The organism is Burkholderia sp. 10_S31 (assembly GCF_056930375.1).
On record NZ_JBXOWK010000003.1, the window covers coordinates 2,145,691 to 2,259,953 of the forward strand.

At 65.8% G+C, this 114,263-nt stretch carries 99 protein-coding genes, 8 tRNA genes and 3 pseudogenes (2 of these 110 only partly in view); 32 read left to right on the forward strand and 78 right to left on the reverse strand.

Annotated elements, in window-relative coordinates:
* Nucleotides 1–922 carry the 5' portion of a TIR domain-containing protein gene (locus AC1Z3W_RS30110; protein WP_483509205.1) on the reverse strand. The gene continues 140 nt to the left of window position 1, outside the view, so only the first 922 of its 1,062 coding nucleotides appear in the window; its start codon is at nt 920–922; its stop codon lies beyond the left edge, outside the window.
* A gap of 788 nt (nt 923–1,710) precedes the next feature.
* The gene (locus tag AC1Z3W_RS30115) at nt 1,711–2,007 is read right to left on the reverse strand and encodes an HU family DNA-binding protein (RefSeq protein ID WP_483509625.1); all 297 of its coding nucleotides are present in this window, start codon (nt 2,005–2,007) and stop codon (nt 1,711–1,713) included.
* Nucleotides 2,008–2,442: 435 nt separating this feature from the next.
* Between AC1Z3W_RS30115 and AC1Z3W_RS30120 the strand changes: the two genes are divergently transcribed.
* Nucleotides 2,443–3,276 (forward strand): DUF932 domain-containing protein, encoded by an 834-nt coding sequence (locus AC1Z3W_RS30120; RefSeq protein WP_483509206.1) that lies wholly within the window; start codon nt 2,443–2,445, stop codon nt 3,274–3,276.
* Between the two features lie 129 nt (nt 3,277–3,405).
* On the forward strand, nt 3,406–5,613 hold the full coding sequence (locus AC1Z3W_RS30125) for a ParB/RepB/Spo0J family partition protein (RefSeq protein ID WP_483509207.1): 2,208 nt from the start codon (nt 3,406–3,408) through the stop codon (nt 5,611–5,613).
* 47 nt (nt 5,614–5,660) lie between these two features.
* Here the strand turns inward: AC1Z3W_RS30125 and AC1Z3W_RS30130 are convergent, their stop codons facing one another.
* From AC1Z3W_RS30130 to AC1Z3W_RS30145, 4 genes are all read right to left on the reverse strand, one after another.
* Complete coding sequence (locus AC1Z3W_RS30130) at nt 5,661–6,371, reverse strand: hypothetical protein (protein WP_483509208.1); 711 nt, start codon at nt 6,369–6,371, stop codon at nt 5,661–5,663.
* Nucleotides 6,361–7,068, reverse strand: a complete 708-nt coding sequence (locus AC1Z3W_RS30135; protein WP_483509209.1) for a nucleotide-binding protein — start codon at nt 7,066–7,068, stop codon at nt 6,361–6,363. The genes AC1Z3W_RS30130 and AC1Z3W_RS30135 overlap by 11 nt, the downstream gene beginning before the upstream one ends.
* A gap of 12 nt (nt 7,069–7,080) precedes the next feature.
* Entirely contained in the window at nt 7,081–7,545 is a 465-nt protein-coding gene (locus AC1Z3W_RS30140; RefSeq protein ID WP_483509210.1) for a hypothetical protein, read from the reverse strand.
* Nucleotides 7,546–8,462: 917 nt separating this feature from the next.
* The gene (locus AC1Z3W_RS30145) at nt 8,463–8,771 is read right to left on the reverse strand and encodes a helix-turn-helix domain-containing protein (RefSeq protein ID WP_483509211.1); all 309 of its coding nucleotides are present in this window, start codon (nt 8,769–8,771) and stop codon (nt 8,463–8,465) included.
* Nucleotides 8,772–8,946: 175 nt separating this feature from the next.
* Here AC1Z3W_RS30145 and AC1Z3W_RS30150 point away from each other — a divergent pair, with 175 nt between their 5' ends.
* The gene (locus tag AC1Z3W_RS30150; RefSeq protein ID WP_483509212.1) at nt 8,947–9,342 is read left to right on the forward strand and encodes a hypothetical protein; all 396 of its coding nucleotides are present in this window, start codon (nt 8,947–8,949) and stop codon (nt 9,340–9,342) included.
* A 68-nt stretch (nt 9,343–9,410) separates the two neighbouring features.
* Entirely contained in the window at nt 9,411–9,884 is a 474-nt protein-coding gene (locus AC1Z3W_RS30155; RefSeq protein WP_483509213.1) for a hypothetical protein, read from the forward strand.
* Between the two features lie 60 nt (nt 9,885–9,944).
* Here the strand turns inward: AC1Z3W_RS30155 and AC1Z3W_RS30160 are convergent.
* The 8 genes and pseudogenes from AC1Z3W_RS30160 to AC1Z3W_RS30195 form a co-directional block, all read right to left on the reverse strand.
* Nucleotides 9,945–10,417: pseudogene (locus AC1Z3W_RS30160) on the reverse strand (peptidylprolyl isomerase); the annotation flags it as partial.
* 191 nt (nt 10,418–10,608) lie between these two features.
* Entirely contained in the window at nt 10,609–11,901 is a 1,293-nt protein-coding gene (locus AC1Z3W_RS30165) for a tyrosine-type recombinase/integrase (RefSeq protein ID WP_483509214.1), read from the reverse strand.
* Between the two features lie 222 nt (nt 11,902–12,123).
* On the reverse strand, nt 12,124–13,743 hold the full coding sequence (gene guaA, locus AC1Z3W_RS30170; protein WP_175824951.1) for a glutamine-hydrolyzing GMP synthase: 1,620 nt from the start codon (nt 13,741–13,743) through the stop codon (nt 12,124–12,126).
* 107 nt (nt 13,744–13,850) lie between these two features.
* Nucleotides 13,851–14,459: a hypothetical protein gene (locus tag AC1Z3W_RS30175; protein ID WP_124833124.1), complete on the reverse strand. Its 609-nt coding sequence runs from the start codon at nt 14,457–14,459 to the stop codon at nt 13,851–13,853.
* A 6-nt stretch (nt 14,460–14,465) separates the two neighbouring features.
* A complete protein-coding gene (gene guaB / locus AC1Z3W_RS30180) occupies nt 14,466–15,926 on the reverse strand; it encodes an IMP dehydrogenase (RefSeq protein ID WP_044843752.1) in 1,461 nt (486 codons plus the stop codon).
* 51 nt (nt 15,927–15,977) lie between these two features.
* Nucleotides 15,978–16,160 (reverse strand): hypothetical protein, encoded by a 183-nt coding sequence (locus tag AC1Z3W_RS30185; protein ID WP_057925403.1) that lies wholly within the window; start codon nt 16,158–16,160, stop codon nt 15,978–15,980.
* Nucleotides 16,161–16,202: 42 nt separating this feature from the next.
* Nucleotides 16,203–17,039, reverse strand: a complete 837-nt coding sequence (locus tag AC1Z3W_RS30190; RefSeq protein ID WP_175824952.1) for a DUF2182 domain-containing protein — start codon at nt 17,037–17,039, stop codon at nt 16,203–16,205.
* 30 nt (nt 17,040–17,069) lie between these two features.
* Complete coding sequence (locus tag AC1Z3W_RS30195) at nt 17,070–17,822, reverse strand: DUF899 domain-containing protein (RefSeq protein ID WP_483509215.1); 753 nt, start codon at nt 17,820–17,822, stop codon at nt 17,070–17,072.
* Nucleotides 17,823–17,935: 113 nt separating this feature from the next.
* On the opposite strand from AC1Z3W_RS30195, the pseudogene AC1Z3W_RS30200 reads away from it, so the two are divergent.
* Together AC1Z3W_RS30200 and AC1Z3W_RS30205 are read left to right on the forward strand one after the other, a co-directional pair.
* Nucleotides 17,936–19,153, forward strand: a pseudogene (locus AC1Z3W_RS30200) (helix-turn-helix domain-containing protein); the annotation flags it as partial.
* Between the two features lie 897 nt (nt 19,154–20,050).
* A complete protein-coding gene (locus AC1Z3W_RS30205) occupies nt 20,051–21,034 on the forward strand; it encodes a DMT family transporter (protein ID WP_483509216.1) in 984 nt (327 codons plus the stop codon).
* Nucleotides 21,035–21,107: 73 nt separating this feature from the next.
* On the opposite strand, the gene AC1Z3W_RS30210 is transcribed toward AC1Z3W_RS30205, so the two are convergent.
* Nucleotides 21,108–21,431: an RnfH family protein gene (locus AC1Z3W_RS30210; protein WP_483509217.1), complete on the reverse strand. Its 324-nt coding sequence runs from the start codon at nt 21,429–21,431 to the stop codon at nt 21,108–21,110.
* A gap of 4 nt (nt 21,432–21,435) precedes the next feature.
* Nucleotides 21,436–21,873: a type II toxin-antitoxin system RatA family toxin gene (locus AC1Z3W_RS30215; RefSeq protein ID WP_057925409.1), complete on the reverse strand. Its 438-nt coding sequence runs from the start codon at nt 21,871–21,873 to the stop codon at nt 21,436–21,438.
* Between the two features lie 98 nt (nt 21,874–21,971).
* Here AC1Z3W_RS30215 and smpB point away from each other — a divergent pair, with 98 nt between their 5' ends.
* Nucleotides 21,972–22,418, forward strand: a complete 447-nt coding sequence (gene smpB, locus AC1Z3W_RS30220) for an SsrA-binding protein SmpB (protein WP_057925410.1) — start codon at nt 21,972–21,974, stop codon at nt 22,416–22,418.
* A gap of 247 nt (nt 22,419–22,665) precedes the next feature.
* Here the strand turns inward: smpB and AC1Z3W_RS30225 are convergent, their stop codons facing one another.
* From AC1Z3W_RS30225 to ppsA, 3 genes are all read right to left on the reverse strand, one after another.
* The gene (locus tag AC1Z3W_RS30225; RefSeq protein ID WP_057925411.1) at nt 22,666–23,601 is read right to left on the reverse strand and encodes an SPFH domain-containing protein; all 936 of its coding nucleotides are present in this window, start codon (nt 23,599–23,601) and stop codon (nt 22,666–22,668) included.
* A gap of 33 nt (nt 23,602–23,634) precedes the next feature.
* Nucleotides 23,635–24,069: an NfeD family protein gene (locus tag AC1Z3W_RS30230; protein ID WP_057925412.1), complete on the reverse strand. Its 435-nt coding sequence runs from the start codon at nt 24,067–24,069 to the stop codon at nt 23,635–23,637.
* A 289-nt stretch (nt 24,070–24,358) separates the two neighbouring features.
* Nucleotides 24,359–26,758, reverse strand: coding sequence for a phosphoenolpyruvate synthase (ppsA, locus tag AC1Z3W_RS30235; protein WP_057925413.1), 2,400 nt, complete (start codon nt 26,756–26,758; stop codon nt 24,359–24,361).
* Nucleotides 26,759–27,133: 375 nt separating this feature from the next.
* On the opposite strand from ppsA, the gene ppsR reads away from it, so the two are divergent.
* Nucleotides 27,134–27,949, forward strand: a complete 816-nt coding sequence (ppsR, locus tag AC1Z3W_RS30240; protein WP_057925414.1) for a posphoenolpyruvate synthetase regulatory kinase/phosphorylase PpsR — start codon at nt 27,134–27,136, stop codon at nt 27,947–27,949.
* A gap of 114 nt (nt 27,950–28,063) precedes the next feature.
* Here ppsR and AC1Z3W_RS30245 read toward each other — a convergent pair whose 3' ends face one another.
* From AC1Z3W_RS30245 to rpsB, 16 genes are all read right to left on the reverse strand, one after another.
* Complete coding sequence (locus AC1Z3W_RS30245; protein ID WP_175824954.1) at nt 28,064–28,846, reverse strand: TrmH family RNA methyltransferase; 783 nt, start codon at nt 28,844–28,846, stop codon at nt 28,064–28,066.
* A complete protein-coding gene (gene rnhB, locus AC1Z3W_RS30250; protein WP_057925416.1) occupies nt 28,843–29,487 on the reverse strand; it encodes a ribonuclease HII in 645 nt (214 codons plus the stop codon). Before rnhB ends, AC1Z3W_RS30245 begins: the two co-directional genes overlap by 4 nt.
* Nucleotides 29,484–30,653 (reverse strand): lipid-A-disaccharide synthase, encoded by a 1,170-nt coding sequence (lpxB, locus tag AC1Z3W_RS30255; protein WP_483509218.1) that lies wholly within the window; start codon nt 30,651–30,653, stop codon nt 29,484–29,486. The genes rnhB and lpxB overlap by 4 nt, the downstream gene beginning before the upstream one ends.
* A gap of 3 nt (nt 30,654–30,656) precedes the next feature.
* Nucleotides 30,657–31,445: an acyl-ACP--UDP-N-acetylglucosamine O-acyltransferase gene (gene lpxA / locus AC1Z3W_RS30260; protein ID WP_057925418.1), complete on the reverse strand. Its 789-nt coding sequence runs from the start codon at nt 31,443–31,445 to the stop codon at nt 30,657–30,659.
* 67 nt (nt 31,446–31,512) lie between these two features.
* Nucleotides 31,513–31,980 carry a 3-hydroxyacyl-ACP dehydratase FabZ gene (gene fabZ / locus AC1Z3W_RS30265; protein ID WP_006495559.1) on the reverse strand — a complete coding sequence of 156 codons (468 nt, stop codon included), beginning with the start codon at nt 31,978–31,980 and terminating at the stop codon, nt 31,513–31,515.
* A gap of 129 nt (nt 31,981–32,109) precedes the next feature.
* Nucleotides 32,110–33,219, reverse strand: a complete 1,110-nt coding sequence (lpxD, locus tag AC1Z3W_RS30270) for a UDP-3-O-(3-hydroxymyristoyl)glucosamine N-acyltransferase (protein ID WP_483509219.1) — start codon at nt 33,217–33,219, stop codon at nt 32,110–32,112.
* A 16-nt stretch (nt 33,220–33,235) separates the two neighbouring features.
* Nucleotides 33,236–33,733 carry an OmpH/Skp family outer membrane protein gene (locus tag AC1Z3W_RS30275; protein WP_175824955.1) on the reverse strand — a complete coding sequence of 166 codons (498 nt, stop codon included), beginning with the start codon at nt 33,731–33,733 and terminating at the stop codon, nt 33,236–33,238.
* Nucleotides 33,734–33,797: 64 nt separating this feature from the next.
* Nucleotides 33,798–36,104, reverse strand: a complete 2,307-nt coding sequence (gene bamA / locus AC1Z3W_RS30280) for an outer membrane protein assembly factor BamA (RefSeq protein ID WP_175824956.1) — start codon at nt 36,102–36,104, stop codon at nt 33,798–33,800.
* 64 nt (nt 36,105–36,168) lie between these two features.
* Complete coding sequence (gene rseP / locus AC1Z3W_RS30285; RefSeq protein ID WP_057925422.1) at nt 36,169–37,542, reverse strand: RIP metalloprotease RseP; 1,374 nt, start codon at nt 37,540–37,542, stop codon at nt 36,169–36,171.
* 11 nt (nt 37,543–37,553) lie between these two features.
* A complete protein-coding gene (locus tag AC1Z3W_RS30290) occupies nt 37,554–38,750 on the reverse strand; it encodes a 1-deoxy-D-xylulose-5-phosphate reductoisomerase (protein WP_124833113.1) in 1,197 nt (398 codons plus the stop codon).
* 15 nt (nt 38,751–38,765) lie between these two features.
* The gene (locus tag AC1Z3W_RS30295; RefSeq protein ID WP_124833112.1) at nt 38,766–39,587 is read right to left on the reverse strand and encodes a phosphatidate cytidylyltransferase; all 822 of its coding nucleotides are present in this window, start codon (nt 39,585–39,587) and stop codon (nt 38,766–38,768) included.
* Nucleotides 39,581–40,363 carry a polyprenyl diphosphate synthase gene (uppS, locus tag AC1Z3W_RS30300; RefSeq protein ID WP_057925425.1) on the reverse strand — a complete coding sequence of 261 codons (783 nt, stop codon included), beginning with the start codon at nt 40,361–40,363 and terminating at the stop codon, nt 39,581–39,583. The genes AC1Z3W_RS30295 and uppS overlap by 7 nt, the downstream gene beginning before the upstream one ends.
* Nucleotides 40,364–40,412: 49 nt before the next feature.
* Complete coding sequence (gene frr, locus AC1Z3W_RS30305) at nt 40,413–40,973, reverse strand: ribosome recycling factor (RefSeq protein WP_057925426.1); 561 nt, start codon at nt 40,971–40,973, stop codon at nt 40,413–40,415.
* A 102-nt stretch (nt 40,974–41,075) separates the two neighbouring features.
* Nucleotides 41,076–41,789, reverse strand: coding sequence for a UMP kinase (gene pyrH, locus AC1Z3W_RS30310; protein ID WP_011885142.1), 714 nt, complete (start codon nt 41,787–41,789; stop codon nt 41,076–41,078).
* Between the two features lie 156 nt (nt 41,790–41,945).
* Nucleotides 41,946–42,827: a translation elongation factor Ts gene (gene tsf / locus AC1Z3W_RS30315; protein ID WP_034184758.1), complete on the reverse strand. Its 882-nt coding sequence runs from the start codon at nt 42,825–42,827 to the stop codon at nt 41,946–41,948.
* Nucleotides 42,828–42,989: 162 nt separating this feature from the next.
* Entirely contained in the window at nt 42,990–43,730 is a 741-nt protein-coding gene (gene rpsB / locus AC1Z3W_RS30320; protein WP_006752149.1) for a 30S ribosomal protein S2, read from the reverse strand.
* A 378-nt stretch (nt 43,731–44,108) separates the two neighbouring features.
* On the opposite strand from rpsB, the gene map reads away from it, so the two are divergent.
* From map to AC1Z3W_RS30335, 3 genes are read left to right on the forward strand one after another with little or no spacing between them, the layout of a single operon-like run.
* Complete coding sequence (gene map / locus AC1Z3W_RS30325; protein ID WP_012328760.1) at nt 44,109–44,924, forward strand: type I methionyl aminopeptidase; 816 nt, start codon at nt 44,109–44,111, stop codon at nt 44,922–44,924.
* A gap of 51 nt (nt 44,925–44,975) precedes the next feature.
* Complete coding sequence (locus AC1Z3W_RS30330) at nt 44,976–47,552, forward strand: [protein-PII] uridylyltransferase (RefSeq protein ID WP_483509220.1); 2,577 nt, start codon at nt 44,976–44,978, stop codon at nt 47,550–47,552.
* A 16-nt stretch (nt 47,553–47,568) separates the two neighbouring features.
* Entirely contained in the window at nt 47,569–49,530 is a 1,962-nt protein-coding gene (locus tag AC1Z3W_RS30335) for a pseudouridine synthase (protein ID WP_483509221.1), read from the forward strand.
* 106 nt (nt 49,531–49,636) lie between these two features.
* Here the strand turns inward: AC1Z3W_RS30335 and def are convergent, their stop codons facing one another.
* The 5 genes from def to AC1Z3W_RS30360 all read right to left on the reverse strand — a co-directional run bounded on the left by def (nt 49,637) and on the right by AC1Z3W_RS30360 (nt 58,384).
* Nucleotides 49,637–50,170 (reverse strand): peptide deformylase, encoded by a 534-nt coding sequence (def, locus tag AC1Z3W_RS30340; RefSeq protein WP_057929783.1) that lies wholly within the window; start codon nt 50,168–50,170, stop codon nt 49,637–49,639.
* A complete protein-coding gene (gene ligA / locus AC1Z3W_RS30345) occupies nt 50,167–52,242 on the reverse strand; it encodes an NAD-dependent DNA ligase LigA (RefSeq protein WP_057929782.1) in 2,076 nt (691 codons plus the stop codon). The genes def and ligA overlap by 4 nt, the downstream gene beginning before the upstream one ends.
* Before the next feature lie 170 nt (nt 52,243–52,412).
* Nucleotides 52,413–53,705, reverse strand: a complete 1,293-nt coding sequence (locus tag AC1Z3W_RS30350; protein WP_124833109.1) for a cell division protein ZipA C-terminal FtsZ-binding domain-containing protein — start codon at nt 53,703–53,705, stop codon at nt 52,413–52,415.
* Between the two features lie 85 nt (nt 53,706–53,790).
* Nucleotides 53,791–57,303, reverse strand: coding sequence for a chromosome segregation protein SMC (smc, locus tag AC1Z3W_RS30355; protein WP_483509222.1), 3,513 nt, complete (start codon nt 57,301–57,303; stop codon nt 53,791–53,793).
* A 139-nt stretch (nt 57,304–57,442) separates the two neighbouring features.
* The gene (locus AC1Z3W_RS30360; RefSeq protein ID WP_057929779.1) at nt 57,443–58,384 is read right to left on the reverse strand and encodes a DMT family transporter; all 942 of its coding nucleotides are present in this window, start codon (nt 58,382–58,384) and stop codon (nt 57,443–57,445) included.
* Between the two features lie 159 nt (nt 58,385–58,543).
* Here AC1Z3W_RS30360 and dapC point away from each other — a divergent pair, with 159 nt between their 5' ends.
* From dapC to cls, 6 genes are all read left to right on the forward strand, one after another.
* Complete coding sequence (gene dapC / locus AC1Z3W_RS30365) at nt 58,544–59,776, forward strand: succinyldiaminopimelate transaminase (RefSeq protein WP_483509223.1); 1,233 nt, start codon at nt 58,544–58,546, stop codon at nt 59,774–59,776.
* Nucleotides 59,777–59,819: 43 nt separating this feature from the next.
* Complete coding sequence (gene dapD, locus AC1Z3W_RS30370) at nt 59,820–60,647, forward strand: 2,3,4,5-tetrahydropyridine-2,6-dicarboxylate N-succinyltransferase (RefSeq protein ID WP_006478479.1); 828 nt, start codon at nt 59,820–59,822, stop codon at nt 60,645–60,647.
* Nucleotides 60,647–61,015 carry an ArsC family reductase gene (locus AC1Z3W_RS30375; protein ID WP_044847939.1) on the forward strand — a complete coding sequence of 123 codons (369 nt, stop codon included), beginning with the start codon at nt 60,647–60,649 and terminating at the stop codon, nt 61,013–61,015. Before dapD ends, AC1Z3W_RS30375 begins: the two co-directional genes overlap by 1 nt.
* Before the next feature lie 90 nt (nt 61,016–61,105).
* Entirely contained in the window at nt 61,106–62,245 is a 1,140-nt protein-coding gene (gene dapE, locus AC1Z3W_RS30380; RefSeq protein ID WP_057929776.1) for a succinyl-diaminopimelate desuccinylase, read from the forward strand.
* A 12-nt stretch (nt 62,246–62,257) separates the two neighbouring features.
* Nucleotides 62,258–63,166, forward strand: coding sequence for a 50S ribosomal protein L3 N(5)-glutamine methyltransferase (prmB, locus tag AC1Z3W_RS30385; protein ID WP_057929775.1), 909 nt, complete (start codon nt 62,258–62,260; stop codon nt 63,164–63,166).
* Nucleotides 63,167–63,279: 113 nt separating this feature from the next.
* Nucleotides 63,280–64,719 carry a cardiolipin synthase gene (cls, locus tag AC1Z3W_RS30390; protein ID WP_057929774.1) on the forward strand — a complete coding sequence of 480 codons (1,440 nt, stop codon included), beginning with the start codon at nt 63,280–63,282 and terminating at the stop codon, nt 64,717–64,719.
* A gap of 124 nt (nt 64,720–64,843) precedes the next feature.
* Here cls and AC1Z3W_RS30395 read toward each other — a convergent pair whose 3' ends face one another.
* Complete coding sequence (locus AC1Z3W_RS30395; RefSeq protein WP_057929773.1) at nt 64,844–65,323, reverse strand: glutathione peroxidase; 480 nt, start codon at nt 65,321–65,323, stop codon at nt 64,844–64,846.
* Nucleotides 65,324–65,460: 137 nt separating this feature from the next.
* On the opposite strand from AC1Z3W_RS30395, the gene AC1Z3W_RS30400 reads away from it, so the two are divergent.
* The gene (locus AC1Z3W_RS30400; RefSeq protein ID WP_057929772.1) at nt 65,461–67,392 is read left to right on the forward strand and encodes an ATP-binding cassette domain-containing protein; all 1,932 of its coding nucleotides are present in this window, start codon (nt 65,461–65,463) and stop codon (nt 67,390–67,392) included.
* A gap of 172 nt (nt 67,393–67,564) precedes the next feature.
* Here AC1Z3W_RS30400 and AC1Z3W_RS30405 read toward each other — a convergent pair whose 3' ends face one another.
* The 3 genes from AC1Z3W_RS30405 to alr all read right to left on the reverse strand — a co-directional run bounded on the left by AC1Z3W_RS30405 (nt 67,565) and on the right by alr (nt 70,438).
* Nucleotides 67,565–67,831: a DUF2866 domain-containing protein gene (locus AC1Z3W_RS30405; protein ID WP_057929771.1), complete on the reverse strand. Its 267-nt coding sequence runs from the start codon at nt 67,829–67,831 to the stop codon at nt 67,565–67,567.
* A gap of 148 nt (nt 67,832–67,979) precedes the next feature.
* Nucleotides 67,980–69,356, reverse strand: coding sequence for a DNA repair protein RadA (radA, locus tag AC1Z3W_RS30410; protein ID WP_057929770.1), 1,377 nt, complete (start codon nt 69,354–69,356; stop codon nt 67,980–67,982).
* 11 nt (nt 69,357–69,367) lie between these two features.
* A complete protein-coding gene (gene alr / locus AC1Z3W_RS30415; RefSeq protein WP_057929769.1) occupies nt 69,368–70,438 on the reverse strand; it encodes an alanine racemase in 1,071 nt (356 codons plus the stop codon).
* A gap of 218 nt (nt 70,439–70,656) precedes the next feature.
* Here alr and lplT point away from each other — a divergent pair, with 218 nt between their 5' ends.
* Nucleotides 70,657–71,964 (forward strand): lysophospholipid transporter LplT, encoded by a 1,308-nt coding sequence (lplT, locus tag AC1Z3W_RS30420; protein ID WP_057929768.1) that lies wholly within the window; start codon nt 70,657–70,659, stop codon nt 71,962–71,964.
* Nucleotides 71,965–72,022: 58 nt separating this feature from the next.
* Complete coding sequence (thiD, locus tag AC1Z3W_RS30425; protein WP_057929767.1) at nt 72,023–72,832, forward strand: bifunctional hydroxymethylpyrimidine kinase/phosphomethylpyrimidine kinase; 810 nt, start codon at nt 72,023–72,025, stop codon at nt 72,830–72,832.
* Between the two features lie 18 nt (nt 72,833–72,850).
* Here thiD and AC1Z3W_RS30430 read toward each other — a convergent pair whose 3' ends face one another.
* Genes AC1Z3W_RS30430 through tsaB form a run of 4 tightly spaced genes read right to left on the reverse strand, consistent with a single transcriptional unit; the run spans nt 72,851 to nt 76,095 of the window.
* Nucleotides 72,851–73,810 carry a DUF1853 family protein gene (locus AC1Z3W_RS30430; protein ID WP_483509224.1) on the reverse strand — a complete coding sequence of 320 codons (960 nt, stop codon included), beginning with the start codon at nt 73,808–73,810 and terminating at the stop codon, nt 72,851–72,853.
* Nucleotides 73,807–74,844 (reverse strand): uracil-DNA glycosylase, encoded by a 1,038-nt coding sequence (locus tag AC1Z3W_RS30435; RefSeq protein WP_057929765.1) that lies wholly within the window; start codon nt 74,842–74,844, stop codon nt 73,807–73,809. The genes AC1Z3W_RS30430 and AC1Z3W_RS30435 overlap by 4 nt, the downstream gene beginning before the upstream one ends.
* Entirely contained in the window at nt 74,831–75,331 is a 501-nt protein-coding gene (gene rimI, locus AC1Z3W_RS30440; RefSeq protein ID WP_057929764.1) for a ribosomal protein S18-alanine N-acetyltransferase, read from the reverse strand. Before rimI ends, AC1Z3W_RS30435 begins: the two co-directional genes overlap by 14 nt.
* A complete protein-coding gene (gene tsaB / locus AC1Z3W_RS30445) occupies nt 75,328–76,095 on the reverse strand; it encodes a tRNA (adenosine(37)-N6)-threonylcarbamoyltransferase complex dimerization subunit type 1 TsaB (protein ID WP_483509225.1) in 768 nt (255 codons plus the stop codon). The genes rimI and tsaB overlap by 4 nt, the downstream gene beginning before the upstream one ends.
* Nucleotides 76,096–76,242: 147 nt before the next feature.
* On the opposite strand from tsaB, the gene AC1Z3W_RS30450 reads away from it, so the two are divergent.
* The 3 genes from AC1Z3W_RS30450 to aceA all read left to right on the forward strand — a co-directional run bounded on the left by AC1Z3W_RS30450 (nt 76,243) and on the right by aceA (nt 80,117).
* Nucleotides 76,243–76,512 (forward strand): acyl-CoA-binding protein, encoded by a 270-nt coding sequence (locus tag AC1Z3W_RS30450; RefSeq protein ID WP_006478462.1) that lies wholly within the window; start codon nt 76,243–76,245, stop codon nt 76,510–76,512.
* 370 nt (nt 76,513–76,882) lie between these two features.
* Complete coding sequence (locus AC1Z3W_RS30455; protein WP_057929762.1) at nt 76,883–78,430, forward strand: DEAD/DEAH box helicase; 1,548 nt, start codon at nt 76,883–76,885, stop codon at nt 78,428–78,430.
* A gap of 379 nt (nt 78,431–78,809) precedes the next feature.
* Complete coding sequence (aceA, locus tag AC1Z3W_RS30460; protein ID WP_057929761.1) at nt 78,810–80,117, forward strand: isocitrate lyase; 1,308 nt, start codon at nt 78,810–78,812, stop codon at nt 80,115–80,117.
* A gap of 219 nt (nt 80,118–80,336) precedes the next feature.
* Here aceA and AC1Z3W_RS30465 read toward each other — a convergent pair whose 3' ends face one another.
* Together AC1Z3W_RS30465 and AC1Z3W_RS30470 are read right to left on the reverse strand one after the other, a co-directional pair.
* The gene (locus AC1Z3W_RS30465; RefSeq protein ID WP_057929788.1) at nt 80,337–80,771 is read right to left on the reverse strand and encodes a universal stress protein; all 435 of its coding nucleotides are present in this window, start codon (nt 80,769–80,771) and stop codon (nt 80,337–80,339) included.
* A 159-nt stretch (nt 80,772–80,930) separates the two neighbouring features.
* On the reverse strand, nt 80,931–81,836 hold the full coding sequence (locus AC1Z3W_RS30470; protein WP_057929760.1) for a LysR family transcriptional regulator: 906 nt from the start codon (nt 81,834–81,836) through the stop codon (nt 80,931–80,933).
* A gap of 154 nt (nt 81,837–81,990) precedes the next feature.
* On the opposite strand from AC1Z3W_RS30470, the gene AC1Z3W_RS30475 reads away from it, so the two are divergent.
* Together AC1Z3W_RS30475 and aceB are read left to right on the forward strand one after the other, a co-directional pair.
* Complete coding sequence (locus AC1Z3W_RS30475; RefSeq protein ID WP_057929759.1) at nt 81,991–82,752, forward strand: haloacid dehalogenase type II; 762 nt, start codon at nt 81,991–81,993, stop codon at nt 82,750–82,752.
* A 67-nt stretch (nt 82,753–82,819) separates the two neighbouring features.
* On the forward strand, nt 82,820–84,412 hold the full coding sequence (gene aceB / locus AC1Z3W_RS30480; protein WP_057929787.1) for a malate synthase A: 1,593 nt from the start codon (nt 82,820–82,822) through the stop codon (nt 84,410–84,412).
* A gap of 133 nt (nt 84,413–84,545) precedes the next feature.
* Here the strand turns inward: aceB and AC1Z3W_RS30485 are convergent, their stop codons facing one another.
* Entirely contained in the window at nt 84,546–84,959 is a 414-nt protein-coding gene (locus AC1Z3W_RS30485) for a gamma-glutamylcyclotransferase family protein (protein WP_057929758.1), read from the reverse strand.
* Nucleotides 84,960–85,263: 304 nt separating this feature from the next.
* Between AC1Z3W_RS30485 and AC1Z3W_RS30490 the strand changes: the two genes are divergently transcribed.
* Complete coding sequence (locus tag AC1Z3W_RS30490) at nt 85,264–86,142, forward strand: AraC family transcriptional regulator (protein WP_057929757.1); 879 nt, start codon at nt 85,264–85,266, stop codon at nt 86,140–86,142.
* Between the two features lie 27 nt (nt 86,143–86,169).
* Here AC1Z3W_RS30490 and AC1Z3W_RS30495 read toward each other — a convergent pair whose 3' ends face one another.
* From AC1Z3W_RS30495 to gltX, 9 genes are all read right to left on the reverse strand, one after another.
* Entirely contained in the window at nt 86,170–86,634 is a 465-nt protein-coding gene (locus tag AC1Z3W_RS30495) for a GNAT family N-acetyltransferase (RefSeq protein ID WP_057929756.1), read from the reverse strand.
* Between the two features lie 328 nt (nt 86,635–86,962).
* Nucleotides 86,963–87,039, reverse strand: a tRNA-Asp gene (locus tag AC1Z3W_RS30500).
* 73 nt (nt 87,040–87,112) lie between these two features.
* A tRNA-Glu gene (locus AC1Z3W_RS30505) sits at nt 87,113–87,188 on the reverse strand.
* Between the two features lie 65 nt (nt 87,189–87,253).
* A tRNA-Asp gene (locus AC1Z3W_RS30510) sits at nt 87,254–87,330 on the reverse strand.
* 77 nt (nt 87,331–87,407) lie between these two features.
* Nucleotides 87,408–87,483: transfer RNA gene (locus AC1Z3W_RS30515), tRNA-Glu, on the reverse strand.
* 63 nt (nt 87,484–87,546) lie between these two features.
* A tRNA-Asp gene (locus AC1Z3W_RS30520) sits at nt 87,547–87,623 on the reverse strand.
* An 81-nt stretch (nt 87,624–87,704) separates the two neighbouring features.
* Nucleotides 87,705–87,780: transfer RNA gene (locus tag AC1Z3W_RS30525), tRNA-Glu, on the reverse strand.
* 139 nt (nt 87,781–87,919) lie between these two features.
* A tRNA-Ala gene (locus AC1Z3W_RS30530) sits at nt 87,920–87,995 on the reverse strand.
* Nucleotides 87,996–88,124: 129 nt separating this feature from the next.
* Complete coding sequence (gene gltX, locus AC1Z3W_RS30535) at nt 88,125–89,534, reverse strand: glutamate--tRNA ligase (RefSeq protein WP_057929786.1); 1,410 nt, start codon at nt 89,532–89,534, stop codon at nt 88,125–88,127.
* Nucleotides 89,535–89,814: 280 nt separating this feature from the next.
* Between gltX and AC1Z3W_RS30540 the strand changes: the two genes are divergently transcribed.
* The gene (locus AC1Z3W_RS30540; RefSeq protein WP_124834640.1) at nt 89,815–90,741 is read left to right on the forward strand and encodes a patatin-like phospholipase family protein; all 927 of its coding nucleotides are present in this window, start codon (nt 89,815–89,817) and stop codon (nt 90,739–90,741) included.
* Nucleotides 90,742–90,864: 123 nt separating this feature from the next.
* On the opposite strand, the gene AC1Z3W_RS30545 is transcribed toward AC1Z3W_RS30540, so the two are convergent.
* The 14 genes from AC1Z3W_RS30545 to AC1Z3W_RS30610 all read right to left on the reverse strand — a co-directional run bounded on the left by AC1Z3W_RS30545 (nt 90,865) and on the right by AC1Z3W_RS30610 (nt 106,665).
* Nucleotides 90,865–91,539, reverse strand: a complete 675-nt coding sequence (locus tag AC1Z3W_RS30545) for a C40 family peptidase (RefSeq protein WP_057929754.1) — start codon at nt 91,537–91,539, stop codon at nt 90,865–90,867.
* 128 nt (nt 91,540–91,667) lie between these two features.
* Nucleotides 91,668–93,290, reverse strand: a complete 1,623-nt coding sequence (locus AC1Z3W_RS30550; RefSeq protein WP_483509226.1) for an ABC transporter ATP-binding protein — start codon at nt 93,288–93,290, stop codon at nt 91,668–91,670.
* The gene (locus AC1Z3W_RS30555) at nt 93,287–94,384 is read right to left on the reverse strand and encodes an ABC transporter permease (protein WP_483509227.1); all 1,098 of its coding nucleotides are present in this window, start codon (nt 94,382–94,384) and stop codon (nt 93,287–93,289) included. The genes AC1Z3W_RS30550 and AC1Z3W_RS30555 overlap by 4 nt, the downstream gene beginning before the upstream one ends.
* 48 nt (nt 94,385–94,432) lie before the next feature.
* Nucleotides 94,433–95,476: a microcin C ABC transporter permease YejB gene (locus tag AC1Z3W_RS30560; RefSeq protein ID WP_057929751.1), complete on the reverse strand. Its 1,044-nt coding sequence runs from the start codon at nt 95,474–95,476 to the stop codon at nt 94,433–94,435.
* 52 nt (nt 95,477–95,528) lie between these two features.
* Nucleotides 95,529–97,412: an extracellular solute-binding protein gene (locus AC1Z3W_RS30565; RefSeq protein ID WP_483509228.1), complete on the reverse strand. Its 1,884-nt coding sequence runs from the start codon at nt 97,410–97,412 to the stop codon at nt 95,529–95,531.
* A 203-nt stretch (nt 97,413–97,615) separates the two neighbouring features.
* Nucleotides 97,616–97,978 carry a hypothetical protein gene (locus tag AC1Z3W_RS30570; protein WP_057929785.1) on the reverse strand — a complete coding sequence of 121 codons (363 nt, stop codon included), beginning with the start codon at nt 97,976–97,978 and terminating at the stop codon, nt 97,616–97,618.
* A 349-nt stretch (nt 97,979–98,327) separates the two neighbouring features.
* Nucleotides 98,328–98,660, reverse strand: a complete 333-nt coding sequence (gene cyoD, locus AC1Z3W_RS30575) for a cytochrome o ubiquinol oxidase subunit IV (RefSeq protein WP_006759069.1) — start codon at nt 98,658–98,660, stop codon at nt 98,328–98,330.
* On the reverse strand, nt 98,661–99,269 hold the full coding sequence (cyoC, locus tag AC1Z3W_RS30580; protein ID WP_006759068.1) for a cytochrome o ubiquinol oxidase subunit III: 609 nt from the start codon (nt 99,267–99,269) through the stop codon (nt 98,661–98,663).
* Entirely contained in the window at nt 99,269–101,275 is a 2,007-nt protein-coding gene (gene cyoB / locus AC1Z3W_RS30585) for a cytochrome o ubiquinol oxidase subunit I (RefSeq protein ID WP_057925187.1), read from the reverse strand. The genes cyoC and cyoB overlap by 1 nt, the downstream gene beginning before the upstream one ends.
* 3 nt (nt 101,276–101,278) lie before the next feature.
* Nucleotides 101,279–102,166, reverse strand: coding sequence for a ubiquinol oxidase subunit II (gene cyoA, locus AC1Z3W_RS30590; RefSeq protein WP_124834642.1), 888 nt, complete (start codon nt 102,164–102,166; stop codon nt 101,279–101,281).
* A 301-nt stretch (nt 102,167–102,467) separates the two neighbouring features.
* On the reverse strand, nt 102,468–103,997 hold the full coding sequence (locus AC1Z3W_RS30595; protein ID WP_057925189.1) for a complex I subunit 4 family protein: 1,530 nt from the start codon (nt 103,995–103,997) through the stop codon (nt 102,468–102,470).
* A gap of 395 nt (nt 103,998–104,392) precedes the next feature.
* Nucleotides 104,393–104,878 carry a hypothetical protein gene (locus AC1Z3W_RS30600; protein WP_242431778.1) on the reverse strand — a complete coding sequence of 162 codons (486 nt, stop codon included), beginning with the start codon at nt 104,876–104,878 and terminating at the stop codon, nt 104,393–104,395.
* A 332-nt stretch (nt 104,879–105,210) separates the two neighbouring features.
* Nucleotides 105,211–105,304 (reverse strand) — tRNA-Ser (locus AC1Z3W_RS30605).
* 110 nt (nt 105,305–105,414) lie between these two features.
* A complete protein-coding gene (locus AC1Z3W_RS30610; RefSeq protein WP_483509229.1) occupies nt 105,415–106,665 on the reverse strand; it encodes an aspartate kinase in 1,251 nt (416 codons plus the stop codon).
* Here AC1Z3W_RS30610 and AC1Z3W_RS30615 point away from each other — a divergent pair.
* Nucleotides 106,648–106,885, forward strand: a pseudogene (locus AC1Z3W_RS30615) (hypothetical protein); the annotation flags it as partial. The gene AC1Z3W_RS30610 and the pseudogene AC1Z3W_RS30615 sit on opposite strands and share 18 nt — an antisense overlap.
* Nucleotides 106,886–107,007: 122 nt before the next feature.
* On the opposite strand, the gene tilS reads toward AC1Z3W_RS30615, so the two are convergent.
* From tilS to cysS, 4 genes are all read right to left on the reverse strand, one after another.
* Nucleotides 107,008–108,429 carry a tRNA lysidine(34) synthetase TilS gene (gene tilS, locus AC1Z3W_RS30620; RefSeq protein WP_057925191.1) on the reverse strand — a complete coding sequence of 474 codons (1,422 nt, stop codon included), beginning with the start codon at nt 108,427–108,429 and terminating at the stop codon, nt 107,008–107,010.
* Between the two features lie 43 nt (nt 108,430–108,472).
* Nucleotides 108,473–109,444, reverse strand: coding sequence for an acetyl-CoA carboxylase carboxyltransferase subunit alpha (locus AC1Z3W_RS30625; RefSeq protein WP_006478433.1), 972 nt, complete (start codon nt 109,442–109,444; stop codon nt 108,473–108,475).
* Between the two features lie 99 nt (nt 109,445–109,543).
* Nucleotides 109,544–110,407, reverse strand: a complete 864-nt coding sequence (locus AC1Z3W_RS30630) for a DNA-3-methyladenine glycosylase family protein (RefSeq protein WP_057925192.1) — start codon at nt 110,405–110,407, stop codon at nt 109,544–109,546.
* Between the two features lie 43 nt (nt 110,408–110,450).
* The gene (gene cysS, locus AC1Z3W_RS30635) at nt 110,451–111,848 is read right to left on the reverse strand and encodes a cysteine--tRNA ligase (RefSeq protein ID WP_057925193.1); all 1,398 of its coding nucleotides are present in this window, start codon (nt 111,846–111,848) and stop codon (nt 110,451–110,453) included.
* Nucleotides 111,849–112,082: 234 nt separating this feature from the next.
* Between cysS and AC1Z3W_RS30640 the strand changes: the two genes are divergently transcribed.
* The 4 genes from AC1Z3W_RS30640 to AC1Z3W_RS30655 all read left to right on the forward strand — a co-directional run.
* On the forward strand, nt 112,083–112,805 hold the full coding sequence (locus AC1Z3W_RS30640) for a tetratricopeptide repeat protein (RefSeq protein ID WP_057925194.1): 723 nt from the start codon (nt 112,083–112,085) through the stop codon (nt 112,803–112,805).
* A 43-nt stretch (nt 112,806–112,848) separates the two neighbouring features.
* Entirely contained in the window at nt 112,849–113,424 is a 576-nt protein-coding gene (locus AC1Z3W_RS30645) for a peptidylprolyl isomerase (protein WP_034188904.1), read from the forward strand.
* An 89-nt stretch (nt 113,425–113,513) separates the two neighbouring features.
* A complete protein-coding gene (locus AC1Z3W_RS30650; RefSeq protein ID WP_006751616.1) occupies nt 113,514–114,005 on the forward strand; it encodes a peptidylprolyl isomerase in 492 nt (163 codons plus the stop codon).
* A 26-nt stretch (nt 114,006–114,031) separates the two neighbouring features.
* Nucleotides 114,032–114,263 carry the beginning of a UDP-2,3-diacylglucosamine diphosphatase gene (locus AC1Z3W_RS30655; RefSeq protein WP_124834646.1) on the forward strand. Its footprint extends 569 nt past the window's final position, so only the first 232 of its 801 coding nucleotides appear in the window; it begins with the start codon at nt 114,032–114,034; its stop codon lies beyond the right edge, outside the window.

Below are 114,263 nucleotides of genomic sequence, written 5' to 3' on the forward strand. Positions count from 1 at the left end.
ATGCACAGACGCGTCCTCGTCCGAGCTTCGCCGCGAAATAGCCGAGTTCGAGGATCACATTCTGGCGCGCGCGTGGCTTGAGGTCATCCACAGCGGCTGCAGACACCCCGCCCTTGTCGTCAGGGGTGAGCAGCACCACGGCGAAGGTAGCCGTGCCAGCCTCCCGCTCAAACTTCTCGATGATCGTGGCGCCCCGACCGGCCTGCTCGTCGAGAATTACGCCTTCGAGACCGAGCTTGGCAAGAAGCGCCTGCACTTCGAATTTCGCCGCCTGATCGTGACCGTGCACAATGAACACGCGGGATGGGGTGGCGACCGGCGCCACGCCGGTGAACCCGGTCGGTAAATCGACGCCAACTTGACGGGACGCAGTCGCCGCCATGGCCACACGTGCCGCTTCGGCGCCGGCCGCCACCCGCGCGAGTTCCCGGCCCAACGGGGTGGAAAAGCCACTCGCAGGACGTACAGCGCGCACATCGGGCGGCTGTCGAGCAATCAGATGGTTACGTTCCAGCACGCTGTACAGATCGACCTGCTTGACGGACCAATGGGTACAGCCGAGATCCCCAAAACCGCGCGTACTGATATCCAACGCGTCGGCAAGCTCGAGCAACGTCCTCTGCGGAATCGGCGGCACGTTCGGATCCGCCTCGAAATGCAGGTAGTAGTTGTCGCTTCGGTGCTCGACCTTCGTGATACGTCCGACGATCGCAGGAATCTTCGAGTCCCCCTTTCCTTCGCAGGCGAACACCGCCGGAAACGACTTGAGGCTCATTTCGACCGCATCATTCATCGGGAATCGCGCCGCGACCGTCTCTACCGATCGGTAGTGGAATCGCCCCTTCGGCGTCGCGCCCTCGCCCCGGTCCCAATGGCCGTCCTCTCCGGACACGATCAGGTTGTAATAGTCATTCGGCCGCATGACGGCTGGCTCCCCCGGTGCATGGTGGCAGTCGCGACACGCGACCGCTAACCCGCCGATTCTCGCACGCCGAGCTGTCAGCGTCTGACGATTCCGGGGCACCCACTCACGCAACTAAAGATGTAACCATCCGCCAGCGTAGCGAAATGTCCGAAACCCAGGCCTGTCGGGGCTCAGCGGGAAACTCCGTTTCAACTAAAGATGTGTCTAGCGGCGCGAGGGCGTCAACTAAAGCTGTAATCCGATGTGCGATTTCAACCAAAGTTTTGTCGCAATCGTCGATCGACATGGCTGACGAGCCGGTGCCAGCTGGATAAAAGCTTTGATCATGCTGGCTCGGTTTGGCCGCGAAACTCCGCTCGAAAGCCCGTCTGAAGCGGCTCCGCGAGGAGCTCGGGCTGGCGGGATGTCGCCAACGAACCCTGCCGGCCGCCGGTAGTAACAAAATTAGTTGAAACGTAGTAACAACTTTGGTTGTGTGAGCGGCTGTGTTTCGGCGACATGCCAGAATGTCCCGAAATGAAGGGTAACATAGCCCTTAATATGTTCCCCTTCAGTTCTCGCGCTTCAGAACGCGACGTCAACGAGGGGGATACTCTCGGGCAGGTAGCCAAAGCGAATATTCTGGTCCGCGCAGTAACGTCACCACGTACGCCGATGTGCCCGATATTCTGGCGATGTTCAACGACTGTGGCATCCGACTAAGGCCAGCCGATCGCGCAATTGTGTAGACGTCTGCACTTTCCGCCCGCAAATCCGCTTTTCCAGCTGGCCTCCCCTAAACTGCCTCAAGACGCGTTCACTGCATCCTTGAACGCCTTCCCGGCACTGAACTTCACCGTCTTCGCTGCTGCGATCTCAATCTCCGCCCCGGTAGTCGGATTTCTGCCAGTCCGAGCCGCACGTTCTCCTTGCGAGAACGAGCCAAAACCGACGAGTTGCACGCTGTCGCCTGCGCTAACCGCATGCGTGATGACGTCGAGTACGGCCTGGATGGCTTCGCTCGCGGCGACTTTGCTCAGACCGGCGTCGGCCGCGACTGCGTCAATGAGTTCCTGCTTATTCATGAGTCGACCTTGTTCGATGAATCGAGCTTCCACCCTACCGCATTAAGGCACACCCGGCAAATCGAGCACGCATAGTCAAAGTTAGCGCTGCATGCGGATCGGCTGTTTCCGCTGAACACTCTTTGAGCGATATCCCTCGCACGCCTCTCCTCAGGACCCGGTCAACTCGCGGCATGGCATGCACCCGCCTCCCGGCTTCCCGCCCTTGACCCGCGACCGTAGCCAATAGCGGACAGCCATCAAGGGGCTCGGGACCGTGTTGCCCGCACCCCTCCCTCGCCTCTTTCCTTGACGCCTGCCCGCTATCGGCTCCTCCAGTCGCACGGGCGGGAACCCGGGAGCCTTGCGGCAGCAAAGCCAACCCCGAGTTCCACCGGAGGGTGCTCAGCCGCGACAGCAAAGCACGCCTCCCCGCCCGGTTCAGGTCCTCAACCTTGACTGTGGAGAACTGCCATGCAACTCGCTTCCTCTTTCCATTACAGCGCACCGATGTTGCGCACAGACTCGCCCCTCTCGGACGATCAGATTCGTCCTATAGCCCCGTCCATATTCGCGGACGGTAAGCACGAAAGTCGCTCCGAGCGCTACACCTACATTCCCACCATCGATGTCCTACGTGGTTTGCGCAACGAAGGCTTCCAGCCCTTCATGATCTGTCAGACCCGTGTGCGCGATTCCGGCAAGCGCGAATTCACCAAGCACATGCTCCGGCTGCGCCATGCCGACCAGATCACCGGCGAGGAGGCCGACGAAATCGTGCTGCTGAACTCGCACGACGGCACCAGCAGCTACCAGATGCTTGCTGGCACGTTTCGGTTCGTTTGCCAAAACGGCATGGTCGCCGGCGAGAACATCGCCGATATCCGCGTGCCGCATAAAGGCAACGTCGTTCAGAACGTGATCAACGGCGCGTTCGACGTGCTCGACGGTTTCGATCTGATCCGCGAACAAAAGAACGGCATGCGGGAGGTGACACTCGACCGTGATGAACAGTATGCGTTCGCCCGCTCCGCGCTCGCGCTGCGCTACGACTCGACCGACGCCGACGCACCCGCCCCCATCTGCGAAAGTCAGCTGCTGGCCCCGCGCCGGTTCGAGGACCGCCGCGACGACCTCTGGACCGTCTTTAACCGCGTGCAGGAGAACCTGACCAAGGGTGGCCTGCACGGCCGTTCCCGCTCGGGCCGCGCGGTGTCTACACGCCCCATCACAGGCATCGACCAGAACGTGAAGCTCAACCGCGCGCTGTGGATGCTTGCGGACGCCATGCGCCAGTTAAAGGTGTGACGGCTTCGGGGCGACGCACTCACGTCGCCCTGCTGCCCGGCTTTGCGCCATGACGCCCGTCGGGTCACGTCCTGACGCATCCGCACCTGACTGGCCCGGCATCTTCTTTCCTACTATCGGGAGTCGATCATGCAAGCCCCATCCGATGAAACCTCCACCGCCGTCGTTGGCGCTACGGAACCTGTCGCGATGCTCGAAACCAACTTCGGCAACGAGCAACCGATCGTGACCGTGCCGTATTCCAGCCTGCAACGCTCGCCGCTGAACGTGCGCACAAAACCGCCATCCGGAATTGCCGGACTCGCTGCCAACGTGCGTGCCAAAGGGTTGCTGCAAAACCTCGTGGTCCATGAGATCAAGGGGACTCGCGGGAAGCAGCGCAAGTATGGCGTCTGCGCGGGCCAGCGCCGCGAAGCCGCGCTGGACCTGCTGTTCGAGCAGAACCACATCGCCACCGACTATCCGGTACCGGTTCGAATTGTCAGCGAAGGCGAAGCACTCGCCATATCGCTGATCGAGAACAGCGAGCGCGAAGGCCTCGACCCGTTCGATGTATTGCGCGCCTATCAGATGCTGGCGGATGAAGGCCGTAGCGTCGACTACATCGCCGCGCTCTTTTCCGCCTCACCCATCACTGTCAAACGGCGCATGAAGCTCGCCAATGTGTCGCCCAAGCTGCTGGCGCTGCTGCGCGATGACGCGATCACGCTCGACCAACTTGCCGCGCTTGCGCTGGCGGATGATCACGACACACAGGAACACCTGTGGTTCGACGCCAACGAATGGCAGCGTCAGCCGCATTATCTCCGGCAGGCGATTACCCACGCCGAGATCGATGCGAGCCGCAGCCGCCTCGTGCGCTTCGTCGGCCTCGACGCCTACGAGGCAGCGGGCGGCTATGTTCGTCGCGATCTCTTCAGCGACGACGAGCACGCGGGCTATATTGCCGATGCCGACCTGCTGCAGCGCCTCGCCGCGCAGAAGCTCGACGCAGCCGCCGAGACGGTGCGCGCAGAAGGCTGGGGCTGGGCCGAAACACGCATCGAGCGCGACATGCTGGAGCTGAACCGTTACGGCCGACTGCACCCGGGTCAGCGTCCGTATACAGACGACGAACAGCGCGAACTCGATACGCTCACCACGCAGCGCGACGAACTGACCGACAAGCTCGACGCGCTACAAGAGGATGACGACGATGCCGATGAAGAAGCAGAACGCCTCGACGCTCAAATCGGGCAAGTAGAAGCCGCGATCCGCGCGATGGAGAGCCGTGCCGTCGTGTGGAACGCACCGCAGATGGCGGAAGCAGGCGCGCTCGTGATTGTCGGCTCGCAGGGAGAACCCGTCATCGAGCGCGGCCTCGTGCGACACGAGAACAGCGCCGCGCTCGACGCGGCAGGCGCGACTGTGACCGGCACCCCCGAAGCGAATGCTCCGGATACCGTAGACGCTCCGGCCAAGATCAAGCCCGTTCATAGTGCGATGCTGTGCCAGCGGCTCACCGCGCATCGCACCGCTTCAATCCATGTGGAACTCGTCGCCCAGCCTGCTGTGGCGCTCGCGGCCCTGTTGCACCACTTAGTTCCGCAAGCGCTACCCGAGCATTACGGTCACACCTGCGCACCGCGCTATCTGATGCTCTCTGGAACCAACAATCGCGATAGTCTTCTGCGCGCGGCGGACGACCTACCGGTCAGCCCGGCGTGGAACACCATCGAGACGCAGCGCACGCGCTGGATTGGCGAGTTGCCGACGAACCGAACTGATCTGCTGCCGTGGTTGCTCGAGCAGGATGCGCATACAACGCTGCTCGACCTCCTCGCGTTCTGTATCGGTACCCTGCTCGACGGTATCGCACCATCGGAAGCGCCACACGCAATCAACGCGCTGGCCGACGCACTGCGTCTCGATATGACCCGGTACTGGGCGCCAACGCGCACAGCGTACTTCGATCATGTCAGCAAGGCGCGCATCGCGGAAGTCGTGTCCGGCGCGGTTTCTCCCAAGGTCGCGGCCGATCTCGGCAAGATGAAAAAGGGTGACGCCGCGGCCGCGGCAGAATTGCGCCTCGCGAAGATCGCGTGGCTGCCGGAAATCCTTACTGACCGCGAAGTTCCCGCATCGCCCTCATGGGCCGCCCGTCACGACGAGGATGACAACGATGGCGACGACGCTGACGACACAGAGGCCGATGAGGACGCCGAGAATGACGGCAACCGCATCAACCATACGTCGCACGATGCCGAGACGTTCACCGGAACCATCGAACCACCGCCGTGGCCTTTCCCAACTACCGAGTCGGTAGCCGCTGCCCAAACTGACCCGGACGTCGCGTAACGGCCGATCCTTATCCACGGCAGCGACACAGTAAACGGCAGTGTGCTTCACGGCCTGCCGTCTACTGATCTGCCGTGCACCGCTTGACCCACCACACCCGACGGGTGGAGCCCCCACCATCCGTCCACCCAACCGCCGGTAACCAGCACCATCAAGCAGAGGACGATCGCGCCCGCCAGCCATAGACGTCGCATGGCACGTGCAAAACGCCGCTCCATCGCCACCGCCATCGTGTCGACCGCTTGCCCGAATGTGTCGATCGCCTCATCCAGACGCTTCCGTTGTTCACGCCCCGAGATCGCCGCCGCACCGATCATCCGATTGCCCGCCGAACGCACAACCTGACTGGCCAGTCGTGCGCCGAGCGCAGTCAGTGTCGCCTCATTGAGACTCGCCAACGCTTCCCGGTACCGCGCCTCATGTTCCTCAATCAGGCTCTCCGCCAATGTGATCGTCGCCTTGCACCGTACCAGCGCGTCGCGGTGCTGCTGCATCAACGCACCGTGCGCGCCGCCGACTTCCCGTCGCACCGCTTCGAGACTGCCCTCGCTCGCCCATCGAATGCGCTCCGGCATCGCCTCGTACAGGCGCGCGTAGTATTCGAGCACCGCGATGATGGACCAGAGCGCGTCGTTGTCCTGCAGATTCAGGACGCCAGACACCCGACGCATGCGAGCCAGACTCGCCTCGTCCGGGACCTCGCCGGACACCTCCTGGAACAGGCGAATCAGTGGCTCGACTGGCCGTCTACGGCTCATCGCTCGGTCCGGCCTTGTCCATCATCATCGAGAACATCGTGTCGCATAACGCTCGCCAGCGCAGCAGTTCCGCTCGTTCGCCGATGTGCATCGCTTCCGACGCAGTGCGAATCGACATCCGCTGACTCCGTAGTTCATCCGCGACGCGATCCCCGAGGTCCGGGAAGTCGAGTGTGCGTCCCCGTGCTTCGATCGTTTTACGGAGCTGCGACGCCTGATACAACGAGAACTTGTCCGGCGTACCGAAATGGCCGTTGCGAACCACATGGATTGTTGCATCGGGAAATGTCGGACTGAACGCGCGCAGTAGCTCCAGACTGTCGCGCTGCCGATTGATCACCCAGAGTACGGCTAGTTCGCGCCGCAGTTCGCCGAGCATATTGGCCAGTGTCGCGCCAAACCGGGTGACGCCCGTCTGACTGCGCGCCGCCGTATTGACAACAATCGCCGCATCCCGGCGTTCATCGCAGAAGTTGACCAGACCGATCCAGCCTTCTGCTTCGTCCAGACTATAGGCTATGCACGGTACCTCATCCTGAATCGCTTTCATCACATCGGGATTGGACGTGTCGGTTTCCACCAGCGCGACGGGGAGATCACGGCGCTGGAGGTAGTCGGCCAGCGCGAGCGAAACAAAGCTCTTGCCTACACCGCCCTTGCTGCCGCCCACTAAATAGATTGGGTAAGTCGTCGCCATACGCGTCGTCCTCTACAGGTTCTCGGTGTCCGGTGCAATCTCGAATGAGAACGCGTCCTGAATCACCATGGCCCCCGGTTTGGTGGTCGCCCGCCCGTTATCCTGGCGATCGCGATTCTCTACGTGGTTAACGCTCGGCGATTTCGCTCGCTTCGGCTTCCTGACTCGCAGTGACGCAGTAGGCTGGCCCGCCGGGACGGCCCGTTCCGCACGCCCGGCCTTGTGATCTTTCGCAACGCGTCGCATCGCGTATCGCAATGTGCTGGCGCTGATGTTGACGCCCTCTTCCGCCAGCTGGCGAACGATTTCTTCGAACGTGTAGCCTTTCTGTTGCGCGCCATTGATATGCGGCCGCATCGCACTTACCGCATCACGCACAGTGACGTGATGCTCGTTCGCAGGCTTCGGTGGCAGCGCGTCGAGACGGCAAGCGACCGCGTCCCATTGCGCTTGTGTAAAGTGTTTTACGACCGGCATGATCCGCCTCGACACACTGCCTTGTTGCCATCTTGCTGATGGCAATGATGGCCGTCAATACCAGAAAACTAGCCGGACTTTGGGCATCGGACCGCATGGGAACGGGGCGGAATTGCATGGCATAACGAAATATTTTTCGTCGTCGCGTCGCGACAACGCGAGCTTGCGATCGGCCATGCATCAAGTAGCAAACGATTGGAGCCGGACGAATCTGATCATATGAGCGATGCTTGAGGAGCAAACCTCTGTATTCGACCGATGCGACTTCCTCGGCATTAGCGTCGCAGCCTACTGGTTGAGTTCGCGCTCGCGCTGATGCCGTTACGTGTTCGACCAGCCGTTTTTGTTGCACCGTATATGGCGCCCCCGATCGCTCATGTCGCTCACAACACTTCGCTTTCCTACGTCACGTTATCGATCGATTGACATGATGCAGCCCGCGTCGTCCGCTGCTTTTTTATTAGATGCGGGTCATCTTGTTGCGCGAGATATGCACCCTTCCTGCGGGCGATGAATGCATCTTTTTGCAGCTGCGGCTGGATTTTTCTGCACGACCACACTGCATCGTGCGTGGGAATCGACGAACGACTAGATATAAGAACAAAAGACAAGGGATGGCAGGATAGGCTTGCGCCGGTTTTGGGCGCCATGCGCGCAATTGGTGGCGCGTCGGCGATGTATCGGCATGAAACGATAGTCGTGAAGGAGCGCGTTCGCGCCGATACCGGAGTGAGGCTCCACGTCGAGGCAACGCTCCGTCCGGCCATACTTGTGCAGGCTCGGTCGTTATCGTGCAGTAACGCCCGGGGATGAGCCGAACAACCTCACTACCCGGCCAACGCCGGCTGGAAATTGGTCAGTCGATCGCCGACCATCGTGTTTGCGAGAATGCTCGAACAACGCCATCGAAATCGAGATTACGTCTCAGCGGTGCCATTCTCTTGATCATCGAATGGTGATCCGGTCATGGCGCCCACCAGTGCTAACACGCCCCGCTTCTCTCGAGTCTTCAATTCGCGGAAGCCGGCCAGGAGTCTCTCCTCGTCGACGGTAAGAGCAAGCGTGGCCGAATTGGACACCCGGCCCGTCAGCACATACTGGACATCCACGCCGGCCTCGGCGATCCCCGCCAAGTAGTTGGCATCAGGATATCTGGCCCCTTTCTCGTAGTTGACTTGGGCATGCTGAAGCACGCCACCCGCTGCAGCGAACTCCGTTTGATTCATGCCGAGCCGCTTCCGCTCCAATTTCAGTCGGACGGAAAATATGTCCGATTGAGAATTTTTCGTTGACATATATCCAGTTGGCACCTAGTCTAATGAATGTGATCAACCGACTACCGATGGTAGCGGGAATATGCGACGAGTCCCAAAGACGGTAGTCCCTCATCCCGGAGGCACTATGCCTTTCACCTATGAAATCTGCGGTGCCTTGTCCGTCCTGGACAACTTCCGGCACTACCACGCCCAGCAGTTCGCCGAAACGATTGCCGACCCTGCCGACATTTACTTCGCGACAGATGCCGTCACGCATTCGCTCGTCATCCGCATACGCGGTGTACTGACCGACGACGAAGCGGAGATCATCGAAAACGCACTTGGGGAATTCTCCCAGAAATGGGCACGGACCGGCAGTATCTTCAGACGAGTGCGCTATGGAGAGCCGTCGTGTGTACCACTCGGCCTGGCCCTGCACGTGGAGTTGCTCAACGAACTCGCGGACGAGCACATCCAGTTGGAGGCCTTTCTCCAACGCCAAGCGCGGATTCTCGAGCAATTTCGACCGGTGGCGAGCTAGAGGGCGGGAGCATCGACATCCCAGCACTATCCGTCGTGCTAGGCAAATCCAACCCTCGGAGGCTCAAAATGGAAGAACCAGCCCCATACGTCCTGAGCGGCGCGCTCGCCGTGCAAGACGATCTTGAGGACGAGCAGCTCGATCGCGTATCCCGCCATCTGGGCGGCATCGCCTCGGTACACCTCAGACACGACGAGGTAGCGCATGCCGTCTCGTTGCGCATTTCGGGCACACTGATGCGCGACGACGTACGCTACATTGAGCAGCGCATTGAACGGTTCGCCGAGGAAAACGCACGCGCTGCCGCGATCCTGCTGAGCGAGTGGAACGGCGAGACAAGCGAACTCGTCGTGGGCATGAACTGGGACGCCCAATGCCTGATCCGGCTTGGCGCGGTACAGGAGCAGCTCGCGAAGCTCACTGAACGATATTTCGACTTCCTTCTCCGACTCGAACCGCCCGGCACTCCCGCTCGCGGCAAGCCGCTTATGTGCGTGTCTGTCGACATCCAAGACGAGCTCGCGAGAGGATTGTCGACCTAACGTCGCATCGCAAATCTCGCATTCACACGTTGCATCTCGCCACGATCCAACCCTCTATTGCTAAATCGCCGCGTTCTTGAGCAATCCGCCGATGAACTGCGCGCTCGCCTTTTCCAACGCAAGCGCCTCGAGCTGCTGACGGATCGTTGCCTGCACCTGGTTGAACGCCGGCACCTGTGTCGGTCGCCTCAGGTCGACCTTCAGGATCGCGCGTGCGCCGTCGACCGGAATCGACTCGGGTGTGATGGCGCCGGCTGACAATTTCTCGAGCGTCTGCGCGATCGCGACCGCCAGGCCCGCGGCCTTGCCGTCCGTCGCTCGCGTCTTAAAGCTCACCCACGGCAGTTCGCCGCCCGTATCGTGGCTCGGCGCGATTCCATATTGGCGTGCAAGACAATCAAACGCTTTGCCGGCCTTCAGTTCGCTCAGCACGGTCGCGGCCGTCGCCGCATCCTGACGACGATCAGGCGCGGCTTGTACTCGTACTTGCCGAGCGACGCTACGATCTCGTCGTAACACGACTTAAGAACCTCGACGATTACGCGATTCGCAACGCGCCACAACCGTGGTGGCCGGAAGAGACCTGATCGACCACCCGACTCAACTTTCGGTACGAATCCCTGCAGTACGGGCGACGAAACGCGGCGGGCAGAACGTCAACGAATGCGAGCGCACGTCAAGGAAGCGGGTTCGCATTGGCGCGCTACGTATCGCCGCCGCATATCTAGATTGACGCCGCGCCACTATCAACTTCCAATGCACTAAAGGCGGAATTGGGCCGATCCTTGATCCAACGATCCAACATGTCTGCCCACGCCTGCATCATCGTCCTCCTCTGCTCCGCGTATTCGGCCTTGTTGTATATCGCCCGAACACCACGTTGTTCATGCGCGAGGCATTTTTCAATCCAATCTGTGTTGAATCCTGCCTCGTGCAAATGCGTACTGGCCGTGCGGCGGAGATCGTGCACAGTGAACGGTTCGAACATCTCCCCGCCGGCGCAAATTTGCGTCACTGTACTGTCGATGACTCGATTCAATGTAGCCGAACTGATCGGTGAAGCGGTTTCATACCGCCCTGGATGCAGGTAAAAGCTTGAGCCGAAGCACGTTTTGAATGCGACAAGGATCTCAAGCGCCTGTTCACTGAGATACACGTGATGAGGGCGCCGGGCCTTCATTCGTTCCTTTGGAACGGTCCACGTTGCCGTCTCGAAATCGACTTCGTCCCATGACGCCTCGATAAATTCCGACTTACGGACGAGCGTCAACAGCATAAATTTGATAGCAAGGCGCAACGTCGGCATCGTGGGCGTCCGCTCCAAGGCGGTGAAGAAGATATGAATCTCCTCAGGGCTGAGCGCCCTGTCGCGCGCCTTGAACGTCGCTATCGCACTGGGGCGGATAGCGGCGGCCGGGTTATCGACCTTGATGCCCCGAGCCTCAACGAACCGAAAAACCTGTAGAACGATTTCGCGTGCGTGAACCGCTTGCGCAGCCGCACCTCGCTCCTTGATTTTCTCGCAGCGCGCCATCAATCGAGCAGGTGTGATTTCTTCTAACTTGAGCCGGCCAAACTCCGACGCGAGATTTCGCTCGTACACAGACTTGCGCATTGATCTCGTCGAATCAGCTAGGGTAGCCTCCTCAAAGTACTTCCCTGCCCACTTGCCAAACGTCAACGCCTCCGCTGCGTCGACGCGTTTTTCAACCTTCGCACGTGATGGACTTTCCCCGCGCTGAATCGCCCGAGCAGCCTGGTCGCGTAGTATGCGAGCCTCAGAAAGGCTGATTGCCATTCCAAGACCGAGTTCGTCTGGTTTGCGTGGCTTTCGTGCCGACAGCGATGCATCGTACCGACCGATAACCACGGTTTCGCGGCGACCGTTTAGTCGGTAGTCGTACCTGAGGCTCACTGCCCCCGACGGCATCACCGCTGCATATAGCCCGCGATGATCGGCGACCTTATAGATTTTCTCGGCTGGCCTCAGAGCGCGCAGCTTCGTGTCTGTGAGCATATTGCCTCCTCAAACGCATACCGTCGGCCGATACCGTCAAACCGATGTGACGGTATCGGACAAGGTCGTCCGAGGAGGAAACATCAATACCGTCAGCGGTACCGACATTTCCACATGGCATTGCGCGGATCGCAGCGGATCCCAGCAAACAATAACCCCCTGTTTTTTAACGAAAAAACAGGAAAAAACGGAACTCCCGGAACGACTTGGGAGCAGTCTAGATCATTCCCACTCGATCGTCGCCGGCGGCTTGCCCGAGATGTCGTACACCACACGGTTGATCCCGCGCACCTCGTTGATGATCCGGTTCGACGCGCGGCCGAGCAGCGCGTACGGCAGGTGCGCCCAGTGCGCGGTCATGAAGTCGGTGGTCTGCACCGCGCGCAGCGACGTCACGTAGTCGTACGTGCGGCCATCGCCCATCACGCCGACCGACTTCACCGGCAGGAACACGGCGAACGCCTGGCTCGTCAGGTCGTACCAGCTCTTGCCGACATCGGCTTCGCCGCACAGGCCGGCAGCCGCATCGTGCGCGGTCGCGGTCGTGTTGCGCAGTTCCTCGATGAAGATCGCGTCCGCGCGGCGCAGCAGGTCCGCGTACTCGCGCTTCACTTCGCCGAGAATCCGCACGCCGAGGCCCGGGCCCGGGAACGGATGGCGGTACACCATCTCCGGCGGCAGGCCGAGCGCGACGCCCAGCTCGCGCACTTCGTCCTTGAACAGGTCGCGCAGCGGCTCAAGCAGCTTCAGGCCGAGCGTTTCCGGCAGGCCGCCGACGTTGTGGTGGCTCTTGATCGTCGTCGCCTTCTTCGTCTTCGTGCCGCCCGACTCGACCACGTCCGGATAGATCGTGCCCTGTGCGAGCCACTTCGCCTTCGACAGCTTCTTCGCTTCGGCCTGGAACACCTCGACGAATTCGCGGCCGATGATCTTGCGCTTCGCTTCCGGATCGGTCACGCCAGCCAGGTGGCCGAGGAACTGCTCGGACGCATCGACGTGCACGACCTTCGCATGCAGGCGGCCCTCGAACATGTCGAGCACCATCTTGCCTTCGTTCAGGCGCAGCAGGCCGTGGTCGACGAACACGCAGGTGAGCTGGTCGCCGATCGCGCGATGGATCAGCGCAGCCGCGACGCTCGAATCGACGCCGCCCGACAGGCCGAGAATCACTTCCTCGTCACCGACCTGCTCGCGGATCTTCGCGACAGCTTCCTCGATGTGGTTCTTCATGATCCAGTCGGGCTTCGCGCCGGCGATCTGCAGCACGAAGCGTTCGATGATCTGGCGGCCCTTCACCGTGTGCGTGACTTCCGGGTGGAACTGCACCGCGTAGTAGCCGCGCGCCTCGTCGGCCATGCCGGCGATCGGGCAGCTCGGCGTCGACGCCATCAGCGCAAAGCCCGGCGGCAGCTCGGCAACCTTGTCGCCGTGGCTCATCCAGACCTTCAGCATGCCGTGGCCTTCGGCCGTCTTGAAATCCTCGATGCCGTCGAACAGGCGCGTATGACCGTGCGCACGCATTTCCGCGTAGCCGAATTCGCGATGGTCGCTCCACTCGACCTTGCCGCCGAGCTGCACGGCCATCGTCTGCATGCCGTAGCAGATGCCGAGCACCGGCACGCCGAGATCCCACACGGCCTGCGGCGCGCGCAGCTGGTGGTCTTCGTACGTGCTCGCGTGGCTGCCCGACAGGATCACCGCCTTCGGCGCGAACTCGCGGACGAAGTCGTCGGACACGTCGTTCGGATGAATTTCGCAGTAGACGTGCGCTTCGCGCACGCGGCGCGCGATCAGTTGAGTGACTTGCGAACCGAAGTCGAGAATCAGGATTTTGTCGTGCATGGCTGCGGACGGGATGAAGAGAATAAGAAAAGCAGCGCATGAAGCGCTGCATCAATAGCATGGACAACGGCGTCGTGCGGCAGGCGGCTCGCGCGACGCATCGCCGGTCAATCCTGCGACGGCGGGCGGGCGTCGAATGCGACGCTGCCGGACAATCGATCGGATGCGGCCGGCGTGGCTGCCGCGGCCGGCGCCGTGGGCGCCACCGGACGGCTGACGACCGGCTCGACCCGCTGCTGCGGTGCGGAGGCCGGCGCCGGTTCGGCCGGACGCTTCGCATCCCGAGCCTCGAGCGCCTGCGCCCTGTCCGCCCTTTCGCGCCGCCGCACGGCCGATGCGAGCCGCACGCCGCCGAGGCCCAGCACGATCAGCGCGACGCCGGCCATCGCCGACAGCACCCGACCGGCGGCCGCGAGCGCGGGACCGTTGCCGGTGCCGAACGACCACACGACCGTCAGCACGCCGATCAGCCAGTTCACATGGCCGACCGCACGCGCGACGGGCGCCGTGAGAACGCCGTTGACCGCCGCATGGAACGCGAGCCACGCGAGCCCGAGCAACGCAATGCCGAACGCCTGGCCGAGCATCGCCGGCTGGATGTTCGCCAATTGGAGCGCATTGAACAGCGCCTGCCAGGGCGTCAGCACGAACAGCACGCCGAACGCCAGCAGCAGCACGGCGTCGACGATCAGCACGGCTCGCAGCAGCGGTTTCATCGGCAATCAGTCCACGTGGTAGTTCGGCGCTTCCTTCGTGATCTGCACGTCGTGCACGTGCGACTCGCGCATGCCCGCCGCGGTGATCTGGACGAATTCGGCCTTGTCGTGCAGCTCGTCGATCGTCTTGCAGCCGCAGTAGCCCATGCTCGCGCGCACGCCGCCGACCAGCTGGAACAGGATCGCGTTGACCGAACCCTTGTACGCGACGCGGCCTTCGATGCCTTCCGGCACGAGCTTGTCGATGTTCGCGGAATTGTCCTGGAAGTAGCGGTCTGCCGCGCCATCCTTCATCGCACCGACCGAACCCATGCCGCGATACGACTTGTACTGGCGGCCCTGGTACAGGAACACGTCGCCCGGCGCCTCTTCGGTGCCCGCGAACATGCTGCCCATCATCACCGCGTTCGCGCCGGCTGCGAGAGCCTTCGACACGTCGCCCGAGAAACGCACGCCGCCGTCGGCGATGCACGGCACACCGGTGCCCTTCAGTGCTTCCGCAACGTTCGCGATCGCGCTGATCTGCGGCACGCCGACGCCCGCGACGATCCGCGTCGTGCAGATCGAGCCCGGGCCGATACCGACCTTGACCGCGTCCGCGCCGTATTCGACCAGTGCCTTCGCGGCGGCGGCCGTCGCGATGTTGCCGCCGATCACCTCGACGTGCGGGAAGTTCTGCTTGACCCAGCGCACGCGCTCGAGCACGCCCTTGCTGTGACCGTGCGCGGTATCGACGACGATCACGTCGACGCCGGCCTGCACCAGCAGCTCGACGCGCTCTTCGTTGTCGGGGCCGACGCCGACTGCCGCGCCTGCGCGCAGCTTGCCGTGCTCGTCCTTGCACGCATCCGGGTGTTCGGTCTGCTTCGTGATGTCCTTGACGGTCATCAGGCCGCGCAGTTCGAACGCGTCGTTGACGACCAGCACGCGCTCGAGGCGGTGGCTGTGCATCAGCGCCTTCGCTTCGGCGAGCGGCGTGCCCTCCTTGACCGTGACGAGACGCTCGCGCGGCGTCATGATCGACTTGACCGGTTCGTCGAGGCGCGATTCGAAACGCAGGTCACGGTTCGTGACGATGCCGACGAGCTGCGGGCCTTCGACGACCGGGAAGCCCGAGATGCCATGCTGACGCGACAGCGCGATCACGTCGCGCACCTTCATCTGCGGCGGAACCGTGATCGGATCGCGCACGACACCCGATTCGAAACGCTTGACCTTCGCGACCTCGCGGGCCTGCTCGGCCGGCGTGAGGTTCTTGTGGACGATACCCACACCACCCTGCTGCGCCATCGCGATCGCGAGGCGACCTTCGGTAACCGTGTCCATCGCGGCGGACACGAGCGGCATGTTCAGGGAGATGTTGCGGGTCAGCTTGGTCTTCAGGCTGGTGTCGCGCGGGAGAACGTCGGAGAAGGCGGGAACGAGGAGCACGTCATCGAAAGTGAGTGCTTTTTGGATCAGACGCATGGCAAATCCTATGGGCGCAAAAGCGAATTATACGCGAAGCGCTGCGAATTTTCACAACACGAACAACGGGTTAGCCGTTTCCAAGCGTTCGGGGACCGAATCGTTCGGTTCGCGGTTCGGTTCGTTTTCGATCGCCTTTCGTTTCATCCCGGCATCGCCCCATTCGCGCAGCCGGCCGGAATCGGGCCGATCGCACGTCGTTGCCGTACGATGCGGCACCTGGCGGCGGCGCATCCGCCGGCCTCGTTCCATGGGCGCTGGCAGCCCCTAACACCGCTAAACCAGCCCGCCCGCGGCGCACGCGATCATCGCTGCACCGGCCCCGATCGCGACGCCACCGACGACCCGCGCGACGCATTCGCCAGCCGGCGCCAGCCGCTCGGCGGCGATCGCCACCGTCACGACCGCCATGACGCGCAGGTCCATCATGCCGGCCGCCAGCGCGACGGCCATCAGGTTCCCGCAGCAGGCACCGCACCGTAGCGCGGCACGCGCGCCGTACCGCCACGCAACTCCGGCCCCGGCCTGCGCCCACCGCATGTCCCCGCCGCCCGGCGCGTGCCGGCAGCACGCGAGCCGGCGCACCTTCCAGCCGGAAAGCTGCAGCATGCCTGCTCCGAGCACGACCGCGCCGGCAGCAACCGGCATCGCGACAGCGAGTGCGGGCAGCCGTGTCGCGGCCGCCGCGAACGCTGCGCCCGCGGGAAACACCGCCGCACCGACCGCCATCCACACCGAGAAATACCCGGCGCCCGCAATCGCGACGCGCCACGCCGCGCGCGCGTCGCCCGCCGGGCCGAAGCCCTGCCGATATCGCCAGAGCACCGGCGCCGCTACCGGCAGCATCATCGTCACAGTCATCGCGCCCCACATGCCGGCGAACGCAGCGAACGCAGCGAACGCGCGCCCTGCCCGCCATCCGCACGGCCTGAGCCATCCGGCCGACAGCGTCCAGCCGCCCGCCATCGGCATGCCGCCCATCGCGTTCATCGATGCGTGCTGCACGAGCGTCGCCCACACGGCGGCGGCAAACACCGCGGCGAACGCGGCGCCGAACGCCAGCCGGCCGCCGCCCGAGGCGCCGGGCGCAGCCGGTTTCGTCGCAGAATTCATCGCCGGTTCCCACTGCTCGCCGACCTGCGCTCAACCGCGCGCGTATTCGTCATGACGACGCCACCACACGCCCGTCTCGTTGCGCCCGAGGGGCGCGCGATCGAGCCACTGGTACATCCCCCACAGCCCGTCGAGCCCGCGCGCATACGTCGAATACGTGTGATAAACGACGTCGGCCTCGCGCACGAACGCGCTCATTCCGGGCCGGTCGCGCGCGTACGTGGCGGCGTCGGTGCCGCACGTCGCCGCGAACTGCGCGACGGCGGCCGGCGGCGGGTCCATGTCCATCGCGTGGCCGGCCCGCGCATAGTTGTATTCGACGTCGCCGGTGCGCTGCTGCGCTTCCGTGAACGATACGTTGAAGTCGAAGTTGAACTCGCCGCCGTCCGACGACGCCCACGGAAAGTGCCAGCCCATCCGCTGCCGGTACGCGAGCGGCGCGCGCGACACCGCCGCGAGCGTCACGTCGTGGTTCGCGAGGTGGACCGCAAAACCGTCGAAGCCGTCGGCGAGCGCCGAGCACGACGGGCAGCCGGCTTTGTAGTCGGGACCGAACATGAAATGATAGACGAGCAGTTGCGAGCGGCCGCCGAACAGATCGCCGAGCGTCGCAGGGCCGTCCTCGGTATCGAACCGGTAGGTCTTGTCGACGCGCACCCACGGCAGCGCCTGCCGCCGCCGCGCGAGTTCGTCGCTCTGCCGCGTCAGCGACTTTTCTGCGTCGAGCAGCGCGCGGCGCGCAGCCAGCCATTCGGCGCGCGTTCCGGTGAGATGGTTCGTCATTGCGGGTTCCTCCTTTCGACAGGGATCCGGGCACGGCGCATCTGCCGTGTGCGTGGTGCTAGATTAGGGCCGGGCATCGGACCGCAGGGAGTGACAACTGTGTCGGGATTCGGATGGATTCGCTGATCACGGCCGCCGCGCGCGCGCTCGCGGCGGGCGACCCGCTCGGCGCGCTGAACCGCGTCGCGCTGCGCGACGACGCACCGGCGCTCGCATTGCGCGGCATCGCGATGGCCCAGCTCGGTGATTTCGAGCGCGCCCGGGCGCTCGTGCGCGGCGCGGCCCGCGCGTTCGGCGCGAAGGAAGCCGTCGCGCGGGCGCGCTGCGTTGTCGCGGAAGCCGAGATCGCGCTGGCGTCACGCGATCTCGGCTGGCCGTCGCGCGCGCTCGACGCCGCCTGCGCGACGCTCGACGCCCACGGCGACCGCGCGAACGCCGCGCATGCGCGCTATCTCGGCGTGCGCCGGCTGCTGCTGATCGGGCGCGTCGACGACGCCGAACGCCGGCTCGCGAGCCTCGATCCCGCGCCGCTGCCGGCCGCATCGCGCGCGGCGCACGAACTGATCGCGGCCGGCATCGCGATGCGCCGCATCCGCCCGCACGCGGCGCGCATGGCCCTCGCCCGTGCGCGCGCGGCTGCGCGCGACGCCGGCATCGCCGCGCTGACTGCCGAAGTCGACACGGCCGCGCGCGTGCTCGATACGCCGGCCGCACGACTGATCGCGCGCGGCGCGTCGCGGCTCGTGCTGCTCGACGAGGTGGAAGCGCTGCTGGAATCGAACGCACTCGTCGTCGATGCATGCCGCCACGCGGTGCGCGACGCGCGCACGACCGTGTCGCTCGCGCGCCGCCCGGTGCTGTTCGTGCTCGCCCGCCTGCTCGGCGAGGCGTGGCCCGGCGACGTGTCGAGAAACGCGCTCGTCGCCGCGGCGTTTCGCGCGAAACACGCGGACGAATCGCATCGCGCCCGCCTGCGCGTCGAGATCGGCCGCCTGCGCGCGATGCTGCGACCGCTCGCGAACATCACCGCGACACCGCACGGCTTCGCGCTCGAACCGCTCGGCCTGCGCGAGACCGTCGTGCTCGCGCGGCCCGTCGACGACCGCCACGCGGCCGTGCTCGCGCTGCTCGCGGACGGCGAGGCGTGGTCGAGCTCCGCGCTGGCCCTCGCGCTCGGCGCGAACCAGCGCACCGTGCAGCGTGCGCTCGACGCGCTCGCGGAAGCGGACAAGGTGCAGGCGCTCGGCCGCGGTCGCGCGCGCCGCTGGATGACGCCGCCGCTGCCCGGATTCGCGACGACCTTGTTACTCCCCGCGCCATTGCCGGGCGACCAGGATGGGTACACCAACGACGAGGTGACGGACATGAAACGCTCCACCGCAGACATCCTCCGCGAATACGGCCCGTTTCCGGGCGGCGACGGCGTGCACGGCGTCACGTTCGACGGGCAGCACGTGTGGTTTGCGTCCGGCGACAAGCTGAACGCGCTCGACCCCGAACGCGGCACGACCGTGCGCGCACTCGACGTCGCCGCGCACGCGGGCACCGCGTTCGACGGGCGCCACCTGTTCCAGATCGTCGAGGACCGCATCGAGAAGATCGATCCCGGCTCGGGCCGCGTGCTCGCGACGATCCCCGCGCCCGGCGGCGGCGCCGATTCCGGGCTCGCCTGGGCCGAAGGCACGCTGTGGGTCGGCCAGTACCGCGAGCGCAAGATTCATCAGGTGGATCCGCAGTCGGGCGCCGTGCTGCGCACGCTCGAATCGAACCGCTTCGTCACCGGCGTGACGTGGGTCGACGGCGAGCTGTGGCACGGCACCTGGGAAGCGGACGAGAGCGAGCTGCGGCGGATCGACCCGCGCACCGGGCAGGTGCTCGAGCAGGTCGACATGCCGCCCGGCGTCGGCGTGTCGGGGCTGGAGTCCGACGGTCGCGACACGTTCTACTGCGGCGGCGGCAACAGCGGCAAGCTGCGCGCCGTGCGCCGTCCCGCGCGCTCATCCGCCGCGGGCGACGGTGCGGCGGCGGCCGAACCGGCAGAGGACTGATCCGCTGATCGTCGAAGGGCAGCCCGGCCCGCCGCGATCCCCGGCAAACAGGACCGGATCGCGGCGGCGCTCGCGGCCGATGCCGAAGCCCACCCGCTTCCGAGTGCAGGAATGAACAAGACGCGGTCGCGCCGCCGTCGCTAACATGCGCGCTCGTCAGTCTTTCGTTCGGAGCAGTCGATGCAGCGCGGTGTGGTGTATGGCGTCCTCGCGGGCGCGTTGTGGGGCATGGTGTTTCTCGTGCCACGGCTGATGACCGACTTCTCGCCGCTGCTGCTGAGCGCGGGCCGCTATGCGATGTACGGCCTCGTGTCGCTGGCGGCGGCCCTGCCGGCCGCCCGCTCGCTGCTCGCGCGGCTGACCCGCGAGGATCTCGTCGCGCTCGCGAAGCTCGCGCTGATCGGCAACGTCGCGTACTACATGCTGCTGTCCGGCGCCGTGCACCTGATCGGCATCGCGCCCAGCTCGCTGATCGTCGGCGTGCTGCCCGTGACCGTCACGCTCGCGGGTCTCGGCGATCGCGGCGCGGTGTCGCTGCGGCGTCTCGCCGCCCCGCTCGCGCTGGTCATCGCCGGCATCGTCTGCATCAACATCGACCTCTTCACATCGGAAGCCGCGCAGGCGACGACGCTCGGCCAGAAGCTCGCCGGCATCGCCTGCGCAAGCGGCGCGCTCGCGAGCTGGACCTGGTACGCGGTCGCGAACGCACGCTACCTGCAGCGCCACCATCATTTCGGCGGCAACGAGTGGTCGGTGCTGTGGGGCGTCGTGACGGGCCTGATCGGCGGCCTCTGCTGGCTCGCGATCCTCGCGCTGCCGACCGGCACGGTGCAGGCGGCGGTCCCGGCATCGCGCTGGCAGCTGTTCTGGCTGCTGAACCTCGCGCTCGCGATCGGCGCGTCATGGCTCGGCAACGGGCTGTGGAACGCGGCGTCGAAGCGGCTGCCGCTCACGCTGTCGGGCCAGTTGATCGTGTTCGAAACGGTGTTCGCGATGCTCTACGCGTTCGTCTACGACCACCGGATGCCGCGCGGGCTCGAGATCGCGGCGCTCGCGCTGCTGCTGGCGGGCGTCTACGGGTCGGTGCGTCGCCACAGCGACACGCACGCTGGCGGCGATACGCCCGGCAGCGCGGCCGTGAGCGCAAACATCACGGCCCACTGAGCGCGGCCGCGCGTGGTCTGACGAATCGGAACGGTCGAGAACTGTGGAAATGAAACGGCGCTGGAGCGACGCGTCAGCGCGCGTCCTTGTGCATCCACTTGCGGCCCTCGATGGAGCCTTCGCGACGCGTCTTGTCGACGCGCCGCTGGCGCGCGAGCTTCGGATCGACAATCAACGGGCGGTAGATCTCGACGCGGTCGTGATCGGCGAGCGGCGCGTCGAGCGGCGCGAGCTTGCCGAACACGCCGGTTTTCGCATGCGCGAGATCGATCTCCGGGTGCAGTGCAAGCACGCCGCTCGCATCGATGGCCGAGCGCAAGGTCGCGCCTTCGGGCAGTGACACCGGAATCAGCGTCTGGCGATCCGGTAGCGCGTAGCAGACTTCGATCGACAGCATCGCGTCACCCTTTCCCGTAGCGCTGGTCGGCGCGCTTCACGAACGAATCGACGAACGTGTTCGCGATGTGGCTGAACACGGGCCCGATGATCTTCTCGAGCAGGATGCTCGAGAACTCGTAGTGCAGCGCGAATTCGATCTTGCACGCATCGGCACGCAGCGCAATGAAGCGCCACGAGCCGGTGAACTTCTTGAACGGGCCGTCCGCGAACTCCATGTCGATCCGCGTCGGGCGCTGCTGCGAGTTGCGCGTCGCGAAATGCTGCTTGATGCCCTTGAAGTTGATGTCGATGCGCGCTTCCATCCCGCTGTCATCCTGACGGCGAATCTCGACGCCGCCGCACCAGGGCAGGAAATTGGGGTAGTCGGCCACGTCGGTGACGAGGTCGAACATCTGTTCCGCCGAATGACGGATCAATACTGTTTTCTGGACATCTGCCATAAATCGCGCGGCATCGCTTGAGGTGAGAACGCAAGCCGGGCGATTCCCGCCCCGCTTTGCTAAAATCGTGATTTTAAACGAGTTGGCCCGATCCTTTCATGAGCATCATCGACAACAGGAAAGCGCACTTCGATTATCACATCGAGGAACGCTACGAGGCGGGGCTCGTGCTCGAGGGCTGGGAAGTCAAGGCGCTGCGCGCCGGGCGCGGCCAGATCAAGGAAGGCTATGTCGTGGTCAAGAACGCCGAGATCTTCCTGATCGGCACCCACATCAGCCCGCTGCCCGAAGCCTCGACGCACATCAAGCCCGACCCGGTCCGCACGCGCAAGCTGCTGCTGCACCGCGAGGAAATCAAGAAACTGATCGGCAAGGTCGAGCAGCGCGGCTACACGCTCGTGCCGCTGAACTTCCACTACAAGGGCGGTCGCGTGAAATGCGACATCGCGCTCGCGAAGGGCAAGAAGCTGCACGACAAGCGAGAAACCGAGAAGAAACGCGACTGGGAACGCGAAAAGGCCCGCATCATGCGCAACGGTACCTGAAACACACGCCCCGCATCGCAAACGACACGGCCCGCTCGCAGCGGGCCGTGTTGCTTTGGGACATGTGACTCGCGCATGCCGGGTGCCCGGCGGTGGCCGAGGCGCCATTCGGCACGCCACAGCGCCCGCTTCGGCTGCAGAAAAGGTGCCGACGGCGCCGCACATGCATCATTCCCGCCCCGACTGCGCGACGATTCGCCGCACGCCGATCACACACGACGGCGGCCCGCAGACCGCGTAGTCCAGCTCAGGCCTTCCCGGCCGAGGCCGCTCCGGCGCTTTTGACGATCGTCAGCGCCGACGCGATCGCGGTGCCGAGATCCGACAGGTTCGCCGGCACGATCAACGTATTGCCCTGTTTGGCGAGATTCGAGAACGCGCCGACATACTGTTCGGCGACCTTCAGGTTCACGGCATCCATCCCGCCCTGCGACTGGATCGCGTTCGCGATCTTCTGGATCGCCTGCGCGTTCGCCTCGGCCACCGCGAGAATCGCGGCCGCCTCGCCCTGTGCCTGGTTGATCGCGGCCTGCCGCTCGCCCTCGGACTTCTGGATCGCCGCCTCGCGCGCACCCGACGCGAGGTTGATCTGCTCCTGCTTGCGGCCTTCGGATGCGGCGATCAGCGCACGCTTTTCCCGCTCGGCGGTGATCTGCGCCTGCATCGCGTGCAGGATCTCCTTCGGCGGCGTCAGGTCCTTGATCTCGTAGCGCAGCACTTTCACGCCCCAGTTCGCGGCGGCCTGGTCGAGCGCCGACACGATGTTGTGGTTGATGAAGTCGCGTTCCTCGAACGTCTTGTCGAGTTCGAGCTTGCCGACCACCGAGCGCAGCGTCGTCTGCGCGAGCTGCGTGATCGCGAGCACGAAGTTGCTCGACCCGTACGACGCCTTCATCGGATCGGTCACCTGGAAGTACAGCACGCCGTCGACCTGCAGCTGCGTATTGTCGCGCGTGATGCAGACCTGGCTCGGCACGTCGAGCGGAATCTCCTTCAGCACGTGCCGATAGGCGATCCGGTCGACGAACGGCAGCACGATATTGAGACCAGGCGACAGCGTCGCGTGATAGCGCCCGAAGCGTTCGAGCACCCATGCATGCTGCTGCGGCACGATCTTCACCGTCTTCGACACGATCACGATCGCGATGACGAGCAGGACAACCCAGATGATCAGCGAATCCATGAAGTGTTCCCTCCTTGTTTTATCAGTGGACGATCAACCCGCCGGTTTCGCTTTGACGACGAGACTGTTGCCGCGCACGGCGCTCACCTGATACACGCGCGCATCGTCGCGCTCGCCGGCCGCAAGCTCGACGTCCCAGTCGGCGCCACGATACTGCACGCGCGCGCGGCCGTCATGCCACGCGTCGACTGTGACGGTCGAGCCGATATCGAGATTGACGTCCGGATTCATCGACGTGTCGCGCTTCTGCTTACGGCCGAGCCCCGAGCGACGCAGCACGATCATCGCGACGATCGCAACCACCGCCGCCGCGCCGAACTGCACGTGCGGCGCGAAACCGGCGAGCTGCAGCAGCGCGCCCGCGAGAAAGCCGAGCGCGATCATCAGCAGGTAGAACGTGCCCGTCAGCAACTCGGCCACGACCAGCACGCCCACCGCAACCCACCAGAACAGATGCCCCGACATCATTGTGGTCTCCCGAAAAACGGCCCCCACGCTCACTACGTTCGCTGCCCCCCAAGGGGGCGGTCGGCACTCTTGGGGCGGCCCGGCGAGTACCGACGGGAATGGCCCCCACGCTCACTACGTTCGCTGCCCCCCCCAAGGGGGCGGTCGGCACTCTTGGGGCAGCCCGGCGAGTACCGACAAACAAAAACACCCCGGTGCTTACCGGGGTGTTTATAGCATGGACCTTGCATTTTGCCTTCATTGAAGGAGCGACGGCGCCGCTCCTTCGCCGAAGATGCATTACCGACCGTTACTTCCGGTTGGCGAGCGCCTGCCACGTATCGATGATCGTGTCCGGGTTCAGCGAGATCGACACGATGCCTTCGTCGGTCAACCATTGCGCGAAGTCCGGGTGATCCGACGGGCCCTGGCCGCAGATGCCGACGTACTTGCCCATCTTGCGGCAGGTATCGATCGCACGCTTGAGCAGGAACTTGACCGCCGGATCGCGTTCGTCGAAGTCGACGGCCAGCAGTTCCATACCCGAGTCGCGGTCGAGGCCGAGCGTGAGCTGCGTGAGGTCGTTCGAGCCGATCGAGAAACCGTCGAAGTGCTCGAGGAACTCTTCGGCGAGGATCGCGTTGGTCGGGACTTCACACATCATCACGAGGCGCAGGCCGTTCTCGCCGCGCTTCAGGCCGAACTTCTCGAGCAGGCCGACGACACGCTCCGCCTGCTTCACGGTACGCACGAACGGCACCATGATCTCGACGTTGGTCAGGCCCATTTCATCGCGCACGCGCTTCAGTGCACGGCATTCCATCTCGAACGCCTGCGCGAAGTCCTCGGCGATGTAGCGCGACGCGCCGCGGAAGCCCAGCATCGGGTTTTCCTCGTCCGGCTCATAGCGCGAACCGCCGATCAGCTTCTTGTACTCGTTCGACTTGAAGTCGGACAGACGCACGATCACAGGCTTCGGATAGAACGCCGCAGCGATCGTCGCGACGCCTTCCGTCAGCTTGTCGACGTAGAACTGGCGCGGCGACGCGTGACCGCGCGCAACGCTCTCGACGGCCTTCTTCAGGTCCTGGTCGATGTTCGGGTACTCGAGGATCGCCTTCGGGTGCACGCCGATGTTGTTGTTGATGATGAACTCGAGACGCGCGAGGCCGACACCGCCGTTCGGCAGTTGCGAGAAGTCGAACGCGAGCTGCGGGTTGCCGACGTTCATCATGATCTTGACCGGGATTTCCGGCAGCTCGCCGCGCTGCACTTCCGTGACTTCGGTCTCGAGCAGCCCGTCGTAGATCTTGCCTTCGTCGCCTTCCGCGCACGACACGGTGACGAGCGCGCCGTCCTTCAGCACGTCGGTCGCGTCGCCGCAGCCGACCACTGCCGGCACGCCGAGCTCGCGCGCGATGATCGCCGCGTGGCAGGTCCGGCCGCCACGGTTCGTGACGATCGCCGCCGCACGCTTCATCACCGGCTCCCAGTTCGGGTCGGTCATGTCGGCCACCAGCACGTCGCCCGGCTGCACGCGTTCCATTTCCGACGGATCCTGGATCACGCGCACGGGGCCCGCGCCGATCTTCTGGCCGATCGCGCGGCCCGTCGCCAGCACCTGCGACTGGCCCTTCAGCTTGAAGCGCTGCTCGGCCTTGCCGCTCGCCTGGCTCTTCACCGTTTCCGGACGTGCCTGCAGGATGAAGATCTTGCCGTCACGGCCGTCCTTGCCCCACTCGATGTCCATCGGACGCTCGTAGTGCTTCTCGATGATGACCGCGTACTTCGCCAGCTCGATCACGTCTTCGTCGGTGATCGAGTAGCGGTTGCGCTGCTCGTGCGGCACGTCGACCGTCTTCACGCGGCCCGGCTCGCCCGGCTGCGTGAATTCCATCTTGATCAGCTTCGAGCCGATCGAGCGGCGGATGATCGGGTACTTGTCCTGCGCGAGCGTCGTCTTGAACACGTAGAACTCGTCCGGGTTCACTGCGCCCTGCACGACGGTTTCGCCCAGGCCGTAGCTCGACGTGATGAACACGGCGTCCTTGAAGCCCGATTCGGTGTCGATCGTGAACATCACGCCGGCCGCGCCGACGTCCGAGCGGACCATGCGCTGCACGCCGGCCGACAGTGCGACTTCGGCGTGCGTGAAGCCCTTGTGCACGCGATACGAGATCGCGCGGTCGTTGTACAGCGACGCGAACACGTGCTTCATGCGGTCGAGCACGTCTTCGATGCCGACGACGTTCAGATAAGACTCCTGCTGACCGGCGAACGATGCGTCGGGCAGGTCTTCCGCGGTCGCGGACGAACGCACGGCGAACGACAGCTCGCCCGGCGAGCCGCTCTTCAGGATTTCGAACTGGGCGCGGATTTCCTCCTCGAGACGTGCCTGCATCGGCGCATCGACGATCCACTTGCGGATTTCGGCACCGGCTTCGGCGAGCGCCTTCACGTCGTCGATGTCGAGCGACTCGAGACGCTTGGCGATGCGATCGGTCAGATCGTTGTGCTTGAGGAAATCGCGGAATGCGAGCGCGGTCGTGGCGAAACCGGTGGGTACGCGAACGCCTGCTTCGGAAAGCTGGCTGATCATCTCGCCGAGCGACGCATTCTTGCCGCCCACGATCTCCACATCGGTCATCCGCAACTGCTCGAACGGGATTACATACGCCTGGTCCTTTGCGACGTTTGCTGCGTTAGTCATACAAGCCCCTAAGTGTGAAAAAAATGCTCGATTGCGCAAGTGGGCTCGGACGCGGGCGCTTGCAAAAAGGCGCGGCGCGTCTTGCGCAACCTGTTGGAGAAACAATCGCAGCGGCGGAAAAACTTCCGACCCGATTTGCAAAAATCCCGGCAGAAGGGCGATATATTCAGACAAATCGCCGAACTTGCCGGGAATTTTCGAATCGAGCGGCCAAGCCTGGGGCGCTGTTCGCACCCTGCCCCCGCAATTGCTTATCCAACAGGTTGCCGCTATTCTACCGTGCCGGCTGCCGGATGTGGCGCGACCTTGTCACTGCGTGTGGAGGCGAACCTCCAGCGCCCGCGCAACCGCCCTTCACGCTCGACGCCCAGATTCATGCTGCCTACCGTTTTCATCGTCTCCGACGGCACCGGGATCACTGCCGAAACCTTCGCGCATTCGATCCTCTCCCAGTTCGACCAGAAATTCCGCCTCGTGCGCGTGCCGTTCGTCGACTCGCTCGAGAAAGCCTATGCGACCGTCGAGAAGATCAACGATGCCGCCGTGCACGACGGCCGCCGTGCGATCGTGTTCACGACGCTCGTCGACAGCGAGTCGAACGACATCGTCAAGCGCTCGAACGCGCTCGTGCTGGACATGTTCCAGCGCTTCGTCGAGCCGCTCGAGCAGGAACTGGAGCTGAAGTCGAGCCACGCGATGGGCCGCGGCCACCAGAACGCCGACACCGAGGAATACAAGACGCGGATCGAGGCGATCAACTTCTCGCTCGCGCACGACGACGGCCAGTCGAACCGCAACCTGTCGGAAGCCGACGTGATCCTGGTCGGCGTGTCGCGCAGCGGCAAGACGCCGACGAGCCTGTATCTCGCGATGCAGTACGGCGTGAAGGCGGCCAACTATCCGCTGATTCCGGAAGATTTCGAGCGCGGCAAGCTGCCGTCGGCACTGTCGCCGCATCGCGACAAGCTGTTCGGGCTGTCGATCGACCCTCAGCGCCTGTCGGAGATCCGCAACGAGCGCCGCCCGGGCAGCAAGTACGCGGCGCCGGAAAACTGCCGCTACGAGATCAACGAGGCCGAGGCAATGATGCGCCGCGAAGGGATCAACTGGCTGTCGTCGACACACAAGTCGATCGAGGAGATCGCGACGACGATCCTGCAGGAAATCCGCCTCGATCGGCAGTCATACTGACGACCGGCGTGCCGGCGGCCGTGGCCGCCGCCAAAAGCAAAAAGGCCGCGTTCGACGCGGCCTTTTTCGTGGTGCGGGATCTGCGCGGGCGACGCCGTGCGCCAGGTTGTCATGTCACGCGCGCCGCTGCTGCCGCACCTGCTCGAACAGGCACACCGCCGCCGCGGCAGCGACGTTCAACGACTCCATCCCGCCCGGCTGCGGAATCGTCACGCGATGCGTAGCCGCGTCGCGCCAGAACGCCGATACGCCGGCGCCCTCGTTGCCGAACACCCATGCGACGGGTCCGGCCAGATCGCAGTCGTAGACTGCCTGCGCGCCGTGCGAGTCGGTCAGCGCGACCGGCACGTCGAGCCGCCCGGCGAGCGCGTCCGGCTCGACATCCTCGTGGATCGACAGCAGGAAGTGCGCGCCCATCCCCGAACGCAGCACCTTCGACGACCACGCGTAGGCCGTGCCCGGTGCGCAGAACACGTGCCGCACGCCGGCCGCCGCCGCGCTGCGCAGGATCGAGCCGACGTTGCCGGCATCCTGCACACCGTCGAGCACCACCGACGTATGCGCGACACGCTCCGGCAGCGGCTGCTCCGGCCGATCGACGAGCAGCAGGAAACCCACGCCGCTGACCACGTTCGACAGTTGGCCGAACAGCGCGTCGGGCAGCGTGACGACTCGCTGGGCATCGACGCGCGCGATGATCGCCTGCGCTTCGTCGTGCGCGAGTGCGCCTTCGGTCGCGACACATAGCTCGGGTGTCGCGCCCGTGTCGAGATACGCGCTGGCGAGATGGAAACCTTCGAGCAGCGCCTGGCCGCCGCGCCGCTGCTGGGACGTCGAACCCGCGAGCGCCTTCAGGCGTTTGTATAGCGGGTTGTCACGGGATGTAATGCTTTTCATCGAATCAGGTCGAGTGCCGCGCGCACCGGCGCGAACGAGCGCCGATGCGCTTCGCACGGGCCGTGTTCGCGCAGCGCGGCAAGATGTTTCGCGGTGCCGTAGCCCGCATGCACGTTGAAGCCGTACACCGGGAAGCGTTCATGCAGGTCGACCAGCATGCGGTCGCGCGTGACCTTCGCGAGGATCGACGCGGCCGAGATGCTCGGCACGAGCGCATCGCCGCTGACGATCGCCTCGGCACGCACCATCAGCGTCGGACAGCGGTTGCCGTCGATCTGCGCAAGCGTCGGCAGCACCGACAAGCCCTCGACGGCCCGCTTCATCGCGAGCATCGTCGCGTGCAGGATGTTGAGCGTGTCGATCTCGTCGACGCTCGCCGACGCGACGCAATACGCGCGCGAACGCGCGACGATCAAGTCGTACAGCGCATCGCGCTTTTTCGCGGACAGCGCCTTCGAATCGTCAAGCCCGTCGATCGGCTGCGCGGGGTCGAGGATCACCGCGGCGGCCACGACCGGCCCCGCGAGCGGGCCGCGGCCCGCTTCGTCGACGCCGCAGACGATCTCGTCGGGCCGGCTGAAGTCGAACCCGCCCTGCACGTCGATCGACGCGCGGCGGCGTGGTGCACGAGCTGCCGTCATGCGCGCCCCTTGCGTTGCTCGAGTACGCGCACGACCGCCTCGGCGGCCTTCGCGGCCGTGTTCTGCCGCAGCGAAAGATGCATTTCGGTAAAGACTTCGGTCAGCGTGCGGCGGTTTGCGTCGTCGCGCAGCTGCGTGAGCGTCGCATCGGCGAGCGCCTCGGGCGTCGCGAAATGCTGCAGCAGCTCGGGCACGACGAAGCGCCCCGCCAGGATGTTCGGCAAGCCGACGTACGGCAGATAGCCCTGCCGGCGCATGATCTGCCCGGTCAGCCAGGGCACCTTGTACGAGATCACCATCGGCTTCTTCAGCAACGCGGCTTCCAGCGTGACTGTGCCGCTCTTCACGAGGATTGCGTCGGCGGCCGTCATCGCGACCTGTGAGCGGCCGTCCGTGATCGTCAGCGCGAGCTGCGGATGCGCGTCGACGAGCGGCTGCAGCAGCTCGCGCAGCGCAGGCGTCGCCGCCGGCATCACGAACCGCACGCCGGGCTCGCGTTGCTGCATCAGCGCCATCGCCGCGAAGAACGTCGGGCCGATCAGCCCGATCTCCGAGCGGCGGCTGCCCGGCAGCACCGCGATCACCGGGCCGTCTGCGGCCAAGCCGAGCGCGATGCGCGCGCCGTGCGTGTCGGGTTCGAGCGGAATCTCGTCGGCCAGCGGATGACCGACATACGTCGATGCGACACCCGCCTTGTCGAGGATCGCCGGTTCGAACGGGAACAGACACAGCATGTGGTCGACGGACTTCGCGATCTTCTTGATCCGCCCGCCGCGCCACGCCCAGATCGACGGACACACGAAATGGATCGACGGGATGCCCGCGTCGCGCGCGGCCTGCTCCACGTTGAAATTGAAGTCGGGCGCGTCGACGCCGATGAACGCGTCGGGCCGCTCCGCGAGCAGCTGGCGCTTCAGCTCGCCGCGAATCCGCAGGATCTCCGGAATCTGGCCCAGCGCCTCGACGTAGCCGCGCACCGTGAGCTTATCCATCTGCCAGTGCGAATCAAAGCCGTGCGCGAGCATCCGCTGTCCGCCGATCCCGTAGTACCGGGTCGACGAGGGCAGCCGCTCTTGAAGTCCGCCGAGCAGCGACGCCGCGAGCAAATCGCCCGACGGCTCGCCGGCCACCATCGCGAGCCGGAGCTGATTGGTCGGGAGCGACATCGCTTAGCGGATGATGCCGCGTTGGGACGCGTCGATGAACTCGACGAGCGCGGTGACCGCTGCATCGCCTTCGCCGCCCGCGGCCGCCAGCTCACGCAACTGCACCTTCGCTTCCTCGAGCGACAGGCCGTTCTTGTACAGCAGGCGGTACGCGCTGCGCAGCGCCGAGATCGCGTCGGGCGAGAAACCGCGCCGGCGCAGGCCTTCGACGTTGACGCCGTGCGGCTCGGCCTTGTTGCCGGCCGCGATCACGAACGGCGGCACGTCCTGCACGAGCGCCGAGGCGCCGCCCAGCATCGAGTGCGCGCCGATGCGCACGAACTGGTGCACACCCGACATCCCGCCGACGATCGCCCAGTCGCCGATCTCGACGTGGCCGGCCATCTGCGCGTTGCTCGACAGGACCACGTTGTTGCCGACGCGGCAGTCATGACCGATATGCACATAGGCCATGATCCAGTTGTCGTCGCCGAGCGTCGTCACGCCGATATCCTGCACGGTACCCGTGTGGATCGTCGTGAATTCGCGGATCGTGTTGCGATTGCCGATCACGAGCTTCGTCGGCTCGTCCTTGTACTTCATGTCCTGCGGACGACCGCCGACCGACGCGTAATGGCCGATGCGGTTGTCCTCGCCGAGCGTCGTGTGACCTTCGATCACGCTGTGCGAGCCGACCGTCGTGCGTGCACCGATCGTGACGTGCGGCCCGACGATCGCATACGGCCCGATCTCGACGGACTCGTCGATCTGCGCGCCCGGTTCGACGATCGCGGTGGGATGAATCCTGGTCATGCGCCGTTGCCTCTCGATGTGATGTGTCGCGTTGCTCGCGTTACGTTGCCCATGCGTGCCGCGTCGCTCAGGGCGCCGCGTCGGCCGTCTTGACCGTGCACATCAGTTCGGCTTCCGCCGCCACCTTGCCGTCCACTTCCGCCACCGCCTTGAACTTCCAGATGCCGCGGATGTAGCGTTCGAACGTCACGTTCAGAATCAGTTGATCGCCCGGTTCGACCACGCGCTTGAAGCGCGCGCCGTCGATGCCGACGAAGTAGTACAGCGTGTTTTCCGGATCCTTCGGCTGCTCTTCCGCGAACGTCAGCAGCGCGGCCGCCTGAGCGAGCGCCTCGAGGATCAGCACGCCCGGCATCACCGGCCGCTTCGGGAAGTGCCCCTGGAAGAACGGCTCGTTGATCGACACGTTCTTCAGCGCTTTGATCCCCTTGTGCGGCTCGAGTTCGAGCACGCGGTCGACGAGCAGAATCGGGTAGCGATGCGGCAGCAGCGTGAGGATCTTGTGGATGTCGAGATTGATTTTTTCAGTGCTCATGATGGTTCGTCTCACGCAGAGGCTGCGCGGTGGTGATGCAAAGGCTGAAGCGGGCCGCCGCGCGGCCCAGTCTGGCAAACCGGGCCGGATGCGCTGGCCGTGCCCGGTTCGTGGTCTCGCATGATGCGCTCAGGCGTCCGTGCCGCCCTGGGCGGCCAGCGCGGTCTCGAGCGCCTTGATGCGCTCGCGCAGCTTATCGAGGTTGCGCACGAGCGCGGCGCTCCGGTTCCATTCGCCGTGATCGACGGCCGGGAATGCGCTCGTGTAGATGCCGGCCTTCGGCAGCGACTTCGACACGCCCGACTTCGCGGTGATGATGACATAGTCGCCGAGCGTCACGTGGCCGGCGATGCCCGCCGCGCCGCCGATCATGCAGTGACGGCCGATCGTCGTGCTGCCCGCGATGCCCGCGCTGCCGGCGATCACCGTGTAGGCGCCGATCCGGCAGTTGTGGCCGATCTGGACCTGGTTGTCGATCTTCACGCATTCCTCGATGACGGTGTCCGCCATCGCGCCGCGATCGATCGTCGTGTTCGCGCCGATCTCGACGTCCGGGCCGACCGATACGCCACCGACCTGCGGGATCTTGACCCAGCTGCCGGTACGCGCATCGCCGTCACCGACGAAATCGGGCGCGAAGCCGAACCCGTCGGAACCGATCACGGCACCCGAATGGATGATCGCGCGCGGGCCGATCTTGCAGCCGTGGTACACCGATGCGTTCGGATAGAGATGCGAACCGGCGCCGATCGTCGTGCCGCGGCCAACGAACACGTTCGCGTCGAGTTGCACGCCGTCCTCGATGACCACACCGGCCTCGACCGTCACGTGCGGGCCGATCACCGCGCTCGCGGCAACCTGCGCGGCCGGATCGATCGTCGCGCTCGGATGCACGCCGGCCGCGCGCGGCGGCGTGGCGAGATCGATGAACATCTGCGCGACGCGCGCGAAGTACGCGTACGGATTCGGCGTCACGATGAAATTGCGGGGGCCGGCGTCCCGGGGGCCGGCCGGCCGGCCTTCAGCGGCCGCACCCAGCTTTTCGAAATCCTTCGGCGCGATCAGCACCGCGCCGGCGCGGGTCGTCTCGACCTGCGACAGATACTTCGGATTCGCGAGAAACGCGAGTTGCTGAGGGCCTGCCTGGTCGAGCGGCGCGAGGCCGCCCACCTTGCACTGGGCGTCGCCGGCGATCTCGCCGCCGAACCGCTTTACGAGTTCCTCGAGCGTCAATGCCATTCGTCGTCTGCTCCGTTCAGTTCGTCGAGCCGGACGCGAGCGCCTTGAGCACCTTGTCGGTGATGTCGATGCGCGGGCTGACGTACACGGCTTCCTGCACGATCAGGTCGTAATTCTGCTGCTCGGCGATCTGCTTGATGACCTTGTTCGCGCGCTCCAGCACCGCCGCGAGCTCCTCGTTGCGGCGCTGGTTCAGGTCTTCGCGAAACTCGCGCTGCTTGCGCTGGAAGTCGGTGTCGAGCTGCGCGAGATCGCGCTGCTTCTGCGCACGATCGGCCGCCGACATTGACGCGCTGTTCTTGTCCAGCGAGTCGGACATCGACTTCAGACGCGCCGCGAGATCCTGCAGATCCTTGTCGCGCTTCGCGAACTCGGCTTCGAGCTTCGTCTGCGCCGCCTTGGCGGGCGCCGACTCGCGCAGGATCCGATCCGAATTGACCGCCGCGATGCGGGCGACGTCCTGAGCATGTGCCGTCGCCGCGCCCAAGGCCAGCGCAACGGTCAGCGCACACATCACTCGTTTCGAAAACTTACCGGTTGGCAAAATTACCCTCTCGTTACTGTTGTCATGCGTTCGATCAGAACGCCGTCCCGATCTGGAACTGGAATTTCTGGTACTGGTCGCCTTCGTGCTTCTGCAGCGGGAAGCCGAGACTCAGCTTCAGCGGACCGATCGGCGAGATCCACGCAAGACCCACACCGTAGCCGTAACGCAGGCCGTTCGCGCCGGTACTCGTGCCACCCGGCGCGTTGCCCCACACGTTACCGCCGTCGAGGAACGTGAACACGCGCAGCGTGCGGTCGTAGCCGGTGCCCGGCAGCGGGAACGTCAGCTCGATGTTGCCGACCACCATCTTCGAGCCGCCGATCGGGTCGTTCGTCTTCGTGTCGCGCGGGCCCAGCGAGCTCGGCTCGTAGCCACGCACGGAGCCGATACCGCCCGCGTAGTAGTTCTTGAAGATCGGGTACGGGTTGCCGATGCCGTTACCGTAACCGCCCTGCAGGTTCAGGCCCAGGATGAAGCCGCGCGAGAACGAATAGTAGTACTGCGCCTGCAGGTCGGCCTTGTAGTACTGGATCTTGCCGACCGGCACGCCGTATTCGACGTTCGCCTGCGTGAAGTAGCCGCGGCTCGGGATCAGCGCGCTGTCACGCGCATCGCGCGACCACGCGACGGTCAGCGGCACCGTGTTCGACACGCGGCCGAACTCGTTCACGTAATCCTGGTAGCTCTGTGGCGTGTTCGAGTCGACGTCGAGACGGTTCTGCTCGAAGCCTGCGCCGAAGTACACGGTGTCGACTTCCGAGAACGGGATGCCGAACTTGAGGTTGCCGCCCGCGCTAATGATCCGAAAGCTCGAGCTCGTCGAATAGTAGAGCGGCTGGTACGTGCGGTAGTAGACGTCCGTGATCCGCTTGATGCCGTCGACCGTGAAGTACGGATCGACCTGCGTGACCGTCAGCGTGCGGTAGCTCTTCGCGGTGTTGACGTTCACCGACAGGCTCGTGCCCGAACCGAACACGTTGTCCTGCGACACGCCGGCCGACAGCACCACCTTGTCCGTCGAAGAGAAGCCCGCGCCCAGCGTGATCGCGCCGGTCGGCTTTTCATCGACCTTCACGTTCACGTCGACCTGGTCGTTCGTGCCCTCGACCGGCACCGTCGTCACGTCGACGTTGGTGAAGTAGCCGAGACGGTTCACGCGGTCCTTCGACAGCGCAAGGCGGTTCGAATCGAACCACGAGCTTTCGAGCTGGCGCATTTCGCGGCGCACGACTTCGTCGCGCGTGCGCGTGTTGCCGACCACGTTGATGCGGCGCACGTACACGCGGCGGCTCGGATCGACGACAAGGTTCAGGTTCACCTTGTGGTTTGCCTGGTCGATGTCCGGCTGCGCGTTGACGGTCGCGAATGCGTAGCCGTATTCGCCGAGCTTGTCGACGATCGACTTCGTCGTTTGCTGCAGCTTTTCGGCCGAGAAGCGATCGCCCGGCTTGATCTTGATCAGCTTGTTCAGTTCAGCTTGGCGATCGAGCAGGTTGCCCGACAGCTTGATGCCCGACACCGTGTACGGCTCGCCTTCGTGCAGCGTGACCGTCAGGTACATGTCCTTCTTGTCGGGCGAGATCGACACCTGGGTCGACTCGATGTTGAACTCGAGGTAGCCGCGGTTCAGGTAGTACGAGCGCACGGCCTCGAGGTCGCCCGTCAGCTTTTCCTTCGAGTACAGGTCGTTCTTCGTGTACCAGGAGAACCAGTTCGGCGTCGACAGCTGCATTTCGTCGCGCAGCGTGCTGGTGCTGAACGCCTTGTTGCCGATGAAGTTGATCTGGCGGATCTTCGCGCTCGGGCCTTCGGCGACCGCGAACAGGATCGACACGCGGTTCGCGTCGACCGGCGTGACCGTCGTCTTGACCTCGGCTGCGTAGAAGCCGCGCGTGAGGTACTGGCGCTTGAGCTCCTGCTCCGCCTTGTCGACGAGTGCCTTGTCGTAGTAGCGGCCGTCGGCCAGGCCGACCGCGCGCAGCGCCTTCGTCAGGTTGTCCTTGTCGAATTCCTTCGTGCCGGTGAAATCGATCGACGCGATGGCCGGACGCTCCTGCACCTGCACGATCACGACGCTGCCCTGGGTGGCGATGCGCACGTCGTTGAAGAAGCCCGTCGCGTACAGCGCGCGGATTGCTTCGGATGCCTTGTCGTCGGTGAAGGTATCGCCCTGCTTGATCGGCAGGTAGGCGAACACCGAACCCGCTTCGACGCGCTGCAACCCCTCGATCTTGATGTCTTGCACCACGAACGGTGCCGCTGCATGCGCCGCGAGGCCGTGCGCGGCGAGCGCGGCCGCTGCAACTGTCTTAGGTACAAAGCGATGAGGTTTGAACAACGTGCATCCCCAATATTTAGCTGCATCAAATCAGGCGGCGGCCGACTGGCCGCCACCTGACGCTTCAGAAATGGATTAACCGAGCCAGGTCGTTGAACAGCGCGATCGCCGACAACGCGACGATGCAGATCAGCCCGGCTCTTTGCAGAATCAGCTGCCAGCGCTCCGAAACGGCTTTCCCGGTCGCGGCTTCAACCAGATAATATAACAGATGACCCCCGTCCAAAACGGGAATCGGCAGCAAGTTCAGCACCCCGAGGCTAATGCTGACAAGGGCGAGGAACGACAGGAAGGCCGACGGACCGAGCCGCGCGCTCTTGCCCGCGTAGTCGGCAATCGTCACCGGGCCGGACAGATTCTTCAGCGACGCGTTGCCCGTGATCATCCGCCCGAACATCTTCAGCGAATAAACGGAGATGTCCCACGTGCGACGCGCGCCGAGCTGCAGGCTCTCGATCGGCCCGTAGCGCACGTCGACCGACGGCGTGTGCATCGACAACGCCGCGCCGATGCGGCCGACCTGCTGCCCCGTTTCGTCGTCGCGCTGCGCCTGCGGCACGATCGACACCGTCCGTATGGCGCCGCCGCGCTCGACCCGCAGATCGACCGTCTGGCCCGCGTGGTGCTTCACCGCGTCGATGAAGCGCGACGCGCCGCCGATCGGCTTGCCGTCGAGCGCGAGCAGCTTGTCACCGGCCTTCAGGCCCGCCTGCTCGGCGGCGCTGCCGGGCTGTACCGACGCCACCGACAACGTGCCGCCGCCGGCCTCGAAGCCCAGGTGCATCATGAAATCGTCGTCGAGCTCGCTTTCGGGCACGTTGCGCAGGTCGACGCGGAAGTCGAACGTCGACGCGCCGCCGTCGCGCGCGCCGAGCACGACCTCGCGATGATCGAACGCGGCGGCCAGCAGCTTCCAGCGCAGGTCCGACCACGAGCGCACCGGCACGGCCTCGCCGCCCTCGGCGTCGCGGATCGATACGATCGTCTCGCTGCCGTCGAAGCCCGCGCGCGCCGCCGCCGTACCGGCGGCCGGCGGCGCGAGCACTGCGGCCAGCTCGGTCACGCCGGTTGCGAATACGGCGGAAAAGAGGACGATTGCCAACAGGAAGTTCGCGATCGGGCCGGCGGCGACGATCGCGATGCGCTTGAACACCGATTGCCGGTTGAACGCCTGGCCGAGCTCCTCGGGCTTCACGCCCGGCCCCGGCTCGCGCTCGTCGAGCATCTTCACGTAACCGCCGAGCGGCAGCGCGGAGAGCGTCCACTCGGTGCCGGTCCTGCGGCTGACCCAGCGCGCGACGGGTTGGCCGAATCCGATCGAGAAACGCAACACCTTAACGCCGCACCAGCGCGCGACGCGATAGTGTCCGTACTCATGCACGACGACCAGCACCCCGATCGCCACCGCAAACGCGATCAGTTCGACCAGCACGTTCATGAGCACCTCATTCAGACAGTGCGCTCCACGCGTGGCGCAGGCGCTTTCGCAATAATCTCGGCGGCGAGGCGGCGTGCCTCGGCGTCCGCCGCAAGGACGTCGTCGAGCCCGTTCGGGTTGCGGTTCGGCAGTGCGTTGAGCACCGCATCGACCGTCGCCGCGATCGCCATGAAGCCGATCCGACGCTCGAGAAACGCTTCGACCGCGATTTCGTTCGCCGCGTTCAACGCCGCACTCGCGATGCCGCCCTCTTCAAGCGCCTTCAGCGCGAGCGCGAGGCACGGGAAGCGCGTGTAATCGGGTTTCTCGAACGACAACTGCGCGATCTGCGCGAGGTCGAGCTGGTCGACACCCGCGTCGACACGCTCCGGGAACGCCAGCGCGTGCGCGATCGGCGTGCGCATGTCGGGGTTGCCGAGCTGCGCGAGCACCGAGCCGTCGCGATACGACACGAGCGAATGGATCACGCTCTGCGGGTGGATCAGCACGTCGATCCGGTCGCCGGCCAAGCCGAAGATCCAGTGTGCCTCGATCACCTCGAGGCCCTTGTTCATCATCGTCGCGGAATCGACGGAAATCTTGCGGCCCATCACCCAGTTCGGGTGCTTGCAGGCCTCGTCCGGCGTCACGTCGACGAGCGTGGCCGGCTCGCGCGTGCGGAACGGGCCGCCCGATGCGGTCAGGATGATCTTCGAGATCCCGCCGTGCTCGTTCGCGTCACGCGGCATGCACTGGAAGATCGCGTTGTGTTCGCTGTCGACCGGCAGCAGGATCGCGCCATGGTCACGCACGGCGTCCATGAAGATCGCGCCCGACATCACGAGCGATTCCTTGTTCGCGAGCAGGATGCGCTTGCCGGCGCACGCGGCCGCCAGGCTCGGCGCGAGGCCGGCTGCGCCGACGATCGCAGCGACGACCGTGTCGCAGCCGTCGCTCTTCGACACATCGACGAGCGCCTGCGGCCCGTACAGCACCGTGGTCTTGCTGCCCGCTGCGCGCAGCTTTGCCTCGACGTGCGCAGCCGTGTTGGCATCGCCGACCACCGCGACTTCGGGCGCGAAGCGCAGGCACTGCTCGACGAGCTTGTCGCCGTTGCGGTGCGCGGTCAACGCGTAGATCGAGAAACGCTCGGGATGGCGGGCAACCACGTCGAGCGTGCTGTCTCCGATCGAGCCCGTGGAACCGAGCAGTGTCAGACGTTTTTGCATAACAGAAATAGTGGTTTAACCAAGCAGCAGCATTGCGAGCGGCAGCACGGGCAACAGCGCGTCGACGCGGTCGAGCACGCCGCCGTGACCGGGCAGCAGGCCGCTGGAATCCTTCACGCCCGCCTGACGCTTGAGCAGCGACTCGAACAGGTCGCCGATCACGCTGTAGGCGACCAGCAGCGTCAGCGCAGCCCACGCGCCGGGCATCCCGTAGCGCGTCGCGAATGCGGAAAACAGGGTCGGCTCGAACCAGTGCGCGGCCATCGCGACACCCGCGACGACCATCACGGCGAGCCAGCCGCCGATCGCGCCTTCCCAGCTCTTCCCGGGACTGATCGTAATGGCGAGTTTACGCCTTCCGAAGGCCTTGCCCGCGAAGTATGCGCCGATATCGGCCAGCCAGACGACCAGAAGCAGCGACAGCACGAACGGAACGCCCTGCGCACGCGCCGCGACGAGCGCGTGCCAGCAGGCCGCGAACACGACGAGCCCGGCCGCGAGCAGGAACGGCCGCCATACGCCGCCCGCGAGTTCCGGCTTGCGCCGCAGCGAGAACGGGCCGACCAGCAGCCAGAACACGCCGGCTGCCATGAAAAGGGGACGGGATGAAGCGGCATCGATGCCGAGCGGCGCGGTCGCCGCCAGCGCCAACGCCGCGACAATCGCATAGACGACGGAACCGGCCGCGCCGAGCTTCAGCAGGCGCGCCCATTCCCACGCGGCGAACACGAGCACGACACCGATCAGTGCACCGAACGCTGCGAGCGGCGCGAACAGCGTCACCGGCAGCAGCACCGCCAGCATCACGACCGCCGTGATCACACGGGTCTTCAGCATGAAAGGGAATCGGCGTTCTGCGATTGCGGTTCGAGCTGCGCGCTGGTGCGCCCGAAACGGCGCTCGCGCTCGGTATACGACGCGATCGCGTCGGCCAGCGCCGCACCGTCGAAGTCCGGCCAGTATTTGTCGGTGAAATAGAATTCCGCGTACGCGAGCTGCCACAGCAGGAAATTGCTGACGCGCTGCTCGCCGCCGGTGCGGATGAAGAGATCGGGCTCCGGCGCGTAGGCCATGGCCAGGTGCGGCGCGAACGCATCTTCGGTCACGTCGACCTCGCGGCCCTCGCGCACGGCCTGCTCGACGAGCTTCTTCGTCGCCTGCAGGATGTCCCAGCGGCCGCCGTAGTTCGCGGCGATCGTCAGGGTCAGGCGGGTGTTGCGCGCCGTCTTGGTCTCGGCGCGGCGGATCAGTTCGCGGATGCGCGGCTCGAAGCGATCGAGATCGCCGACCACCCGCAGGCGGATCCCGTTCGCATGCAGCTTGCCGATCTCGCGCTCGAGCGCGGTGATGAACAGCCGCATCAGGAACGACACTTCGTCGTTCGGCCGGCGCCAGTTTTCCGAACTGAACGCGAACAGCGTCAGGTATTCGACGCCGGCGCGCGCGCAGCCTTCGACCACCGCCCGCACGGCATCCACGCCGCGGGTGTGCCCCGCGACACGCGGCAAGCGGCGTTCGGTCGCCCAACGGCCGTTGCCGTCCATGATGATCGCGATATGACGCGGCACGGCGCCGACGTCAGGCACGCGAACGGTAGAGCTGGTATAGGTCATGGCCGTTGAGACAGTAATGCGGGAAGAAGGCGGCGCGCGAGGACGGTCGTCAGACCGTCATGATCTCGGCTTCCTTGGTCTGCACGAGCTTGTCGACTTCGGCAACGTGCTTGTCCGTCAGCTTCTGCACGTCGTCGCTCGCACGGCGCTCGTCGTCTTCCGAGATTTCCTTGTCCTTCACGAGCTTCTTGAGCGCTTCGTTCGCGTCGCGGCGCAGGTTGCGGATCGCGACCTTGGCCGTTTCGCCTTCGCCCTTGACCACCTTGGTCAGCTCGCGGCGGCGCTCTTCCGTCAGCGCCGGCATCGGCACGCGGATCAGGTCGCCGGCCGTCGCCGGGTTCAGGCCGAGATCGGCTTCGCGGATGGCCTTCTCGACCTTCGCGACCATGTTCTTTTCCCACGGCTGCACGCCGATCGTGCGCGCGTCGACGAGCGTCAGGTTCGCAACCTGCGAGATCGGCACCATCGAGCCGTAATAGTCGACCTGCACGTGATCGAGCAGACCGGTATGCGCACGGCCCGTGCGGATCTTCGCCAGATCGTTCTTGAACGCTTCGATCGAGCGCTGCATCTTCTGCTCTACGCCCTTCTTGACATCAGCGACACTCATTTCAACCTCCGAACCTTCAAACCTTCAAAGAACGCGGGCCCCGCCCGGCGCGCCACGCGCCGCGGCCGGCGACCCACGCCGCTTGCCCGCATCCGCGGGAGTTTACACGTGGACGAGCGTACCTTCGTCCTCGCCCAGCACGATACGCTTGAGCGCGCCCGGCTTGTTGATCGAAAACACGCGAATCGGCAGCTTCTGGTCGCGGCACAGCGCGAAGGCCGTCGCGTCCATCACCTGCAGATTGCGGCTGATCGCCTCGTCGAAGCTGATCGTCGTGTAGCGCGTGGCCGACGGATCCTTCTTCGGATCGGCAGAATATACGCCATCGACCTTGGTCGCCTTCAGTACGACCTCGGCGCCCACTTCCGAACCGCGCAGCGCGGCGGCCGTGTCCGTCGTGAAGAACGGGTTGCCCGTACCGGCCGCGAAGATCACGACCTTGCCTTCCTCGAGCTGGCGGATCGCGCGGGGCCGGATGTACGGCTCGACGACCTGGTCCATGCGCAGCGCGGACTGCACGCGCGCGACGATGCCGGCGTGGCGCATCGCGTCCTGCAGCGCCAGCGCGTTCATCATCGTCGCCAGCATCCCCATGTAGTCGGCCGTCGCGCGGTCCATGCCGGCCGCGCCGCCCGCTACACCGCGGAAAATGTTACCGCCGCCGATCACGACCGCGAGCTGCGTACCGAGACCCACGACTTCGGCGATATCCGCCACCATCCGTTCGATCGTCGCGCGATTGATGCCGAAGGCATCGTCGCCCATCAGCGCTTCGCCGGAGAGTTTGAGGAGGACGCGTTTATAGGCATTGGACATAGGGGCTTCCGAGCGACGAGAGGATGACAACCACGAACTGTAGGGGCGAAATACTGATTCGGGCAAGCGCCGACGGTCGGGCCGGGGTTCCCGGCCGGCCGGCGGCGCCGCCGGCCGCAGCGGGGCGGACGCCCGCCGCGGATACTGCCTGACTGCTTACTGCTGCTTTGCTGCTGCGACTTGCGCGGCCACTTCGGCGGCGAAGTCGTCCTGGCGCTTCTCGATGCCTTCGCCGACGACGAACAGCGCGAACTTCTGCACTGCCGAATCCGCCGCCTTCAACATCTGCTCGATCGTCTGCTTGTCGTTCTTCACGAACGTCTGGTTCAGCAGCGACACTTCCTTCAGGTACTTCTGGACGCTGCCGTCGACCATCTTCGCGACGATTTCAGCCGGCTTGCCCGATTCGGCAGCCTTCTGCTCGGCCACGCGGCGTTCCGTCTCGATCAGTTCCGCCGGCACGTCGGCCGACGACAGCGCGACCGGCTTCATCGCGGCGATGTGCATCGCGACGTCCTTGCCGACCTGCTCTTCAGCACCCGTGTACTCGACGATCACGCCGATACGCGCGCCGTGCAGGTACGTCGCGATCTTGTTCGCGGTTTCGAAACGGACGAAACGGCGGATCGACACGTTCTCGCCGATCTTGCCGATCAGAGCCAGACGGACTGCGTCGACGGTCGAGCCTTCGAGCGGCAGTGCCGACAGTGCTGCCACGTCAGCCGGGTTTTGCGTCGCGACGAGTTCTGCAACCGTCTTCGAGAACGCGAGGAAGTCGTCGTTCTTCGCGACGAAGTCGGTTTCGCAGTTCAGCTCGACCAGCGCGCCCGCGTTGCCGCCGACGAACGATGCGACGACGCCTTCGGCCGTCACGCGCGATGCCGCCTTGCTCGCCTTGTTGCCGAGCTTGACGCGCAGCAGCTCTTCAGCCTTGGCCAGGTCGCCGTCGGCTTCCGTCAGCGCCTTCTTGCACTCCATCATCGGTGCGTCGGTCTTTGCGCGCAGTTCTGCCACCATGCTTGCGGTAATTGCCGCCATCATTCGCTCCTTGAGTCTGTATTCACAACGCCGCCCGCTTGGACGCGAACGGCCGAAAATCGTTTCCGGACCCGCACCGATTCGGCGCGATCAGGTCCGGCGCACAAGCTTAAAAAAAGGGGGCCTGTTGAGAGCCCCCTTTTTGCGCCGGCTCGGGGCCAGTTACGCGTTTTCCTCGACGTACTCGTCGTCGCCACGCGCTGCCTGGACCACTTCGTTGACCGCGTTCGCACGGCCTTCCAGGATCGCATCGGCCACGCCTTCGGCGTACAGCGCGACTGCCTTGCTCGAGTCGTCGTTACCCGGGATCACGTAGTCCACACCTTCCGGCGAGTGGTTCGTGTCGACCACGGCGATGACCGGCACGCCCAGCTTGTTCGCTTCCGTGACGGCGATCTTGTGGTAGCCGACGTCGACGACGAAGATTGCGTCCGGAATGCCGCCCATGTCCTTCACGCCGCCGATCGACTTCTGCAGCTTGGCGATTTCGCGTTCGAACAGCAGCGCTTCCTTCTTGCTCATCTTCTCGAGCTCGCCTGCCTCGACTGCCGCTTCCATGTCCTTCAGGCGCTTGATCGAAACCTTCAGCGTCTTGAAGTTGGTCATCATGCCGCCGAGCCAGCGTGCGTTGACGAACGGCATGCCCGCGCGCTGCGCTTCCTGGGCGATCGTGTCACGCGACTGGCGCTTCGTGCCGACGAACAGGATCGTGCCGCGGTTCGCTGCCAGCTGGCGCACGTACTTCTGTGCGTCTGTGAACATCGGCAGCGTCTTTTCGAGGTTGATGATGTGAATCTTGTTGCGGTGACCGAAAATGAACGGAGCCATCTTCGGGTTCCAGAAGCGCGTCTGGTGACCGAAGTGGACACCCGCTTCCAGCATTTGGCGCATCGTGACTGCCATGTAAATTCTCCACGAGGGTTGGGTCTTAAGCCGGCTGCCGTACCGCCGCGCGAACGTGCCCGAAGGGCCCTCGTTCCGCGCGGCCGGCACCCTGGTTGCGCCGGCTTGCGATTCGGCACGTGCGGAAATGCCCGTGCCGCAAGCCTTTCATCGCCATGCCGCCCCAAAACGGGGCATGTTCGGCATTTGGATGTCGACTTAGCCAAAGAGTATAGCATGCCGATTTGTCGGCTCTCAAGTCGCCCACCACTTTCGCTTGCCGCGCGGCAGCCGGCCGGACAATCCGCGAAAACCCGCATCGGCACCGCCGGCAGGGGCTGCGAGGCCCGCCATAAGGTGCGATAATCCGTCAATTCACCGCATTCCAGGCATACCTCGATGGCTATTACGCTCAAAAACGAACACGACATCGCCGAGATGCGCGTCGCCTGCCGTCTCGCGAGCGAAGTGCTCGACTTCATCACGCCGCACGTCGTCGCGGGCGTCACGACCGCCGAACTCGACCGGCTCTGTCACGAATTCATGCTCAACGAGCAGGGCACGATCCCCGCGCCGCTGAATTATCAGCCGCCCGGCTATCCGCCGTACCCGAAAGCGACCTGCATCTCGGTCAACGACGTGATCTGCCACGGCATCCCGGGCGAGAAGGTGATCAAGAACGGCGACGCGCTGAACATCGACATCACCGTGATCAAGAACGGCTACTTCGGCGACACCAGCCGGATGTTCATCGTCGGCGAAGGCTCGATCCTCGCGAAACGCCTCGTGCAGACCACCTACGAGTGCATGTGGCTCGGCATTGACCAGGTCAAGCCCGGTGCACACCTCGGCGACATCGGCTACGCGATCCAGAAGCACGCGGAAGCACAGGGCTACAGCGTCGTGCGCGAATACTGCGGCCACGGCATCGGCACGGTGTTCCATGAAGATCCGCAGGTCGTCCACTACGGCCGTCCGGGCACCGGCATCGAGCTGAAGGCCGGGATGATCTTCACGATCGAGCCGATGATCAACGCCGGCAAGCGCGACATCCGCACGATGCCCGACCAGTGGACGGTCAAGACGCGCGACCGCAGCCTGTCCGCGCAATGGGAGCACACGGTACTCGTCACCGAGACGGGCTACGAGGTGCTGACCGTGTCGGCAGGCACGCCGGCACGCCCGGTGTTCGCACAACCGGCCGCCGCGGTTTGAGCGCCGTCGCGCCAGCCCGCCCTGCCCGCCCCCTGACCTGAACCGCCACCCATGAGCGCTCACGCCGCCCCCTCGCCCGACGCGCTGTCGCGGCGCGCCGAATTCAAGGCCGCCAAGGTCGACATGCTCGAGCGCTTTCGCAGCGCGACGAACGTCGCGTCGCTGATGCATGCGTTGTCGAAACTCACCGACGATGCGCTCAAGCGCGTATGGGACGACTGCGGGCTGCCCGCGACGCTCACGCTCGTCGCCGTCGGCGGCTACGGGCGCGGCGAGCTCGCACCCCACTCCGACGTCGACATCCTCGTGCTGCTGCCCGATGCGCACGACCCGGCGCTCGACGCGCGCATCGAGCGCTTCATCGGGATGGCATGGGATCTCGGCCTCGAGATCGGCAGCAGCGTGCGCACGGTCGCGCAATGCATCGAGGAAGCGTCGCAGGACGTCACCGTGCAGACCTCGCTGCTCGAAGCGCGCCGCATCGTCAGCAGCACCGCGCTGTTCGAGCGCTTCACCGTGCGGTATCACGAGGCACTCGACGCGCGCGCGTTCTTCACCGCAAAGGTGCTCGAGATGCGCCAGCGCCACGCGAAGTTCCAGGACACGCCCTACAGCCTCGAGCCGAACGTGAAGGAAAGCCCGGGCGGCCTGCGCGACCTGCAGACGATCCTGTGGATCGCGCGCGCGGCCGGCTTCGGCAGCAGCTGGCGCGAGCTGGACACGCGCGGGCTCATCACCGAGCGCGAGGCGCGCGAGCTGCGCCGCAACGAAGGATTCCTGAAGACGCTGCGCGCGCGGCTGCACGTGATCGCCGGCCGCCGCCAGGACATGCTCGTGTTCGACCTGCAGACGCAGGCCGCCGAGAGTTTCGGCTACCGGCCGACGCAAGCCAAGCGCGCGAGCGAGCAGCTGATGCGCCGCTACTACTGGGCCGCGAAGGCAGTCACGCAGCTCGCGACGATCCTGATCCAGAACATCGAGGCGCAACTGTTCCCCGCGACGAGCGGCATCACGCGCGTGCTGTCGCCCGATCGCTTCGTCGAGAAGCAGGGCATGCTCGAGATCGTCGACGACGGCGTATTCGAACGTCATCCCGATGCGATCCTCGAAGCGTTCCTGCTGTACGAAGCGACCCGCGGCGTGAAGGGCCTGTCCGCCCGTACGCTGCGCGCGCTGTACAACTCGCGCGAGATCATGAACAACACGTGGCGGCGCGATCCGCAGAACCGCCGCACGTTCATGCAGATCCTGCAGCAGCCCGAAGGCATCACGCATGCATTCCGGCTGATGAACCAGACGAGCGTGCTCGGCCGCTACCTGTTGAATTTCCGCCGCATCGTCGGCCAGATGCAGCACGACCTGTATCACGTGTACACGGTCGACCAGCACATCCTGATGGTGCTACGCAACATCCGCCGTTTCGCGGTGGCCGAACATGCGCACGAATACCCGTTCTGCAGCCAGCTGATCGGCAATTTCGAGCGCCCGTGGGTGCTGTACGTCGCGGCGCTGTTCCACGACATCGCGAAAGGCCGCGGCGGCGACCACTCGACGCTCGGGATGGCGGACGCGCGGCGCTTCTGCCGCGAGCACGGGATCGCCGGCGACGACGCGGCGCTGATCGTATGGCTCGTCCAGCATCACCTGACGATGAGCCAGGTCGCACAGAAGCAGGACACGAGCGATCCGGAAGTCATCAAGCGCTTCGCCGATGTCGTCGGCAACGAACGGTACCTCACCGCGCTCTACCTGCTGACCGTAGCCGATATCCGCGGCACGAGCCCGAAGGTATGGAACACGTGGAAGGGCAAGCTGCTGGAGGACCTGTACCGCATCACGCTCGCGGTGCTCGGCGGCGCCAACCCCGACGCGCATTCGGAACTGAAATCGCGGCAGGAGCAGGCGCTTGCGCTGCTGCGCCTCGAAACCGTGCCCGACGACGCACACCGCGCGCTGTGGGATCAGCTCGACGTCGGCTTCTTCCTGCGTCACGATGCAGCCGACATCGCATGGCAGACGCGCGTGCTGTACCGGCACGTGAACGCCGAGACCGCGATTGTGCGCGCGCGGCCGTCGCCGATCGGCGACGCGCTGCAGGTGCTCGTGTACGTGAAGGACCGCCCCGACCTGTTCGCGGGCATCTGCGCGTACTTCGACCGCAACGGCCTGTCGGTGCTCGATGCGCGCGTCAGCACCACGCGGCACGGCTATGCGCTCGACAACTTCATCGTCACGCAGACCGAAAGCGACGTGCGCTACCGCGACATCGCGAATCTCGTCGAACAGCAGCTCGCCACGCGCCTTGCCGATACCGCATCACTGCCCGAGCCGTCCAAGGGTCGCCTGTCGCGGCTGTCCCGGACGTTTCCGATCACGCCGCGCGTCGACCTCCGGGCCGACGAGCGCGGCCAGTACTACATCCTGTCCGTGTCCGCCAACGACCGGCCGGGCCTTCTCTATTCGATCGCGCGCGTACTGGCCGAGCATCAGGTCGGCGTCCACGCGGCGCGGATCAATACGCTCGGCGAACGCGTCGAGGATATCTTCCTGCTCGACGGTGCCGGCCTGTCCGACAACCGCCTGCAGATCCAGCTCGAAACCGAATTGCTGCGCGCGATCGCAGTCTGAATGAATCCCAGCGTTTATGCGCACCAAATTGACCGTCAAGAATCCGCGGCCGGCGTCGCCGACCCGCGCACCCGTCCGCTCCGGCAGCCTCGTCGCCCGCAAGGCGGTGCGCCCCGCCGCGCCGCCCGCAGGGGACAAGCCGGCTCGCCCGAAGAAGGCGTCCCCGGCCGCCGCCGGCGAACGCATGTTCAAGCCCCGCACTGCCGCGGGCGCCGAGCGCCCGGGCGCGGATCGCGCACCGGCCAAGCGTGCGCCGCGTGACGGCGGTGCCGAACGTGGCTATCGCGGCGCTGACGGCAAACCCGATGCGCGACCGCGTCGCGCAGGTTCCAGCGAAGGCGGCGCACGTGCGCCGTATCGAGACAAGGCAGCCGGCGAAGGCGCGAAGCGCAGCTTCGGTGATCGCCGTACGTCGTCGGATCGCCCGCCCCGCCGCAGCGACGACGATGCTCGGCCGCGTCGCGCAGGTTCCAGTGAAGGCGGTGCACGCGCACCGTATCGAGACAACGCAGCCGGCGAAGGCGCGAAGCGCAGCTTCGGTGATCGCCGTACGTCGTCGGATCGCCCGGCACGCCGCGATGACGACGCACGTCCGCGTCGTGCAGGCGCCAGCGAAGGCGGCGCACGCGCGCCGTATCGAGACAAGGTAGCCGGCGAAGGTGCGAAGCGCAGCTTCGGTGACCGCCGTACGTCGTCGGATCGCCCGGCACGCCGCGATGACGACGTACGTCCGCGTCGTGCAGGTGCCAGCGAAGGCGGCGCACGCGCACCCTATCGCGACAACGCCGGCGGCGAAGGCGCAAAGCGCAGCTTCGGCGACCGCCGCACGTCGTCGGATCGCCCGGCACGCCGCGATGACGATGCACGTCCGCGTCGTGCAGGTGCCAGCGAAGGCGGCGCACGCGCACCCTATCGCGACAACGCCGGCGGCGAAGGCGCAAAGCGCAGCTTCGGCGACCGCCGCACGTCGTCGGATCGCCCGGCACGCCGCGATGACGATGCACGTCCGCGTCGCGCAAGTGCCAGCGAAGGTGGCGCACGCGCGCCCTATCGCGACAAGGCAGCCGGGTACGGCGAAAAGCGCAGCTTCGGCGATCGCCCGGCTCGCCCCGCACGCGACGGCGAGCGCAGCAGCACCGAGCGTCGCTCGAGCGGTACCGCGCTGAAAACCGCACAACCGGTCAAACGCCGCGCCGCCGACATCGATCACGGCGATGAAACCGGCCTGATGCGCCTGTCGAAGCGCATGTCGGAACTTGGCCTGTGCTCGCGCCGCGAAGCCGACGAATGGATCGAAAAGGGCTGGGTGCTCGTTGACGGCGAACGCATCGACACGCTCGGCACCAAGGTCCGTCCGGACCAGAAGATCGAGATCGACGAGCGCGCGAGCGCCGCGCAGGCCGCACAAGTGACGATCCTGCTGCACAAGCCGGTCGGCTATGTGTCGGGTCAAGCGGAAGACGGCTACGAGCCCGCGTCGGTGTTGATCACGCGCGCGAACCAGTGGAGCGGCGACCGCTCGCAGGTACGCTTCTCACCGCAACACCTGCACGCGCTCGCGCCGGCCGGCCGGCTCGACATCGATTCGACCGGCCTGCTCGTGCTGACGCAGAACGGCCGGATCGCGAAGCAGCTGATCGGCGAGCAATCGGATATCGACAAGGAGTACCTGGTGCGCGTGCGCTTCGGCGAACGGCTGATCGACATCGACCAGCACTTCCCCGCGGAATCGCTCGCGAAGCTGCGCCACGGCCTCGAACTCGACGGCGTCGCGCTGAAGCCTGCGATGGTGAGCTGGCAAAACGGCGAACAGTTGCGTTTCGTGCTGCGTGAAGGCAAGAAGCGCCAGATCCGCCGGATGTGCGAACTGGTCGGTCTCGAAGTGATCGGCCTGAAGCGCGTGCGGATGGGCCGCGTGATGCTCGGCGCGCTGCCGCAAGGACAATGGCGCTACCTGTCGGCCGACGAGTCGTTCTGACATCGGGCACGCACCGCGTGCCACGCAATGAAAAAGCCCGCGCAAGCGGGCTTTTTCATTTCCGGTACGACGACGGCGCGCAACCTGGCGCAGCGCCGCGTGCCGGTCAGTCGTCGTCGGTCGGATCGAGCCCCGGGAACAGCACCTCGGTGAAGCCGAAGCGCGTGAAGTCGGTGATCCGCATCGGATATAGCTTGCCGATCAGGTGATCGTATTCGTGCTGGACGACCCGCGCATGGAAGCCTTCGGCGACGCGATCGATCTTCGCGCCGAACTGGTCGAAACCGCTGTAGCGCACCTTCGCATAGCGGCTGACGACGCCGCGCATGCCAGGCACCGACAGACAACCTTCCCAGCCCTCTTCCATGTCCGGCGGCATGTACTCGAGCTTCGGGTTGATCAGCACCGTCTCGGGTACGGGCGGTGCGTCCGGATAGCGGTTGTTGCTGCCGAAGCCGAAGATAATGAGCTGCAGCCCGATGCCGATCTGCGGCGCGGCAAGCCCGGCGCCGTTCGCGTGATGCATCGTCTCGAACATGTCCGCGACGATCTCGTGCAGTTCGGGGGTATCGAACCGCTCGACCGGCTTGGCGACTTCGAGCAGGCGCGGATCGCCCATCTTCAGGATCTCGCGAATCATGGCGTGTTGCCCTCCAGGAGTTGGTGCAGTCCGTCTTCGTCCAGTACGGGGATGCCGAGTTCCTCGGCCTTCGCGAGCTTGCTGCCGGCTTCGGCGCCCGCGACCACGTAATCCGTCTTCTTCGATACCGAGCCCGAGACTTTCGCGCCCGCCGCTTCGAGCATCTCCTTCGCCGCGTCACGCGTGAGCGTAGGCAGCGTGCCCGTCAGCACGACCGTCTTGCCGGCCAGCACGCCCTGCGGCGCCTTCGGCGCGGGCGGGCCTTCGGGCCATGTGACCTTGCCGGGCGCGCGCAGCTGCTCGATCACGGTGCGGTTGTGCTCTTCCGCGAAGAACTGGTGAAGCGACTCGGCCACGATCGGCCCGACGTCGTTCACTTCGAGCAGTTCCTCGATCGACGCGTCCATGATTGGGGTCAGCGACCCGAAATGCTTCGCGAGATCCTTCGCGGTCGATTCGCCGACATGGCGGATCCCGAGCCCGTAGATGAAGCGCGCGAGCGTCGTGTGCTTCGCCTTCTCGAGCGAGTCGAGCAGATTCTGCGCGGACTTCTCGGCGAACCGGTCGAGTTCCGCGAGCGTCGCGAAACCGAGATTGAACAGATCGGCCGGCGTGCGCACGAGATTCAATTCGACGAGCTGATCGATGATCTTTTCGCCCAGGCCGTCGATGTCGAGCGCGCGGCGCTGCGCGAAGTGCCACAGCGCCTGCTTGCGCTGCGCCGGGCAGAACAGGCCGCCCGTGCAACGCGCGATCGCCTCGTCCGGCAGCCGCTCGATCTTCGAGCCGCACACCGGGCATTCGGTCGGCATCACGAACTCGGCCGCGCCTTCCGGACGGCGGTCGAGCAACGCACCGACGACTTCGGGGATCACGTCGCCTGCGCGCCGCACGATCACCGTATCGCCGATCCGGATGTCCTTGCGGCGCACTTCGTCCTCGTTGTGCAGCGTCGCGTTGGTCACCGTCGCGCCGCCGACGAACACGGGTTCGAGCCGCGCGACCGGTGTGATCGCACCCGTGCGGCCAACCTGCACGTCGATCGCAACGAGCTTCGTCAGCGCTTCCTGCGCGGGGAACTTGTGCGCGAGCGCAAAGCGTGGCGCGCGCGACACGAAACCGAGGCGGTCCTGCTCGTCGCGCCGGTTCACCTTGTAGACGACGCCGTCGATGTCGTACGGCAGCGACTCGCGCTTCTCGCCGATCTTGCGGAAGAAGCCGAGCAATCCGTCGGCGCCGTACACGACCGCGCGCTCGCGGTTCACCGGCAGGCCGAGCGACTCGTACCAGTCGAGCAGCGCGCTGTGCGTGTCCGGCATCGGCATCCCGTCGAGCACGCCGATCCCGTATGAGAAGAACGACAGCGGACGCTGCGCGGTGATCTTCGGATCGAGCTGGCGCAGGCTGCCGGCCGCCGCGTTGCGCGGGTTCGCGAATTCGCGCTGCTCGGCCGCGCGCTGGCGTTCGTTCAGGCGTGCGAAGTCACGCTTGAACATCAGCACCTCGCCGCGCACGTCGAGCACGGCCGGCACATGTGCACCCTTCAGCTTCAGCGGGATCGAGCGGATCGTGCGGACGTTCTCCGTCACGTCCTCGCCGGTCGTTCCGTCGCCGCGCGTCGACGCCTGCACGAACACGCCCTGCTCGTAGCGCAGCGAGATCGCGAGCCCGTCGAACTTCAGCTCACATGCGTATTCGACGGGGTCCGTCACCGAGCCGGCAAGATCGGTCGTCTTGTCGAGCGCATCGGCGACCCGCTTGTCGAACGCGGCGATGTCCTCGTCGGCGAAGCCGTTGTTCAGCGACAGCATCGGCGCGTCATGAACGACCGGTGTGAAACCGTTCGCCACTTCGCCGCCGACGCGCTGCGTCGGCGAATCGGGCGTCACGAGGTCGGGATGAGCGGTTTCGAGTTGCTGCAGCTCGCCAAACAATCGATCGTATTCGGCGTCGGGCAGATCCGGCTGGTCGAGCACGTAATAGGCGTAATTCGCGCGCTCGAGTTGGTCGCGCAGCCACGCGGCACGCGCGTCGGGCTGGCTGGCTGGCGGTTCGGCTTGGGTTCGGGCCATGCTGGCGGCAGTTTCGTTCTGAAAAATCGGATGTTCGATTATCTCAGTTTGACGCCGCAACGGCGACTCGCAATGCGTGCCGCACGGCCCCTCGCGGCACACACAGGGGGCGTGTGTGCGGCACTGCAGCGACGGGCGGCGGCACCGCATGCCGCCGCCCGCAACACGCGTTACTGGCTGAAGAGGCGGCGCGTGACCGGCGAGCCGGCCGGGATGCCGGCCTCCTCGAGCTTCGCGTACAGCTTCATCAACTGCTGATCGATCGCGACCAACGTCGATTCCGGCAGCGGCCGGCGCGAATCGTCGACGACCCGCGCACCGATCCGCTCGGACAGCGACTTCGCGTAGTCGCACATCAGCCGGAACGGCAGGATATCCTCTTCGGCGACCGGCACGTCGAGCACCAGCGTGATCATGTTGCCGCCCTTGTACGTCAGGTCGTCGCGCAGGAAGTTCGTGTCGCCGAACTGCAGCATGAACACGGGGTTCTGCTTCGCGTCGAGCTTCACGAAACGCGTGCCGTCGCGCGACAGCAGCAGCCCGTCCTGGGAAGCGACGGCCTGCACGTAGTTCGCCGACCACGGCGCGCCGTCCGACATCACGTTGATCGACAGCTGCGCGTCGCACTGCGCGGCAAAGCCGTCGAGCTCGCGCGCCATCGAGACCGTCTCCATCATGTCCGGGAATTCGGGTGCGCCGTCGATTGCATCGGCGAACTGCTGGACGCCGGTCACGAATTCGGAGAATTCAAGCTCGTTGAGCGCGCCGCTGCGGTTCGCTAGCTGGGCGGCCGCGCGCAGCTCTTCATAGCGCACGCCGTTCTGCAGCAGCTCCCACTGGCCGCCTTCCGGCTTGCCTTCGATATGCACGGGCTTGCTGCCCGCTCGGCGCAGCCGCTGCGCGGCCGGCAGGATCTTGTCGCCCGGCAGCGACCCGCCGAGGCGAATCGGCACGATGCAGTCGATCCGGCGGTCGACGATTGCGGGCGGCGCCGACGAGATCGTCGTCGCGGCCGGCAGCACGGGTTCGGGCGTTTCGTTCGATGCGTCGGCGGCCGGCGCGTCCTGTGCGGCGGCGACCGCCCCTTCGTCGACGGACTGCTCGGCCGCCTCGGTCGATTCCGGCTGTATGTCGACCCCGGTGGCCTCGGCCTGCAGATCGGCCGGCATGTCGGCAGGCGCCGCACCGCCGAAGGTCGGCTCGACGCGCGCGGCTTCGGCCGGCGCGCTCGCGGCGGCGGCGGGTGCCGGCGCCGCGGGTTCGCGGCGCACGGGCTGGCGCACCGGCTCGATGAACGGCTGCTCATCGTCGCGCTCGGGGCGATTCATCGCCTCGGCCGTCTCTTCCGGCATCGGGCGCGGCATCCTGCGCCGCACCTTCGCACCCTGCCACGCGTTGTAGACCACGACGCCGCCCACCACGACGGCGCCCGCGCCGATCAAACCGAGTGTCAACTCGTCCATGCACGCTCCATCAGCAATTCTTTTTCGTCGGACTCGCGAACGGGCGCCCATGCGCCGCGCGAACGCGGTCCGGTTTCTTCAAACGTCAATTCTGGGCAAAACCCGCGGCGGTTTCCATGTCCACCGCCACGATCCGCGACACGCCCTGCTCCTGCATCGTCACGCCGATCAGTTGCTGCGCCATCTCCATCGCGATCTTGTTGTGCGAGATGAAGAGGAACTGCGTCTTGTCGGACATCGCGCGCACGAGATTCGCGAAACGCTCGGTGTTCGCGTCGTCGAGCGGCGCGTCGACCTCGTCGAGCAGACAGAACGGTGCCGGATTCAGCTGGAACATCGCGAACACCAGTGCGGTGGCGGTCAGTGCCTTCTCGCCACCCGACAACAGGTGGATGGTCGCGTTCTTCTTGCCCGGCGGCTGCGCCATCACCTGCACGCCCGCATCGAGGATCTCGTCGCCCGTCATGATCAGCTTCGCCTGACCGCCGCCGAACAGGCGCGGGAACAGATCGCTGAAGTGACGGTTGACCTCGTCGAAGGTGCCCTGCAGCAACGTGCGGGTTTCCTGATCGATCTTGTGGATCGCGTCCTCGAGCGTCGTGATCGCGTCGGTCAGGTCGGCCGACTGCGCATCGAGGAACACCTTGCGCTCGCTCGCGGCCTTCAGCTCGTCGAGCGCGGCCATGTTCACCGGGCCCAGCGCGTTGATCGCGTTGTTCAGGCGCGTGACCTCGCCCTGCAGGTACGACGGTTTCAGGTCCGGCGTCAGCTTCTCGCGCAGCGCTTCCTCGTCGACCTCGGCCGCCGTGAGCTGCTCGGCAAACTGCTCGACGGACAGGCGCGCGGCCTGCTCCTTCAGCTGCAGCTCGGTGATGCGGTCGCGCAGCGGCTGCAGCGAACGCTCGGCGACGAGACGCTGCTCGTCCGATGCGCGCAGCTTCGCGGTCAGGTCGTCGAGTTCGATCCGTGCGGCCTGCAGCGCCTCTTCCTTCACCGCGCGGATTTCGAGCGCATCCTGCAGGCCCGTGTGCGCGGTCTGCTCGTTGATCGTTTCGAGTTCGGCACGCGCGTCTTCCAGCGACGCGGCGACGCGCTCGCTCTGCTCGTGCGCGACCTGGATGCTGCGCTTGAGCTCATCGATCCGCGTGACCGCGTTGCGCGCGGCGAAGCGCGCGTCGTTCGCGCCACGCTCGAGGTCGCGCGCTTCCTGGCGCGCCTGCGTCAGCGATTCGTCGAGCGCTTCGAACGCGAGCTGGTTGTCCTCGAAGCGCGCCTGCAGTTCCGCGAGTTCGCCGTCGAAGCGCTCGAAGTTCGCTTCCGACTCCGCACGCAGTGCACGCTGCTCGTCGATCTGCGCACCGATTTCCTCGAGTTCCTCGCGGATCTGCGTGCTGCGCTGCGTGTAGCGTTCATGTGCCTGCGCGAGCTTCAGCACGTCCATCTGCAGCGCGTGCACGCGCTGCGTCGCGCGTTCGGCCTGCGCGCGCACGTCGCCGAGCGCCTGCGCGGCCTGCGTGTGGGCGGCTTCCGCCCGCACCGCGGCCGTGCGGGCCTCGTCGGCGAGCAGCGCCTGCGCACGCACCTGGCGCGTCAGGTTCTCGATCTCCTGCTGGCGGGCCAGCATCCCGGCCTGCTCCGAGTCGGCCGCGTACAGTTGCACGCCGACACGCGTAACGATGTGGCCGGCCTTCACGACGAACGCACCGCCTGCCGGCAGCTGCGCGCGCATCGCGAGCGCCTGCGCGATGTCGTCGGCGACGTACACGTTGCCGAGCCAGTCGTTCAGCACCGCACGGATGCCCGCATCGTCGATGCGCACGAGCGACAGCACCGGGCGCAGCCCGGCCACGGCGGCAGGCGGCTCACCGGCCGCGGGCGGCGCATAGAACGCGAGCTTCGCGGGCGGCGCATCGGTCGCGAACGCCTTCACCCAGTCGAGATTCGACACTTCGAGTGCGGCGAGCCGCTCGCGCAGCACGGCCTCGAGCGCCGCTTCCCAGCCCGCTTCGACATGCAGCTTCTTCCACAGGCGCGGCAGCGCGCCGAGCTCGTGCTTGTCGAGCCACGGCTGGATCTTGCCTTCGGTCTGCACGTTCTCCTGCAGCTGCTTGAGTGCGGCGAGCCGTGCCTCGAGCTGGTGGATCTGCGCGCTTTCGGCCTGCACGCGCTCCTGCGCGGCACGGCGTTCGCCATCGAGGCGCGGCAGCGCTTCCTGCGCATCGGCAAGGCGTGCCTGTGCTTCGGCGAGAATCTCTTCCTGCTCGGCGAGCTGCATGCGCAACTCTTCGAGCTGCGCTTCATCTGGTGCGTCGAGCCCGCCCGCCTCGGACTTCAGGCGCTCATGACGCTGCTGGAGCTGCTGGAGCTGCTGGTCGGCATTGCGCTGGTGCGCGGCCTCGAGCTTCAGCGACTGTTCGGTCTGCGCGATCCGCGCGCGCTCATCGTTGAGCTGCGCCTGCGCATCGCGCCATTTCGCCTCGAGCGCCGGCAGCGCGTCGTGCTTCGCGGCTGCGTTGTCTTCCGCGAGCGCGGCCTTCTCGTCGGCCATCGCGCGCGCCTCTTCGGCTTCCTCGAGCTCGTCCTGCGCCTTCTCGGCCTGCGCGCGCCATTGCTCGCGCTGTGCGTTCAACGCGGCGATCTGCGCCTGCACGCGGTTGCGCGATTCGACGATGAACTTGATCTCGGCCTCGAGGCGGCTCACTTCGGCGTTCGCTTCATAGAGCGCGCCCTGCGCGCCCTGCATCGCGTCGCTCGCCGAGTAATGCGCGACCCGCAGCGTCTCGAGCTGCGACTCGACCTCACGCAGCTTCGCCGTCTGCGCCTCGAGGTCGATCTGCGCCTGCTCGATCGCGCGCTGCTGCTTCTGCTGCTCGCCCGCGGCCTCGTTCTTGCGCAGCAGCCACAACAGGCGCTGCTTCTCCTCGCCGTCGGCGACGAGTTCCTTGTACTTGGTGGCCACGACGGCCTGCGCCTCGAGCTTCTCGAGGTTCGCGCCGAGCTCGCGGACGATGTCCTCGACGCGCGTCAGGTTCTCGCGCGTATCGTGCAGGCGGTTCTCGGTCTCGCGACGGCGTTCCTTGTACTTCGACACGCCCGCGGCTTCTTCGAGGAACACGCGCAGCTCTTCCGGCTTCGCCTCGATGATCCGCGCGATCATGCCCTGCCCGATGATCGCGTACGCACGCGGCCCGAGGCCCGTGCCGAGGAAGATGTCCTGGATGTCGCGGCGGCGTGCCGGCAGGTTGTTGATGTAGTAGCTCGACGTGCCGTCGCGCGTCAGCACGCGCTTCACGGCGATCTCGCCGTACTGGCCCCACTGCCCGGCCGCGCGGCCGTCGGAGTTGTCGAAGATCAGTTCCACGCTGGCCCGGCTGCCGGGCTTGCGGGCGGTCGAGCCGTTGAAGATCACGTCCTGCATCGACTCGCCGCGCAGCTCGGACGCGCGCGACTCGCCGAGCACCCAGCGCACGGCATCGATGATGTTGGACTTGCCGCACCCGTTCGGGCCCACCACGCCGACAAGCTGGCCCGGAACCTGGAAATGCGTGGGATCGACAAAGGATTTGAAGCCAGCGAGTTTGATCGAGCTCAGACGCACGGCGGTATCGGATGTGAAGAAGGTGTGAAACGGACGGGGCCGCGACGCGCGAGGCCGGACGGCCCATGCGCGCGATGCGCCCCGGAATTCAAAAGCGGGGCCGTGCGCATACAGCGTTGGGCCCCGCAAACGGCTTCCATCATACCATCGCGCGTGCGCCGTCCCGCCCGCCGCCGGGTTTGCCCGGTGCCGGCGCGGCACGATGGACCCGGCTCGACAGCAGCGTCGCCAGCACGATGCACGCGCCGCCCGCCCACTCGCGCGCGCTCGGCAACTCGTTCGCGAACACCCACGCCGACAGCGCGGTGATCACGATCTCGAACAGCATGATGATCGACGCGCGGTTCGCCGGCACGCGCGCAAGCCCGTATTGCACGAGCAGGTTGTTCGCGGCCATCGTCACGCCGATCGCCACGATGATCAGTGCGGCCATGCCAAGCTGCCCGCCCGCCGGCGCGACCGGCCACCCTTCGAACAGCGACGCGATCGCGCCGAACACGGCCGCGCCGCCGAACAGCGTCGCCGTGCGCATCTCGGCGCGCATCTCAGGCAACTCGCGGCTCGCCTTGATCACGAGCACGTTGCTCATCGCGAAACTCAGGCCGGCAGCGAGCCCCGCCCATTCGGCCGGATTGGCCGGCAGCGGCACGCCAAGCTTCGGCGACCACAGCATCAGCATCGCGCCGCCGATCGACAGCGCAGCCAGCCCCGCGCCGGCCCAGGTCAGCCGCTCGCGCAGCAGGAAATGCGCGTAGATCGCGGTCCATGCCGGGGTCAGGTAGAACAGCAGCATCACGCGCAGCACCTCGCCGTGGATCGTGCCCCACACGAAGCCGAGGTTGGTCACGCCCGCCGTGATCGCGATGCCCGGCAGCACCCAGTGCCAGCGCAGCGTCGCGATCGTGCGATGCCGCACGACGATCACGAACAGGAACGCGACCGTGCTCGTCAGCGCGCTCGCCAGCGTACCGGTGAGACCGAGCGATGCAAGAATCCGCAGCGGATACCAGATCAGGCCCCATACCGAAGCGCCGATCAGGATGGCCAGCGTCGGCAGGCTGCCGCGTACCGCGTTATTCATTTGGTTCGATACCCTTTATTCGACCGGCCCGGCCGCCGTTCCGGCGGGCCGTGACCGCATTGCGTCACGCTATAATCGTCCGCTGCGAGCCGCGCGCCGTCGGCGCCCGCTCGCAGCCGTGCGGCACCTGCGCCGCCCCTTTCGCTCCAACCGGCCGCGATGGCCGCTTCGCCCGTGAACCCTCGACTCGACTCGCTCCAGCCCTATCCCTTCGAAAAGCTGCGCGCCCTGTTCAAGGACGTGACGCCCGCTTCCGGCCTGAAACCGATCAGCTTCGGCATCGGCGAGCCCAAGCACCCGACGCCGGCGCTGATCCGCGACGCCGTGGTGGCCGCGCTCGACGGCCTCGCGTCGTACCCGGCCACGGCCGGCTCGGACGCGCTGCGCACGTCGATCGCGCACTGGCTCGAACGCCGCTACGGGCTGCCGGCGATCGATCCGGCCACCCAGGTGCTGCCCGTGTCGGGGTCGCGCGAGGCGCTGTTCTCGCTCGCGCAGACGGTGATCGACGCGCGCGAACGCGCGGACGGCAAGAAAGCGATCGTACTCTGTCCGAATCCTTTCTATCAAATTTACGAAGGCGCGGCGCTGCTGGCCGGTGCCGAACCCTATTTCGCGAACAGCGACCCGGCGCGCAACTTCGCGTGCGACTATGCGGCCGTGCCCGATGAAGTCTGGGCGCGCACCCAGCTGCTGTACGTGTGCTCGCCGGGCAACCCGACAGGCGCCGTGCTGACGCTCGACGACTGGCGCGAACTGTTCGCACTGTCCGACCGCCACGGTTTCGTGATCGCATCCGACGAGTGCTACTCCGAAATCTATTTCGACGAAGTAGCGCCGCCGCTCGGTGGCCTCGAGGCCGCGCACCGCCTCGGCCGCGGCTTCGAGCGCCTCGTGATGCTGTCGAGCCTGTCGAAGCGCTCGAACGTGCCGGGCATGCGCTCGGGTTTCGTCGCCGGCGACGCCGCGCTGCTGAAGAAATTCCTGCTGTACCGCACGTACCACGGCGCCGCGCTGTCGCCGGTTTGGCAGCACGCGAGCATCGCCGCGTGGAACGACGAGGCACACGTGCGCGAGAACCGCGCGCTGTATCTGCAGAAGTTCAACACGGTCACGCCGATGCTAGCCGACGTGATCGACGTGAAGCTGCCCGACGCCGCGTTCTACCTGTGGGCCAACGTCGCGCGCACCGGCCTGTCGGACACCGAGTTCGCCCGCCGCCTGTACGCCGACTATAATGTGGCGGTTCTGCCCGGCTCGTACCTCGCGCGCGACGCGCACGGCACGAACCCGGGCCGCGATTTCATCCGGATCGCGCTCGTCGCGGGCACCCCCGAATGCGTCGAGGGCGCGCAACGCATCGTCGATTTCTGCCGGTCTCTCGCGCGGTAATCGTCCATCCGATCAATTCCATCCATCTCCTGCGAAAACGAACATGTCGCAACAACTTCAGCAAATCATCGATACCGCCTGGGAAAACCGCGCCGAGCTGTCGCCGAAGGCCGCACCGGCCGACGTCCGCGAAGCCGTCGCGCATGCGATCGAGCAACTCGACAAAGGCGCGCTGCGCGTTGCCGAGAAGATCGACGGCAACTGGACCGTGCACCAGTGGCTGAAGAAGGCCGTGCTGCTGTCGTTCCGCCTGGAGGACAACGCGCCGATGCCGGCCGGCGGCTACTCCCAGTTCTACGACAAGGTGCCGTCGAAGTTCGCGAACTACACGGCTGAAGACTTCGCCGCGGGCGGCTTCCGCGTCGTGCCGCCGGCCATCGCGCGCCGCGGCTCCTTCATCGCGAAGAACGTCGTGCTGATGCCGTCGTACACCAACATCGGCGCATACGTCGACGAAGGCACGATGGTCGACACGTGGGCCACGGTCGGTTCGTGCGCGCAGATCGGCAAGAACGTGCACCTGTCGGGCGGCGTCGGCATCGGCGGCGTGCTCGAGCCGCTGCAGGCAAACCCCGTCATCATCGAAGACAACTGCTTCATCGGCGCGCGCTCGGAAGTCGTCGAAGGCGTGATCGTCGAGGAAAACTCGGTGATCTCGATGGGCGTGTACCTCGGCCAGAGCACGAAGATCTACGATCGCGAGACGGGCGAAGTCAGCTACGGCCGCATCCCGGCCGGCTCGGTCGTCGTCGCTGGCAACCTGCCGTCGAAGGACGGCTCGCACAGCCTGTACTGCGCCGTGATCGTGAAGAAGGTCGACGCGAAAACCCGCGCGAAGGTCGGCCTGAACGAGCTGCTGCGAGGCGACTGATGGCCAAGCCGCGCACCGTGGTCGTCTACGGCATTCCGAACTGCGACACCGTGAAGAAGGCCCGCGTGTGGCTCGACGATCATGGCGTCGAGTTCGAGTTCCACGACTTCAAGAAGCTCGGCGTCAGCGCCCCGCTCGTCGAAGACTGGCTGAAGGACGTGTCGCTCGATGCGCTCGTGAACAAGCGCGGCACGACGTGGCGCGGCCTGGACGACGCCATGAAGGCGGCCGCGGAAACGAAATCCGGCGCGGTCGCGCTGATGATCCACAAGCCGTCGGTCATCAAGCGTCCCGTGCTCGTCGTCAACGGCCGCGTGAAATCGCTCGGCTTCGTGGCCGATCAGTACGCGGCGCTGTTTGCCGCCTAGGGCCGCCTGCGCTGCGCCCGTGGGCGCAGCCCGACGTCTCATCGCTGCCGGCCACCGCGCCGGCATTTTTTATCGAAAGTGGTCCGAACCATGTCCGCCACCCTAGCCCTTACCGAACAGCTGATCACCCGCGCGTCCGTCACGCCCGACGATCAGCATTGCCAGCAGATCATGACCGAGCGCCTCGCCGCGCTCGGCTTCGAATGCGAGACCATCGCGTCGCACGGCGTGACCAACCTGTGGGCCGTCAAGCGCGGCACCGACGGCCGCGACGGCAAGCTGCTCGCATTCGCGGGCCACACCGACGTCGTACCGACCGGCCCGCTCGAGCAGTGGACCTCGCCGCCGTTCATCCCCGCGCATCGCGACGGCAAGCTGTACGGCCGCGGCGCGGCCGACATGAAGACGTCGCTCGCGGCGTTCGTCGTCGCCTCCGAGGAATTCGTCGCGGCCCACCCCGGCCACCGCGGCGCGATCGCGTTCCTGATCACGAGCGACGAGGAAGGCCCGGCCACCGATGGCACCGTGAAGGTCGTCGACCTGCTCGAAGCGCGCGGCGAACGCCTCGACTACTGCATCGTCGGCGAGCCGACCTCGACCACGGAACTCGGCGACGTCGTAAAGAACGGCCGCCGCGGTTCGATGTCGGGCGAGCTGATCGTCAAGGGCGTGCAGGGCCACATCGCGTACCCGCACCTCGCGAAGAACCCGATTCACCTGCTCGCGCCGGCACTTGCCGAGCTCGCCGCCGAACAGTGGGACGAAGGCAACGAATACTTCCCGCCGACCACCTGGCAGGTGTCGAACCTGCACGCGGGCACCGGCGCGACCAACGTGATCCCCGGCCACGCGGACCTGATGTTCAACTTCCGCTTCTCGACGGCGAGCACCGTCGAGGGCCTGCAGGCGCGCGTGCATGCGATCCTCGACAAGCACGGCCTCGAATACACGCTGAAGTGGTCGGTGAGCGGCCTGCCGTTCCTCACGCCGCGCGGCGACCTGTCGAACGCGCTCGAGAACGCGATCCGCGCCGAGACCGGCCTCACGACCGAGCTGTCGACGACGGGCGGCACGTCCGACGGACGCTTCATCGCGCGTATCTGCCCGCAGGTGATCGAATTCGGCCCGCCGAACGGCAGCATCCACAAGATCGACGAGCACATCGACGTGCGCTTCGTCGACCCGCTGAAGAACGTGTACCGCCGCGTGCTCGAACAACTGATCGCCTGACGGAGCCCTCGCATGACGACACCTTTTGCAACTGTTCGCGACCTGCTGCGCTATGCGGTCACGCGCTTCTCGAAGGCGAAGCTCGCGTTCGGCCACGGCTCGGACAACGCGTACGACGAAGCCGCCTACCTCGTGCTGCACACGCTCGATCTGCCGCTCGACACGCTCGAGCCGTTCCTCGACGCCCGCCTGCTGCCCGATGAAATCGCAGCCGTGCTCGCGGTGATCGAACGACGCGCGACGGAACGCGTGCCGGCCGCCTACCTCACGCACGAAGCGTGGATGCACGGGCACCGCTTCTACGTCGACGAACGCGTGATCGTGCCGCGCTCGTTCATCGGCGAGCTGCTCGACGACGGGCTGCAGCCGTATGTCGCCGACCCCGAGCAGGTCGGCGCGGTGCTCGAGCTGTGCACCGGCTCGGGCTGCCTCGCGATCCTCGCGGCCAGCGCGTTCCCGAATGCCGAGATCGATGCGGTCGACCTGTCCGACAAGGCACTCGAAGTCGCCGAGATCAACGTGCGCGACTACGGCCTCGACGATCGGATCACGCTGCATCGCGGTGACCTCTACGCGCCGCTGCCCGAGTTCCGCACGCAACCCGACGCGCGCTACGACGTGATCCTGACGAACCCGCCGTACGTGAACGCAACGTCGATGGCGGCCCTCCCGCCCGAGTACCGGCACGAGCCGGAGATGGCGCTCGCGGGCGGCGACGACGGGATGGATATCGTGCGGCGAATCATCGAGCAAGCGCACAAGTGGCTGCATGACGACGGCGTGCTCGTCGTCGAGATAGGCAACGAGCGCGAGCACGTCGAAGCCGCGTTCGGCGGCCTCGAACTCACGTGGCTGCCCACCAGCGCGGGCGACGACACCGTGTTCCTGATCCAGGCGTCGGACCTGCCGCGCAAGGCCTGACGGCGCGCCGCGACCGAACCGTGCGGTACGGCACACCGCTGTCCCGCACGGTTCGGTAAGATGCGCGTAGGCGGCCGTCGCGCCGCACGACTTCAGGAGTCCGTCACGCGCCTATGACCCTCGACTGGCTACATCTCGGCACCCTGATCCTGGCCATCCATGTGCTCGGGATCATCGCGGCGTGTCACGCGATCATGAACACGCGCACGTCGCAAGGCGCGATCGCGTGGGCCGTGTCGCTCGCCGCGATGCCGTACCTGACGCTCATCCCCTACCTGTTCCTCGGTCGCAGCAAGTTTTCCGGCTACGTCGACGCGCGACGCCACGAGATGGAAGCGTTGCGCACGCACACGCCGCGCGCGCGGTGGCTCGATGCGGACGCAAGCGACGGGCCGGCCGCCGACGCGCTCGGCCGGACCGCCGTGCTCGCGCTCACGCGGCTCGGCGGGATGCCGTTCGTCGGCGGCAATGCCGTGCGCACGCTGGTAAACGGCGATGCGACCTTCTCGGCGATCCTGTCGGCGATCGACGCCGCGCGCGATTATGTGGTCGTCCAGTTCTTCATCGTGCGCGACGACGCGCTCGGCCAGATGCTGCGCGATGCGCTCCTCGCGCGCGCGGCAGCCGGCGTGCGCTGCTACCTGCTGTACGACAGCATCGGCAGCTTCGACCTGCCGCACAGCTACGTCGACACGCTGCGCCGCGGCGGCGTCGAGGTCCATCCGTTCGCGACCCACCGCAAGTTCGTCAATCGCTTCCAGCTCAACTTCCGCAACCATCGCAAGATCGTCGTCGTCGACGGCAATCGCGCGTTCGTCGGCGGACACAACGTCGGCGTCGAGTACCTCGGCGCGAACCGGCGCCTGTCGCCGTGGCGCGACACCCATATCGAGATCCGCGGCCCGGTGGTCGCGAGCATTCAGTACGTGTTCGCCGAAGACTGGCACTGGGCCACGCAGACGCTGCCGCCGCTCGCCGCGCCGCCGGAGGCACTGCCCGACGACGCGATGCATTGCCTCGCCGTGCCGATGGGGCCGGCCGACAAGCAGGAAACCGGCTCGCTGTTCTTCGTCGAAGCGATCAACGCCGCGCGGGAACGGGTGTGGATCACGACGCCGTATCTCGTGCCCGACGAAGCGGTGATCGCCGCGCTGAAGCTCGCGGTGATGCGCGGCGTCGACGTGCGCATCCTGATCCCGAGCCGGCGCGATCACTACGTCGTGTTCGAGGCGTCCAAACTCTATGCGCGCGATCTCGTCGACGCAGGCGTCAAGGTGTACCGCTACCGGCCCGGCTTCCTGCACCAGAAAGTCGTGCTGATCGACCGCATCGCAGCCGCGATCGGCAGCGCAAATCTCGACAACCGCTCGTTCCGGCTGAACTTCGAAATCATGGTGCTGACCGTCGATCGCACGTTCGCCGGCGAGGTCGAGGCGATGCTCGACGCCGATTTCGCGCAGGCCTACGAGGTCGATGCGAACGAGTATCGACACTCGCCCGCGTGGCGGCGCATCGCGATGCACGTCGCGCGGCTGTTCGCACCGATCCTTTAGCGCTCACGCGAGCACCGGCCGCGCACCGCCAGCCGGCATGCCGACGCACGCTTTCGCACCGTTCGGCCCGGCGCCGCGGTCACGACCGGTTCGATCCGGACGACCCGCCCGCCGCTTCACGGCGTTACAGCAACTTGTCGATATCCGCGGCGATTTCCTCGGGCTTCGTCGACGGCGCATAGCGCTTGACGATCCGCCCGTCGCGGTCGACCAGGAATTTCGTGAAATTCCACTTGATTGCCTTGAGGCCCAGGATGCCGGGCGCCTCGTCGGTCAGGTAGCGGTACAGCGGATGCGCGTGGTCGCCCTTCACGTCGATCTTCGCGAACATCGGGAACGTGACGCCGTAATTGCGCTCGCAGAACGCGCCGATCTGCGTTGCGTCGCCCGGCTCCTGCTTGCCGAACTGGTTGCACGGAAAGCCGAGCACGACGAAACCGCGCGCCGCGTACTGGTCGTACAGCTTCTGCAAACCCGCATACTGCGGCGTGAAACCGCACTCGCTCGCGGTATTGACGATCAGCAGCACCTGGCCGCGATACGCATCGAGCGACGCCGGCTCACCGGCGAGCGTCTCCGCGCTGAACGAATACAGGGTGGACATCGGGCACTCCTTTTACGAAACCGGATCGACGTCGAGTCTAGGCGAAATCGCGCCGTTGCGGCACCGGCCGTTCGGCCGAATATCCGGGGCGACGCGCGCGCAGTCTAGAATAGCGGTTTTGGTCAGTCATTCCCGCCGTGATCCGTTTCAATCAGTTCAGCCTTGCGCGCGGCACCAAGCCGCTATTCGAGTCGGCCTCGTTCGTGCTCAATCCCGGCGAGAAGGCCGGCCTGATCGGCGCGAACGGCGCCGGCAAATCGACGCTGTTCTCGGTTCTGCGCGGCGAGCTGCATTCCGACGCCGGCGATTTCTCGATGCCGCCGTCGTGGCGGATCGCCCACGTGTCGCAGGAAACACCCGCCGTCGATCGCTCGGCGCTCGACTACACGCTCGACGGCGACACCGCGCTGCGCGAGATCGAAGCGCGCATCGCCGCCGCATCGGCCGCGCATGACGGCGCGGCCGAAGCCGACGCGCACGCGGCTTTTGCCGACGCCGACGGCTATACCGCACCGGCGCGCGCCGAAGCGCTGCTGCTCGGCCTAGGCTTCACGCTCGCGCAGACGCGTGAGTCGGTCGCCAGCTTCTCCGGCGGCTGGCGCATGCGCCTGAACCTCGCGCAGGCGCTGATGTGCCGCTCCGACCTGCTGCTGCTCGACGAACCGACCAACCACCTCGACCTCGACGCGATCGTCTGGCTCGAGGACTGGCTGCACCGCTACGCCGGCACGCTCGTCGTGATCTCGCACGACCGCGAATTTCTCGATTCGATCTGCAACGTCACGCTGCACCTGGAAAATCGTCAGGTGAAGCGCTACGGCGGCAATTACTCGCAGTTCGAAGTGCTGCGTGCGCAGCAACTGGCGCTGCAGCAAAGCGCATACGAAAAGCAGCAGAAGACGATCGAGCACCTGCAGAGCTTCGTCGACCGCTTCAAGGCCAAGGCGACCAAGGCCAAGCAAGCGCAAAGCCGGATGAAGGCGCTCGAGAAGATGGAGCTGATCGCGCCCGCGCACATCGCGTCGCCGTTCACGTTCGAGTTCCGCACGCCCGACGCCGCGCCGAACCCGATGATGGTGATGGAAGACGTCCGCTGCGGCTACCATGCCGACGACGGCACGGAGATCCCGATCGTCGAACGTGTCGCACTATCGATCCAGAACGGCCAGCGCATCGGCCTGCTCGGCGCGAACGGCCAGGGCAAGTCGACGCTGATCAAGACGCTGGCCGGCACGCTCGCGCCGCTGTCGGGCCACGTGCGCGACGGCAAGGGCCTCACGATCGGCTATTTCGCGCAGCACCAGCTCGAAACGCTGCGCGAGGACGATTCGCCGCTCGCGCATCTCGCGCGGCTCGCACCCGACACGCGCGAGCAGGAACTGCGCGACTTCCTCGGCGGCTTCAATTTCTCCGGCGACATGGCGACAAGCCCGGTCGGCCCGTTCTCGGGCGGCGAGAAGGCGCGGCTCGCGCTCGCGCTGATCATCTGGCAGAAGCCGAACCTGCTGCTGCTCGACGAACCGACCAACCACCTCGACCTCGAAACGCGTCACGCGCTGACGATGGCGCTCGCGCAATTCGAAGGCACGCTGATCCTCGTCTCGCACGATCGCCACCTGCTGCGCGCGACCACCGACCAGTTCATGCTCGTTGCGAAGCACCGTCTGCAGCCGTTCGACGGCGACCTCGACGATTACCGCGACTGGCTGCTGCAGCACGCCGCCGAGCAGCGCGCGGCCGCGAAGGCAGACAGCGCGGCGGCCGAGGGCGCGGATCCAGGCGTCAACCGCAAGGACCAGAAGCGCCAGGCGGCCGAGGAGCGCCAGCGCCTGTCGCAGCTGAAGAAGCCGCTGCAGAACCGCATCACGAAGCTCGAAAAGGAAATGGATACGCTGCACGCGGAGAAGGCCCGCCTCGACGCGTTCGTCGCCGATCCGGCGAGCTACGAGGCCGCGCGCAAGACGGAACTGACCGAAGCGATCCGCAAGCTCGGCGAGGTCAATACCCGGCTCGAGACGGTCGAGGCCGACTGGCTCTCCGTGCAGGAAGAACTCGAGCAGATCGGCTGAACGCGGCCCGGGCGCCGCCGGTCGATCGCTTCATCGGTGGCGCGACGTTCCGGGCGTCAACGCCCCACCAACCCACTCGGCCGCGCCGGGCCCGAAAACGACGAGGCCGGGCGCCCCGGCCCGGCCTCTTTGTCCATCGTTGCGTCGGCCGTACGTCGGCCGCATCCTCCGCTCAACGCCGCGGTAACGTGTCGCGCGGCATCTGTTCGTCATCGCCCATCAGGTGACGCCGCCCTTCGGTCGGCCGGCTGATCGCCGCGGCAACTTCCGCTTCCGTCACATCCTCCGACACGACCCGGCGCGCGAGGCGCCCTTCGTCGTCGATCCACTCGACGATCCGGCATCCCCCGCCCCACGGCTGAACGATCGGCTCCGATACGCGGCAGCCGCGCAGGTTGTAAACGCGTCCGCTCGGCGCTTCCCCATACTGTTTCAACATAGGTTCCCTTCGCATTGCGCGGTTCGACAATCCGGCAAAGGATAGGGAAAAGCGATGTCCGGCGGGTTACAGAAGCCTACATATTCTTTACAGAGAATTACGCGACAGATCGCGGCCGGCCGGCACGCGTGGGGCCGGCCGCACCCGGTTATTCAAGATCGCGCACGCGGTCGATCGCCTGTTCGATCCGCTCGACGGCCATCACGTTCAGCCCTTCGATCGGCTGCTTCGGCGCATTCGCCTTCGGGATCAACGCGGCGGTGAACCCGAGCTTGGCCGCCTCGCGCAGCCGTTCCTGGCCGCGCGGCGACGGCCGGATCTCGCCCGCCAGCCCCACTTCGCCGAACACGATCAGCCCCTTCGGCAGCGCCTTGTTGCGCATCGACGAATGGATCGCGAGCAGCACCGCGAGGTCGGCGGCCGGCTCGGTGATCTTCACGCCGCCCACCGCGTTCAGGAACACGTCCTGGTCGAAACACGCGATGCCCGCATGCCGGTGCAGCACCGCGAGCAGCATCGCGAGCCGGTTCTGCTCGAGGCCGACCGCGAGCCGGCGCGGGTTCGGCACGTGCGCCGTATCAACGAGCGCCTGGATTTCGACGAGCAGCGGACGCGTGCCCTCCTGCGTGACGAGCACGCAGGAACCGGGCACGACCTGCTCGTGCTGCGACAGGAACAGCGCGGACGGGTTCGCGACGCCGCGCAGCCCGCGCTCGGTCATCGCGAACACGCCGAGTTCGTTGACGGCACCAAAGCGGTTCTTGAACGCCCGCACGAGCCGGAACGACGAATGGGTGTCGCCCTCGAAGTACAGCACCGTGTCGACGATGTGCTCGAGCACGCGCGGGCCGGCCAGGTTACCCTCCTTCGTCACGTGCCCGACCATGATGATCGCGGTGCCGGACTGCTTCGCGATGCGCGTGAGCTGCGCCGCGCACTCGCGCACCTGCGCGACCGAGCCGGGCGCCGACGTCAGCGCTTCCGAATAGACGGTCTGGATCGAGTCGATGACGGCAACGTCCGGCCGTTCCGCGTCGATCGCGGCCTGGATCTTCTCGAGCTGAATCTCGGCGAGCAGCTTCAGCTCGGCCGCCGGCGCGCCACCGTCGAGCAGCGCGAGCCGTTGCGCGCGCAACGCGATCTGCGCGGCGGATTCCTCGCCGCTGATATAGAGGGCGCGCCGCTCGCTCGCGATGTCCGCGAGCGACTGCAGCAGCAGCGTCGACTTGCCGATGCCCGGATCGCCACCGATCAGCACGACGCCGCCCGGCACCAGCCCGCCGCCCAGCACGCGATCGAATTCGCCGATGCCGGTCGAGAAGCGCGGCACGTCGGCCGCCTCGATGTCGACGAGGCGCTGCACCGGCGCCCGCTTCGCGAGCGACTGGAAGCGATGGGCGGCCGGCGACTCGGCAATCGATTCGACGAGGGTGTTCCAGGCCTGGCACGACGGGCATTGCCCCTGCCACTTCGGGGTTTGTCCGCCGCACTCGCTGCAGACGTAGACGGTTTTCTGTTTGGCCACGCGTGCTGCCCTTATTCCGCGCGCACCGGGACGCGGCCGGCGACCGCGCACATCAGTTCATAGCCGATGGTCCCGCAATGGCGCGCGACGTCGTCGATCGGCAGCGTGTTGCCCCACAGCTCGACCCGCGCACCGACGCCGGCTTGCGGGCACGGAGTCAGGTCGACGGTGATCATGTCCATCGACACGCGGCCGACGATCCGCGTGCGGATGCCGTCGACGATCACCGGCGTGCCCTCGGGCGCGACGCGCGGATAGCCGTCCGCATAGCCGCACGCAACGACGCCGACGCGCATCTGGGCCGGCGCGGAGAACGTCGAGCCATAGCCGATCGCCTGGCCCTTCGCGATCGTCTGCACGGCGATCAGCTCGGACGCGAGCGTCATCGCGGGCTTCAGCCCCGTGTCCGCGATATCGGCCGACAGCCCCGACGGCGACGCGCCGTACAGCACGATCCCCGGCCTCACCCAGTCGAAGTGCGTATCCGGATGCCACAGCACGGCCGCCGAATTCGCAAGGCTGCGCGCCCCGGCGATGTTTTCCGCGCCGCGCTCGAACGTCGCGAGTTGCTCGGCAACACCGCGCTCGTTGTCGGCGTCCGAAAAATGGGTCATCAACGTGATCTGGCCGATGCCGGGGCACGCGCGCGCACGCTCCCACGCAGCGCGGTATTTCTCCGGCACGTAACCGAGCCGGTTCATCCCGCTGTTCATCTTGAGCTGCACATTGACGGGCTTCGACAGCCGCGCCGTCTCCAGCATCCGCATCTGCTCGTCGTTGTGGACGGTGGTCGTCAGGCTGTAGCGGTCGATCACGTCGATGTCGGTCGAGCGGAAGAACCCTTCGAGCAGCAGGATCGGGCCGGCCCAGCCGAGCTCGCGCAGCTTCACGGCCTCGTCGAGATCGAGCAGGCCGAAGCCGTCGGTGCCGCGCAGGCCCGGAAACGCACGCGCGAGACCGTGGCCATACGCGTTGGCCTTGACGACCGCCCAGACCTTGGATGGGCCGGCAAATCGGCGGACGACGGAGAGATTGTTCGCGAGAGCGGCGGTGTGGATAGTGGCGGAGATCGGGCGCGGCATGGGAAATTTACGTAAAGACGCTTGCGAATCATCAGCTTACCGCGCCTTTTGAGCACCGAAGCCGACAATTTGCGGAACGATCGGGGAATCTTGCTAGTCCGAATTGCCGTATTTTCGTGTTATAAAGCCGTGCGCACAACCCATTTCGAACGGAATAAGCCGATCGCATACCAGGCGGCCTACGCGGCCTTGCCGCAGCGACGAAAGCATCGCATCAGATGAAAAAAGGTTTTTACACCATCATGGCCGCGCAGTTTTTCTCGTCGTTGGCCGACAATGCGCTTCTCATCGCCGCCATCGCTCTGCTGAAAGACCTCCACGCCCCCAACTGGATGACACCGCTGCTCAAGCTGTTCTTCGTGTTGTCCTATGTGGTGCTGGCGGCTTATGTGGGTGCGTTCGCCGATTCGCGTCCGAAGGGGCGCGTGATGTTCATCACCAATTCGATCAAGGTGGTCGGCTGCCTGATCATGCTGTTCGGCGCGCATCCGCTGATCGCGTACGGGATCGTCGGGTTCGGCGCCGCGGCCTACTCGCCCGCGAAATACGGCATTCTGACCGAGCTGCTGCCGGCCGACCGGCTCGTCGCGGCGAACGGCTGGATCGAAGGCACGACCGTCAGTTCGATTATCCTCGGCACCGTGCTAGGCGGTGCGCTGATCAGCCCGCACATCGCGTCGCACGTGATCGCGCACACGCCCGCCTGGATCAGCACGCCCGCCGAAGCGGCGATGGCGATCATCATGGCGATCTACGTGGTCGCCGCCATCTTCAACCTGCGGATTCCCGATACCGGCGCGCGCTACCCGAAGCAGGAGCGCGGCCCGATCAAGCTTCTCACCGATTTCGCCGACTGTTTCACGGTGCTCTGGCGCGACAAGCTCGGCCAGATCTCGCTCGCGGTCACGACGCTGTTCTGGGGCGCGGGCGCGACGCTGCAGTTCATCGTGCTGAAGTGGGCCGAAGTCTCGCTCAACATGTCGCTGTCCGAAGGCGCGATCCTGCAGGCCGTGGTCGCGGTCGGCGTCGCGGGCGGCGCGATCGCCGCCGCCGCGCGAATCCCGCTGAAGAAGTCGCTCACCGTGCTGCCCGTCGGCATCATCATGGGCATCGCAGTCATGCTGATGGCGTTCTACACGCGCGACCTGTTCCCACCGCACTGGGCCGTGCACTTCGGCCACCTGCGCCTGCCGGCGTACCTGATCGTCGCGTACATCTTCCTGATCTGCGTCGGCGCGCTGTCCGGCTATTTCGTGGTTCCGATGAATGCGCTGCTGCAGCACCGCGGTCACGTGCTGCTGTCGGCCGGCCACTCGATCGCGGTGCAGAACTTCAACGAGAACCTGTCGGTGCTCGTGATGCTGTGCCTGTATGCGGTGCTGGTCTGGCTCGACGTGCCGGTCGGCGTCGTGATCGTGCTGTTCGGCACGTTCGTCTGCCTGACCATGTGGCTCGTGATGCGCCGTCACCAGGCGAACCAGCGGCAGTTCGACTCGGTCGCGCTGATCGGCGAATCGCGGCACTGACGCTACACTTCCCGTTTCCGTACGTCGGCGCCGGTCTTCGCACCGGCACCTTGCCATCATGACGCACCCGATACCCAACGTCCTGACGATCGCCGGCTCCGACTCGGGCGGCGGCGCAGGCATCCAGGCCGACCTCAAGACCTTCTCCGCGCTCGGCGCGTACGGCGCGAGCGTGATCACCGCGCTGACCGCGCAGAATACGCGCGGCGTAACCGGCGTGCACGCGCCGGACGCCGCGTTCGTGACGGCGCAGCTCGACGCGGTGTTCGACGACATCCGCATCGACGCAGTCAAGATCGGCATGCTCGCGAATGCGGCGATCGTGCACGCCGTGGCCGACGCGCTGCGGCGTTACGCGCCGCGCTTCGTCGTGCTCGATACGGTGATGATTTCGAAGAGTTCGCACGCGCTGCTCGCGCCCGACGCGGTCGATGCGTTGCGCGACACGCTGCTGCCGCTTGCGACCGTCGTCACGCCGAACCTGCCCGAAGCGGCCGCCCTGCTTGGCGACACGCCCGCGACGACCGAAGACGACATGGTCCGGCAGGGTCACGCGCTGCTGAAGACCGGCGCGCACGCCGTGCTGATGAAGGGCGGCCACCTGCCCGACGCGGCCGCGAGCCCCGACTGGCTCGTCGATGCGACGCATACGGTGCGGTTCGACGGCACCCGCGTGCCGGTCAGCAACACGCACGGCACGGGCTGCACGCTATCGTCGGCGATCGCCGCGCTGCTGCCGCAGCAGCCCGATCTCGACAGCGCGGTACGCGAAGCGAAGGTCTACCTGACCGGCGCGATCGCCGCGAGCGGCCGGCTCGACGTCGGCCGCGGCGTCGGCCCGGTCCATCACTTCCATCGCTGGTGGTAGGCGCCAGCTGACGCGGCGTCAGTGGTCTTGCGCGGCGAATGCCCGCGCGCGCGCCGGCCAATCATCCGGCACGATGAAACCGCGCGCCGTTTCCCGCCATACGCCGTCGGCGTCCTGTCTGTGAACGCCAATCAGCGCGGGCGCCTGGCGCGCCGTCAATACGGACGGCAGCACCAGCGAATTCGCCAGCGAGTCGGGCGCGGCATCGGCCGCCAGCCGCCGCGGCGCGAGCCATGCCAGCCGCGCCAGCACGTTCCACGCCACACCGTCGGGTTGAGCCGCCGCCCAGGCCGGCCACTGCGAGTGCGTGAGCCAGAAGCCGCGCGGATGATCCGCCGCGATTTCCGCGGCCACCGGCGGCAGCGGCACGCCGTGCGGATAGAACAGCCAGCCCTTGATGAACATCTGCGCATCGGACGGCGCGCCGTAGCCGAGCAGCGCGAACCCGTGGCGATCGCTCAGCCGCAACTGATGCTCGAGCAGGCGGCTGCGCTTGCGGTCGAGGCGGTCGACGAGATTCGGGCCGACAAAGTCCGCGAGCGATGCGTCGCCGTCCACCGGCGCGCATAGATAGCACTTCACCGCGAGTTCCCAGTGCAGGCGCTGCCCGCCCGGCGCATCGACGAGGAAATCGACCTCGCCGAGTGTCTTGCCGTTGCTGCGCAGCGGCAGGTTGGCCGCGACGAGCCGCAGCGACGGCCCGTGCATGAGGAAATATTCGAGCAGGCATTCGGCATAGCGGCCGAGCCGCACGGGCCGCAACCCGTCGAGCGCGCGGTGCAGCGGCTCGGGCGCGGCGTCGAGCGCGACGAGCCACGCTTCGACGGCCACCCGCTCGACCGCATCCGACCACGGATGCGCGAGCGGTGCGCCGGGCGCCGCGGTGAGCAGGCTCGGGCTCGCGAGGAGCCAGCCCAGATCGCGAACCGCGGCATCGTGCAGCGTATCGACGAACGCGAGCGCCGCGCCGCGCGTCATTGTCCGGCCGGCCCGTTCGCGTCGGCGCCCCCTGCCCGCTGGAACGTATCGCGCGCAAGGCACAGGTCGGCCCACGCCTTCGACTTGTCCTGCAGGCTGCGCAAGAGGTACGCAGGGTGGTAAGTGACGATCACCGGCACGCCTTCGTACGTGTGCACGCGGCCGCGCAGCGATGCGATGCTCGCATCCGTCTTCAGCAGCGTCTGCGCGGCGAAGCGGCCGAGCGCGACAATGAGCTTCGGCTTCACCAGCGCGACCTGGCGCTGCAGGTACGGCTCGCAGCGCGCGACCTCGTCGGGTTCCGGATTGCGGTTGCCGGGCGGCCGGCACTTGATCACGTTCGCGATGTAGACGTTATCGCCACGTTTGAGCGCCAGCGACTGCAGCATGTTGTCGAGCAGCTTGCCCGCCTGGCCGACGAACGGCTCGCCCTGCTTGTCCTCGTTCTCGCCCGGCGCTTCGCCGATCAGCATCCAGTCCGCTTCACGATCGCCGACACCGAACACGGTATTGGTGCGCTTCTCGCACAGGCGGCAGCTCGTGCAGTCGGCCACGCGTGCGGCGAGCGCATCCCAGTCGAGCATCGCCACCGGCGTCGCGGCAGGACGCGATTCGGCCGACGGCAGCGGATCGCCGGGCGGCGCCGCGTCGAACCAGGCGAAGTCGTCTTCGGTGATCGGCGGCATGTCGTCCGCCGCGGCGGCCGGCATCTGCTTGAAGGACGCACGATCGTCGTCGATCGCGGCACGCGGAGCCCCGCCCGCTTCGCAGGCCTGAGCCGCATCGCGTGCGGCTCCGCCAACCGGCGGCGTATCGTCACGCGCGAGCGCGCGCGTCGCGGACGGCTGCGCGTCACGAAGCGGCGCCGCCGCCGGCCGCGGCGCTGCCGCGACGGTTGCGGCCGCAACGGCGGATGCGTCATCCGCCGCGCCGGTTGCAGCAACCGGCGCTTCACCGCCTTCCGCGCGCTGCCCGCGCCGCACCCAGATCTGCGCGAGACCCATTTCCTCGAGCGCTGCTTCAGCCCACGCCATGCGCGTCCCCTTCGTCCTTGTTCAGCGTCAGACGCATCACGATCGCGTCCTCCCGGCTGCGATGCCGCGCCGGATAGTAGTTCTTGCGCCGGCCGATCGTCAGAAAGCCGAAGCGCTCGTACAGATGGATCGCGCGCGGATTGGACGGCCGCACCTCGAGCAGCACGCCGTCGAGCCGCTCCGCGCGCGAGATGCGCACGGCTTCGCGCAGCAGCGCGAGGCCCGCGCCAGACTGCTGGGCGGCCGGGGCGACACACAGGTTCAGCAGGTGCATCTCGTCGATCACCGGCATCAGCACGCAATAGCCGACGAGCGCGCCCGTCACGTGCCGCAGGCACACGCCGAAATAGCCGTTGCGCAGCGAATCCTCGAAGTTGCCGCGGCTCCACGGGAATTCGTACGCAACCTGCTCGATCGCGACCACCTCGTCGAGATCGGTGTCGGTCATCGGCGACAAATAGCGGTCGCTCAACAGTACGCCCGTCATCCTTTCGCTCCGCCCGTCTGCGCAGCGCGCGCCGCGATGCGCTCGGCGGTAGTCTGCGCGACCTTGTCGCGCACGTATTCCGGGGCGGCCTGGTCGGCCGGCACCGTACGGCCGGCGCGGAACGCCCGCAGCGCGGCATGCGCGACCGCCAGCGCATGCGGCAGCGCGTCGCCGTCGATCACGGCTGCTGCTGCGGCTGCCGGCAACTGCGCGCCGAACGCGGCAGCCGCGTTGCCCGCGAGCGTGAACGGCGCATCGGGCACGCCGACGGCGCCCGGCGCATCGAGCGACGCCGGATGCAGCGTGCGCCAGTCGCCGGCCTCGCCGTCCCAGGCAAAGTCGGCCCAGTACGCTTCATCCATCCGCGCATCGAGCGCGGCCAGCACGCGCATCGTGCCGGGCGCGCGCAGCCGCGCGTGCTCGGCGCACGCGAGCAGCGTGCTGACCGGCACGACCGGCAGCCCGCGCCCGAACGCGAGCCCCTGGGTAATGCCGGTCGCGGTACGCAGCCCGGTGAACGAGCCTGGACCCGCGCCGAACGCGATCGCATCGCAGTCGGCGAACGTGAGGCCCGATTCGGCAAAGAGTTCCTGGATGGCCGGCAGCACGCGCGTGCTCGACACGGCGCCCGTCAGTTCGTGGCGGACCCAGGTTTGCGGGGTGGAAACGGCGTCATCGGCTTGAGCCGAGCGCAGCAGCGCGACCGAGCAGTATTCGGTCGACGTATCGATGGCGAGGAGCACTGTTTGCGTCATGGCCGACATTGTAATGCGGCGCCCCGCTCCCACGGGCGTTCAGACCCGATCGCAATGCGTACGCCGCGCGGGCGGCGGTTTGGAAGGATCGCTCGACCCCGCGCGGCGCGGCGCTTGTTAAGATCGGCCGACTTGACACCCTTACGGAGACACACGATGAGCGAACTCACCGCCCAATTCGACCAGGCCCAGATCGACGTCAAGCAACTGACCGAGCGACCGGGCAACCTGACGCTGCTGCGCCTGTACGCGCTCTTCAAGCAGGCGACCGACGGCGACGCGCACGGCGACAAGCCGGGCTTCACCGACATCGTCGGCAAGTACAAGTACGACGCATGGGAAGCGCTGAAAGGCACGTCGCAGGATGCAGCAAAGCAGCAATACATCGAACTCGTCGAATCGCTGAAGAACGGCACGGCGTCCTGACCTGTCCCTCCCGCCGCAATAGGCAGTCCGCAATAGGCAATCAAATCAGTGGCGCAGCGCAGCAAATTTCTTTATAATGCGGCCTGCGTCACCTCCCGCGCTCGGCTCGCAAGCCGTTCCGGCCCGACGCCTCGTAGCGTTAAGCTCCAATCCGGTTTAGAACCTGTCCCCTCCTGCTTCGACCCTTGCGGTCGTCAACTAGGCTGGCGGCCCCGCTCCTGAAGCGCGCCGCACCCAAAACAGCTTCTAATGCCTCATCCGCCGACGGTTCGGCGGATTGCACCCGTTTCCCGATTTGCTCGCTGAATCCGACGACTTGGGTATGCGCGATTGGCGCCGACGTTTCACCCACTGTGTTTCAAGGATTGTTATGACTTCGAGCATCAACACCAGCCCGCTCAACGCGATCGCCGACCAGGCGCTCGGTCTCGACGCCGCCGCACCGGCCGCAGTCGAACCGGCGTCGGACGAGCCGACTTTCGCGTCGCTCGGGCTGTCGCCGGAGATCGTCTCCGCGCTGCAGGCCGCCGGCTACGCCAAGCCGACGCCGGTCCAGCAGCGCGCGATTCCGGCCGGCATCGCCGGTCGGGATCTGCTGGTCTCGAGCCCGACTGGTTCGGGCAAGACCGCCGCATTCATGCTGCCCGCTATCGAACGTTTCGCGCAGCTCCAGAAGACGCAGGCGCAGCAACCGCGCGCGCCGCGTGACCCGAACCAGGGCGACCGCCGTGCGCGCCGCCCGCAGCCCGTCGCCCGCCCGGGCCTGCTCGTGCTGACGCCGACCCGTGAACTCGCGATGCAGGTCACCACGGCCGCGTCGACTTACGGCAAGCACCTGAAGCGCCTGCGCACCGTCAGCATCCTCGGCGGCGTCGCCTACGGCCAGCAGCTGATGCTGCTCGCGAAAAACCCCGAGATCCTGGTCGCCACGCCGGGCCGTCTGCTCGACCACCTCGAGCGCGGCCGCATCGACCTGTCCGAGCTGAAGATGCTCGTGCTCGACGAAGCCGACCGCATGCTCGACATGGGCTTCATCGATGACATCGAGACGATCGTCGCCGCCACGCCCGAGTCGCGCCAGACGATGCTGTTCTCGGCCACCCTCGACGGCAAGATCGGCTCGCTGACGAGCCGCCTGCTGAAGGATCCGGAACGCATCGAAATCCAGCAGCGTCTCGAATCGCGCGCGAACATCGCGCAGACCGTCCATTACGTCGACGACCGCGACCACAAGGATCGCCTGCTCGATCACCTGCTGCGCGACGACGCGCTCGACCAGGCGATCATCTTCACGGCGACCAAGATCGATGCCGACCAGCTCGCCGGCCGTCTCGCCGACGCCGGCTTCGAATCGGCCGCGCTGCACGGTGACCTGCCGCAGGGCGCACGTAACCGCACGATCCGCGCGCTGCGCGAGCGTCGCGTGCGCGTGCTGGTCGCGACCGACGTCGCGGCCCGCGGCATCGACATCCCGGGCATCACGCACGTGTTCAACTACGACCTGCCGAAGTTCGCAGAAGACTACGTGCACCGTATCGGCCGTACGGGCCGTGCCGGCCGCTCGGGCACCGCGGTGAGCCTCGTGCACCACGCCGAGCAAGGCGCGCTCAAGCGCATCGAGCGCTTCGTGCGCTCGCCGCTGCCGGTCAACGTGATCGAAGGCTTCGAGCCGCGCAAGGCACCCCCGCGCAATGATCGCGGCACCGGCGGCCGCGGCCGTCCGGGCGGCGGTAACGGTGGTCGTCGTTTCGGCGGCAAGCCGGGCGGCGGTTACAGCGGCAACGGCGGCAACGGCCGCAGCTACGGCGGCGGCAATGGCGGCGGCTGGAGCGGCAAGCCGGGCGGCAGCCGTGACGGCGGCCCGCGTCGCGATGGCCAGCGCAGCGGCGGCCCGCGTCGCAGCAACTCGGCGTCGTAAGCACGCCCGGGCGGCCGTCCAGCCGCCCCGCCCATCCGGCAGACCGGCGCACCCGCGCCGGTTTTTTTTCGTCCCGCGCCGCATTTCACGATGCGGAAAATTTTTTTGCGTCGTAAAAAATCATGCTGCGCGGCACAACCTTACGATTGCGAGATGGGAAAAATCGTTTCTTATTGCGAAACACATGACTCAACCAATTGATTAATAAAGATTAAAAAGTTTCAAACTTCCTTGGATAGCCCCTGTTTCACTCCGATCGGTTTGCCTAGACTCTTATACAAGACTTCGCGAAATGGCACGTACCCGCCCCGCTTCGAGAACAGCATCACGATCGTCCGATTCGACTCATCAGGCAACACACCGCATCAAGGAGCTCATCATGTCGCGACAGCAACAGGCACAGGAACTGCAAACGCAATGGGAAACCGACCCGCGCTGGAAGGGCATCAAGCGCAACTACACGGCTGAGGACGTGGTTCGCCTGCGCGGCTCGATCGCCGTCGAGCACACGCTGGCCAAGCGCGGTGCGGAAAAGCTGTGGAGCCTCATCAACGAAGAGCCGTTCGTCAACGCGCTCGGCGCGCTGACCGGCAATCAGGCGATGCAGCAGGTGAAGGCAGGTCTGAAGGCAATCTACCTGTCGGGCTGGCAAGTCGCCGGCGACGCGAACGTCGCGGGCGAAATGTATCCGGACCAGTCGCTGTACCCGGCGAACTCGGTGCCGCTCGTCGTCAAGCGCATCAACAACACGCTGACGCGTGCGGACCAGATCCAGTGGTCCGAAGGCAAGAACCCGGGAGACGAAGGCTATGTCGACTTCTTCGCGCCGATCGTTGCGGATGCGGAAGCTGGCTTCGGCGGCGTGCTGAACGCGTTCGAGCTGATGAAGGCGATGATCGAGGCAGGCGCATCGGGCGTCCACTTCGAGGACCAGCTCGCGTCGGTGAAAAAGTGCGGCCACATGGGCGGCAAGGTGCTCGTGCCGACGCGCGAAGCCGTCGCGAAGCTGTCGGCGGCGCGTCTCGCGGCCGACGTGATGGGCACGCCGACCGTGCTGGTCGCGCGGACCGACGCGGAAGCAGCCGACCTGATCACGTCCGACATCGACGACAACGACAAGCCGTTCCTGACGGGCGAGCGTACGGTCGAAGGCTTCTTCCGCACGAAGCCGGGCATCGAGCAGGCGATCTCGCGCGGCCTTGCGTATGCGCCGTACGCCGACCTGGTCTGGTGCGAAACGGGCAAGCCTGATCTGGAGTACGCGAAGAAGTTCGCGGAAGCGATCCACAAGCAGTTCCCGGGCAAGATGCTGTCGTACAACTGCTCGCCGTCGTTCAACTGGAAGAAGAACCTCGACGACGCGACGATCGCGAAGTTCCAGAAGGAACTCGGCGCGATGGGCTACAAGTTCCAGTTCATCACGCTGGCCGGCTTCCATGCGCTGAACTACTCAATGTTCAACCTCGCGCACGGCTATGCCCGCACGCAGATGAGCGCGTTCGTCGAACTGCAGCAGGCCGAGTTCGCGGCGGCCGACAAGGGCTTCACCGCCGTCAAGCACCAGCGCGAAGTCGGCACCGGCTACTTCGACGCGGTGACGCAGACGGTCGAGCGGGAAGCATCGACGACCGCACTGCACGGCTCGACCGAAGACGAACAGTTCTTCGACGGCAAGAAGGTCGCATAACGCGCGAAAGCATCGCGCCGATACCCGCCCGTCACACGACGGCGCGGCATCGGCTGCACCGAATAAAAATCAGGGAGGAGACGGCAGGCGCGCGGTGATCCGCGCGACCCGCCGCGCGGCCTGCGGCCGCCAGCAACGACGCGCGCCGGCTTCGTCCGGCGCGCCCTTTTTCAGCGGCGCTGCCGTGCCGCGCCCGCGCGGCCACACACGACACCGCATCTACCGATAGACGATCACCGGAATTTTCGTATGGGTCAGCACGCGCTGCGTTTCGCTGCCGATCAGCAGGCTGCCGAGCCCGCGGCGTCCGTGGGACGCCATGAAGATCACGTCGCAGCCGCCGCGTTCCGCCGCCTCGATGATGCCGAGGTACGGCGACGGGTGCACGCTCGTCCAGCTGTCGCAGACGACGCCGGCCGCCTTCGCGGCCGCCTGCACGTCGTCGAGGTGCGCGCGCGCCTCGCGCTCGCTGCGCGCCCGGAAATCGGCGGGCGGCTCGATGATCACTTCGGAAAACGGCGAGTACGGATACTGCGGCAGGCATGCATAGGCCGTGACCTGCGCGCCGACCGCACGCGCCAGGTCGATCGCGCCGTCGATCGCCTTCTGCGACAGTTCGGAACCGTCGGTTGGAACGAGGATGTGCCGGAACATCGCGCCCTCCTGCGTCAAACGCACGGCGCGCGCCGCGAACCCATGCGAGATGGCCCCGGCGCGTCGCGCATGCCAGTTTCGATTGTAGTGCGCGAAACCGGACGCCCGGCGCCGGCAGCGGGTTCGCCCTCATATCGGAAACGCGTGGGCAGGCACGCCCTACTCCCCCCAATACCCGGGCCGCTCGTACGTATGTTTCAGGTAATCGAGAAACAGGCGCACGCGCAACGGCAGGTGGCGGCGCTGCGGAAACACCGCATGGATGCCGATCGGCGGTGCCGCGAATGCATCGAGCACGCTGACAAGCCGGCCGGCCGCGATATCGTCGCCGACCTCCCACCACGAGCGCCATGCCAGGCCGTAGCCGGCGAGGCACCACTCGTGCAGCACCGCGCCGTCCGAGCATTCCATCGTGCCGTTCACGCGGATCGACACGACCTTGTCGTCCTCCTGGAACGCCCAGCCGCGCTGCTGGTTCGCGTTCGCGGCAAGAGCGAGGCAGTTGTGGCGCGCGAGTTCGGCGAGCGTGGCGGGCGTGCCGCGCCGCTCGAGATAGGCTGGCGACGCAACGCACACGCGCCTGTTCTCGCCGAGTTTCAGCGACACCAGCGACGAATCGGGCAGCTCGCCAAGCCGCACCGCGCAATCGAACCCTTCGTTGACGAGGTCGACCATCCGGTCGGACAGGTCGAGCGTGACCGACACGTCCGGATGCGCGCCGCTGAATTCGGGCACGAGCGGCGCGACATGGCGCCGCCCGAAACCGGCCGGCGCGGAAATGCGCAGGTGGCCGCTCGCCTTCACGCCGCCTGCGGACACGCTCGCCTCGGCGTTTTGCATGTCGTTGATGATCCGCTGGCAATCCTCGAGGAAGGCCGAACCCTCGAAGGTCAGCGTGAGCTTGCGCGTCGTGCGCACCAGCAGCTTGACGCCGAGCCGCTCCTCGAGCGCGTCGAGGCGGCGGCCGATGATCGCCGGCGCGACGCCCTCCGCATGCGCAGCCGCCGACAGGCTGCCCTTCGCCGCGACCGCGGCGAACGTTTCGATCTGTTTGAACCGGTCCATGACTCGAAAGGGCGGCCATCCCGCCCTTCAAATAGCTTGAGCCGCTCAAGATTAGGTATATGAAAGTAAAAGATCAAGTGATGATTAGCGTCTTTTTTAGTACATGTGATCACGAATAGAATCGACCTGACCTCTGAAACTGGAGCGCAAGGCTATGTCGGCCACAACGACACTCTCCTCTCCCGACGCAATCCTCTTCGACGCATTCGGCACGTTGTTCGACGTGCATGCGGTCGTGGCCGCGGCAGAGCAGATGTTTCCCGGTCACGGGGACAGGTTGTCGCAGCTGTGGCGACGCAAGCAAATCGAATACTCGCAGTTGCGCACGCTCGCCGACCCGGCTGGCGCCCGTTATCGCCCGTTTCGCGACATCACGCTCGACGCACTGCGGTTCGCCGCGCGCCTGCTCGGCCTCGCACTGAACAGTGCGGCCGAGAAGCGGCTGATGGACGAATACGCGTGCCTGTCCACCTATCCCGACACGGTGCCAGCGCTGCGCAAGCTGCGCGCGCTCCAACCACGGCCTCCGCTCGCGATCCTGTCGAACGGCAACCCGGAAATGCTCGACATCGCAATCAAGAGCGCCGGCATGACCGGCCTGTTCGATCGCGTGCTGTCGGCCGATGCAGTGCGTGCGTACAAGCCGAGCCCGGCCGCATACGCACTCGGCACCGCCGCGTTCGGCGCGAACCCGCGCGACATCGTGTTCGTGTCGTCGAACGCCTGGGACGTCGCGGGGGCCGCCTGGTTCGGCTACACGACGTTCTGGCTCAACCGCACGGGCGCGCCCGCCGAGGAACTCGGCGTGCCACCCGACGGCACCGGCAGCGGCATGGCCGATCTGCTCGCATTCCTCGCCACCCCGGCTCCGTCCGGCAGACCCGCAAACCGCGCGCGCCCCGGCCCGGGCGCATGACGTTCGCAGCGCTGCCGCCTTTCCCCTTCACCGAAACCGCAACTGACCGACCAAGGAGATGAGACTCATGAGCACCCCGATCACGCTGCCGCAAGGCATGGCGATCACCGGCGAAATCAAGCCGGGTTACGAAGCGATCCTGACGCCTGACGCACTCGCACTCGTCGCGGCACTGCACCGCACGTTCGAGCCGCGCCGCCAGGCGCTGCTGCAAGCCCGTGTCGAGCGCACCAAGCGCCTCGATGCCGGCGAACGCCCCGATTTCCTGGCCGAAACGAAGGCGATCCGCGAAGGCGACTGGAAGGTCGCACCGCTGCCGGCGGACCTCCAATGCCGCCGTGTCGAAATCACCGGCCCCGTCGAGCGCAAGATGATCATCAACGCGCTGAACTCCGGCGCCGACTCGTACATGACGGACTTCGAGGATTCGAATGCGCCGAGCTGGACGAACCAGATCGACGGACAGATCAACCTGAAGGACGCGGTACGCCGCACGATCTCGCTCGAGCAGAACGGCAAGTCGTACCAGCTGAACGACAAGGTCGCGACGCTGATCGTGCGTCCGCGCGGCTGGCACCTCGACGAGAAGCACGTGACGGTCGATGGCCAGCGCGTATCCGGCGGTATCTTCGATTTCGCGCTGTTCCTGTTCCACAACGCGAAGGAACTGATCGCGCGCGGCTCGGGCCCGTACTTCTACCTGCCGAAGATGGAAAGCCATCTCGAGGCGCGCCTGTGGAACGACATCTTCGTCGCGGCACAGGAAGCGGTCGGCGTGCCGCGCGGCACGATCCGCGCGACGGTGCTGATCGAGACGATCCTCGCCGCATTCGAGATGGACGAGATCCTGTACGAACTGCGCGAACACAGCTCGGGCCTGAACGCCGGCCGCTGGGACTACATCTTCTCGGCAATCAAGAAGTTCAAGAACGACCGCGACTTCTGCCTGGCCGACCGTTCGAAGATCACGATGACGGTGCCGTTCATGCGCGCCTATGCGCTGCTGCTGCTGAAGACCTGTCACAAGCGCAACGCGCCGGCGATTGGCGGGATGAGCGCGCTGATTCCGATCAAGAACGATCCGGAAGCGAACGACAAGGCGATGGGCGGCGTGCGCTCGGACAAGCAGCGCGACGCGACCGACGGCTACGACGGCGGCTGGGTCGCGCACCCGGGCCTCGTGCCGATCGCGATGGAAGAGTTCGTCAAGGTGCTCGGCGACAAGCCGAACCAGATCGCGAAGCAGCGCGACGACGTGCAGATCGAAGGCAAGAACCTGCTCGACTTCCAGCCTGAAGCACCGATCACCGAAGCCGGCCTGCGCAATAACATCAACGTCGGCATCCACTATCTCGGCGCCTGGCTCGACGGCAACGGCTGCGTGCCGATCCACAACCTGATGGAAGACGCGGCCACCGCCGAAATCTCCCGCTCGCAGGTGTGGCAGTGGATCCGCTCGCCGAAGGGCGTGCTGGACGACGGCCGCAAGGTCACGGCGGAACTCGTGCGCGAATTCGCGAAGGCCGAGCTCGACAACGTGAAGCGTTCGGTCGGCGGCAACACGCAGCCGTACGAGCGTGCCGCGGCGATCTTCGAACAGATGTCGACGTCGGAAGGCTTCACCGAATTCCTGACGCTGCCGCTGTACGAGGAAATCTGACGGCGCGGACGGGTCCTGCCGGACCTGGTTCGCCCCCTCCCGCTCGCCGCCGGTCGCACGACACGGCGGCATGAAAAAAGCGCCCCGCAGGGCGCTTTTTCTTTTGCGGCGCGGGCGATATGCCGCGCGGCACTCAGGCGGCTTCTCGCTCGCGCCGGTGCTGAACCCAGTCGCCCGATGCGATGCGCGGACGGTCGGCCGCCGCATGCGCGGCGACCGGATAGTAGACGCACGCATACGTACGGCCGCCGAGCTCGATGGTCACCGGCTCCTGCCGGAACAGCGTATCGACGCCCGGGTAGACGCGCTCGATCTCGTCGAGCACCGGTACCAGCTGATCATCGATCTCGTAGACATCGCCCCACACAATCGACTGGCCGGTCGCCCCGGCGATCATGCCCGGATACGTGCCGAAATCATACAGTTCGCCCGGCAGCGCGGCCGCGCCGAGCAGCGTCGGTGCCGCAATCCCGTACCGCGCAGCCGCATGGCCGATGTCGTTGGCCTCCCCCGCTCTCAACGTGCCGTAGACGAATACGTAGCGCATTGTGGTTCTCCTCTTCGATTCAGGTGTTGCCGTGCCGGGCCGTCGCGGTCGCGGTCGCCGGCGTCGTCGGGGCGCCGTTCGCGCGATAAAAAGCGCCCGCATCGATAGACCGCGCTGGCCGCCCGATGGTTCTTTTCCACACGACGCGTCGGGCAGACCGACGCCGAGGCTCATTCCGGCCGAAGCGCGTGCGGCTCCATACAAAGTTCATTTGAACGGTGCATTATCGGCCGAAAACCGCCGCATGCGCCTGCGCGGCACCTTCTAGAATAACGGCATCGCCGCCGCGCCGACCAAATCGTCCATGAATCCGCCCGCCCAAGCCGACGCATCGAACCCCTACGACGTCATCGACATCCCGCCCGAGTTCGCACCGACCCGCGTTCACCCGATGCGCGTCCGGGCGCGGCAGGTGGACGCCGGCCGCCGGATCCCGCTGCATACGCACGCGTGGGCACAGCTCGCGTATGCGTCGCGCGGCGTGCTGCGCGTTGCAACGACCGGGACGACGTGGATGGTGCCGCCGTCCCGCGCGATCTGGGTGCCGCCGCACGTCACACACGAAGTCGTGATCGTCGAGGAGGCGTACTTGCGGACGCTGTATATCGACGAGTCGATCGTGCCGGACGGACTGGACGCATGCCGGGTGGTTGAAGTGACGGGCTTGCTGCGCGAGCTGATCGTCGCGCTCGACGCACGCAACCTGAGCGATGCGCGCGAACGGCTGCTGTGCGGGCTCGTCCTCGACGAGCTGAGCCACGCCGAACCGCTGCCGCTCGCGGTGCCGATGCCCGACGAGAAACGGCTGCGCATGCTGTGCGAGTCGGTGCTCGCGCAACCGGCGCATGCGGAATCGCTCGAACACTGGGCGAGCGAGGTCGGCGCGAGCACGCGCACGATTTCGCGACTCTTCAAGCAGGAACTGGGCGTAAGTTTTTCGCAGTGGCGACAGCAGGCGCTGCTCGCGCGCGCGATCCCGCTGTTGAACCAGGGGCGTCCGCTGTCGCATATCGCGCGCGAACTCGGCTACCAGAGCCAGAGCGCGTTTTCGGCGATGTTCCGGCGCGCGTTCGGCGAAAGCCCCCGCGCGTTCATGCTGCGCGGCTACGAGCACCGCAGCACCGAAGACGGCATCGCGGTGGACGATGGCCTCGACGACGACGTGATCGGCACCGCCCGCTGACCGTCGCCGTGCCGCACCGTTACGCGCTCAGACCGGGCGCACCATGTGGCGAATCGAACCGAGTTGCGCCAGCCTCGACCCGGTGACACGGTAACCCATGCGCTGGTAGAGCCGCGCGGCCGGATTGTCGACGAACACGCGCAACTGCAGTTCGTGCAGCCCGCGGGCGCGCGCCCAGCGATGCGACATGTCGAGCATGTAGGTGCCGGCTCCCTGCCCGCGATGACCGGCTGCGATCTGGACGTCGCGGATATGCAGCGAATCGCCCTCTTCGGTCACGCGCAGCACGCCGATGCGTTCACCGTCGGCTTCCAGGATGAAGTTTTCGGATTCGCGCCAGCTCGCATAGAACAGGTCGCTGCGCCAGACGAGTCCATGGCGCTTGTAATAGCCGCCCATGTTGCCGTGCGTCAGCGCCTCGGCAAACGGAAAATCGCCAGGCTCCGCAGGCCGGAGCTGATACAGCAATCGCAGGTCGGTCGGATCGAGCATCGCGCGGGGGTCAAGAACGCTTTCCGCCACGATAGCGCAGTCGCGGGAGGATGCAATCGCGAATTTCTCGTAGCGACGCGACTGCGGGAGCGTAACCCGACGATGCAAATGAAGAAGCCCGCGCAAGGTGGGCTTCTTCATTTTTTGGCGGAGCAGACGGGACTCGCCTACATCCCGCAGGCCGCGGCTGAGCGTGCACGCGCAGCCCTTCGAGTCCCGCCGGAAGCCGCGCAGGCGGCTTCCTCCACTCGGCAGTCACGCGCCCGCAAACTGGCACGAACGGAAATACAAATGAAAAAGCCCGCACAAGGCGGGCTTTTTCATTTTCTGGCGGAGCGGACGGGACTCGAACCCGCGACCCCCGGCGTGACAGGCCGGTATTCTAACCGACTGAACTACCGCTCCAGTCTTGCTTCTTGCCTGGCAGGCGTCGGTTACTTCCTGCCGGCGCATCGTTTGTTCGAACGACGCCGAAATCTGGCGTCCCCTAGGGGATTCGAACCCCTGTACTCACCGTGAAAGGGTGATGTCCTAGGCCTCTAGACGAAGGGGACAACGTACTGCTTACATCTTTAATACAAAAGCCCGCTCAAAGCGTTCATTTGAACGGGCTTCGTTCTGGCGGAGCGGACGGGGCTCGAACCCGCGACCCCCGGCGTGACAGGCCGGTATTCTAACCAACTGAACTACCGCTCCAGCTTTTCTTACCACCTGCAGGACCACGTTCACGCCCTGCAAGCGCTGCGACACTTCTACGAAACGCCGCTGAATCTTGGCGTCCCCTAGGGGATTCGAACCCCTGTACTCACCGTGAAAGGGTGATGTCCTAGGCCTCTAGACGAAGGGGACAACGCACTGCTTACATCTTTAATACAAAAGCCCGCTCAAAAACGTCTTGAACGGGCTTCGTTCTGGCGGAGCGGACGGGACTCGAACCCGCGACCCCCGGCGTGACAGGCCGGTATTCTAACCGACTGAACTACCGCTCCAACTTTCTGCACCGTTACCTGCAGGACGTCGGTTACGTTCCTGCAAGCCTCGCGACACTTCTATGAAACGCCGCTGAATCTTGGCGTCCCCTAGGGGATTCGAACCCCTGTACTCACCGTGAAAGGGTGATGTCCTAGGCCTCTAGACGAAGGGGACATAATCTTTTCAGATCTGTCTGACTTTCGCTATTCACTTACCGTCAACAGCGAAGGCCGAAATTCTAACTGCTTTAAATCATTTTGTGAAGCATTTATTACTGCACCGCTGCTTCGCAAATCAATCCATTCTGTTCTGATGGTGGAGGTAAGCGGGATCGAACCGCTGACCTCTTGCATGCCATGCAAGCGCTCTCCCAGCTGAGCTATACCCCCTTGCAGAACAGAAATGAGATTATATGGACCGAATTTGAACTTGTAAATACCCTTTTTGCGATTCGAGCGAATTTTTTTGCGAAGCCGCCGCGACGTCACATGCGGACGGCCTCGCCCTCCGCCCCAACCTCAGGCCAGCGCAGCCTCGATACGCGACACCACGACATCGCGACCGAACAGCACGAGCACCGCGTCGATCGACGGCGTATGCGTCGTGCCCGCCACCAGCAGGCGCACCGGCATCGCGAGCTGCGGCATCTTCAGCTTGTGTGCGGCGAGCGTTGCCTTCAGCGCGGCGGACACCGCTTCCTTCGTCCAGTCGGCCGTCTTCAGCGCGGCGACGAGGTCGGCCAGCGCCGGGCGCACCGCATCGGTCACGTGCTGCGCGAGCGCGTCGGCGTCCGGCGCCGGCACGCGGTAGAACATCGCGGCGCCTTCGGCGATCTCCTTGACCGTCGTCGCGCGATCCTTCATCAGGCCAACCACCGCGTCGAGCGTGGGGCCCGTCGCGATCGCTGCGTCCTCGATGCCGAGCGCGTCGAGGAACGGCTTCGCCAGTGCGGCGAGGCGCGCGTTGTCGGCTTCCTTGATGTAATGGGCATTCAGCCAGCTCAGCTTGCTGTGGTCGTACTGCGCCGGCGACTTGCCAAGATGCTCGAGGTCGAACCATTCGACGAACTGTTCGCGCGTGAAGATTTCGGCGTCGCCGTGCGACCAGCCCAGGCGCGCGAGATAGTTGACGACGGCCTCCGGCAGGAAGCCCGCATCGCGATACGCCATCACGCTCATCGCGCCATGCCGCTTGCTCATCTTCTCGCCCTGCTCGTTCAGCACGGTCGGCAGGTGCGCATAGACGGGCGGCTCACCGCCGAGCGCGCGCAGGATGTTGATCTGGCGCGGCGTGTTGTTCACGTGGTCGTCGCCGCGGATCACGTGCGTGATGTTCATGTCCATGTCGTCCACGACTACGCAGAAGTTGTAGATCGGCGTGCCGTCCGGACGCGCGATCACGAGGTCGTCGAGTTCTTCGTTCGAGATCTCGACACGCCCCTTCACCGCGTCATCCCACACGACCGTGCCGGTCAGCGGATTGCGGAACCGCAGCACGGGCTTCACGCCGGCCGGCGGCTCGGGCAGCACCTTGCCCGGCTCCGGACGCCACGTGCCGTCGTAGCGCGGCTTGAGGCCGGCCTCGCGCTGCCGCTCGCGCAACGCGTCGAGCTCCTCGGCCGACATGTAGCACGGGTACGCGAGGCCCTTCTCGAGCATCTGCGCGAGCACCTCGCGATAGCGGTCCATCCGCTGCATCTGGTAGATCGGGCCTTCGTCGAAATCCAGGCCGAGCCACTGCATCCCTTCGAGGATCGCGTCAACGGCTTCCTGCGACGAACGTTCGACGTCGGTATCCTCGATACGCAGCACGAACGTGCCTTTCATCTTGCGGGCGAACGCCCACGGATAGAGCGCGGAGCGGATGTTGCCGAGGTGGATGAAGCCGGTGGGACTCGGCGCGAAGCGGGTACGGACAGGACGGGTCATAAACGGTAACTCGAACGCCTGGGGCGCATGAATGATTCGACGCGGGATCGACGGCGGCAGCCCGGACAGCAATGGGGCCGGCCGCGCCCGGAACGGGAAAGAAGCCGGAATTATACTCGCGCCGGTCTTCGCGCCAAGCGCGCCGCTTGCTTTATGATGTGCGCGCCGCGGCCGCCAGCCGGCGCCGCGCCGGCCGCACGGTTCATGCCGCGCGGCCGCTCGGAACCTATCGCCGCCGCGGGCCGCACGGCCCGCCGCCAAGCCGCCGGAGAACCAACCGATGTCGTCCCCTCGCCTGTCGCGCCGTCACTTCACGATCGCGTGCGCGTCCGCCAGCCTCGCCGCCTGCACGTCGTTCGGCGACAAATCCCGCTCCGACAATGGCGCGAATTCCACGCAGTCTCACGAAAAGTCCGTGAAGATCGGCATCGCGCTTGGCGGCGGCGCCGCCCGCGGCTTCTCGCACATCGGCGTGCTGAAGGCGCTCGAGGCGCGCGGCATCCCGGTCGACATCGTCGCGGGCACGAGCGCGGGCTCGGTGGTCGGCGCGCTCTACGCGTCCGGGATGAGCGGGCTGCAGATCAACAAGATCGCGCTCGACATGGATCAGGCGGCGATCAGCGACTGGGCACTGCCGTTCCGCTCGCGCGGGCTGCTGCAGGGCGTCGCGCTGCAGAACTTCCTGAACAAGACGCTCAGCAACCGGCCGATCGAAAAGATGGCGAAGCCGCTCGGCATCGTCGCGACCGACCTGCAGAATGGCCAGCCGATCCTGTTCCAGCAGGGCAATACGGGGCTCGCCGTGCGCGCGTCGTGCAGCGTGCCGTCGGTGTTCGAGCCCGTGAAGATCGGTAACCGCGAGTACGTCGACGGTGGCCTCGTCAGCCCGGTACCTGCGTCGTTCGCGCGCAAGATGGGCGCGAGCTTCGTGATCGCGGTCGACATTTCGTCGCGGCCGGACGGCGCGGCGACCAGCAACCCGATCGAGATGCTGCTGCAGACCTTCACGATCATGGGCCAGACGATCAAGACCTACGAGCTCGACAAGTATGCGGACGTCGTGATCCGCCCGAACCTCGCGGCGATGGGCGGCAGCGACTTCAACCAGCGCAACGCGGCGATCCTCGCGGGCGAGGAAGCCGTCGCGCGCATCATGCCCGAGCTGCAGCGCAAGCTCGCGGCAGCCCGCGGCGTTGCGGCGGCGTAAGCGGCCTCGCGGTGCGCGCCGCCAACTGCGGCGCCGCCTGCCGTTTTCTTGCACCCCAAAACAAAAAACCCTGCCGCCTTTCGGTGACAGGGGTTTTTCGATCCGGCGGAACGCCAGCGAGCGTCAGTTGCTGCCGTTCGCCGCGTCGTCGCCGATCGTCGCGCGCACGCGCTGGCGCAGGTCGTCGGCCTTCATCGGAAACTCCGATTCGATCCGGCGCGCGCCGGTGAACCGCTTTTCCCAGTAGCCGTTGTCGAGATCGTCGACGCGAATGGTGCTGCCCGTCGACGGCGAATGCACGAACTTGTTGTCGCCGATGTAGATGCCGACGTGCGAGAACGTGCGGCGCATCGTATTGAAGAACACGAGGTCGCCCGGCTTGAGGTTGCTCATGCTGACCTTCTCGCCGACGCGGCTCATTTCTTCCGCACGGCGCGGCAGCGACATGCCGAGCGTGTCTTGGAACACGTAGCGCACGAAGCCGCTGCAGTCGAGGCCCGAGTCCGGCGAGTTGCCGCCCCAGCGATAGCGCACGCCGATCATGTTCAGCGCACCGACGACCACGTCGCCTGCCTTGCCGGCCATGCCGGCGAGGAACGACTTCGCACCGCCCGTCGACGGCTGCGCGTTGGTCTGCTGGAGGGAGGAACCCGACCCGATCTGAGTCGAATTGGTGACATTTTGATTAAAACTGCTGACTTCGTCGGCGAACGCGCCGGGAGCTGCTGCGAACAGGGCGCCGATGAACAGCCCGGCGAGGGTGCGCGCACATGCCTGGGTCAGGGATCGATGCTGCATTGGTCGATGGAATTTGCTTAAAAATCAGCTGATTGGCGGAAAATTTCGGTCGATACTAGCCAGCGCGTAATCGTTTGTCAAAACAAATTGAAAAATACAATCGAGATAGTCAGACCATTGAACGCCTATCACGCTTTCCAGACCGCTTTCAACAGCTTTTGTGTGTAAGGATGTGACGGCTTCGTGAAGATATCGGACACGTCGCCGGACTCGACGATCGCCCCGCCCTGCATCACCGCGACGCGGTGCGCCATCGCGCCGATCACCTCCAGGTCGTGGCTGATGAATACATAGCCGAGGTTGTATTTCTGTTGCAAATTCGCGAGCAGTTTGAGCACCTGCTGCTGGATCGACACGTCGAGCGCGGACGTCGGTTCGTCGAGGATCAGGATGCGCGGCTCCAGCACGAGCGCGCGCGCGATCGCGATCCGCTGGCGCTGGCCACCCGAGAATTCGTGCGGATAGCGATGCAGCACCGTGCGATCGAGGCCGACTTCGCGCAACACGGCCAGCGACTTTGCGCGGCGCGCGTCCGGCGTCAGTTCCGGGCGATGCAGCTCGAGCCCCTCGCCGACGATCCGCTCGATCGTGTGGCGCGGTGACAGCGAACTGAACGGATCCTGAAAGACGACCTGCATGTTCGAGCGCAGCGCCGTCTGTTCGCGGCCGCGATAGGTCGACAGCGCGCGCCCCTGGAATTCGATTTCGCCGTGCGCCGTCTTCTGCAGCCCGAGTAGCGCCATCGCGAGCGTCGACTTCCCCGAGCCGGATTCACCGACGATCCCGAGCGTCTCGCCCTGCCGCACCGACACGGACACGTCCGCGACCGCCGTCACCGGCATCGTGCCGAACCACCCGGCGAAGCCCGGCCGCTTGCGCGAGAACTGCACGCTGACGTGGCGCGCATCGAGCACGACGGGCGCGATCGGCATCACCGGCACGACCGCCCGCTGCGGCCGGCTGTTCAGCAGCCGCTGCGTATACGGATGCTCCGGCTCCGCGAAGATCCGCTCGACCGGCCCGCTTTCGACCAGCTTGCCACGCTCCATCACCGCCACCCGCTCGGCGAAGTGCCGCACGAGGTTCAGGTCGTGCGTGATCAGCAGGATCGCCATCCCGCGCTTTTCCGCCTCCTCGCGCTGCAGTTCGAGCAGCAGGTCGACGATCTGCGCGCGGATCGTCACGTCGAGCGCGGTGGTCGGCTCGTCCGCGAGCAGCAGGCGCGGCCGGCATACGAGCGCCATCGCGATCATCGCGCGCTGCCGCTGGCCGCCCGACAATTGGTGCGGGTAGCTGTCGACGCGCTTCTCCGGCTCCGCGATGCCCGTGCGCGCGAGCAACGCGATCGCGCGCTTGCGCGCCTCGCTGGCGCCCACGCCGTCGTGCAGCACGATCGTCTCGCCGATCTGCGCGCCGATCGTATACAGCGGGTTGAGCGCCGTCATCGGCTCCTGGAAGATCATCGCGATGTCCGAGCCGCGCAGCCCGCGCATCTCGCGCTCGCTCTTGCCGGCGAGGTCGTGCCCGGCAAAGCGGATCGTGCCGCTCACGTCTGCATCGCGGAGCAGCCGCAGGATCGACAGCGCGGTCACGCTCTTGCCCGACCCCGACTCGCCCACGAGCGCGACGCGCTCGCCGCGGCCGATCGCGAGCGTCACGTCGTCGACGGCCACCGTGTCGCCGAAGCGCACGTGCAGATGCTCGAGCGACAGCAGCGGTTCGCCCGCGTTCGATACGACCGTGTCGCTCATCGCTGGCCTCCCGCCGCGCGCACCGAGTCGGCGATCCGCGTGTCGAGCGCGTTGCGCAGCGCGTCGCCCATGAAGGTCAGCAGCAGCAGCGTCGCGACCAGCACGCCGAACGTCGACAGCGAGATCCACCACGCGTCGAGGTTGCCCTTGCCCTGCGCGAGCAGTTCGCCGAGGCTCGGCGTCGGCGGCGGCACGCCGAGCCCGAGGAAGTCGAGGCTCGTGAGTGCGAGGATCGCGCCGCTCATCCGGAATGGCAGGAACGTGATCACGGGCGTCAGGCTGTTCGGCAGCACGTGGCGCCAGATGATCTGCCAGTTCGTGAGCCCCATCGCGCGGGCCGCGCGCACGTAGTCCTGCGTGCGGTTGCGCAGGAACTCGGCGCGCACGTAGTCGGCAAGGCCGATCCAGCCGAACAGCGACAGCAGCACGATCAGCAGCAGGAAGCTCGGCTCGAAGATCGACGCGAAGATGATCAGCAGATACAGCTCGGGCAACGAACTCCAGATCTCGATCAGCCGCTGCCCGACGATGTCGATGCGCCCGCCGAAGAAGCCCTGCACCGCGCCGGCGGCGATCCCGAGCAGCGTGCCGATCACGGTCAGGATCAATCCGAACTCGACCGACACGCGGAACCCGTACACGAGCCGTGCGAGCAGGTCGCGCCCCTGCGCATCGGTGCCGAGCCAGTTCGCGCGCGACGGCGGCGCCGGGTTCGGCACGCTCGAGAAGTAGTTCAGCGTGTCGTAGTAATAGCGGTTCGGCGGATAGACGACGAAGTTGCCCGGCGCCTCGAGCCGCTTGCGCACGTATGGGTCGAGATAGTCGGCCGGCGTCGGGAAATCGCCGCCGAAGGTCGTCTCCGGGTACGCATGGAACATCGGGAAATAGTAGTGGTCGTCATAGCGCACGACGAGCGGCTTGTCGTTCGACCACAGCGGCGCCGCGAGGCTCGCGGCGAACGCGACGACGAAGATCACGAAGCTCCAGTAGCCCAGGCACTGCTGACGAAAGCGCTGCCAGACGCGGCGCGCGGGCGACGGCGACACGCGCGCACGCGCAGCGTCGATGCGGGACGACACGACGGCCCGGTTCATCGCGCACCTCGCCCGATCACGCCAGGCATGCGGATGGATCGTTTCATGTCAGCGCTCCAGGTTGTCGAATTGAATGCGCGGGTCGACCCACACGTAGCAGAGGTCGGAGATCAGCTTGGTCGCGAGCCCGATCAGCGTGAACAGGTACAGCGTGCCGAGCACGACCGGGTAGTCGCGCCGCACGACCGACTCGTACGACAGCAGCCCGAGGCCGTCGAGCGAGAACAGCGTCTCGATCAGCAGGCTGCCGGTGAAGAACGCGCCGATAAACGCGGCCGGAAAGCCCACGATCAGCGGCAGCATCGCGTTGCGGAACACGTGCTTCCACAGCACCGTGCGCTCGGCGAGCCCTTTCGCGCGCGCGGTCAGCACGTACTGTTTGCGGATCTCGTCGAGGAACGCGTTTTTCGTGAGCATCGTGACGACCGCGAAGCTGCCGACGACCGACGCCGTGATCGGCAGCGCGATGTGCCATAGATAGTCGAGCACCTTGCCGATTGACGACAGCTGCGAGAAGTTGTCCGACGTGAGCCCGCGCAGCGGGAACAGCTGCCAGAACGAGCCGCCGCCGAACAGCACAAGCAGCAGCACGCCGAGCACGAAACCCGGAATCGCATAGCCGACCAGCACGACGAGGCTCGTCGCGACGTCGAACGGCGAGCCGTTGCGCACGGCTTTCGCGATGCCGAGCGGCACGGAGATCAGATAGGTGACGAAGAACGTCCACAGCCCGATGCTGATCGACACCGGCAGCTTCTGCACGATCAGCGACCACACGCTCTGGTGGCGGAAGTAGCTGTCGCCGAGATCGAAGCGCGCGAAGCGCTTCAGCATCAGCCAGTACCGCTCGAGCGGCGGCTTGTCGAAGCCGTACAGCGCCTTGAGCTGCGCGAGCTGCTGCGCGTCGACGCCCGTATGCGCGCGCATCCCGAACGGCGCCGCGCCCTGCTCCGTCGCACCCTTGCGCAGTTCCTGCACGGCCTGTTCGACCGGGCCGCCCGGCACGAACTGGATCACGACGAACGTGAGCGTAAGCACGCCGACGAGCGTCGGGATCATCAGCAGCAGGCGTTTGAGGATGTAGCTCCACATAGGGCGGCGACTCGCGATCGATAGGCTGGGTTGAACGAAGGGCCGGCAGGCTTCAGTGATCGGGCTTGGCCCACCAGGTCGACACGACCCAGCCCTCGGCCGAATAGTACAGCGGCAGCGTCTGCGGATAGCCGAGCGTGCGCTTGTAGGCGATCCGGTGCGTCGTGCTGTACCACTGCGGGACCGCGTAATAGCCGTGCATCAGCACGCGGTCGAGCGCATGCGTCGCGTCGAGCAGGTCGTCGCGCGTCTGCGCGGCGCCGAGCGCATGCAGCAGCGCGTCGACGGCCGGCGACTTCAGGCCGATTATGTTATCGGAGCCCGGCTCGTCGGCGAACCTGCTGGCGTAGCGCGAGAACTGCTCGGCGCCCGGCACCTGCACGCCCGGCAGGCGGACCGTCGTCATGTCGTAGTCGAACGCGTCGAGCCGCTTTTGCAGCAGCGCGTAATCGGCCGTGCGAAAGCGCGCGTCGATGCCGAGCTTCGCGAGGTTGCGCTGGTAGGCGGTCACAATGCCCTCCATCGCCGCGCCCGAATCGTCGAGGATCTCGAACGTGAACGGCTCGCCCTGCGCATTGCGCAGCGCGCCGTCGCGGTAGGTCCAGCCGGCCTGCGCGAGCAGCGCGCGCGCCTTCAGCAGGTTCGTGCGCAGCGACCCCGGCGGGTTCGTGCTCGGTTGCGTGACCATGGGGCCGAACACGGCCGGGTCGAGCTGCCCGCGCAACGGTTCCAGCAGCTTCAGCTCGCCCGGGCCCGGCATACCGGTCGCCTGCAGGTCGGTGTCGGCGAAATAGCTGTCGAGGCGCGTGTACGCGCCATAGAACAGCTGGCGGTTCAGCCATTCGAAGTCGAACGCGAGATCGAGCGCCTGGCGCACGCGCACGTCGCGAAACAGCGGCCGGCGCAGGTTCATGAAGAAACCCTGCATGCCTGCGCCGTTGTGCTGGCGGAATTCGCGCTTGACGAGCTCGCCGCTGTCGAAGCGCTTGCCGACGTCGCGCCGCGTCCAGTTGCGCGCAATGTATTCGACCAGCACGTCGTACTCGCCGGCCTTGAACGCCTCGAGCCGCGCGACGCCGTCGCCGTACAGCTTGTAGACGATCCGCTCGAAGTTGTTGGTGCCGACCCGTACCGGCAGGTCGGCACCCCAGTAAGCGGGATTGCGCCGGTACGTGATGGTGCGGCCGTTGTCGTAGCGCTCGATCAGGTACGGGCCGCTGCCGATGGGCTGCTCGAACGCGAGCTGGTCGAACGGAATCCGCGTACCGTCCGCGCGCAGCCCCCACTTGCGCGAGAACACCGGCACGCCGCCGGCGATCAGCGGCAGCTCGCGGTTCGCGCTGCGGAATTCGAACCGCACGGTCGCGCGGTCGATCACGACAGCCTTCGCGATTTCGGCGAAATACGCGCCGAACTGCGGCGCGGCCTGCTTGCTCTTCAGCGTGTCGAACGAAAACCTGACGTCGTCGGCCGTGACCGGGTCGCCATTCGAGAAGCGCGCGCGCGGGTTCAGGTGGAACGTGACCGAGCGGCGGTCCGGCGCGATCTCGATGTCGTCGGCGAGCAGCCCGTAGGCGGACGCCGGTTCGTCCGAGCTACCGGTCGCGAGGCTCTCGAACAGCATGTCGATGCCCGGCGCGGAATTGCCGCGCATCGTGAACGGATTGAACTTGTCGAACGACGTGAGCCGGTTCGGGTTCGCGAGCACGAGCGTGCCGCCCTTCGGGGCGTCCGGGTTCACGTAGTCGAAATGCTTGAAGCCCGGCTGATATTTCGGCTCGCCGTACTGCGCGATCGCATAGGCCGCATGCGCGGCCGTCGCGGCCAGTACCGCCTGTATTGCCCATACTGCCGCCGTGCGGCCGGCGGCCCGTACCGCATGCGCGGCGGCGAAACGGATGCGCGCGGCGGCGGCCCGGGGCGAACCCTTCGTCATAGAGGCCCTGTCGGTCGATTGAGGGATGGAACGTAGGTCGATTCTACCCATTCAATTCGACACCGAGCCAGCTTGCGGCCCGTTCGTGCGTGACCTTGCCGCGCCGCGACGTCCGCACGCAGCCTGCGCAAGCAAAAGAAAACCGCCACGCAGGCGGTTTTCTTGCTCCTGTTGCGCACGCGTCACGCATGCGCAATCTGTCATCAGCGCCAGCCGTTGTGGCGGCCGTTATCCCAGTGACCGTGGCCATGCTCGCCGCCCCAGCCACGACCGTGATGGCGATACCACTCGTCGCGGCCCCAGTAGCGGCGGCCGTCCCAGTAGCGATCGCCGTGCCAGCCGATCACGATCGCCGGTGCCGGCGCGTAGACGGGCGCCGGGGCATATACAGGCGCCGGCTGGTAGACGACCGGCGGAGGCGGCGGCGCATACACGGGCGCGGGTGCGACGTAGACTGGAGCCGGCACGCCGACGTTGATCCCGACATTGACTCCCGCCATTGCTGCGCCCGACACGAGCAAGGCCGTCATACCGGTCAAGAGCGAGGCAACACGCAAAGTCTTCATGGATTCCTCTTCGAGTTGTTTCATGTGTGATTCGACTATAACGGCAAGCGCCGTCTACGCATATTTCAAGTTTGTAAGAACTGATGCGCGGCATCGCAACCGGAAGCGCCCGCTAACGTCTTGTAACAATTGACGGGCCGACCCGCACGCGGCACGCCTTCTTCGCCCCGCCCGGCGGGCCTTCGCGCCCGGCACGCGGCGGCGCACCCGCGCGCCGAATCATACTGCGTTCCGGCTCGCGTTCGAGCTGCCGGCAACGTCGAGGCGCTTGGCCGGGTGTCGAGGACGAAAAAAAAGCGGCACTCGCGTGCCGCTTCTTCATGGCCAGCGCGCTGCGCCGAGATGTCGCTCAGCGCGACATCATGTTCATGCTGACGTTGTGCATCACCCACAGCGTGCCGACGATCAGGATCGCCGCGGTCAACACGGTGTAGCTGAACGCCATCACGTTCCAGCGTTGGCCGGACGAACCGTTCATGTGCAGGAAGTACACGAGGTGCACGACGATCTGCACGAATGCAAGCGCAGCCAGCGCGATCAGCGATGCGTGCGGCGACAGCACGCCGCCCATCACGAGGCCGAACGACGCGGCTGTGAGCAGCACCGACAGGATGAAACCGGCGACATAGCCGCCGACGCTGCCGTGCCCTTCTTCGAGTTGAGACGAATGCGAATGGGCCATTTAGATCACGCTCGCGAGATAGACAAAGGAAAACACGCAGATCCACACGATGTCGAGGAAGTGCCAGAAGAGGCTCAGGCACGTCAGGCGCCGCAGGTCGCGATCGGTCAGGTCGCCGCCACGCAGCACGATCTGTCCGGCCAGCACGATCATCCACAGAAGGCCTGCCGTCACGTGCAGCCCGTGCGTGCCGACCAGCGTGAAGAACGCCGACAGGAACGCGCTGCGCTGCGGGCCCGCGCCTTCCGCGATCAGGTGCGAGAACTCGCGCAGTTCCATCGCAAGGAACGCCGCGCCGAGCACGAACGTCACCGCGAGCCATGCGAGCAGCGCGCCACGCCGCTGCTTGTACGCGGCCAGCATCGCGAAGCCGTAGGTGATGCTCGACAACAGCAGCGCGGCGGTTTCCACCGCGACGCCCGGAATGTCGAACAGGTCCTTCGCGGTCGGACCGCCCGCGTACTGGTTGCCGAGCACGGCGAACGTCGCGAACAGCGCCGCGAAAATTACGCAGTCGGTCATCAGGTACAGCCAGAAGCCGAACACCGAGTGCGACGGCGGATGGTCGTCGTGCTCGAGCAGGGTTGCGCTCAAGGTTTTCTGCAACATCAGTTGGCCTCCAGTTCCACGTCGTCGACACGCGTGGCCACGCGCACCGCCGGTTGCTTCTCTTCGATCTTGCGCACTTTCGACGCCGGGATGTAGTAGCCGTCGTTGTCACGCGAGCTGTAAACCACGAGCGTCGCGACGATGCCGACCAGGCCGCCGATCGCCATCCACCAGATGTGCCACACCAGCGCGAAGCCGAGCACCAGGCTGAAGATCGCGATCACGAGGCCCGCACACGTATTCGACGGCATGTGGATGTCGCGGATCGTCGCCGGGTTCGGCCGTCCGTCGCCGCGTGCCTTCATGTCGGCGTACGCGTCCAGCGTGCGCACTTGCGGAATCACCGCGAAGTTGTAGTCGGCCGGCGGCGACGAGGTCGCCCATTCCAGCGTGCGGCCGCCCCACGGATCGCCCGTGGTGTCGCGGTACTCGGGCAGGTTGCGGTTGCGGATGCTGACGACCAGTTGCAGCAGCTGGCAGGCAATGCCGATCGCGATCAGCACGGCGCCGAACGCGGCGACCAGCAGCCACGGATGCCACGCCGGGTTGTCGTAGTGGTTCAGGCGACGCGTCATGCCCATGAAGCCGAGCACGTAGAGCGGCACGAACGCGACGTAGAAGCCGACCTGCCAGAACCAGAACGCAGCCTTGCCGAGCTTCTCGTTCAGCTTGAAGCCGAATGCCTTCGGGAACCAATAGTTGAAGCCCGCGAGATAGCCGAACAGCACGCCGCCGATGATCACGTTGTGGAAGTGCGCGATCAGGAACAGGCTGTTGTGCAGCACGAAGTCCGCGCCCGGGATCGCCATCATCACGCCGGTCATGCCGCCGAGCGTGAACGTGACCATGAAGCCGATCGTCCACAGCACGGGCGTCGTGAATTCGATCCGGCCGCGGTACATCGTAAACAGCCAGTTGAACACCTTCACGCCGGTCGGGATCGCGATGATCATCGTCATGATGCCGAAGAACGCATTCACGTTCGCACCGGAACCCATCGTGAAGAAGTGATGCAGCCACACGAGGAACGACAGCACCATGATCGCGCAGGTCGCGTACACCATCGTCTTGTAGCCGAACAGCGGCTTCTTCGAGAACGTCGCGATGACTTCCGAGAAGATGCCGAACGCCGGCAGGATCAGGATGTACACCTCCGGATGGCCCCACGCCCAGATCAGGTTCAGGTACAGCATCGCGTTGCCGCCGGCTTCGTTCGTGAAGAAGTGCATGCCGAGATAGCGGTCGAGGCCGAGCAGCGCGAGCGTCGCGGTCAGGATCGGGAACGACGCCATGATCAGCACGTTCGTGCAAAGGGCCGTCCACGTGAACACCGGCATCTTCATCAGCGTCATGCCGGGCGCGCGCATCTTGATGATCGTCACGAAGAAGTTCACGCCGGTCAGCAGCGTGCCGACGCCCGAGATCTGCAGCGCCCACAGGTAGTAGTCGACCCCTACCCCCGGACTGAACTGCAGCTCCGACAGCGGCGGATAGGCGAGCCAGCCCGTCTGTGCGAACTCGCCGATCACGAGCGACACGTTGATCAGGATCGCGCTGACCGCCGTCATCCAGAAGGAGAGCGAGTTGATGAACGGGAACGCGACGTCGCGCGCGCCGATCTGTAGCGGCACGACCAGGTTCATCAGGCCGACCATGAACACCATCGCCATGAAGAAGATCATGATCACGCCGTGCGCGGTGAAGATCTGGTCATAGTGGTGCGGCGGCAGGTAGCCGGGCGCGTTGTACGCGAGCGCGAGCTGCATGCGCATCATGATCGCGTCGGCAAAACCGCGCAGCAGCATGATCAGCGCGACGATGATGTACATCACGCCGAGTTTCTTGTGGTCGACTGTCGTCAACCATTCCGTCCACAGCCACTTCCAGCGGCCGGTGATCGTCAGCGCGGCGAGGATGCCCAGCACGACCAGGCCCATGAAGGCGCCGGCCACCATGATGATGGGCTGATCGAACGGGATCGCCGATAGTGTGAGTTTGCCGAACATGCGTTACCCCTTCGTGCCGCAGGCGGCGTCCTTCAGGTCGAGGACGTGGCCATCGTTGTATTTCGCGATGATGTTGTGGAAGAGCCGCGGATCGACCGACGAGAAGTAGCGCACGGGCGCCTTCTCGCTCGGCTGCGCGACGGTGCCGTACACGGTCGCGTCGAGTCGCTCGGGCGAGGCCTTCACCTTCTGCACCCATGCGTCGAACTGCTCGCGCGGCTCGGCGAGCGTGCGGAACTTCATGTCGGAGAAGCCGCGGCCGCTGAAGTTGGCGGACGTGCCCGCGTAGTCGCCGGCTTCGTCGGCGATCAGGTGCAGGCGTGTCTGCATGCCTGCCATCGCGTAGACCTGGCCGCCGAGCTGCGGAATGAAGAACGAGTTCATCACCGAATCCGACGTGATGCGGAAGTTCACCGGCGTGCCGACCGGAATCGCGAGCTGGTTCACCGACGCGATGCCGAGTTCCGGATAGATGAACAGCCACTTCCAGTCGAGCGCGACGACCTCGACGTCGATCGGCTTCACCGCCGACTCGAGCGGCTTGTACGGATCGAGCTCGTGCGTGGTCTTCCACGTGAGCACGCCGAGGAACAGGATGATCAGCGTCGGCACCGTCCAGATCACGACCTCGATCGCGGTCGAGTGCGACCAGTTTGGCGCGTAGGCGGCGTTGCGGTTCGATGCGCGGTAGCGCCACGCGAACCACAGCGTGAGCAGGATCACCGGCACGACGACGATCAGCATCGCCCATGTCGAGGTTGCGATCAGCGCCTTTTCGGCGGCGCCGACGCTTCCTTTCGGATTTAGTACATCTAAATTACAACCTGACAGACTCAGCGCCGCGCCGATCGACATCAGCGCCGTCCAGCCTTTTGAAGCTCTTCTTTTCATCACACAGCCCGAGGGTCATTGAATCCGTTGCGTATGCCCGATGCGCATTCGATCCACGAAAGTGGCCGAATCATACGTCGCGCGGGCGCGATGAAAAACCGGCGGATGCGGCAAATCATCATTGCAAAATCTGCTGTGAGACAGATTGTCGCGGGGGGCGATTTCACGCAGCCGGAAGCCGGCCGCGAGCCGACCGGACACCGGCAGAAAGCCGGGGGACACCGCCCGCGCCGCCCCGATGGATGTGCGTAGAACGGCCGCATCGTCGCGCGATGCGGCCGTTCTACGCGATGTCATGCGATCAGCCGCGCGCCGATGCCATGTACGCCGGCTGCGTCGGCGCGACGCCGTCACCGGCCGGCAGCTTCGAATGGCTCGCGTCGTCGATCAACCGTGCGACGGTCGGATCGATCGCATCGGTAAACGGCTTCGGATCGACGCCGACCATCAGCACGATCAGCGCGAGCGACGCGAACATCACGATCTCGCGACGGCTCAGGTCGGCGAGCTTCGCGATGCGCGGGCTCGCGATCTTGCCGAACACGACGCGCTTGACCATCCACAACGTGTACGACGCGCTGAGGATCAGCGTCAGCGCCGCGATTGCCCCGATCCAGAAGTTGACGCGAATCGCGCCCATGATGACCATGAACTCGCCGACGAAGCCGGACGTGCCCGGCAGGCCGACGTTGGCCATCGCGAACAGGAGCGCGAACGTCGCAAAGCGCGGCATCACGCCCGCCACGCCGCCGTACGCGGCGATCTCGCGCTGCTTCGTGCGATCGACCAGCACGCTCACGCAGAGCAGCATCGCACCCGCGACGAAGCCGTACGACACGAGTTGCACGATCGCGCCTTCGACGCCGATCTGATTGAACAGGAACAGCCCGAGCGTGACGATCCCCATGTGCGCGACCGTCGAATACGCGAGCAGCTTGCCGAGGTCGGTCTGCGCGAGCGCGATCAGGCTCGCGTAGACGATCGCGAACAGCGACAGCGCGATGACGGCCGGCGCGAAGAAGTGGCTCGCGTCCGGCGTGATCGGCAGCGCGAAGCGCAGGAAGCCGTAACCGCCGAGCTTGAGCATCGCGAGCATCAGCGCGGCGCCCGTCGGACCGTCCGTATAGACGTCGCGCAGCCACGTGTGAACCGGCCACATCGGCACCTTGACCGCGAACGCGGCGAAGAAACCGAGAAACACCAGCAACTGCGGCGCGAAGCCGAGCTGCAGCGTGCGCCATGCGTTCATGTCGAACGTATGCGACTTCGCGAACAGGTACAGCATCGCCATCAACAGCAGCAGCGAGCCCGCGAACGAGATGAAGAAGAATTTCACGGCTGCGTAGACGCGATGCTCCCTGCCCCACGTGCCGATCAGCAGGTACAGCGGAATCAGCGTCGCCTCGAAGAAGATGAAGAACAACAGCCCGTCCTGCGCGACGAACACGCCGACCATCAGCCCCGACAGAATCAGGAACGACGCGTAGTACTGCGCGATGCGCACCGTGACCGACTCCCACGAAGCGATCACGACGACGAGCGTCGTGAAAGCGGTCAGCACGACGAGCCACAGCGACGCGCCGTCGATCCCGACGCGCCAGCCGGCGTTGAAGGCCGCCAGCCAGTCGCGCGTTTCGGCGAACTGCATTGCGGCCGAGTGCGAATCGAATCCGGCGACGAGCGGCACGACCGCCGCCAGCCCCGCCAGTGCGCCGACGAGCGCGATCAGTCTCGTGCGATGCGGATGACGGTCGGAGCCGGCGCGCAGCAGGCACGCGCCGAACAGGATCGGAACCCAGATCGCTAGGCTCAGGAAAGGGAAATCATGCATGTCAACAGGCCTTGAGAGAGTCGCGCACTGCATCGGGAACAGGCGTGACGAAGGGAACGAAATCAAATCGACAGATAGATTTCGTGAATCGTCAATGTTGGCAAAATGTAAAGCGGAATCAGGGCAAAACTTGATGCCGCTCAAGCGCAATCGGGTTAACCAGCATAAGGCGATTGATTATTTTTTGCATCGCAACAGAGCCTCGTTTCGCTGCATACCGATAGACATCTGATTTCTATGAGTAATTTTTTGTATTACGAAGCGACGTCGATCGCTCGAATCGGTGCGATGCCGCATTTTTTCCAAAAAATCGATGCTTCGATGCGCAAGAACAGAATGTGGGGATCGATGAATGAAAGCGATTCGATCCTTACATACAACCTTTCGTTTTCATTTCAATGAATGCCGATTGCCGCGATTGGCAACACGGGCCGCAGCGTATTCAGCTGACGCTGATGGCTCAACCTGTCCCACACGCGCATCGTCACCGCACGATAGTGGCTGTGTTGCGCGGGGAATTTTGGCCCGGTTCGCATTGACGCCGGCAGGCAGGAACGCGGGGCGGGCGCGATACGCGTGGTACGCATAGCCGTGTCGCGTGCAGTAGCGAACAAAGTTCTCTTCGTGAACATCGCCGTAACCGCCAATGTGCGACGTGTGCAAGCTCCCGAACGCGATGCCTGCGCGCGGGGTTCAGGTGCCAGGTGCCGCGCGGGCTCGCACGTTCGTTGCTGCGCGGCCCGCCAGCCGTCCATCGCCCGCGGCTGCTCGCCCTGCCAAACGCGCGCCGCATCGTCGACGAGTGCGAGCAGCAATACGCCCGGCTCCATCGCGACGAGCTGCGCGTTGATCGCGTTGATCGCGTGGGTCTTGTGAATCACCTGCTGGCGCCCGCCGTACACGTGCGTGCCGTCGACGATCGCGTGCCGGTAGCCGCAGCCCCGCGCATAACGCTCGTGATTGTCGACGAACCCGTCGACAGGTCGATACGAAAGGATGGTCCGTACGGAATGCATGCCCGCCGGAACTCCAACGTGAGCCGCGCGGGAGGATACGCCTATTTAGCGCATGCTCGTCGCTCGCGTTGAGCATTGATTGGCTGTCCGGACGAAGCGTGGCACCGAGGGCAAGCCAGGAAAGGAAGCGAGGAAAAGAACCGAAAAAAGAAAAAGCCCCGCAAGTCCGAGAACTTGCGGGGCTTTGTCACCGCTTTTGGCGGAGACGGAGGGATTCGAACCCTCGATCCAGGTTTTGGCCCAGATGCTCCCTTAGCAGGGGAGTGCCTTCGACCTCTCGGCCACGTCTCCCAAACTTTCGCTCGCACCAGGGAGGCAGTGCGACGAGAACGAAATAATATAGGGTTTCGAACCGCCCGTCAATTTCCGTGATGCATTTTCTTCAATGCATCACAAAAAATTCACGCCTGGTCGAGTTCGAATGCCTTGTGCAGCGCGCGGACGGCCAACTCCATATATTTCTCGTCAATCAGCACCGAAATCTTGATTTCGGACGTCGAGATCATCTGGATGTTGATGCCCTCTTCCGACAGCGTGCGGAACATCTTGCTCGCGACGCCCACGTGCGAACGCATGCCGACGCCGACGACCGACACCTTCGACACCTTCGGGTCGCCCTGCACGCGCTCGGCGCTCACATGGCCCTGCACCTGGTTGGTGAGGATGTCCATCGCCTTCTGGTAATCGCCGCGACCGACCGTGAACGTGAAGTCGGTCTTGCCTTCGACGCTCTGGTTCTGGATGATCATGTCGACGTCGACGTTCGCGTCGGCGACCGGGCCGAGGATCTGATACGCGATACCCGGCTTGTCGGGCACGCCCATCACCGCAATGCGTGCTTCGTCGCGCTGGAACGCGATGCCGGAAATGACTGCCTTTTCCATGGTCTCGTCTTCTTCAAAAGTAATCAGGGTGCCCGAGCGCATTTCTTCGTCGAGCGCAATCAGCGGATCGGTCAGGCTCGACAGCACACGCGTCTTCACCTGGTATTTGCCGGCGAATTCGACCGAGCGGATCTGCAGGACCTTCGAGCCGAGGCTGGCCATTTCCAGCATTTCCTCGAACGTCACGCGGTCGAGGCGTCGCGCCTCTTCGACCACGCGCGGGTCGGTCGTGTAGACGCCGTCGACGTCCGTGTAGATCAGGCACTCTTCGGCATCCAGCGCGGCCGCGACCGCCACCGCCGACGTGTCCGAGCCGCCACGGCCCAGCGTCGTGATGTGGCCGTCCGGATCAACGCCCTGGAAGCCCGTGATGATCACGACCTTGCCTGCGTTCAGATCGGCCTTCACGCGCTCGTCGTCGATCGAGTGGATACGCGCCTTCGTGAACGCGCTGTCCGTCTTGATCGGCACTTGCCAGCCGGCATAACTCACGGCTTCGACACCGATTTCCTGCAGCGCGATCGACAGCAGGCCGACGCTGACCTGCTCGCCGGTCGACGCGATCATGTCGAGCTCACGCGGGCTCGGCTGGCTCGAAATCTCTTTCGCGAGACCGAGCAGACGGTTGGTTTCGCCGGACATCGCGGACGGCACGACCACCATCTGGTGCCCGGCCTGATGCCATTTTGCGACGCGTTTCGCGACGTTCTTGATGCGCTCGACCGAGCCCATCGAAGTGCCGCCGTATTTGTGTACGATGAGTGCCATTGTCGTTCTGAACTGGAGGAGAAACCGCACGGGCGCGCTGGGCAGGCCGCGTTGCCGTTCGGTCACGCGGCTTGTGGCTGTGGACGGACGACGAGGGGGACGGCTGGGACGCAACACGCAAGCGTGACGGATTTTGCCCGGAAGGCCGATCAGGCCGCGCAAACCGGGTACGTCACGCGGAAAACCTGCACAAAACGCTCAAAAATCGAGCCGAGCAAACGACCGAGCGTACCCGATAGAGGCCCGCTTGACAAGCCGCTCGCCGGTTTGGCGAGCGTTCCGGCGCCGTTTACCAAATGGTGAAAACCGGCGCGCGATCATCTCGCCGGAAGGGGGCCGCCGCTACGCGATCAACAGGTCGGGACGCCATTCGATCCGGCGCCATCCGCCGTCGCCGGATAGCCCGTCGCCGGAAAGCCCGTCGCCATGATTCACGCCGAGCCGCGGCACGTACACGAGCCGGTCGCCCGCGAACAGCAGCGGCACGTCGCGCTGCCAGGCCGGCACGCCACGCTCCTGAAACAGATTCTTCAGCGTGCGCCCCGGCCCGCCGGGCGACGTACGCAGCCGCTCGCCGCCCGCACGAGCCCGCGTGGCGAGCGGCGCGCCGCGCAGCAGCGCCTCCGGCACCGCCCCGTCGCTTCCTGCCTCGGCCGGCGCGAACACGAACGTGCCGCGCCACGCCGGCACATGCCAGACTTCCTGTCCGTCCCACACAAGTGAAGACTCATGATGCGGCGTTCCGGTACCGTCGTCGGCCGGCTCGGCGCTGTCGCCCGCCTCCCAGTACACGGTATCGCGATAGAGCCGCAGGCATTGTCCCGCGTGATCGACCCGCAGCGCGTGCGCGTCGTGCGCAGCACGCAGTTGCCGCATCATGTTCGCGAGCCGGCCTGCCGACGCGCCGGGCAAGCCGAGCCGGCGCATCCAGAACCGCAGCAGGTTCGCGCCGCGCGTGTCGTCGAATGCGACCAGCGCATCGCGCGACAGCGCGCGGCCGTCGTCGCGCGCGGCACCGGCGAAATCCAGTTCGGCCAGATCGTCGAGCAGCCGCTGCGCGGCGGCCGCATGCTGGGCCGCACGGCCCAGCGCATCGCGAAAGCCGGGGAAATGCACGGCGAGCGGCGGCAGCACGTCGATGCGCAATGCATTGCGCGCATAGCGCGTGTCGCCGTTCGATTCGTCGTCGATCCACGCGAGCTCGTGCTGCACCGCATAGCGTTCCAGTTGCGCACGCAACAAGCGCAGCAGCGGACGCACGCGCTCGACGCTCGCGCCGTCAGGGCGATAGCGCGGCGCCATCGCGGCCAGACCCGCGATTCCTGCACCGCGCAACAACTGCAGCAGCACGGTCTCGGCCTGGTCGTCCGCATGCTGTGCGACCCAGAGCGCCGCCACGCCGTGGCGCTCGCACATCGCATCGAGCGCCGCATATCGGCGCTCGCGCGCGGTCGCCTCAATGCCGAGGCCGCTGTCGCGCGGCACGTCGACACGCTCCGATTCGAACGCGACGCCGAGTCGCTCTGCCGTCGCGCGCGCGTGCGCGACCCATGCGTCGGCGTTCGCGCTCAAGCCGTGATGCACATGCAGCGCGACGCAGCGCGCCGCGCCCGCGACGCGCACGGCCGCGTCGAGCAGCACCGTCGAGTCGAGGCCGCCGCTGTATGCGATCGCGATGCGCGCATCCGCCGGCAGATCGGCAAGCGCAACGCCGACCGCATCGAGTACGACGCGGTCGGCGGAGAATTCGGTCGGGGGGATCACGAGACGGACACGCGCCGGACGGCGCGCGATGTGAACACGCCGGTCATGCGCCGGGCGTGGTTTCCTTGAACTTGCCGTAGGCCATCAGGCGCTCGAAGCGGCGCTCGCGCAGCGCATCGATGCTCATGCCCTGGAACTGGCGCAGCGAATCGGCGAGCGCGCGGCGCAGCAATGCGGCCATGCCCTTCGGATCGCGGTGCGCGCCGCCAAGCGGCTCGTTGATGATCTTGTCGATCAGGCCGAGCGCCTTCAGGCGATGGGCGGTCAGGCCCAGGGCTTCCGCGGCCTCGGGCGCCTTCGCGGCGCTCTTCCACAGAATCGACGCACAGCCTTCCGGCGAAATCACCGAGTAGGTCGAGAACTGCAGCATCATCACGGTGTCGGCCACGGCGATCGCGAGCGCGCCGCCCGAACCGCCTTCGCCGATCACGGTCGTGATGATCGGCGTCTTCAGTTCGGCCATCACGTACAGGTTGCGGCCGATCGCTTCCGACTGCCCGCGCTCTTCCGCGCCGATGCCCGGGTATGCGCCCGGCGTATCGACGAACGTGAAGATCGGCAGCCCGAACTTCTCGGCGAGACGCATCAGGCGCTCGGCCTTGCGATAGCCTTCCGGGCGCGGCATCCCGAAGTTGCGCGCCGCGCGCTCTTTCGTGTCGCGGCCCTTCTGGTGGCCGATCACCATGCACGGATGGCCGCCGAAGCGCGCGAGACCGCCGACGATCGACAGGTCGTCCGCAAATGCGCGGTCGCCATGCAGTTCGTGAAAATCGGTGAACAGTTCCGCAACGTAATCGAGCGTGTACGGACGCTGCGGATGCCGCGCGATCTGCGAGACCTGCCACGGCGACAGGTTCGCGTAGAGGTCCTTCGTCAGTTGCTGGCTTTTCTTCGACAGCCGCTCGATTTCTTCCGAAATATCGACAGCCGAGTCGTCCTGCACGAATCGCAGCTCTTCGATCTTGGCCTCGAGTTCGGCGATCGGCTGTTCGAAATCCAGAAACGTGGTCTTCATGTGTTCGAATCCTTGGGTCTTGCGGCAGCGCGTATTCTACCCGCGCGGGCGATGTGCAAGATCGGCTATCAACTATTGATGTTTAAAACCCGATAGCCATCAATCGGCGTCAGGCGCGTCGAGGCTGCGCCACATGTACCAGGTCGCAACGGTACGCCACGGTTCCCAGTTGGCAGCCACTTCGCGCGCTTCGCTGCGCGTGACGGGCTCTCCGCTGAAGTAATTGACGCTGATCGCGCGGATCAGGCCCGGATCGTCGAGCGGCAGCACGTCCGGCCGCGACAGGTTGAAGATCAGGAACATCTCGGCCGTCCAGCGACTGATGCCGCGGATCTGCGTGAGTTCCGCGATCACGTCCTCATCGTGCATCGACGTCCATTTGTCGACGTGCAGCGCGCCGGACACGAAGTGTTGCGCGAGATCGAGAATGTATTCCGTCTTGCGCTTCGACAGTCCGCACGCGATCAGCTTGTCCGCGCCGAGCCGGATGACCGGCTGCGGTGCGAGTTTCGGACACGCATCTTCGATGCGCGCCCACAGCGCTTGCGCGGACGGCACCGAGATCTGCTGACCGACGACCGAACGCGCGAGCGTGACGAACGGGTCACCGCGCTTCACGAGATGCGCGGGGCCGAACTTCGGAATCAGCTTCTTCAGGATGCGGTCGCGCTTGACGAGATCGGCGCACGCTTTATCCCAGTATGCGGGACGCACGACGCCACCGGCGCCGTCGGCTGCCGCATCGGACGTACGCACCTTGCGGGCCGCGTCGACGGCCGCCATCGCGACCTCCGGCTGCGCCGCTTCCGCGCCCTTCGCGCGCGCGGGCTTCGCATGACCGTTGAGCGCGCCGTTCGGCGCGGCGCGCGTCGCGTCCGCCTTCGCCGCTGGCGCGCGCTTGGCTGCCGGACGCACGGCGACCGGAGTCGCACGCCCGACCGGCGCTTTTCTGGCCGTTGCCATCTTGCCTCCTACCTGACGGATCGGTCAGTGGAACGCACCGCGCTCATACGCGACGCCATTCGGTCGATCCGCCCGGTTTGTCTTCAAGTGCGATGCCGGCGTCGAGCAGCTCCGCCCGAATCCGGTCCGCTTCGGCATAGTTCTTCGCTTGCTTCGCCGCGACGCGCGCGGCGATCTTCGCTTCGATTTCGTCGGCTGCGAGCCCGCCTGCCTGCGCGGCACCAGTGCCCTGCTGCAGGAACGTGCGCGGTTCGCGGCCGAGCAGGCCCAGCAGGCCCGCCAACTGCTTCAGTTGCCGCGCGAGCGACGCATCGCGCGTGCGATTGACCTCGCCGGCCAGCTCGAACAGCGTCGCCACCGCGACCGGCGTGTTGATGTCGTCGTTCATCGCGGCCGCGAAACGCTGCGCATGCGGCTCGTTCCAGTCGAGCGCGAGCGTGTCGGGCTCGACATCCTTCAGCGCCGTGTACAAGCGCGTGAGCGACGCGCGCGCATCGTCGAGATGCACGTCGCTGTAGTTGAGCGGCGACCGGTAATGCGTGCGCACGATGAAGAAGCGCATGACCTCGGCGTCGTACCGCTCGAGCACTTCGCGGATCGTGAAGAAGTTGCCGAGCGATTTCGACATCTTCTCGTTGTCGACCTGCACGAAGCCGTTGTGCATCCAGTAATTGACGAACGTCTGGCCGGTCGCGCCTTCGCTCTGCGCGATCTCGTTCTCGTGGTGCGGGAATTGCAGGTCCTGCCCGCCGCCGTGGATGTCGAAATGCTCGCCGAGCAGCGTGCAGCCCATCGCGGAGCACTCGATGTGCCAGCCCGGCCGGCCCATCCCGTACTTCGATGTCCACGACGCGCCTTCCGGATCTTCCGCCTTCGCGCGTTTCCACAGCACGAAATCGAGCGGATCTTCCTTCGCGTCATTCGCGGCGACGCGCTCGCCCGCGCGCAGGTCGTCGAGCGACTTGCCCGACAGCTTCCCGTAGTTCGCGAACTTGCGTACCGAATAATTGACGTCGCCGTCGGTCGCCTGGTACGCGTAGCCGTTCGTCTCGAGCTTCTCGATCATCCCGAGCATCTGCGCAATGAACTGCGTCGCGCGCGGCTCGATGTCGGGCCGCTGGATGCCAAGCGCGGCTTCATCCTCGTGCATCGCGCCGATGAACCGGTCGGTCAGCGACTTGATCGTCTCGCCGTTCTCGACCGCACGGCGGATGATCTTGTCGTCGATGTCGGTGATGTTGCGCACGTACGTGACCCGATAGCCGATCGCACGCAGCCAGCGCTGGACGAGATCGAACACGACCAGCATGCGCGCGTGGCCCACGTGACAATAGTCGTAGACGGTGATCCCGCATACGTACATCCGCACTTCGCCGGACTGGCGCGGCACGAAAACTTGCTTGTCACGCGCGAGCGTGTTGTAGATGCGCAGTGATTCCATAGAGATGAACCGTGAGCCGAAGGAAACCGCCCTGGCGAAGCTCGCCCTGCATGCGAAACGGACGGACCACCTGCCGCGGCACGACGCCGGGCGTCCTCGATATCACATGGGGCGGTCAGGCTGCAAGCACAGCGGTGACGGCCACGAGAGGCAAAGAAAGACTGTCTGCCGCTCGCCGGAACGCGCAGACGTTTTGTTAGAATGGCTCGGAGTATAACATTCCGATTTACGCCTATGAAACCTCATCGCGGCCGCGCGCCGAGCGCTGCGACCCTCGTTGCGACCGCCGTCATGGGCGTCGCGCTGACGCTTTTCGCGGCCCCCGCGGCACATGCGCAAAAGGCCCCGGCCACCGCCGACGGCACGCCCGAAATCGACGCGTCGATCGCCGGCAAGCAGTGGAAGCAGGCGCTCGCGCAACTCGACGCGCGCATCGCGGCGAATCCGCACGACGTACAGGCGCAGTTCAAGCGCGGCACCGTGCTCGCCCGCCTGAACCGCGACGATGACGCGATCCAGCAGTTCGTCGCGATCACGCAGGCCTTCCCCGAACTGCCCGAACCGTACAACAACCTCGCGGCGCTCTACGCGAAGCACGGCCGCTACGACGAAGCGCGCAGCGCGCTCGTCACCGCGACGCAATCGAACCCGAGCTACTCGCTCGCGTACGAGAACCTCGGCGACCTCTACCTGCGCCTCGCAGCCGAATCGTACAAGCGCGCGCAATCGCTCGGCCGCACGAGCGGCGCGACCGCGCAGCGCCTCGCCGACCTGCAGAAGATCGTGTCGCCGCCGAAGGCCGCAGCCAACGCGCGCGCCGTCACGCCGGCCACGCGCGCATACACCGATCGCGCCGCCGCGAACGTGAGCACCACCACGCTGCCGATGTCGCCGACGTTCCAGTTCAACGGTCCGTCGGGTGCGCTGACGGCGCCGTACGTCGCGCCGTCGCAGTAAGCGAGCGGCGCAATCTCCCTTCCCTCCCAACCTGAGGATCGCAATGAAACGTCTGTTGCTGGCGCTTGGCGGCGCCGCCCTTCTCGCGACCGCGCCTGCTTTCGCGCAATCGGCTACCGCGCATCCCGTCGTGCAGCTGAAGACCTCGCAGGGCGACATCCGCGTCGAGCTCTACCCGGAGAAGGCACCGAAGTCCGTCGCCAACTTCCTCGATTACGTGAAGGCCGGCCAGTACAACGGCACGATCTTCCATCGCGTGATCAAGGGCTTCATGATCCAGGGCGGCGGCTACAAGACCAACTTCGAGGAGAAGCCGACCCGCGCGCCGATCCCGCTGGAAAGCCGCAATGGTCTGAAGAACCTGACGGGCACGATCGCGATGGCGCGTACCAGCGATCCGAACTCGGCCACCGCGCAGTTCTTCATCAATACGGTCGACAACAGCGGCCTCGACTACCCGAACCCGGACGGCAACGGCTATGCGGTGTTCGGCAAGGTCGTGTCGGGCCTCGACGTCGTGAAGAAGATCGAAGGCGTGGCAACGACCTCGCGCGGCCCGATGCAGGACGTGCCGGCCCAGCCGGTCGTGATCGAATCGGCCAGCATCGTCTCGAAATAAGCACCTGCCGGCACGTCCGGCGACACACGCGGCCGCGTCGCACGACCGGCCGCGCGTCCATTTAAACCGCCTTACCGAAGGAATTCATCATGGTTGAACTGCACACGAACCACGGCGTGATCAAGCTCGAGCTGGACGCCGCGAAGGCACCGAAGACGGTCGAGAACTTCCTCAACTACGTGAAGAAGGGCCACTATGACGGCACGGTGTTCCACCGCGTGATCAACGGCTTCATGATTCAGGGCGGTGGCTTCGAGCCGGGCCTGAAGCAGAAGCCGACCGACGCGCCGATCGACAACGAAGCGAACAACGGCCTGAAGAACGACAACTACACGATCGCGATGGCGCGCACGAACGATCCGCATTCGGCGACCGCACAGTTCTTCATCAACGTGAACGACAACGACTTCCTGAACCACTCGTCGCCGACGCCGCAGGGCTGGGGCTACGCGGTGTTCGGCAAGGTCGTCGAAGGCCAGGACGTGGTCGACAAGATCAAGGGCGTCAAGACGGGCAACGCCGGCTTCCACCAGGACGTGCCGGCCGACGACGTCGTGATCGAAAAGGCCGTGGTGGTCTGACGCACGGTTGTTACGGAGGCACTTCGATGTTGCAGGAGAGTCCGCCGCGAAGCGTCTCCGCGGGCGTGCCGGGCGAGCGCGAATATGCGCAAGCCGCACGCCCGTTCCTGTTTCTCTCCGATCTGCACCTGAGCGAGGCGATTCCGAAGACGGTGGCCGCGTTCGAGCATTTCGTGAAATACACGGCCGACAGCGCCGACTCGGTGTTCATCCTCGGCGACCTGTTCGAATACTGGATCGGCGACGACGTGCTCGACG

Bases quoted from the DNA above. Each gene is read 5' to 3' on its own strand.
- prmB (WP_057929775.1), top strand. From the start codon at position 62,258: ATGACGACACCTTTTGCAACTGTTCGCGACCTGCTGCGCTATGCGGTC.
- smpB (WP_057925410.1), top strand. From the start codon at position 21,972: ATGAGCATCATCGACAACAGGAAAGCGCACTTCGATTATCACATCGAG.
- AC1Z3W_RS30150 (WP_483509212.1), top strand. From the start codon at position 8,947: ATGCCTTTCACCTATGAAATCTGCGGTGCCTTGTCCGTCCTGGACAAC.
- thiD (WP_057929767.1), top strand. From the start codon at position 72,023: ATGACGCACCCGATACCCAACGTCCTGACGATCGCCGGCTCCGACTCG.
- AC1Z3W_RS30540 (WP_124834640.1), top strand. From the start codon at position 89,815: ATGTCGTCCCCTCGCCTGTCGCGCCGTCACTTCACGATCGCGTGCGCG.
- pyrH (WP_011885142.1), bottom strand. From the start codon at position 41,789: ATGTCCAATGCCTATAAACGCGTCCTCCTCAAACTCTCCGGCGAAGCG.
- tsaB (WP_483509225.1), bottom strand. From the start codon at position 76,095: ATGTCGGCCATGACGCAAACAGTGCTCCTCGCCATCGATACGTCGACC.
- AC1Z3W_RS30455 (WP_057929762.1), top strand. From the start codon at position 76,883: ATGACTTCGAGCATCAACACCAGCCCGCTCAACGCGATCGCCGACCAG.
- AC1Z3W_RS30330 (WP_483509220.1), top strand. From the start codon at position 44,976: ATGAGCGCTCACGCCGCCCCCTCGCCCGACGCGCTGTCGCGGCGCGCC.
- AC1Z3W_RS30625 (WP_006478433.1), bottom strand. From the start codon at position 109,444: ATGAAGACCACGTTTCTGGATTTCGAACAGCCGATCGCCGAACTCGAG.
- AC1Z3W_RS30630 (WP_057925192.1), bottom strand. From the start codon at position 110,407: ATGGCAACGGCCAGAAAAGCGCCGGTCGGGCGTGCGACTCCGGTCGCC.
- AC1Z3W_RS30165 (WP_483509214.1), bottom strand. From the start codon at position 11,901: ATGCTCACAGACACGAAGCTGCGCGCTCTGAGGCCAGCCGAGAAAATC.
- AC1Z3W_RS30495 (WP_057929756.1), bottom strand. From the start codon at position 86,634: ATGCTCGATCCGACCGACCTGCGATTGCTGTATCAGCTCCGGCCTGCG.
- AC1Z3W_RS30490 (WP_057929757.1), top strand. From the start codon at position 85,264: ATGAATCCGCCCGCCCAAGCCGACGCATCGAACCCCTACGACGTCATC.
- AC1Z3W_RS30470 (WP_057929760.1), bottom strand. From the start codon at position 81,836: ATGGACCGGTTCAAACAGATCGAAACGTTCGCCGCGGTCGCGGCGAAG.
- AC1Z3W_RS30475 (WP_057929759.1), top strand. From the start codon at position 81,991: ATGTCGGCCACAACGACACTCTCCTCTCCCGACGCAATCCTCTTCGAC.
- ligA (WP_057929782.1), bottom strand. From the start codon at position 52,242: ATGGCCCGAACCCAAGCCGAACCGCCAGCCAGCCAGCCCGACGCGCGT.
- AC1Z3W_RS30610 (WP_483509229.1), bottom strand. From the start codon at position 106,665: ATGGCACTCATCGTACACAAATACGGCGGCACTTCGATGGGCTCGGTC.
- AC1Z3W_RS30140 (WP_483509210.1), bottom strand. From the start codon at position 7,545: ATGCCGGTCGTAAAACACTTTACACAAGCGCAATGGGACGCGGTCGCT.
- def (WP_057929783.1), bottom strand. From the start codon at position 50,170: ATGATTCGCGAGATCCTGAAGATGGGCGATCCGCGCCTGCTCGAAGTC.
- AC1Z3W_RS30485 (WP_057929758.1), bottom strand. From the start codon at position 84,959: ATGCGCTACGTATTCGTCTACGGCACGTTGAGAGCGGGGGAGGCCAAC.
- AC1Z3W_RS30195 (WP_483509215.1), bottom strand. From the start codon at position 17,822: ATGACGAACCATCTCACCGGAACGCGCGCCGAATGGCTGGCTGCGCGC.
- AC1Z3W_RS30185 (WP_057925403.1), bottom strand. From the start codon at position 16,160: ATGCGCCGCCGCCAGGTGCCGCATCGTACGGCAACGACGTGCGATCGG.
- AC1Z3W_RS30120 (WP_483509206.1), top strand. From the start codon at position 2,443: ATGCAACTCGCTTCCTCTTTCCATTACAGCGCACCGATGTTGCGCACA.
- cyoD (WP_006759069.1), bottom strand. From the start codon at position 98,660: ATGGCCCATTCGCATTCGTCTCAACTCGAAGAAGGGCACGGCAGCGTC.
- AC1Z3W_RS30595 (WP_057925189.1), bottom strand. From the start codon at position 103,997: ATGCATGATTTCCCTTTCCTGAGCCTAGCGATCTGGGTTCCGATCCTG.
- AC1Z3W_RS30145 (WP_483509211.1), bottom strand. From the start codon at position 8,771: ATGAATCAAACGGAGTTCGCTGCAGCGGGTGGCGTGCTTCAGCATGCC.
- AC1Z3W_RS30395 (WP_057929773.1), bottom strand. From the start codon at position 65,323: ATGTCCACCCTGTATTCGTTCAGCGCGGAGACGCTCGCCGGTGAGCCG.
- AC1Z3W_RS30350 (WP_124833109.1), bottom strand. From the start codon at position 53,705: ATGGACGAGTTGACACTCGGTTTGATCGGCGCGGGCGCCGTCGTGGTG.
- frr (WP_057925426.1), bottom strand. From the start codon at position 40,973: ATGAGTGTCGCTGATGTCAAGAAGGGCGTAGAGCAGAAGATGCAGCGC.
- rpsB (WP_006752149.1), bottom strand. From the start codon at position 43,730: ATGGCAGTCACGATGCGCCAAATGCTGGAAGCGGGTGTCCACTTCGGT.
- AC1Z3W_RS30565 (WP_483509228.1), bottom strand. From the start codon at position 97,412: ATGACGAAGGGTTCGCCCCGGGCCGCCGCCGCGCGCATCCGTTTCGCC.
- AC1Z3W_RS30290 (WP_124833113.1), bottom strand. From the start codon at position 38,750: ATGCAAAAACGTCTGACACTGCTCGGTTCCACGGGCTCGATCGGAGAC.
- guaA (WP_175824951.1), bottom strand. From the start codon at position 13,743: ATGCACGACAAAATCCTGATTCTCGACTTCGGTTCGCAAGTCACTCAA.
- AC1Z3W_RS30550 (WP_483509226.1), bottom strand. From the start codon at position 93,290: ATGAGCGACACGGTCGTATCGAACGCGGGCGAACCGCTGCTGTCGCTC.
- uppS (WP_057925425.1), bottom strand. From the start codon at position 40,363: ATGACCTATACCAGCTCTACCGTTCGCGTGCCTGACGTCGGCGCCGTG.
- AC1Z3W_RS30450 (WP_006478462.1), top strand. From the start codon at position 76,243: ATGAGCGAACTCACCGCCCAATTCGACCAGGCCCAGATCGACGTCAAG.
- AC1Z3W_RS30295 (WP_124833112.1), bottom strand. From the start codon at position 39,587: ATGCTGAAGACCCGTGTGATCACGGCGGTCGTGATGCTGGCGGTGCTG.
- AC1Z3W_RS30230 (WP_057925412.1), bottom strand. From the start codon at position 24,069: ATGATGTCGGGGCATCTGTTCTGGTGGGTTGCGGTGGGCGTGCTGGTC.
- cysS (WP_057925193.1), bottom strand. From the start codon at position 111,848: ATGGAATCACTGCGCATCTACAACACGCTCGCGCGTGACAAGCAAGTT.
- AC1Z3W_RS30130 (WP_483509208.1), bottom strand. From the start codon at position 6,371: ATGAGCCGTAGACGGCCAGTCGAGCCACTGATTCGCCTGTTCCAGGAG.
- AC1Z3W_RS30650 (WP_006751616.1), top strand. From the start codon at position 113,514: ATGGTTGAACTGCACACGAACCACGGCGTGATCAAGCTCGAGCTGGAC.
- dapE (WP_057929776.1), top strand. From the start codon at position 61,106: ATGTCCGCCACCCTAGCCCTTACCGAACAGCTGATCACCCGCGCGTCC.
- AC1Z3W_RS30640 (WP_057925194.1), top strand. From the start codon at position 112,083: ATGAAACCTCATCGCGGCCGCGCGCCGAGCGCTGCGACCCTCGTTGCG.
- lpxA (WP_057925418.1), bottom strand. From the start codon at position 31,445: ATGACCAGGATTCATCCCACCGCGATCGTCGAACCGGGCGCGCAGATC.
- rseP (WP_057925422.1), bottom strand. From the start codon at position 37,542: ATGAACGTGCTGGTCGAACTGATCGCGTTTGCGGTGGCGATCGGGGTG.
- AC1Z3W_RS30125 (WP_483509207.1), top strand. From the start codon at position 3,406: ATGCAAGCCCCATCCGATGAAACCTCCACCGCCGTCGTTGGCGCTACG.
- AC1Z3W_RS30205 (WP_483509216.1), top strand. From the start codon at position 20,051: ATGCAGCGCGGTGTGGTGTATGGCGTCCTCGCGGGCGCGTTGTGGGGC.
- cls (WP_057929774.1), top strand. From the start codon at position 63,280: ATGACCCTCGACTGGCTACATCTCGGCACCCTGATCCTGGCCATCCAT.
- lpxB (WP_483509218.1), bottom strand. From the start codon at position 30,653: ATGTCGCTCCCGACCAATCAGCTCCGGCTCGCGATGGTGGCCGGCGAG.
- tsf (WP_034184758.1), bottom strand. From the start codon at position 42,827: ATGGCGGCAATTACCGCAAGCATGGTGGCAGAACTGCGCGCAAAGACC.
- AC1Z3W_RS30335 (WP_483509221.1), top strand. From the start codon at position 47,569: ATGCGCACCAAATTGACCGTCAAGAATCCGCGGCCGGCGTCGCCGACC.
- AC1Z3W_RS30215 (WP_057925409.1), bottom strand. From the start codon at position 21,873: ATGGCAGATGTCCAGAAAACAGTATTGATCCGTCATTCGGCGGAACAG.
- dapC (WP_483509223.1), top strand. From the start codon at position 58,544: ATGGCCGCTTCGCCCGTGAACCCTCGACTCGACTCGCTCCAGCCCTAT.
- AC1Z3W_RS30430 (WP_483509224.1), bottom strand. From the start codon at position 73,810: ATGACGCGCGGCGCGGCGCTCGCGTTCGTCGATACGCTGCACGATGCC.
- map (WP_012328760.1), top strand. From the start codon at position 44,109: ATGGCTATTACGCTCAAAAACGAACACGACATCGCCGAGATGCGCGTC.
- AC1Z3W_RS30645 (WP_034188904.1), top strand. From the start codon at position 112,849: ATGAAACGTCTGTTGCTGGCGCTTGGCGGCGCCGCCCTTCTCGCGACC.
- AC1Z3W_RS30545 (WP_057929754.1), bottom strand. From the start codon at position 91,539: ATGCAGCATCGATCCCTGACCCAGGCATGTGCGCGCACCCTCGCCGGG.
- AC1Z3W_RS30175 (WP_124833124.1), bottom strand. From the start codon at position 14,459: ATGAAACCGCTGCTGCGAGCCGTGCTGATCGTCGACGCCGTGCTGCTG.
- cyoB (WP_057925187.1), bottom strand. From the start codon at position 101,275: ATGTTCGGCAAACTCACACTATCGGCGATCCCGTTCGATCAGCCCATC.
- ppsR (WP_057925414.1), top strand. From the start codon at position 27,134: ATGCTGCCTACCGTTTTCATCGTCTCCGACGGCACCGGGATCACTGCC.
- guaB (WP_044843752.1), bottom strand. From the start codon at position 15,926: ATGCGTCTGATCCAAAAAGCACTCACTTTCGATGACGTGCTCCTCGTT.
- AC1Z3W_RS30190 (WP_175824952.1), bottom strand. From the start codon at position 17,039: ATGAATTCTGCGACGAAACCGGCTGCGCCCGGCGCCTCGGGCGGCGGC.
- AC1Z3W_RS30560 (WP_057929751.1), bottom strand. From the start codon at position 95,476: ATGTGGAGCTACATCCTCAAACGCCTGCTGCTGATGATCCCGACGCTC.
- AC1Z3W_RS30405 (WP_057929771.1), bottom strand. From the start codon at position 67,831: ATGTTGAAACAGTATGGGGAAGCGCCGAGCGGACGCGTTTACAACCTG.
- AC1Z3W_RS30155 (WP_483509213.1), top strand. From the start codon at position 9,411: ATGGAAGAACCAGCCCCATACGTCCTGAGCGGCGCGCTCGCCGTGCAA.
- aceA (WP_057929761.1), top strand. From the start codon at position 78,810: ATGTCGCGACAGCAACAGGCACAGGAACTGCAAACGCAATGGGAAACC.
- AC1Z3W_RS30375 (WP_044847939.1), top strand. From the start codon at position 60,647: ATGGCCAAGCCGCGCACCGTGGTCGTCTACGGCATTCCGAACTGCGAC.
- AC1Z3W_RS30275 (WP_175824955.1), bottom strand. From the start codon at position 33,733: ATGTGTGCGCTGACCGTTGCGCTGGCCTTGGGCGCGGCGACGGCACAT.
- alr (WP_057929769.1), bottom strand. From the start codon at position 70,438: ATGCCGCGCCCGATCTCCGCCACTATCCACACCGCCGCTCTCGCGAAC.
- ppsA (WP_057925413.1), bottom strand. From the start codon at position 26,758: ATGACTAACGCAGCAAACGTCGCAAAGGACCAGGCGTATGTAATCCCG.
- lplT (WP_057929768.1), top strand. From the start codon at position 70,657: ATGAAAAAAGGTTTTTACACCATCATGGCCGCGCAGTTTTTCTCGTCG.
- AC1Z3W_RS30245 (WP_175824954.1), bottom strand. From the start codon at position 28,846: ATGAAAAGCATTACATCCCGTGACAACCCGCTATACAAACGCCTGAAG.
- AC1Z3W_RS30465 (WP_057929788.1), bottom strand. From the start codon at position 80,771: ATGTTCCGGCACATCCTCGTTCCAACCGACGGTTCCGAACTGTCGCAG.
- AC1Z3W_RS30210 (WP_483509217.1), bottom strand. From the start codon at position 21,431: ATGCTGTCGATCGAAGTCTGCTACGCGCTACCGGATCGCCAGACGCTG.
- cyoA (WP_124834642.1), bottom strand. From the start codon at position 102,166: ATGAAAAGAAGAGCTTCAAAAGGCTGGACGGCGCTGATGTCGATCGGC.
- AC1Z3W_RS30555 (WP_483509227.1), bottom strand. From the start codon at position 94,384: ATGAACCGGGCCGTCGTGTCGTCCCGCATCGACGCTGCGCGTGCGCGC.
- aceB (WP_057929787.1), top strand. From the start codon at position 82,820: ATGAGCACCCCGATCACGCTGCCGCAAGGCATGGCGATCACCGGCGAA.
- dapD (WP_006478479.1), top strand. From the start codon at position 59,820: ATGTCGCAACAACTTCAGCAAATCATCGATACCGCCTGGGAAAACCGC.
- gltX (WP_057929786.1), bottom strand. From the start codon at position 89,534: ATGACCCGTCCTGTCCGTACCCGCTTCGCGCCGAGTCCCACCGGCTTC.
- rnhB (WP_057925416.1), bottom strand. From the start codon at position 29,487: ATGACGGCAGCTCGTGCACCACGCCGCCGCGCGTCGATCGACGTGCAG.
- AC1Z3W_RS30360 (WP_057929779.1), bottom strand. From the start codon at position 58,384: ATGAATAACGCGGTACGCGGCAGCCTGCCGACGCTGGCCATCCTGATC.
- fabZ (WP_006495559.1), bottom strand. From the start codon at position 31,980: ATGAGCACTGAAAAAATCAATCTCGACATCCACAAGATCCTCACGCTG.
- rimI (WP_057929764.1), bottom strand. From the start codon at position 75,331: ATGACGGGCGTACTGTTGAGCGACCGCTATTTGTCGCCGATGACCGAC.
- cyoC (WP_006759068.1), bottom strand. From the start codon at position 99,269: ATGTTGCAGAAAACCTTGAGCGCAACCCTGCTCGAGCACGACGACCAT.
- AC1Z3W_RS30135 (WP_483509209.1), bottom strand. From the start codon at position 7,068: ATGGCGACGACTTACCCAATCTATTTAGTGGGCGGCAGCAAGGGCGGT.
- lpxD (WP_483509219.1), bottom strand. From the start codon at position 33,219: ATGGCATTGACGCTCGAGGAACTCGTAAAGCGGTTCGGCGGCGAGATC.
- AC1Z3W_RS30570 (WP_057929785.1), bottom strand. From the start codon at position 97,978: ATGAAGACTTTGCGTGTTGCCTCGCTCTTGACCGGTATGACGGCCTTG.
- AC1Z3W_RS30435 (WP_057929765.1), bottom strand. From the start codon at position 74,844: ATGGCGTGGGCTGAAGCAGCGCTCGAGGAAATGGGTCTCGCGCAGATC.
- AC1Z3W_RS30225 (WP_057925411.1), bottom strand. From the start codon at position 23,601: ATGGATTCGCTGATCATCTGGGTTGTCCTGCTCGTCATCGCGATCGTG.